We start from the raw sequence: 115,343 nt of genomic DNA on the forward strand, positions 1-115,343 counted from the left end.
CTCTTTGTGGATTACAAGCTTAATCGTGTGACGTATGCACGGATGGAGCGTTTTCTTCAAGCGCCTGAAGACCGCAATTTGGATCAGGGAATAGAGCTGAATGGCTTCAAAGGAAACATTGATTTCTATCAAGTACAATTTGATTATGACACGACCAGCATCTTGAATAATGTAACCTTTTCAATAAAGCAAGGCGAAACTGTTGCTATTATCGGCCTAAGCGGAAGCGGGAAATCAACCCTTGTCAAGCTGATGCTTGGCTTGTTAAAAAAGAAATCAGGGCAAATCCTAATTGACGACGTTGATATAGATCGTATTAAGCTCAACCATCTCTATGATCATGTGTCGTATATCTCGCAAGAGTCGCCGATCTTTGATGCCACCATTCGAGAGAATATTGATCTTGGGCATCGATTAACTGATGAACAGATCATAGCCATTCTTGAAACGGTTCATCTGAAGAAGAAGGTGCTGCGTTTGCCTGAGCAGCTGGATACCCGGGTGGGTGAGCGCGGAATGAAGCTCTCCGGAGGAGAACGACAGCGACTAGCCTTTGCCAGAATGTTTGCGCAGCAAAGAGAACTCGTCATCTTGGATGAACCCGTATCTGCGCTTGATCATATTACGGAGAACAGCATCATGGAGCATCTGATCAAAGTCTGCAGGGATAAGACGATCATTGTGGTTGCCCATCGACTTGGCACAATCAAAGATGCTGACCGCATCCTGCTTATGAAGAATGGATCACTTGTGGATGAGGGCTGTTTTGAAGAGCTTCTGAAGCGAAGTGAATATTTTAAACAATTATGGGAAAAGGAAAGGAATCGAGCATCCTAAAAAGAATAATCAGGGGCCGGAGCAAAAGACCGACAGCTAATGTCGGTCTTTTTTTCTCAGAATCAAAACTCTCCTTTACAGAACATGGTTGATAGCATTCCTACTGTTCATGGCAGTTGGATCAACCAGAATTTCAATCCATTCATGCCATCTTGAATGGCGAATTAAAAGCAATCGATATGGTAATCAACGAGTTCGTTCAGTTGTTTGAGATCAACGAAGGCGAACTGGCAGAAGCTCCTGACCATTCACGTGCACAGGGCATTACATCGGATTCGCATTCCAAAGCTTCAGAGGAGATTGAGAAAGGAAATGATGCGGATAAGGCAAATTAATCAATAGGTGGATTATGGCTGTAATATCCATGAATTGATGCAGTATATTTCTAGCTGCTATTTCATACGATCAAAGGGTAATCTCTGTATTTTTTAATTGTAATCACAGGGGTGACCTTTTTTTGTTCTTCTCTTATGCAGGCAGGAGAGGGCCTATAAGAGGGCGAATTGCTACTCTTTAAGATCACGATGTCTTATCAAGAATGCGCATCCGTTAGCATATGGATTGGAGGCAATGCTGCATGGCGTCAATATCAGCAGCAAGAAAAATCCTGATGGGCGTATTGCTTTGTCTGATGCTGAGCTTGATAAGCTGGAAGGATGGTGAAGGGAATATGACGCATTCGAGGTACTTTGTCGATTCTGAGGCTGGAGACGATCATCAAGATGGACGATCTCCAGGCACGGCTTGGCAATCACTAACGAAGGTGAATAGCACGGTATTTCAACCCGGCGACCATATTTTATTCAAGGCCGGCTCCATCTGGACTGGTGAATTGAAGCCGCAAGGCTCAGGAATTGCTGGGAAGCCTATTGTCATCAATAGATATGGCGAAGGAGATAAGCCTCTCATCCAAGGAGCAGGCGCACCAAGTGCTGTATCCCTGTACAATCAGGAATATTGGGAGATTGGACATCTGGAACTTACCAATACAGGTCCAACTGCAACGTCCTATCGTCGAGGAGTCAGCATTATAGGTGAAGATTACGAGGCTTCAAATAAGGGCACGCTTGACGAGGTATCGACCCTGCATCATATACGGCTTCATGATCTATACATACACGATGTCAATGGAGAGGATCGCAAAGATGGCTTAGGGAGCGCTGGCATCCTCATTGCTGTTCTGATTACGGATCCACAAGACAAAGCAAGTCCTTCAGCGGATGCTGTCCATGAGCGGACCACCTTCGATCAGATTGTTATCGAGAACAATGTCATTGAACGTGTAGAGCGGAGTGGAATTGCTACATGGAGCGATTGGAAGAACCGGGAATTGCTTCATGATCAGAATGGATGTGCGGATTGTGAACGGGCTCCTTGGACACCTCTGACTAATGTCGTGATCAGAGGCAACAAGCTTACCCACATTGGGGGTGACGGCATTGTTCCACACATGACGGACAGGGCCCTTGTTGAGTCTAATACGCTTAAAGGATTCAACATGACCTCCACCGGATATAATGCTGGAATGTGGACATGGAATGGCGATCATACCTTATATCAATTCAATGAAGTATCAGAAGGCTATTCGACAAGAGACGGCATGGCGTTTGACTTTGATCATGCATCTGACGGCATCATCTACCAGTACAATTATAGTCATGACAACGATGGCGGCACGCTGTTGTTTTGCTCTGATGGGAGCGGAGGGAAGGTAACAAATGGGATCTTCCGCTATAATATTAGTCAAAACGACAAATATCAGATCTTTACGATTTGCGGGGCATCCAATGTATACAATATGCAGGTGTATAACAACGTCTTCTACATCGGACCTGATCTGGATACCCATCCGTTAGTCAGTCAGGGCGGGGCGGTACAGGTAACGCTTCACAACAATATTTTCTTCAATCTTGGCAGCGGTCATTATACGGGCAAAGCAAGCTGGACATATGATTCCAATCTATACTATGGGAACCACATCCCATCGATGTCAACGATTCCTGATCCGAATCGGCTGACGTCAGATCCTTTATTCATAGAGCCTGGTGCGGCTGCTGACATCCATGATCTGAGCGGCTACAAGCTTCGCATCGGATCGCCTGCGATAGGCAGCGGAATAAATATGCCGACCGAAGGCATGAATGATTTGTTTGGCGATAAGATCGTATCTTCCAATCTTGGGGCTTACGGGGGCTTGGGAGAAGCTGCCAAAGATCAAGCAGACAATGAATAGCAGCTAATGTTACGCTAGAACAAATAATATCGAAATCATAATGAATCGCATAGGAGATGTGAAAAGCCGTGGCATTGAATTTGCAAGCGGAAATTGTCGTGCATGCCAACAACCAGATAGGCGAGGGACCTCTATGGGATCCCGTTGATCAGTGTCTTTACTGGGTTGACATTACTAGGAAGCGGATTCATCACTATCATCCAGTATCAGGAGAAACCTCTTGCCATGAAGTGGACCAGTACATTAGTGCGATCGTCCCAACCCAAATTAGAGGAACGTTCCTATGTGCAATGAAGGACGGATTCTACAAGCTTGACCTCCTGACTGGGACTAAGGAGCATATCGTTAATCCGGAACCGAATACTCCAAACAATCGGTTCAATGATGGCAAATGCGATCCGGCCGGTCGATTCTTCGCGGGAACGATGGATATGAACATCAAACCGCATGCCGGCGCGCTGTATTGTCTTGATGCTGAGCATGGATGCAAGAAGATGCTGTCCAACATCACCATCTCCAATGGGCTTGCTTGGAGTCTGGATGGAGAAACGATGTACTATATTGATACCGCCAGTGCTGAGATTGCTGCCTATTCCTATGATCTTAATAGCGGATCATTAGGTGAGCGTAGATCCATAGCTGTTATTCCATCGGAAGAGGGCTCTCCTGATGGGATGACCATTGATTGCGAAGGCATGCTCTGGATCGCCTTATGGGGTGGAGGCAAGGTCATTCGCCTAAACCCTGCGACAGGAGAGCACATGGCCAGCGTCACTGTGCCGGCCTCGCAGGTGGCTTCTTGTACATTTGGCGGAGAGAATCTAGATGAATTGTACATAACGACTGCGGCTGCTTTTCTATCCAAGGAACGATTGGCCAGCGAGCCGCTTGCAGGCAGTCTATTCCGTGTCAAGACAGGAGTAAGAGGGGTAGAGGCACATTCATTTGCAGCGCGAACCTCAAATTCAGCTATAGTCCAACCTTAATCTCAGTTAAAGACCTCATCTGCCGTGGTGCACGGAGATGAGGTCTTTGTGTCTTGCACATAAATAAAGCTAGCAAAAGCAAGTCCCATAGGATTACTTTACGGTCTTAGCATACTCTGCTGACTTCATACCGGCCTGACGGCCAAAAATAATGATTTCGGCGATGGAGTTCCCGCCGATTCGATTCTCGCCATGAAGTCCGCCTGTAACTTCTCCGGCAGCAAATAATCCCGGAATAGGCGCGCCTTCCTTGTCCAGCACTTCCGTATTCGTATTAATCTTCACGCCGCCCATCGTGTAGTGAATGCCTGGGCCGATCTTGATCGCATAATAAGGTGCTGCTGACAAGTCATGCTCCATTCCTGTTTTTCTGTTGAAGGCATCATCCTTCTTATTCTTGACAGCACTGTTCCAACTCTCAAGCGTCTTCTGCAGTTGATCGGTGGGAACCCCAATGATTTCAGCAACGCCCTTGATCGTATCCGCTTTTTTAACAAAGCCCATCTTCTCATAATAATCGATCGCCTTTGCTCGGGACTTGACTCCGGAATCAAAGATGAGATATGCGCTCTTCTCCGGAAGCTTGTCAATCGCAGCTGTGACGGTGTCACGAGCAGCCATCTCATTCACGAAACGCTTGCCTTTGCTGGTAACGAGTATGGCTCCTTCGCCTCGCACGGCTTCACCGATCAAGTAAGAATTTTCCTGCTGCACCGTTGGATGAACCTGAATTTGATCCATATCAACAGTAGTGCCTCCCATATGTTCAACCATCGTAATGCCATCTCCGGTGCTGCCTTCCTGATTCGTCGTCACATATCCTTCTAGATCAGGACGCACCTGCTTAATAAGATCCATATTTGCTCCGAACCCGCCTGCTGTGATGACAACGGATTTGGCGGCTATAGTCTTGTTCTCATTTGCTTGGCTGAAGTCAACCTTTACGCCATTTGCTCGCCCATCTTTACTGGTAATCTCCTGCACGTCAGCATTAACGAAGACAGGAATCCCTTGCTCTTGCACTTTCTTCAGAAGACCAGATACAAGGTATTTGCCGACTGCTGATCCATCTTCCGGACGATGGGTGCGCTTCTCGCTCATACCTCCTGTAATGGTAATGTTGTTCAAGCGGATGCCGTTAGTATCGAGCCATTCAATAGCGTCTGCTGAATGGTCGACAAAGTAACGCAGCATATCCTTGTCGTTGGCCATATGGCCGCCCTTCAGGGTTTCCTCATAGAACAGATCATTCGAGTCCGAGATGTTCTGCTCCTTCTGGAATTTGGTTTCTGATGCGTTCATGCCGGAAGAGGCTTTGCTCGTATTGCCGCCGGCAACCTGCATCTTCTCAAGGATAACAGGGCTCATGCCTGCTGCTTTTGCTTCAAGTGCCGCAGTCATGCCTGCTCCTCCCGCGCCGACAATCACAACATCGTAGCTGTCCTTCAGTTGATCAAGCGGTGTATATTTCGCAAGCGATGCGCTTGAGGTCGCATCTTCCTTTTCCTTGTTTTCTTCTGCGGCCTCTTTCGCGCCCTCATCTGGAGCAGGCTGCTTTGAGCTTGCTCCTCCACAGCCTGAGATCAGAAGCAGCATGGCAAGCAGTAGAACGATGGCCAACTGAGTGTTCCTCTTCATTCTGTAATCCTCCACATCGTATTGCTCTGCTTAGATGAACGAGAGCATACTTGATTCTTATCCTTGTTAGTATGCCAATTTCCATCTTTTATTATTTTTATGGGAACCTTAAAGACGGCAGGGGAAGCGCATCAATGCATGGACTAACGATTTACATGAAGAATGCTATAACTCATCCCGGATTCTATGCAATTGCGGCAGCTTGGTATCCCTGATATACTTTTCCCATGTCATATGTGCGGGGGGTGTTATCGTTGGCAACACATTATTGCTCATTAGCTAGGAAGTCCTCATGCGAAGCCTAATCTTAGGGCGATACTTTGCGTGAGGCGCGACAGGTTATTCTTGATCGCCCAAGCTACCATTTATCGTTTCTAATAGTGGGCTTTGCACCTTATAACCAATACTTCATATAAGGGGCTAACAAGCGATGAATACACCATTTATTAGAAACCATCAATACAATCTGATTAAAAAACAAACGAATCAAGTTCTGCATGCATTGCGAACCGTCTCTGATCAGCGCGTACTGGAAACCGTAAGATTTCGTGCTGCACAAAGCATGATCGAAGCTTTTCCTGTGCTTGCCCATGAACAGGAGCAGCTGCTGGAGCAGGTCTCAACACTAGAGACGGCAAATGATTTTGAAAAATATTTGTCCGATCTCGTGCCTTATCTTGAGCCATATCCACCAATCTCACCAAAGCAGATTCAAAAGCTGTTCCCGAAGCATAAGAAATTAAAAGTGCCGGATCTGGGATTGATTGATTTTCGCTTTGTCACGTATCTGAGCTGGATCGATATTGCTACCAATAGATTATTTCTGGTATATCCTTTTGCAGGCCAATTCATTGGTATCGAAGGACGAATCACGCCAACGAACAAGAAGGGATACTGTCTCTTATGCAATCGGCATCAAGAGCTCGCCTTTTTCTCAGTCATCACGAAGAAGGGGATGGCGTCTTCAGATCATTACGCTGCCATTGGGCACTACATTTGCATGGATAACCATGTTTGCAATAAGAGCCTGACGAATACAGAAGCATTGCAGAAGTTCATTCTCTCCACTCGCAAATAATGTTTTAAGCAAAAGACTGCCAAGTGCTATGGCAGTCTTTTTTTACATGCATGTTGACTTTCCCCTACGGGGAAGGCGTACAGTGAACTGTAGCAAGATTCGTGGTGCAGATGATGCGGCAGATCTGTATGTTCATACGAAAAGTGGGGGCGAGTGGAAGCTATCGATTGGCGAATTTTCAAAGATAGGCGGCGTATCGACGAAAACACTTCGTTACTATGACGAGATTATCGGATTGATAAGGCCTGATGAGATTAACCCGGAAAACGGCTATCGCTATTATTCCATAGGGCAGTTGAAGACGTTGTTTTTCATTCATCGGTTAAAAGCGTATTCCTTTTCTCTGGATGAAATCAAAACATGGTTAGCGTGCGAAGGGGATGAAGCAGAGGAAAAACTGTACAACACGCTTATTCAGAAGAAGATCGACATCCAGAATTTTATATACCCCCGTATGCTAAGCAGCAGCGATTATGCAGCGGGATATGGCATGCATTTTCAAAAACTGTATGAAGTCATTGCATCTGAGCAGTTAACCATAGCGGGTACGCCGATGACCATCTATCACAGCCCTGAATATAATCCAGCAGGCAATGATACAGAATTTGCAATCCCGATTCTGGAGCCCGTTAAAGGAACGAGAGATTTTTCAGGCGGATTATGCGCGAAATCTCTTCTTCAAGGAGACTATACAGAGCTTACCGCCGTATATGCAAATCTTAGACAATGGGTGGAATACGAAGGATATGCATTGGTAAGTTCACCGTATGAGGTGTATGTAACCGATCCATATCAAAGCGTTTATCCCAATACTTATATTACCGAGGTATATTTCCCTATTGCAAAGAAATTGTCATAAATAGTAGTGAAGAATACAGGGGAGCGCGCTGTTAAACAAGTGATACTGTTTTAAAAGAGGAGGACAATGATGAGCAGCATAAGTAATTCTCATTCCATCAGCATGAATTAAAGAATCAACAACAGCCGATATTCATTCTCATTATGGTTATCTTTGGTGGCTGCGAGAAGAAGAAGGCATTTTTGCTTATATGGTGTTAGGTGATGGCGGCAATGTCATTTGCTGCATCCCTGCTAAAGGTCTAGCCGTGGCTATCGCTTCTGCATTCCAGTTGCAGCCTCGTGACCGTTGGCCGCTCATCAAGGAAAGCATTCTGTCCGCAATTATTGACTCTTAAAGCCGCTATTACGTCGCCATTCTAGTGTGGAAAAACGTTCACCTCGCATGCTACGATATGTGTATCATAAGTGAATAAAGGAGTCATAATGGTGTGAACATGGATAAGCTGAAGAGTATGCTTAAGACTCATTACAGGATTAATAGTATCGATATATCGCCGCTTGAAGGCGGATGGGCCGCACTGGCCTTTGAAGTAAAGGATTGCAGCAAACGTTATTTCCTCAAAGTGTATGAAAAGAGCAGAGCCTCTACTTTAAAATGGACTGCTTCTATACATCATTATGTGCCAATGTTACTGTGGCTTCATGAACATACAAGATTGACATCCCACCTTCCTGTTCCTATTATAACGAAGTCAGGGGCATATCAATGCGAGGATGAATACGGCGTCTATCTCTTATATGCGTATATCGAAGGTACAACGATTGGCGAGCAGGCGTTGTCAGAAGAGCAAGTCATCCAATTGGCTGTCATAATCGCGGATCTCCATACACACGTCGTAACTGAGCATCTAAGTGCCAAGGAAATAATAGAAGACTTTCAGGTTCCTTTTTTGATTGCATTAAAGGAAACGATCGAGCTTAACATTCAGACGCTGCCCTTTGATCTGAGCGCAATCATCTCCCCTCGATTGAATCAGATCATGACCATGATAAACAAGCTTCAATCCTTGGCCGAATCCCTTAAACATGAAGACCTTAAAATGGTATGGTGTCACACCGATATTCATCATTGGAATCTCATGCAAGCTGGAGAGCAATTGATGCTAATCGATTGGGAGGGGCTGAGGCTGGCGCCCGTTGAAGCCGACATGATGTTTCTTATGAATGAACCTTACTATGAGACCTTCTTAAGGGTTTACCGCTCTGTTCACAAAGGCTATGCCTTGCATGCAGACGCACTCCGATTCTATCAATATCGGCGAAAGCTAGAAGATATCTGGGAGTTTATCGAGCAGCTGCTGTATGATCATCAGCTGGAAGAGGAGAGAGTGACAACATTAAGCGCGTTAGGAAATGAACTAGATGAGTTATCATCAATGCTTGATTAATCACTATAACAGAAATGAATATAGTACGATTACATGTCTACATTCATCAAGCTCAAAATCAAGCCGACGCTTTTCATGCGTCGGCTTGATTTTGTAGAGGTTCAACCGAACTGAAGATCATAACAGGCGGTATCGCAGCTCTTCAACATCAATATAAGATATAAACCTGCAATATAAAGCGATTACATATGCATTTTAATGTGTTTTACAATAGAGTTGCATCCGTTAAGCGAGAGAACATTACGGCTAAAGAGGTGGTTAATCCGATGAGAATCGATGCTCATCAGCATTATTGGAGGATCACCAGAGGTGATTATGGGTGGATCACTCCGGAACTTAAGCGATTGTACAGGGATTTCTTGCCGGATGATCTAGAGCCTTTATTGTCTAAACACAAGCTGGATGGAAGCATCCTTGTGCAAGCTGCTCCTACCTTAGAGGAAACGATGTGTATTCTATCAATTGCTGCAGAGCAACCGTCCGTACTCGGTGTTGTGGGATGGCTGGATCTCTTTGATCCTAATCATCGAAGCCACTACGAGCAATGCTGTACACATTCAAAATATGTCGGCTTTCGAATCATGATCCAAGATATGAAGGATTCGACGTGTATTCTGGAGCCAAGATTCATAGAAGCGCTGCGTGAGTATGCTGCGCTCAAGGTTCCTATTGACCTGCTGGTGTCATCCAATCAATTGGAGGACGTTATCGCAATGCTGAAGTAGGTCCCAACGCTGCGAGGGGTGATTGATCATATTGGAAAGCCTCCAATTAAGGAAGGATTGTTAGAACCTTGGGCCAGCCACTTATCAGAGATCAGCCGGTTTCCGAATATTTATTGCAAGCTGTCGGGCATGGTCACTGAAGCTGATCATGCGGCATGGAAGGCGATGGACTTCATCCCCTATATACGCCATGTACTGCAGGAATTTGGCTCAAGTCGTGTCATGTATGGAAGCGATTGGCCAGTTTGCTTGCTCGCAGGCGATTATGATGAGGTGATGGATATCTTGACTGCCGCCCTTCCAAGTAAGTGAAGCGGGGCAGAACGATTACGCCTGTTTGGCTTAAATGCAAAGGAGTTCTATAAGCTATGAAGCCATTGTCTCCACTTAGCCTGAATGCTGAACAGCGAGCCCTGCATAAGGCCGTTCAGTCTGCTCCAACGACTATCCTTCAGATCGGTGAAGGCAATTTCCTGCGTGGATTCTTCGACTGGATGATTCAACAGTGCATCAAGCAAGGGTTGTTTCACGGCAGCATTGCTGTCGTACAGCCTCGTCCTTCAGGTAAAGCGAACATCGAGAAGCTAATGGAGCAGCAAGGTATATATACGCTGGTTACTCAGGGAATTAGAATGGGCCGAGCGGTCATGGAGCGCGAGATCATATCGGTCTTTTCGAACATATTTGATCCATACGAGGACTGGAACCGACTCACAGCATTGGCTGTTCTACCATCGCTTCAGTTTGTGGTATCCAATACGACAGAGGCGGGAATTGCATATACAGCGGAGCCCTTGCAAGAAGGTCTTATTGCTTCCTTTCCAGGGAAGCTTGCCCATTTGCTGTACTTGCGTTATCAGGCCTTCGATGGCTGCCCTGAACGAGGGCTGACATTCCTTCCATGTGAGCTGCTGGAACGCAATGGTGACGCTCTCAAGCAAACGATATTGAGGCATGCAACGGATTGGGAGCTGCCTGCTGCCTTTAAGGATTGGGTGATGAAGCATAATGTATTCTTGAATACGCTTGTGGACCGCATCGTCACCGGATATCCTGATGCCAAGCAAGCGCAAGCCTGGTTTCATAAATGGGGTTATACGGATCAACTGCTGTGCACGACTGAGCCCTATTATTTATGGGTCATTGAAGCAAAGGCTGATATGGAAATGCGCCTGCCGCTTCAGCAAGCCGGTCTTCATGTCCTGTGGACAGACGACCTTAGGCCATATCAAACCAGAAAAGTCCGCATTCTGAACGGGGCACATACGTGGATGGCACCACTTGGCCTCCTGCATGGCATTGATGATGTTCGCTCCTTTCTTATGGATGAGGAATGGGGGACAGCACTTCGCGAGGTAGTGTTCAAAGAGCTCATTCCAACTGTAAGCGGAAACGTGGACAGCCTGCAGCTGTACGCGGAACAAGTTCTTGAGCGTTTTGCCAACCCATTCCTTTGTCATCAGCTTCACGATATTGCAATGAACAGTCTTAGCAAGGCTCGCGTTCGGCTGCTGCCGTCTATTGTTCATTACTTGGATCAAGGAAAGACGGTTCCGCCGCAGCTTGTTCTCGGCTTTGCCGCGTTGCTGCGATATTACAAGGTAGAGAAACATGAAGACGGAAGCTACACAGGAATGTCGCTGCATGGGAAGTCTTATTCTGTTCGTGATGATGCAGAGCTGTTGGAGCGAATGGCAGAGCTATGGAAACAAGCTTCTACAGGCAGCGCTCAACATCTGGATACCATCCATGCTATTCTTGCAGAGGAACGTTTTTGGGGACGGGCAATGTGTGATTCACCTTCATTTGCAGCTAACCTTGCAGAATGGCTGCAATACTGGGAGAGGGGAATATCTCAATGAGCGATTGGATTCGTATATCGGAGAAAGACCACGTTATTGTTGTCTTGCGGCCTTATGCAGCTGGCGAAACGATAACACTGGAAGCTGGAGCGAATATCGAAGTCAAACAAGATGTTGAAGTTGGCCACAAGATTGCGACGACCCGCATCCACAAAGGGGAGGACGTATTCAAATATGGATATCCGATTGGTTATGCCGCCTTGGAGATTAAGCCAGGGGAGTGGGTACATACCCACAATCTCTCGACAAAGCTCAGCGGAATCACGCAATATCAAGATCAGCTATCGTTCATGGAGCAAGAACCAAGACGTTCGTCACACCGAACCTTTCAAGGCTATGTTCGCAAGGATGGTTCGGTGGGCATTCGCAATGAAATCTGGATTATCAATACCGTAGGATGCATCAACAAAACCTGCGAGATATTGGCAAAGCAAGGCAATACGCAATATGGCCATCAAGTAGACGGCATTTATCATTTTGCCCACCCCTATGGCTGCTCACAGCTCGGCGACGATCTCGCTTATACGACGAGACTGCTAGCCTCACTTATTCGACATCCGAACGCTGCTGGGGTTCTTGTTGTCGGGCTCGGCTGTGAAAACAATCAAATCCAACTCTTGCAGAAGGAGCTGGGGGAGTTTGATCCGCTTCGAATCAAATTCATGCATGCCCAGCAGGAAGAAGATGAGCTTGAGAAAGGGCTGCTGCTCATCGGGGAGCTGGCTGAGCAGGCGGCATTGGATCATCGCGAGCCGTTACCAATATCGAAGCTATGCATTGGACTAAAATGCGGAGGCTCGGATGGATTGTCAGGCATCACCGCCAATCCACTCGTGGGTACAATAGCTGACCACTTGATCGCTGAAGGTGGAAGCGCCATTCTGACGGAGGTACCCGAGATGTTTGGCGCAGAAACGCTGCTTATGAATCGGGCGGTGAATGAAGAGGTGCATCAGCGCATTGTTAACCTCATTAATCATTTCAAGCACTATTTCATCCGACATGGGCAGGAAATCTATGAAAATCCTTCGCCAGGCAACAAAGCAGGCGGGATTACCACACTTGAAGAAAAATCGCTTGGATGCACCCAAAAGGGCGGAACTTCTCCAGTCATGGGCGTTGCTCGTTATGGGGAGCGCATTCATAAGGCTGGCCTTCATTTGCTTGAAGCACCAGGCAATGATCTTGTATCCGTTACGGCACTTTCAGCGGCAGGCGCACATTTGGTGCTGTTTACAACAGGCAGAGGCACACCCTTCGGCGGGCCCGTTCCGACTTTAAAGATCTCTACGAATTTCACGCTCGCAGCGCACAAGCCGCACTGGATTGATTACAATGCTGGACAGTTGTATGAAGGGAAATCCATGTTGCAAATGAGAGATGAATTGTGGGAACGAATCATCGCTATCGCGTCTGGTGAGGCAACTGCCCAGAATGAAAAGCAAGGATATAAAGAGATCGCAATCTTTAAGGATGGAGTGACCTTATAATGAAATATCGCAAGCTTGGGAACACGGGGCTTGATGTATCTGTATTAAGCTTTGGAGCGTCATCCTTAGGTTCCGTCTTTCGTCACACCGACGACATGGACAGCAGACGCGCCGTGCATGCCGCCCTTCATGCAGGGATCAATTATATTGACGTATCGCCGTATTATGGACGAACCAAAGCGGAATCGGTTCTGGGTCAAGCGCTCAAGGGCCTTCCACGCGACAGCTACCTTCTGTCAACGAAGGTGGGACGCTATGGCGAGAATGAGTTTGATTTTTCGAAAGATCGAGTTCTCCGCAGCTTGGACGAGAGCTTAACTCGACTTCATACCGATTATGTAGATATGCTGTTCCTGCATGATATCGAGTTCGTGCCAAAGGAGATCATACTAGAGGAAGCCGTTCCTGTGCTTCAACGGTTAAAAGCAGAGGGAAAGATTCGATACTTTGGCTTTAGCGGGCTTCCATTGAAGCTCTTTACGACAATGCTGCCGCTCATGGAGGCAGACGTGATTCTATCCTATTGCCATTATTCACTCAATGATACGTCCTTGCTGCAGCTGCTCCCGCTTGCAAAGGAGAAGCAGGCAAGTCTCGTTAATGCATCTCCACTGTCCATGGGACTGTTGAGTACACGCGAGACGCCAAGCTGGCATCCAGCAAGTGGACGAGTAAAGCGCTTTTGCAAGCAAGCCGCAGATTACTGTGCTTCTCAAGGAGCAGACATCGCCAAGCTGGCGGTGCAATTCTCGTGCAGCCATGAACAGATTCCAACGACGCTAGTCAGTACAGCCAATCCAGACAATATTATCCGCAATGCGGCTTGGACGGACGAAGCAATTGATCAAGAGCTGTTAGCGTCAGTGCTCCAAATACTGTCTCCGATTCGCAATGAATTGTGGCCAAGCGGACGTCCAGAGTATAACGAGGAGCCATCCTTAGTAGAAGGGGATACCCTATGAACAGCATCATCTGCGAGAAAAACAGATCATTAAAGCTTGCTGAACAAGCAGAACCAGTCCGTGGTGAGGGCGAGGCAATCGTAGCGATTCAACGAATTGGAATTTGTGGCACGGATCTGCATGCTTATCAAGGCAATCAGCCTTATTTTACTTATCCACGCATCCTAGGGCACGAACTTGCTGGAATCGTAGAGTCGATCGATGAGCATGAAAAAGACATTGTTGTGGGTGATCAAGTCAGCATCATTCCTTATATGCACTGCGGCGCTTGCACTGCTTGCAGAAGCAATAAGACGAATTGCTGCAAGCATCTGAAGGTGCTTGGCGTGCATGTGGATGGAGGAATGAGAGAACGAATCTCGGTTCCAACTAGTCATCTTATCGCAACAGCGGATCTTAATCTGGATCAAACGGCCATGCTTGAGCCGCTAGCGATAGGCGCGCATGCCATACGTCGTTCAGGTCTTAAGCAAGGGGATATCGTCCTTGTCATCGGAGCCGGACCCATCGGTCTTGGGATTATGAAACTGGCAAGCCAAGCGGGTGCCCATGTAATAGCGATGGACCTCAATGAAGAGCGGCTGCGGTTCTGCCAATCCTGGGCAGGGGTCAAGCAAGTGATAGAAGCTCATCTGTCCAATGATCACCTGCAAGCACTCAATGATGGAGAATATCCTTCCATTGTATTTGATGCAACAGGCAGCCAGCAATCCATGACTCGAGCCTTCGATCTCGTTGCGCATGGCGGGACGCTCGTGTTTGTCGGCTTAGTAAAAACCAATCTATCATTCAGCGACCCAGACTTTCACAGTAAGGAGCTGACCTTGATGGGGAGCCGCAATGCGACCCGAGAGGACTTTGAATACGTGAAAGAAGCGATGCTGAACGGTCAGATCGACATCGATTCCTATATTACGCACCGTAGTTCATTTCATGACATGATCCAACATATTGATCACTGGCTGCTGCCAGAATCCAAGGTGATCAAAGCGATAGTTGACATGGATAATATTTAATGTATCTAATAAAAACACTTAAATGACCACGAACAACAACCTCCAGTATCTTGGCATGCAGCCAAGGCTGGAGGTTGTCGCTGTTCACTGATAGGAGCAATCATGGGTGAGCTTCTATCATTTATATGTATTCGCTGAATGCTCACGTCTATAAGCTGCTGGTGTCATTCCGACTATTTTTTTAAACGTCCGGTGAAAGTGAGGCAGGCTCTCGAACCCGCTGGCATAAGCAATCGTATCGACCTTATCGTGCGATTCCATTAATCTCTGCTTCGCATGGACAATACGCTTCATCACGATGTAGTTGATAACATTCATGCCTGTAAGCTGCTTGAACCTGCGACTTAAGTGAGCAGTACTCACAGCTGCGACCTCGCTCAGCTGCTCCAAGCTCATCTCTTCAGCATAGTTCGCATCGATATACTGCAATATATTTTTCATCCAATCTGGACTAATCGCTTCCTGAATCTCGATCTGCTTGCGCCTCTCATACCCCTCACGATGAATGGATACAATCATTTGATGCAGGATCAAGATGACGGCATGACGAAAGCCTGGCTTTTCACCCTTCAGCTCATCATTCATCATCGTTAGAGAATGAACCATCATGCTCTTCAGCAGCTCACTGCATTCGAGCTTGTAATAGTGGTCGAAGCGGCACTGCTCAAAGTATTGCAGAAAGGAAAAGGATTCGATTATCGGCATCGCTTGGATCAGGATCGGGCTGAAAAACAAAGCGGTCGAGGTGACCGGATCCTCTCGATCTGGAAAGGCGCGATGAATCGTATTCTGGGGGATGATGAACAGATCCCCTTCATTCATATCGAATAGATGGTGATCAATAAAGAAATGACCGGCGCCACTATGCACATACACGAGCTCATACCAATCATGAACATGATCTGGCAGCTCAAGCTGCGGCGACTTCGTATCCATAAAGTTCAGTATAAACGGGAATGATAGCTCGGTCTCAAGACGCTTTCGAATCGGCTTCATCTATCATGCACTCCTTATATCCGACATCTTCATAAGAGTATCAAAAAACAGTACAATTTCGCAATAATCCGATCTTTTATCGTTTTCATCTGATGTTATCTTTAAGATGCGGATGCGGTTGCGGTTAAAGAATAATTGGGATGAAAGGAATTGATAGAGATGCACGAACGCGAACAACTTCGCCACCACTTAAACCATATAGATGACATAATCGAGAGAGGAAATTATGCGCCGAATTGGGATTCGCTGAGCCATTACGAGATCCCAGACTGGTATCAGGATGCGAAGTTCGGCATATTCATCCATTGGGGCGTATACGCCGTCCCTTCTTACAACAGCGAGTGGTATGCAAGAAATATGTACATCGAAGGAACAGATGCCTATAACCATCATGTTGCCCATTATGGAACGCAGGATAAGTTCGGTTACAAGGATTTTATTCCTCAATTCAAGGCTGAAAAGTTCAATGCGGAGGAATGGATGCAAATCGTGAGGCAATCCGGCGCGAAATTTGTTGTGCCAGTCGCTGAGCATCATGATGGCTTTCCAATGTACGACTGCCCATTCACGGATTGGAATGCAGTGAAGATGGGACCGCATCGGGACATCATTCAGGAACTGTCCAATGCTGCTAGACAACAGCATCTCATCTTTGGCGTATCAAGCCATCGCGCGGAGAATTGGTGGTTTTTCAATGGCGGACGGCAGTTTGATTCCGATGTCAATGACCCGCAAAATGCTGGATTGTACGGACCAGCAGAGAAATGCGATCCGAAAGGCTGGATTCCAGAACGGCAGCCGCATGAAGCGTTTCTGGATGACTGGCTGGCACGTACTTGTGATCTCATCGATCGCTATGAGCCGCAGCTGCTGTGGTTCGATTGGTGGATTAGAGAGCCGTCCTTCAAGCCGTATCTGAAGCGGCTTGCAGCCTATTACTATAATAAAGGCCTCGATTGGAATAGAGGCGTTGCCATTAATTATAAGGAAGATGCTTTTCAAGAGGGGACGGCAGTATTTGATGTCGAGCGAGGGCAATTAGATGACATCAGGCCAAGCTTCTGGCAAACGGATACTTCCGTATCTGAGAACTCATGGAGCTACACCTCACATCATAGGTATAAAACGGCGGATTCGATTATCGGTGACCTGATTGATATCGTAAGCAAAAATGGAGCACTGCTGCTTAATATTGGCCCTCGACCTGATGGAACAATACCCGAGCAGGAGCAGGAAATTCTGAAGGCCATCGGTCAATGGCTGGCCGTGTATGGTGAAGCCATCTACAGCACTCGGCCTTGGAAGGTATTCGGAGAAGGGCCGACAAAGATTGAAAGCGGCTCGTTCACAGATACGAAGCGTAAGCCATTTACAGCTCAAGATATCCGCTTCACAACAAGAGAAGGACGACTGTACGCTATCCTCATGAAAAAGCCTGATAATCATAGAATACTCATCCAATCGCTAGCTGAAACTTTGCGCTTGTATCCTAATCAGATCGAATCCGTTGAGCTGCTTGGATACAGCGGAGAACTAGAATGGACAAGAAACGAGCATGGGTTAACCGTTGTGCTGCCAGAAGATCACCTCATCCATGGAGCTTTTGCGCTGCGGATTCGCTAAGGGCGGTTGGTGCTTGAGAGATGAACAGCTTTGACCGATGTCCATTGTCATAAGAAGACAATAACGATTGTTCATCTGAAGCAACCCTGCTTCACCTAATTAATGCGCCTGTTAATTTCGCTGAACAGCGATTGACTTTAATTAGTATCTAGTATTAAGATTAGATATTATTACTTGGTACTAATTATGTTGAAGGGGCTGACGGCAAATGCATTCAAAGGCTAGTATCACAGCAATTGGCACTTATGTACCTGAACGGATCCTAACCAATGCAGATTTGGAACAAATGGTGGAGACAAATGATGCTTGGATTGTGCAGCGAACAGGCATGAAGGAAAGAAGAATGGCTGGGGAACATGAATACGCCTCAACCTTAGCTTGTAAAGCGATTGAGAATTTAAGAGAGCAATATCATAAGGAACTTCTTGATGTGGACTTTATTATAGTGGCCACGACAACATCTGATTACGCCTTCCCAAGTGTTGCATGTCAGATCCAGCAGCATTTTCACATCCCTCAAACCGGTGCGATTGATCTCAATGCAACCTGCGCTGGCTTTACATATGGACTGCATCTTGCGAATGGACTGATTACATCAGGACTTCACCGAAAAGTATTGGTCGTCGCTGCCGAAACGTTATCGAAGGTAACCGATTATACGGATCGAACAACCTGCATTCTCTTTGGAGACGGGGCTGCAGCCGTTCTCGTTGAACGAGATGAAGAACAGCCGAGCTTTATTGCTTCTCATCTTGGAACACAAGGAGAGGGAGGGCAGCATGTCTACCTGCCGAATATATCACATACGATGTTCGGGAACCCATTGAGCACAAGCGGTAAGATTGTTCAAAATGGCCGCGAAGTCTATAAATGGGTGACGCGTACCATCCCATCCGGCATGAGTGAGCTGCTGCGAACAGCCAACCTCAACATGGACGAGCTGGACTGGTTTGTTCCGCATAGCGCGAATCTGCGAATGATTGAGTCCGTGTGCGAGAAATCAGGCTTCCCCTATGAAAGGACCTTAACAAGTGCAGAGCACCTCGGCAACACTTCGGCTGTGTCCATTCCATTAGCGCTGCAGCTAGGGTTGAATGAAGGAAAGCTGTCCAATGGACAGATTTTGATGCTGTATGGCTTTGGTGGAGGTCTGACGCACGCTGGTCACATCATCCATTGGCAGTTGGATGCCTGTTAATCAGTATCCACGTACGATGATGCATGATGCTGTTGCTATCTATCTGAGGGTTATGCCTTTCTTTACGAGTTCGCTATAATGGGAATAGGTTGTAGAGAAAGGAATTGTATGATGAAAAAAGTCATTATCATCGGGGCGGGAATACTTGGAGCGTCAACTGCCTATCAGTTGGCGAAAATGGGCGCGGATGTGCTTCTTGTTGACCGTCAAGATAAGGGTCAGGCTACAGATGCTGCTGCCGGCATCATTTGCCCTTGGCTCTCACAGCGACGCAATAAAGCGTGGTACCAGCTAGTGAAGGCTGGAGCTCACTTCTATCCTTCGCTCATTCATGAGCTTGAGCAGGAAGGCGAGACCAAAACAGGCTACGCACAAGTTGGAGCACTTTGCATTCATGATGATCTGGATAAGATCAGTAAGATGGAAGAGAGGGCGCAGCTGCGAAAAGGGGATGCGCCAGAAGTTGGCGAAATCACGGTGCTGGATGCTGCTCAAACCCGTGAGAGGTTCCCCTTGTTAGCTGAAAGCTATCATTCCGTTCATGTCAGCGGGGCTGCTCGGGTAGACGGACGCGCACTGCGTGATGCGCTGCTTCGTTCCGCACAGCGCAAGGGAGCCAAGCTCATCTCTGGAGACGCTGTATTGCAATACGAATCGAAGCGTGTGACTGGTGTTACTGTTGATTCAACATTTTTAGCAGCTGATATGGTTGTGGTATGTGCTGGCGCTTGGGCCAATTCGCTGTACAAGCCGCTGGGCATTCCTTTTATGGCAAGCTACCAAAAAGCCCAGATCATGCATGTACAAGTTGCTGAGCAGCATGATACAGGCCATTGGCCGTTAATTATGCCGCCTCATGATCAATATATCCTTGCTTTTGAAGATCGGAAGATCGTCATTGGTGCGACGCATGAAAATGACATTGAAGGCTACGATACGCGTGTCACGGCAGGGGGGATGCAGGAAGTTCTCAACAAGGGACTGACGCTAGCACCAGCGCTCGCTGACAGCACGCTGCAGGAGATCCGTGTCGGTTTTCGTCCCTTTACACCAGGGTTTCTGCCCGTCATTGGCGCAATCCCAGGCTGGGAAGGATTAATAACGGCCAATGGATTAGGTTCCTCTGGATTAACGGCAGGGCCATTTCTCGGATGCCAGTTAGCCAAGCTTGCGCTAGGGATGGAGCTTGATATTGATCTTCATGATTATGATATTAACAACGCAATTGATAAAAAGTAAGGCTGCGCGGAGTAGACCAATATCGATTCCTTCATGAGGTAAATATAAAAAACTCTCCTGTTATGGAGAGTTTTTTATCATTTGAGGTTGGAGACTGAAGGCTCGATCCCTATGGAAGGGAGCAAACCATTAGGATTAGATTGCTGAGCAAGCTGTTTTTTTACAAGGCATATAATAGTCCAGCGTTAAGCACGTTTCACCCTGTGACTTTGGAATACCAAATCTAGCATCCGTATACACCTCACACCAATAGAACTGCTCCCAGTCTACCTCATAGCCATTCTGCTGCATGGCCTCTGTAATCAGGAAATAGGCATTGTTGTAAATCTCAACTTCTTCACCTTGAATCCAAGCCTTTGCGATCAGCGTCTCTGGAATATCATATCCGACGTAGCCTTCAGGAACGGGGGTATCGGGATTCATAAACATCCCAACGACATACGTAAAGGATTCATCAGCGCCATCATACTCTCTGAAGTAGCCGACATAATCATCTAGAATGTCCGTTGGAATGTACGCCTTCATGGCCAGCAGCTTATCATACATGCCTTCCTCGAAGCATTGCCCCCAGAATTTCTGAATATTGGGGCTAATTGGTGTCCTAATTTCTTTCCCCACGATTTTGTAAGGACCATAGTTGACAAATTCGATCTTCGTCAGCTTTGACATGATTCTTCTTCCTTTCTCCATTCGATAGGTCTGCTCATTACCAAGCTCATCAAGCGGTTGAAAGGAGATACGCGACAAACAGCCTGTTGCCAGCAATCCTTCACGGACTGAGGATGGCGAGATTCCATGCTGGTCCTTGAACGCTCTTGTAAACGAAGCATGGGAATCATAGCCGTACTTCAGTGCGATATCAATGACCTTCTCATCTCCATGCTGCAGGTCTGTAACCGCAAGGGTTAGTCTTCGTCTTCGAATGTAATCTGACATCGTCATCCCCAGCATGAAGGAGAATATCCGCTGAAAAATCCCGATCGGACAGCCGGCTATTTTGGCAAGCGCATCTGGCTGCACTTCTCCGGCGATGTTCTCCTCCAAATAGCTGATCACCGCTTCCATACGTTCGTAACATTCCATCTCAAACGTAGCTCCTTTCAAAATGTATTATGAATGGATAACAAGACGAGCGCTTTGCAGCGCGCGAACAAAATCTGCAAAGAAGCTGATATTGCAAGTGACGCATCCTCATACACAAGAGCACAATCGGTATAATCGCTTTTAAATTCCAATCTCTTAGATGTTCATCTCTAATCAATCAGGATGTAAGCTCTTCCCATCTCCCTTATCATGACGAAGTCATGCTTATCGCTCTATGAGAGGACAAGTAGGCAAAAAACAAAACCGACCTACCACGGGGTCAGTTTTGTTTTCGTTCCACAATATCGATTCTAGCTTCATCGGGAATGGCATGAACCATGCCTGCGATAAAGTCGATGTCATTTCCCAATTTGCCATAAAGGCGAGGAGAATCCGCTTTATTCATTCTTCCATATTTAACAACTTCAGCACCCTTCGCTAGCTCAAAAAAGATCTCATTGCTTTCTTGTGCAGGACGTTTTCCCTCCTCTATCTTTTCACCTGTAGATAGCTCTGTCGCTTCCCATATGAGATGCTTGACATCATTTCTAATCTCATAATACCAAATATGATTGCCCCAGGACTGATAATATCGAAGGGCTTCACCTTCAGGGAAAATTAGCAGATGTTTAGGCTCTTTTGCACTGCTTTGGAGCGATGGCTGCTCATTTGGCGGCAAAGAGATTGCGATTTTCCTAGCTGCAACAAGGTCATTGCTATAATTTAAGGTTTGGTGATCGATGGTATACTCATCGCTGCGGATTACAATAATCTTGCCAACCCAGCTTACTTCTGCATCGAAGGCCTCACCAATCAATCGAAGGGGGACAACCACTCTGCTATGGACGAGCTGAACTGGTGCATCAATAGGGATCTTTTTTGTACCGGACATCGCGATCTTGCTCCCGACCTGTAGGACCAGCTTTTTATTGGAATTAGGCTTCGTGACGACGACTTTCTTATTCATGGGGTCCCAATCGAAGTCGAGATGCATAGCCTTTAGGGCATCCAGTGGTACAAAGGTCAAGCCATTTTTAACCACAATATCCGTCTGGATGTACTTGCTGTTTATAACCAATTGATAAGGGGCAGGTGATGAGAATATGCAGATAAGGGCAAAGATGAGTATGAATATACCGAGACCTACAAGTATTAGCTTTTTTTTCATAGTTTCCTCCATAGACAACGAAGCTCTTCTCATTCTATATGTGACTTACTGGATCATCAATATGTACATCTACAGTAATTTCCAATATGTAATCAAAATAAATGCGAGAAGCCTATAGAAAAAGGCCTCCCGCTGTATGGACACTTGCTATAAATTCCTTACAACATAAGTGCACTTAGTCCAAATTCTCGTCCTCTTCATCGTCCTCACTATAAGCCAAGGCAATATCAATAAACTGGACAACTAATTGGCAAATGTCTCCCTTGTCATTAAAGCCCCAATAAACCGGGTAAGCGCCATCACCAAAGCCGCTCTGGAACATGGGCAGATGATAATCGGTATTAGGGATGTTCCAGTTGATCCAGTCACCCGAGTCACGCTGATACTCTGGATGCTGCTTGTAACTCTCGGCAAACAGGGGTGCAAAATATTCATTATAAATATTAAGCCCAGGATTATCCTTATTCCACTGCTCGTTGAAATCACAATATGCCAGATGGACTTCCTTGTCGCAGATCGAGCATAGGCCTGCATCCACATTGAATCCGAAAAATTGGTCTTCTTCAAGCTCGACAATATTTTCATTTCCAATAAGAGCTTCTTCAAAGCGTACTGCTTGATCATCGCTGAATCTCAAGCGAACCGCTGCATAGCGGGCACAATCGAATTCATCCGGTGTAACCACACAAACTTCAGCCGTGAACGTACCTGTAGGTGCTGTCTGGAAGTACGGCTCATTTATTCTGTCAATCAAGTAAGCCAGTGGATCGCGTACGAGAACATGACCGGTTGGAATGGAGCAGGGACCAATATTCATGACAGCAAGCTGCTTGCCCGCAATCTCTGTTTCTGTAAAATAAGCATTTAAATCACAAAAACTTTTTAATTTATGACGTTGTTCTTCCCACTGCGCCAACCATTCCGTTGTTGGAGACATATCGTCTTCCTCCCTTATGTATGAATCAAATTGCTATTGTGATCATTCGAAGCTTGCATAGCATCTTGGCATTCATCCTTTGCACAAAAAGAATGCGCCATAACCAAATGTTAGCTGCAGTCTTTACCGTCAAATATAGTCAGGTATGCATAGCGTAATGGAGAAGATGAATGGGCTCCACCTTCATTATATCCCATTAATATGAAGCCGGGAATGGGAGCGATACCCATCAAATACCAAGTCATAATCTGGTCTTCAATGCACTCAAGTGTTATTCACAATTACGCTGTGTTGGTTAGAGCTAGATCCCCTAAAATTCTATTATTTAAAATATGATCAAGGTATATTCTACCTAATGAAGCATAGAGAGGCAAAGGATATGGGTATAATTACCACATCTATGAGTAAGGTTTCCTTTAATAAAGAACTCGCCACAGATAAAAGGTTGCGTAGGACTCCCAGTTCTTCCATGGAAGCGCGAGAGTCAGGATCTCTTCTTTGGTGGGCTTGCGATCCATCTCCTGCAAGGTTTTGATCGCATTCATAAGTCCTACATCGGCGATAGGAAAAGCAGTGGGGAATCGAAGGCAGCGCATGAGTACATAATTGGCGGTCCAAGGTCCAATACCTCGAATGCTGACCAATGTGTGCTCTGCCTCTTGCATGCTCATGCTCTTGAGCTGTTCCTTGGTCAGCTCTCCACTTGCCATCAGCTGTGCGAGGTTGATGATATATTCGCTTTTCTTGGTCGTCATCTTGATGCCGGCTAAGTCGCTAGGCGTTAATTGCGCGATCCGTTCATAAGTGGGGAATACCCAGTGGGTTTGACCATCCCATTCAATCTTTTCTCCAAATTGTTCGACAAACTGTTTCTTAAGGGAATAAGCGAAGGCTAAGTTAATTTGCTGGCCAATCACTCCCCAGCACAGCGCTTCAAAGAGATCTGGAATTCCCATGATTCGCAAGCCATAACACTTGTTAAGTGTCTTGTTAAGGAGCGGATCCGCTTCAGCCATCTCATAAAAGGGCTGGATATTGCGTTCAAGATCAAACCATTCACGGATATACGAAGCAATCTCATTGCGGTGGAGCGAATCTGTTGGCCTCGCATCTAAACATTGAACAAGCAGCTGGCTGTCATCCTTATGACTGATTTGGATCACATATCGCTCTTGCCCAATCGCCAGCACTTTTGTGATGGTATGGTGTTCAACCGTGTACATGCATTCATTTTTATCCCTCGTTAAGTAGTCCACATTGGCCTTCATATCGAACAGCTCAGGCAGTGGAATTAACATCTCCGCTTGGATTCCTTGGTTCATTATCCCTCATGCTCCTTATCTCAGAATGTTGGTTTGATTCCATGCCATATTCATGGTTTCACTGTATCACATTCCGCATGAGATTCCATTTGATATCTTGCGGTTTCAATTATTTCTAATAACCTAACGTTTCTAGAGGTTAGTAGGGATGAAGTTTGAAAACTAATGAATCCTTACCATAAAAAACGCTGTCTTCCATAATGTCCAGGAAAACAGCGCTTTTCGATCAATCGAAGCTTCGTATACAGTGTCCGCAACTCTATTGGTATCCCATAATATCACAAAACAAGATTTTAATCATATGAAAGTGCCTGCTTACCTAGGGCGTCCCAGGATTTCAGAAAGGAATCCTTCTTTGTCTTGTACGTTTTTTTCCCCGTCAAAGGGTCATTAAGAAAAAGATGGTTTTGGTCGTAACCGACAAGGACCACGGCGTGTAAATCCAGCGGCGAGCTAATCGTTTCCCCCTCGTGTTTCCATGTTTCCCAACGGTTAGGAATCTTATAGTCCCCAGTTGTCCAAAGGATGACGGGCTTTCCTTTTTCGATCTGCGCCAGAATATCGTTAAACGGTTTTTTCGTCAAATTGAGTGTTCGATCTTGTAAATAGTACTTCATCAATTTCTCTAGAGGTCCTGCATATACAGCGAATCCGGCACTTTTTCCCGTGATATCGCCGACAAATCCATGATCTGGATTTCCCCAACGTGTGATATCGCCGGAATTGGTTATCTGCTGGGGGTCTTTATCTTTCGGCAATTCTTCAGCCAACTCCAACTTGTCTGTTTCGATACCAGCATACTTCAATACCATCGCCAAGCTGGTTACCTCGCAGCCATACTTTAATTCGGGATTCTGTCTGATTAAGGGAACATCCAGAATGACTTTATCCTTTTCGGCATTCTTGGAAGGAGGCTTTGAGATGTATGATCTGCTTTGCAGTTTATCTTTATTTATATCCGTTTCCATATCGCTCTGGTGTATGGATACATTTTCTGCAGCTCTTTCGTATTTGGTTGGTTCGGCTTTCTGATATTGACTTGTACAACCTGCGATAGCGATGACTAGTAGACACGCAGTACCATAAACCATATATCGATTCATTTGATTACCTCGTTATATTTATCAAGTATTCGTACCTATCTATGGGGACAATATTTGGATCATTCAAGTAAGCTTAGGTACATCTTTCGCAACTTGAAGTCATGCCTACAATATTCTGGTGCTATTATTATTGTTTCAAAAGATATGGAATATATGTATGAATCCACAGTGAAATAGATAGTCCATCCTTACTATTGACCTATAAGGCACGTCGCAATGATTTCTAACTAAAGCACAATAATAGATTGACAAAGCATAGGGATGTTGATAATCTGTTGACATTGATAATGATAATTATTTTCAATTAAGGCTGTGTGCGATTTGCTATCTCGTTCATCTACATACGACAGCTCAATGTACGAACAGCCGATTATATCATATGGTGAAGGGGTAGGAACAATGGTTCAAAGCATGAATAAACCTTTACGAACGATGGCATGTATGCTCGTTGTCGTCATGTTGGTTATCGCAGGCTGTGGGAATGCCAATACGTCTTCTAAGGCAGAGTCATCCGAGAACACGGTCTTAAATGCGAGTGGAGCAAAGGAATCAGACAAGGATTCCGGTATGCGAAAAGTCAAAACAGCCATGGGTGAGGTGGAAGTTCCTGTTCATCCAGAGCGTGTCATTGTCAACTGGTATGTGGGAGATGTTTTCACCTTAGGGATAAAACCCGTAGCGATTAATGCCTATGCCCAGGAGACGATGCCATTCTATGACAAGTTTGAAGGCATACCGATCCTTGAAAAGTGGGAGTCCGAAGAAATATTAAGCTACAATCCTGATCTCATCATTACCTATGATCCCAAAGACTATGAGAGCTTCTCCAAGCTGGCTCCAGTCTTGGTTGTACCAGAGGAGAATGTAAGCTCAACCGAGCGACTACTCTTCCTTGGTGAAGCAACGGGTCATGAGTCTGAAGCAAAGCAAGCGATTGCTGCCTTTGAAGAGAAGCTCATGAAGGCAAAGGAAAAGCTGACTGATGGCATCTTTAAGGAAAAGACGTTCAGCATTCTCGAAGATTGGGGTCGCGAATCCTACGGTGTGATGTATGAAACAGGATCAAGAGGCGGCACACTCCTCTACGATTATATTGGACTGCATATGCCGAAGAAGCTGGAGGATCTTGTTAAGGAATCAGGCAATGGCCGCAACTCCTTATCCTATGAAGTCGCATCCGAGTATTTTGGCGATTATGTATTATGGTTCCTAAAAGATGACTATCAATCGGAATATGCCAAATCCGTTGTCTGGGAGACGATTCCTGCAGTAAAAAACGGCAACATCATTCAAATTCCAGGTAAATATGCAGGCTTGTTCTATTATTCGGATGTTGCCAGCATGACCGCTCAACTGGACTATATTGTCGATCAACTCGTTATGCTTGAGAAATAATGGTGCATAGAATCTAGAATGAACTAAGGTGTTATAATGCTAACCAATTCTAAACAAAAGGCAAGAGGAAGTCTGACATTTGCCTTGGTTATTCTGATTGGCCTTCTCTTGCTCATTCTAATGACTGCTGCCTCGATCTCATTTGGTGCAGCAGATATGAGCCTGTCGCTAGCATGGGGAGCCGTATTTCATTTTGATCCTGCCGTAACCGAGCATCAGATCATCCAGCAATTTCGTTTGCCGCGAACGCTTGCGGACATCGTCGTTGGATGCAGCCTGGCTGTATGCGGTGCCATTATGCAAGGAACCACCCGCAATCCACTGGCGGACTCGGGGCTGCTTGGGATTAGTTCCGGCTCCACCTTTGCGATTGCGCTGTGCATGGCATTTTTGCCTGGCCGATCCTACGGGGAGACCATGCTGTATTCGTGTATTGGCGCCGCATTAACTACTCTTATCACGTATTACATGGCCTCCGTTGGCAAACGAGGGATGACTCCGCAGCGTCTCGTGCTGGCGGGGATGTCGATCTCGATGCTGTTTGGTTCCTTCAGCACCTATATCGCCATTAAGTATGATATCGGACAAGATCTCGCCTTCTGGACAGCTGGCGGCACCGCCAATATCGAGTGGGCGCATTTGGCGTATGTCTCGCCAGTGTTCTTCGCTGCGCTCATATGGGCCATCTCGTTATCGCCATCGATCACGATCTTGAACTTTGGAGAAGAGCTTGCTGCTGGTCTTGGACTTCGTGTGAATCTGATCAAGGGCTCGTCTACCATCATTGTTCTATTGCTAACTGGACTGTCCGTCATCATTGTTGGGCCAATCGGATTTGTAGGACTGATTATTCCTCATATAGTTCGCTTCATGGTAGGTGTGGATTACCGGTTCATCATGCCCGCAGCCGCCATATATGGTGCTGTATTTATGGTAACGGCCGATCTCTTCGGCAGATTGATTGCACGACCGCACGAGATGCCGCTTGGGATCATCTTCGCCATCATTGGCGTTCCATACTTCCTCTACCTTGTTAGAAAGCAAAGGAGGGAGTTCGGATGATGCAGACAAGCAGCACACGCGGCCAGTTAACGAAGCCTGTCATCATAATATTGATGCTAGTCGTATTGCTGGTCCTCGTCGCCGTGATCAGCATGAACGTAGGGAGGATGAACCTTACACCTATGGAGGTCTTCCATGTTCTATCTGGCAAAGGAACTGCCCAACAGAATCTAATTGTGTATGAGCTTCGCCTGCCGCGAATTGTACTGGCTGTGCTGGTAGGAATCGGGATGGCGATCTCTGGATGCGTGATGCAAAGCCTGCTTCGCAATGATCTAGCAAGCCCCGGGACGCTCGGAATCAGTTCCGGATCAGGACTTTTTGTGCTGTTGTATATCACCCTTTTTGCAGCTCAAGGATTCATTTCCCCCATACTTCTTCCCGTGCTTGCCTTCGTTGGAGGCCTGACTGCTGCTGGACTGATATTTTTGCTCGCATACCGAAGAGGAAGAGACATGTCGCCATCAGGACTCATTCTTACGGGAGTAGCCATGGGAAGTGGTTATGGAGCATTATCGCTAATGATCACGCTAGGGTTAGATCAGAAGCAATATGATTTTGCGCTGCGATGGCAAGTCGGAAACTTGTGGGGAGACGACTGGAAGTACATTGTCATCTTGCTGCCATGGATACTTGTCTTAGGCTTGATCGTACTATTCAAATCAAATACCTTGAATGCAATGAATCTTGGCAACCAGACCGCTGCAGGTCTAGGCGTCTCCATGAAGCGTGAGTTTATCGTTTTGACACTCGCATCCGTTGCGCTTTCGTCCGGCAGTGTAGCACTCGGAGGCAATTTCTTCTTTGTTGGGCTCATCGCTCCTCATATGGCGCGCCGCATGGTAGGGAACAATCATAAGTTCGTCATACCAACAGCAGCTCTCGTCGGTGCTTTAGTTATCCTGGCTGCTGATACGTTCACCCGAACGGTTAGCATGGGAGCTGACATTCCCACTGGAATCATCATTACCATCTTCGTTACGCCTTACTTCCTGTATCTGCTCGCCAAGTCTAATTAAGAGCACACATTAAGAAGTGATGTAGATCACGAACCTTTGGCTTTATGCGACAATAGACTTAATTTCATGTGATAATAGTCCCTCCTTTCTTGCCGCAAGCCAAGTCCTATTGTATAATTTCACAGATCGTTTGATTACCTTTATATCCCAATGATGATTAGGAGCGTGAGGCGGTTGAAGAAGAAGTGGTTTGTTGGAATTATTGGTTTGACTATGGTTGTCAGCATGGGGGCGGGAGCATACGCAGCATCGAATCTTACGGAAATCAAAGCCTACTTGAATCATGATATCAAAGTGAAGGTTGATGGCAAGCCGGTCCAGCTTCAAGATGAGCAGGGCAGTGTCGTCATTCCGATCACGTATAAAGGGACCACCTATCTGCCCGTCCGCGCTGTCTCCAATGCGCTGGATGTTGCTGTTGCTTACGATAGTGAGACGTCGAGCGTATTGCTAGGTGAGAAGACCGATGGCGTGTCGATTGCAGATGGATTCTATTCCATGTACCATACGAAAGACCCATCAAAGACAAGCTATAAGGGCAAGGATTACAAAGACGTTTATTTTGACAATACTGATGGATCAAGAAGCAGCAATTTTGCGCTGAATCCAAAGAAAAAGTACCAGAAGCTCTACCTTCAGGTTGCAGCGGTTGGCAAAGATATTGAGGAAATATCGGTCCATGATAGTGATACCGATACCGAGTTGCTGCAAACAACCGTATCGATAGCTGATGGACTGAAGACGATTGAAGTTGATATCGGTGGAGTCGATCAATTGTGGGTGAATGCCGGAGTTAAAGACGGTGGAGGCATCTTCATTCCACTGACCACATCCTACTATAAATAATTCATTCATGAATGAGGAGGCGAAACAACGCCTTCTCATTTTTTGTGAACATGCTATCATAAGGAGAAGGGACTATTTTTATGGCAACTCATTTATAGGAGAATCGATAAGATGAAACATATTCGCTTAACGACAGAACCACCAGCCAATTTCAACTTGCTTAAAGAGCTATATGAAGTTTTAGGTTGGAACTCGCTGCAATTAACGGTTAAGGAACTAGAGGCTATGTGCTGTCAAAGCTGGTATGCTGTCTATGCCTATGACCATGGCCGATTGATTGGGATGGGCCGTGTCATCTCGGATGGTATCATTACAGGAATCGTGTGCGGGCTTTGTGTGCATCCAGACTTTCAATCCAAAGGCATTGGAGCCGCTATACTTGGGCAGCTGATCGAGTATTGCGAGCACCATAGAGTCATTCCCCAACTAATGTGCACGGAGGGATTAGAAGCTTATTATGAGAAGCATGGGTTTACTAAGTTCACCATCGGCATGACTCGAACGCGCACCTAAACGGCTAGATTAGACGCTATAAGATCGACGAGGCCATACAGCGTGTTTGTACGTCCTGAATACAACCGCGAAACACTCCAGCTTGTCATACGAGAAGTATATGGACTGCATTCCTAGGCAATTGTATAGAAGATGATATCTAATCATAGGATCTATTGTTCATCTTTCGATTATGGTATCCTTAGTAAGCACAGCATCAAGGTTCATATACAGCTGTTAAAAGCTTAGTTGCTTAAGGTCCATGACCGCCTTGAAAGAATGTTTGGATGGAGTGTTCGACACCGATGACAAATGCATTATGGTTTTTTCCACTTGCTTCATTTGTTCTTTTCCTTGTAGTTTATCTAAGAGATCCGAGAAGAACAATCAACGGCTTGCTCCTTAACGTTTTTGTATGTATAACCGGAGTATCCTTAATTGCCACAGCGTTCTTATCCGGCAATGCCTTTCTAATGGTCTTGGCCATCATTCCTATGTTATTGTTTATATTCATGATTGCCTTTGGAGGATACGCCTTGGCAATCGTCCTACTGCTCAATGCCAAGACATTGATTCAGAAAGAGGGAAGAAAATTCTCGAATTACCTTACGCTGATCTTAGGCATTAGCATCATTGCCTTTCTTGTTATTTCGCTGGTACAGCCTATACGTTTCTTGCCTGAGGAATTCCAGATTCTCTATTCCGGGATCATGCTGATCTTATTTTACTTCTTCCTTCATCTATTCAGCTTCTTGTCTGCGTACTTTCTGTACCAATTCAATAGGCCTCGGTTGAATCAAGACTTTATCATTGTTCTCGGAAGCGGGTTGATTGGCGACAAGGTACCGCCGCTGCTTGCCAATCGTATCAATAAGGCTATCGAATTCTATCATAAGCAACAAGCAGTAACCACACCGCCAACCATTATCTTCTCAGGTGGAAAAGGATCGGATGAGCAAGTATCGGAAGCAGAGGCTATGCAAGCCTATGCCCTTGATAAGGGCATTCCTGTCCAGCATACGATACAGGAGAATCGCTCCGTGAATACTTATGAGAATATGATGTTTTCCAAAAATATCATGGATAGTTTAAAAGAAAGCTACAACAGTATTTTCATTACAAACAACTTCCATCTATTCCGAGCTGGCATGTATGCGCGCGCCGCAGGGCTAGCCAGTCAAGGCATTGGAGCCAAGACCGCATTGTACTATTGGCCCAATGCCATGATACGAGAATATATTGCCGTCGTCGTCATGAACAAGAAGCGACACGGGGCAGTGGTTGGGGTGATTCTAGGATTTTCATTGATCATCGTGGCGCTCATGTACGGGGTCAAGTAATACATAACACTGAACAGCATAACAGGAACGATCAATTGTGAACCTCGGGGGCCATGTCAAAGCGTGGACTCGGGGTTTTTTCGTTATGACTGGAACTCTAGTGTCGCCTAATCCAAATGAGCTTCGCGCTCATTATCTCTCATCGGTGGCCATTCATAGTAAGCGATGGCCTCCTTAACGTATTCTCCGATACGAGGTGAATGGAGCACATGGCGCAAGATGGGTTTGACTGGAAACATCCGCTGTGTTATAAATGGATTGAGCAACCTAATCCATTTAATTCTGAGGAGGAGATCAAGATTCATGAGTCCATCCTTGTCTCGCGAGAACTTTTTTCTAACGATCATCAATCAATTTGATGAGCATGGCGTGAAGCCTGGCAGCCTTGAGCATACCCTTCAACAATTGATCCTTGATATTGCGGAGACGGTTCGCAGCAAGTCCAGTCTTCATTCAGACCTGATCAGTCGCATAAATCGTGTGTTTCAGGAGTACCAAGCTGTTCAGCTTAAGGTTGGCCTTGCCTCGCAGGTTGATCTTGCTCCCATGAGCAGCTCATATCGACACAGCACCGATGAAGAACAGCAGATCGTGCTCTATACCGAATTCATCGATGAGCCTCATCAATGGAAGCGATTATATATGGAGGCTTTAATTAGCTTGCTTGAGGCTATTGAGAAGAATCGGCTCGAATTGCAGCGCTGTATTCAATGCGAGGCTTGGTATATCCCGTATCAGCGTGCGCATGTCACAAAGTTTTGCAGCTCCAAATGCCGAAACCGCTACAATTACGTCATGCGAACACAAAAAGAACCGAACATTAGCAGAGAGGAGATGCCCATATGATCATATTAAAATCAGACGCTGAAATTGAATTGATGAGGGAGGCAGGGCGAATTGTAGCGGAATGCCATGCCATGCTGGAACCAATCATCCAGCCCGGGATCACAACCTTAGACATTGACCGACTCGTGGAAGAAAAAATCCGCGAACGTGGAGCTGTTCCGAGCTTCAAGGGACACCAAGGCTTTACTGCATCGATCTGCACAGCAAAAAACGATGTGATTTGCCACGCATTTCCTGATTCGCATCCTTTGGCCGAAGGCGATGTCGTCACCATTGACATTGGCGCCTTCTACAAAGGCTTTCATGGAGATTCTGGCTGGACATATGCGGTTGGCCATGTCTCACAAGACTTAGAGGAGCTCATGAAGGCTTGCCATCAAAGTTTGCTCCTTGGAATCGAGCAGGCGATCGTGGGCAATCGTATTGGGGATATTGGATATGCAATCGAACATTTTGCGCAGCAATCAGGGTATGGCAATGTTCGTGAATTCACGGGTCATGCAGTCGGAAGAGAGCTGTGGGAAGAACCGACTGTACCCAATTACGGCAGTAAAGGCAAAGGCCCGCGGATCAAAAAAGGAATGGCCCTTGCCATTGAGCCTATGTTTACCTTAGGGGACGCTCGTGCTTATCTTGAAGATGATGGCTGGACAGCTCGAACGGTTGATCATTCCATTTGTGTCCAATTTGAGCATACAGTTGCGATTACCGATGACGGCCCCAGAATCCTGACGGTATTATAGGCAGGCCTATGCTTGATCTCCTTCGACTGGGCTGCATATGCCTTTGAACGGAACACACATCTCAGTTGAAGGACAGAACCCTGGATTTAACGTACATAAGGCTTGCGTATATCGGGGGTCTTTCACGCTGATGTACTTGAAATAGCATACGATTTCATGATTGCGAACCGGCAAGCTGTTTAGCTGAAACGAAAGGGGCACCTTCATCTTCACGTGCTGATACTTCAAGCCTTTCTTTGTAAAAGGCGGGGGATACAATCGGTCTGGCAAGGTCGGAATAATATCATGAATATTCTCGATGCGAAAGCTCTTCTTAATCGTTCGATTATAATGAGCAGCAAACACGGGGTCCGCAACCCGCGGGCTTCCATACGTATATGTCATGAGCTTTTTAAATGATGTATTTACAGCTATATCAAAAGCAGCCAGTACCGCTAGCGCTCCTCCCAAGCTGTGGCCTGCAACAAACAGCTTTTTTCGCGGTGACAGCCGGCTTAATGCTTGAAACAATTCATTTCTGGCGGACTGATAGATGCATGTGAAGCCGCGATGTGTCTTCCCCGCGTTTTTTACAAAAGGAAAAGGGACTTGGTAGAGATCTTGATCGGACTCATTGTCCTTGAATGTGCGTGTACCTCTAAACACAACCACAATCTGATCCTCTGATTCTGCAAGAAAGCCAAATACTTCAGCTTCAGGCTCCTCAACGCCAGCCAGCGCCTTGATAATCAATCGAAGATGATATCCTTCAGGCAGAATCAATCTTCTCTGTTCAAACCGTTCATAGGATTGATGGATCATCGCAGCAAGCAGTATCGCTTCTTGTGTGTCTATCTTCTCCATTCTCGGAGGACTCATTTCACCAGCTCCCTTATAGCTTTCTTCTCATTAAAACGACGATGCATGCAGAACTAGCAGTTCCCTGTATAAGGGACGCACATTTCTGTAGGCGGACAGAAGCCGGGGTTAAACTTGCACAGCTCCTCAGCATAGGCAGGATTGTGTTTGCTTAAGCTTTTGAAATAGCAGGCGATCTCATCATTGCGAGGGGTATTGTTCAATTGAAAGGAGAGCGGGTACTTTGCTTTTACATGCTGATAGGCGATGCCTTTCTGTGTGAATGGAGGGGGATACTTTATTGAAGGAAAAGTTGGGAAAGAGTCATGAATATTCGCGATTCGCACGCTATTCTGCACGATATGATTGAAGCGGAAAGCAAATGGAGGATCTCCTATACGCGGACTGCCGTAAGTATAAATGGTGGGCTTCTTAAATTTCGAATTAACGGCAATATCTAACGCAGCTAGGGTAGCTAATGCCCCACCATAGTTATGACCTGTGATATATAGTTTTTTGCTCGTTGATAGGGTATTCAACATCCGAAGGATATCGTTTCTAGCGGACTGATAAATACATGTAAATCCACGTGAAGTTCTTCCTGCTCGCTGAACAAATGGATAGGGAATCTGGAAAATATCATATGAGGCAAGCAGATCAGCAGGATAGGCAGCATAACCTCTAAAGGCGATAATAATGTGATCCTGTGATTCCGCTATATAACCATATATAAGCTCTTCAGGATTCTCCACATTTGCCAGTCCCCGAATCGTATAGATCCATGTAAAGCCCCTTGGCAAGATCAGCTTGCCTTCAATGTACAGTGGATAGGTTTGATAACACATCGCAGCAAGCAGTATCGCAGTCTGACTGTCAAAACCATATTTCTTGTCTGCCTTGCCCATCTGGACACTCCCTTTTCCTGCTCAAAGGCAGTAGAGTATTGCAAATCTCATGTGATGCATTCATTGTCCGTGATGTCCACACCATATGAGATGGTTTCATGTATGAGTATATGCCTATGTCGATGAATGGATGTTTGGCAAGGCTAAAAAGTTGGGACTGTTATTGGAGCAATCAGATGCAATATAATAGGAGAGCCGAATGCGTAGCATGATATGAATCTAAGAGCGGCACAAATAGGGTGTGCACGGAGTGCATCAAGGGGGTTGACATGGTTTCCTTTATCATGACATTGAAGCGTCTGCTGTCTGGAATCTGGCGCAATATTAAAGAGCCGATCTTTTTATCTTTGTTAACGACATTAATATTAATTGTATGCTCAGGTACAATGTTTTACTCCAAGGTAGAGGAGTGGGCACTGCTTGACGCGATCTACTTTGCTGTTGTCTCGCTTATTCCCACGTCTTTAGATACAGGCCTTTCCCCGCAAACAAGCTTCGGTAAAATATTTACAATGATCTACCTCATTGTCGGGGTAGGCGTGATGATGATGCTTCTGGTCATGATTGGAAAAGCAATTATCAAAGTCTCATCTGATAGAAGATAATGTGAAGCGAAACAATACATTTGATATAGAAACGGGGCTGCCTCATAGCCTAACATGTTGTTGAGACAAGTCGTGGTTAACCCGGCTGGTAAAGCGTCCGACTAGTTGAGCCACATGCATCAAAGGGCCAGCCCCGTTATATGATCAAGCGTGCACGGGCTCGTCCTGCGCCTCATGGATTAATTGCTCCAGCTGCTTGGTCAGCTCCTTTACTTGTTCCTCATATGCTGGAGAAGAGTAGACATTATTCAGTTCATAAGGGTCATTCCTCAGGTCAAACAACTCCCACTCAGGAGGCTTAGACTCATCACGAGAATCCGTTGTTCCCAGCGCCTGCGCATAATAATAGATAAGCTTATAATCATGTGTACGCAAGCCATAGTGGGAATACACCTCATGGCAGCCATCCAAGTGCATCCAATATCGGTAATACATCGAAGTTCTCCAATCCGAAGGAGTCGTGCCATTCAGCAAGGAGCGTATGCTTCTGCCTTGCATGCGTTCATGAATCGGCAGACCAGCATAATCCAGAAAGGTAGGTGCGAAGTCGATATTAAGAATCATATCATCGTTCACGAGATTCGGTTGAATTTCCTTTGGATAACGAACAAGAAATGGCATGCGAAGCGATTCCTCGTACATAAACCGCTTATCAAACCAACCGTGGTCCCCTAAGAAAAATCCTTGATCCGATGTATAAATAACAATCGTGTTATCGGCAATTCCCGCTTGATCCAAGTAATCAAGCATGCGTCCAACATTGTCATCAATCGAGGCAATGCAGCGCAAATAATCTTTCATATAGCTCTGATACTTCCATCTTCTCACTTCTTCTGCCATGAGGTCTTGCGGCGGTGCTCCTTTTGTATCCACTACATTGAGGTCATCAATGCGCATCTTGGCATTCACAGCCGCTTGCGAGCGGGTCGCGTAGTCATCATTGAAGGTCGTAGGCTCTGGGATATCGATACCTTCAAAAAGATGCTGATGCTTGCCATCGGGCTCCCATGGTCGATGAGGCGCTTTATGATGACACATCAGCATAAAGGGACGGCTGGGATCACGTTCAGTGATCCAATCCAAGGAAAGATCCGTAATGATATCGGTGACATAACCCTTATACGGCTTTCTCTCTCCATGTTCAATGAACACCGGATCGTGATAGTCCCCTTGATCAGGCAGCACGTTCCAATAGTCAAATCCAGTAGGATCATAGTGGCTCCCATGGCCAAGATGCCATTTCCCAATCATGGCAGTCTGATAGCCATCTGCCTGCAGCAGCTTCGGGAAGGTGACCTGCCTTCCGTCAAGATCGTCTCCTAGAGTCTTTACACCATTGATATGATTGTATGTTCCAGTCAGAATGGCTGCTCGGCTGGGTGCACAGATGGAATTGGTGCAGAAGCAGTTGCCAAATCGAATGCCTTCCTCGGCTATACGATCAAGGTTAGGCGTCTGATTGACTTTGCTGTTATAGGCGCTGATTGCATGCGAAGCATGATCATCTGACATGATGAACAAGATGTTGGGGCGCTGCTTTGATGTTCGTTCCATATGAATCATCCTCTCAGGTTTCGATAACAATCCATCATTCGAAACGTTTCGAATAAACAACATTATAAACATAAATGTAACCGTTTACAAGGTGTTCATATCACGTTTAACATGGAATGTTCATGATTTATGGCTGAATTTGTGTAATTCGTACCTGTCGCTTTCTGGGTTTTTAAGTGTATCATGGAAAGGCAGGAAGATTTCAAGCGCCTATCATTATTTACATAAGGAGCATTCTTGACATGAATTGGTTGAATAAAGAGATCGCAGAACGCTGGCGAGAGGAAGGCAGACGCTATGCTTCTGAGATCAATGAATATGTACGTATCGGTACGGAAACTGGCTGGCCAGAAGGGTTGGAGCCGCCAGCTGAAGATGAGCGTAGAAGCATCGCTGGCGAGATTATGAAGATGGTTCGTGCTGCCAATCAAGCGGGTGAGGCGACTACATTGAGAGAGCTTATTCCACCGGCATCATGGCCGCTTACCGCAGCATTCGAAGAGCAGCTGCAGCCTGTTAAGCCGCTAACATTTTTAAAGGACAGAAGCTTGCTGGTTCAGGCTTTCGATTCAAGCGGACACCATATGGTCTATGTCGTGAACGGCAAAGGAATAAGCGTATGTACCGGTATTAGCCATGCAGGCGGGGCTGCTGATGGCGAGTGGACTGCACTTGCTGATGAACAAGGCATTCGCATCGTTCGCGGAATGACCGCAGCTCAAGAGGGAGAACAAGTCGTTCGATTCCTATGGAGCGACGTGAAAAGGCAGCTGAAGGAAGCGGTCCCCAATATGGAGTCGCTTGCCGATATTGAGCATCCTGAGCAGGCATTGGAGGAGATCATTCCTTTTGACGAAGGAAGAAAGGTGCTGCTGGTTAGCAGCTATGGCATCTATCTGCTTCGCAATGAGAATAAAGCGATACTGCTCCATCCTGATCACGCACAAAGGCAAGAGTACGAGATGGAAGACACGTACATTGATATGCCGCATGGCGATGTATCTCCAGATGGCAAGTGGATCGCATATGGCTCACAAAGCAGCGATCACATGCTGCAAGAGTTGAAGACTGAAGCGTTATTTACCATTTATCCTATATCGAGCTATCCTCACTATTCCCGATTCTCCAAAAACAGTGAGGAGGTATGGTTCAACGCCTGCCATTTCTATAACGGGGCGACACTCAAGGTGCCTCTTCCTCATTTGAAGCAAAATGAAAAATGCAGCGAGACCGATGAATGGCCTGTCATGAATGAAGAGATGCGCGTATATGCAGGCGCAGCTGTCAAAGATGGGCAGATTCTAGGAGACGCCTATGGCTATTTGAAGCTGATCGCCAGCAGCGGCGAGGAGATCTGGCGCTACTTTGTCGGCAGCACCATCAGCGGCATGACAGTGAGCCATGATGAGAAGCTGCTTGCTGTTGGCACCTATGGGGGGATGCTCCATCTGCTCAGGCTGGACAGCGGGGAGAAGAGCGAATACAGCATCGGAACAGCAGATATTCTCGAACTCGACCGCTGGGTCTTGTGGCGCAATCAAGAACCGCTTCGCTGGTAAGCGAACGATCCTTCATATCCTATTCATTCCTACTTGCATCATGTGAATAGAAGCTTCTTACGATTGCAGAATCGGTGATTGATGGGCTTATTCCATTGCCGCCGATTCTTTTATTTGAGCTTGAAAGGAGGTGATTAAGATGACAACCATTCATATGCTGGTCGGGATTCCAGGCAGTGGCAAGAGCCACTATGCCAAAGCATGCTGCAAACAAGAGCGTGCCATTCTCGTTGCCACCGATGCGATAAGAGAAAGGCTATTTGGAAGCGATGCCCGGCAGAAGCACACGTATCGTGTGTTCGACGCGGCCTTTGCCGAGATCGAACAGGCGATTCAAGCTGGGAGAAATGTAGTATTCGACGCAACAAACATTGCTCGTGATCGCAGGATTCAATTTATTAATCGCTTTAAGAACACCTCTGTCGAATGTCATATTTGCGTTGTCCCTTATGAAATAGCAAGAGCGCGAGTCGCTGCAAGAAAACGCAAAATAGAAGACAGAGTTCTAGAAAAATATCACAAGAACTTGGAATTCCCTGTGCTTGCTGAAGGCTTTGAACGCCTGCATATCGCGTCTGCCCCCTTCGAAGTCGGGATCGTGAGGGAGACGCTAGAAGAGCTGCTTCGTGGAAAGCCATCTCATGATGAGCTGTTTGCCTGCTTGCAAGCCTGTCCCACTTTCCAATCCATGCTGGGCTTTGATCAGGAGAACCCTTATCATTCCAAAACATTGTCTCAGCATACCTATGCGGTACTCGAGTATGTTAATGAATGCTACGAAGGTCAGCATCTGCTGGAGATGCAGCTCGCCGCACTGTTCCATGATGCTGGCAAGCCCTTTTGCAAGGTGTGGAAGCCTAACCGCGGCTACTATTCCTACTTTGGGCATGAGCATGTCTCAGCAGCCGTGGCCTGCCACGTTCTGAAGCAGCTAGGCTATTCCGATGATTTTATTTTGCATGTGGTGAACATGGTCAGCTTCCATATGGAAATTCTGCATGGCGGCGACGCCGGCGCTTCGAGAATCTATCATTTGCTTGGAGAAGAGCTGCTTGCAGAGCTGTATTTCTTCGCAGAAGCAGACACGTTCGCCAAATAGAGGTGATATAGGTTATGAAAATGAAATATCCGAAAACATTGCACCTGCCATGGTCCAGAGGCTATACGGACGACGATAAAATATTGCGCAATACCCATCATTTTATCGGGCAGGAGGTGGTCATCACAGAGAAAATGGATGGCGAAAACACCACGATGTACCATGATTACATCCATGCTAGATCGATTGACAGCAAAGATCACGCTTCGCGGCATTTTGTAAAGACCTTGCATGGCGCAATCCAATATCTGATTCCCGAAGGATACCGGCTGTGCGGTGAAAATGTATATGCAAAGCATTCCTTGTCTTACAACGCCTTGCCCGGATACTTCATGCTGTTCTCCGTATGGAATGAGCGTAATCATTGTTTATCCTGGGAGGAGACAGAAGTGTGGGCAGATCAACTAGGGGTACCGCTTGTTCCTGTGCTGTATCGTGGGTTATGGAACGAGGAGGCTGCTAAGAAGTGCTATACAAAGCTGTCCCAATGCGGAGGAGAGCAAGAGGGTTATGTCGTTCGATTGGCATCCACATTTGCTTACGAGGATTTCAAGCAGTCAGTGGCCAAATTTGTTCGCCAAAATCATGTTCAAACAGATGAGCACTGGCTAAGCAAGCCCGTCGAGCCAAACCAGTTGAATAAACTCTAAAGTCAATCACCGAGTGAAAAAGGTGGCAGCAAGTACTGAAAAATGAGGAGGAGGGATTATCATGTAATTCGCAGTGGCTTGACACATCTACATAACAGGATATAGAAGATGGGTTCCACCTCTTTTTGATGCATTGTCATACATAACATCTTTAACTGCCATAGCATGTATAAACTATCGTTGCTTTCCTAACAATCGAACAAACATAACAGATATAACATACGATTTTCATTGATGGATTGCCGTACATCCACACAATCGGAGGGATTCATGATGAGTGAAAACATAGAAGCATCAGGCTGGAACGCCATAGAAGGAGCGATGGTGAAGCTATACAATGAACAAGAACCGAAGCATTACGGCACGATGATTCCATATGCGTTAGGTGGACAAGATCCTTTGGATGGCATAAGCGTCTACAAGGCTTGCAAGCCGCTCCCGCATTGGCACTTCGTGACCTATGGCTTCTCCGAGCTCTACGAGAAAGAATCGGACAATCACGATTTCAGCGGCTTCGGCTTCGAGCTTACGCTAAGGCTTGCACGTGATGAACAAGAGGAGGAGCCTCCTGCTTGGGCGCTGAACCTGCTTCAGAATATGGGGAGATATGTGTTTAATAGCGGGAATATTCTCGCTCCAGGCGATTACTTGGACGCAAATGGTCCAATTTGTCTCGGCTCCGATACGAAGCTTACAGCACTAGCGTTTATCGAGGATGGGGAACTGCCTGCTCTTCATACGCCAAACGGGCGAGTCGAATTTGTCCAAATGATCGGGATTACCGAAGATGAACTGGAAGCAATGAAGACTTGGAGCACATATGGCTTGCTCGAAGCTTGTCAGGAATTGCTGCCAGCGCACATAACAGACTTGGCAAGAGAATCCATGCTGCAGGTGCCTGCGATAGCTGAAGCGGTACAAAAGGGCATTGACCAAGACGGCTCCAATACCGGATTCCTCTATGTCGACCAGTTGTCCTTCAAGCCAGGCAAGAAGCGCCTGCTTCACAGATCGCCAGCAGAACTTTCGTTAGGAGCCAAGCAGGCGGGGACGGTAGGCAAATTGCTTCGTGGAAGGCTCATGAAAGGCAAAAACCTAACCTTGTCTAGTCAAGACCTAAGCGTTATCCTCATGCCTGGAGAAGAGAGCAGCTATGAAGCTTCTGACAAAGAGATTCGGTTGACACTCGCTCCTGAGGTCATCACGGAGCTCTCATCTCTTATGCAGCCAAGAGAAGAAGTCCTCCGGCTTGCTTCTTATCACGATTTGATGATTCACATCATAAAAACACACATCAAGGATCAAGACTGAAATATTGTCTCGACGATCGGGTGAAGCCACATCTTCGATTCAAAAACGAAGGAGATGAATAAAATGGATGCCAAAGCAAAGAAAATATTGACCCAGACATTCTGGAGTGGTGGAGGGTGGAGAGCGGGAGGCCCCTCCTGCTCGAATGAAGATTTTGAATATGCCAAAAGCAAAGGACTCATGTTTGACCCCGCTAATATGTCTCATGATGAATGCATTTCAACATTACGAAAACTGCATGCCCAACCTAACCTAAAGGATAAGGCGGTGAGAGCCTTCCTCCACAGCCTGTCCACACGAAAGGTTCATTTGAGAAGCGCTTTGTCCAGCTATGCTCTTACCTGCGAGCTGCGAGTCCATACGTACGCTGAGCGGCCAGCAGAACAGATCGGCTATTGTGCATGCGGCGACTGTAATGACAAGAAGCTGATGGCAAATGATCAATATGTCAACGAAGATCTGAACGTCCTTAACTTTGAACGAATCAAATGGGGCGGTGTCCGCTTGAACTGGCTTATTTACTGCCTGATGGACCTTGAGCTGTTGAATAAAGAGGACTGGCTTGAGGTGAGGAGCGAGGATATTGCCATCTTGCAGCAAATGATTCAAGACATAGAAGCCTGCTCGGACACCGATGCAGCCAGACAATTGGAGAAGCGCTGGAAAGATGTCTTCCCCTCCAATCAGCATGAACGAGATCGTGTGCTCGAGATATGGGGCTTTGCAGGGCTGCTGCAATCAACAAACGATTATCGCAAAGAGAGAGGGCGGGGAAGCGACTTTGTCTCCATGTGCACCTGGAGAGGCGAGGATGGTTACTGCAAGGAGAAGCTGGACTTATATTTTGGACCCTATTTATAGCATGATAAACAGGTTGAAGGCGGCGAGACACAAGTGATAACAGTTACTGAGATCTATCACCTTATTCAAAAGGAAGGTTTCTTTGAACGCGTCTTCCAAGCGGATCACGATTGGGATACGCTGCTAGATAAGCGAGATGAGGCAGAATTTGATACCAGATGGACTTCGAGTTGCGAAGCATTGCGCAGCATAGATTCCTCTGAAAGTCAATTGATTGCAGATATTCGAGAGAGGGCGTTTAAAGAAACGTTTCGACTCACCCAGCACCCGGAGCTTGCAGTATATGTGTCAGACGACCTTGGCCTTATAGCGTCAGCAGCCGACCACCAGTTCGATTCAGCGTTTATCCAGCAGCTGTGGAACATCTACCTGAAGGGAAGCTTCCCAACAACAATAAATGATTGAATAAATAAATGAAATGGATAGACGCATCCATCAAGGAGGTAAGGTATACGTTGACTGAAAGAATTCCTTGCAAGACTGAAGGCTGCCAGGCCACGATTCTGCCGACTACAGCAGTCAAGACAGGCGGCTATTGCATGCCTTGCCACCAAGAGCAGGAGCGGCAAAAACGACAGGCCTATATCGAAGCGCATCGCAAAACCGTAAATCAATATGAAGGGCTGACAGACCCTGTAGATGTTTTGAAGATCATGCATGCTCCGAGAGTCTATGATCCTCTCATTCAATATGCACCTTATCCATTGAGCATGGAAGAAGTGTACCTCTCATTAAGCGCTGACGAGGCCGCACGTATGCTAAATCACGCGATCGAGCAGCTAGAGTCAGGAGATACAGATGAAGCCGAAACGATCCTCATGTCGCTCGTTTGCTATCTGAATTTGGATATAGCGGATGTACTGCCAACACTTATGGAGCACGATTTGTATCATGCTTCAATCCTTTTCAAGGATGCTCCAGCCGATATTCGGGACCTCCTTATCGAACAGGCAGAAGCTGACGATGATCGCCGCAACCATCTGCTGCTCATTCTTAGCTGGATTGGAGATTGCGAGGTAGTTAGCCAGTTTCAGAGATGGAGCCTCACTCCTCCACAATGGACAGAGCAGCTATTCGTGGAACCTGAGCATTATGCGCTTGAAGCAGGCTGGGAGCTTACCCAGGCAGGGGAGCGCCGCAGCTTGATCCATAACCACAGTTATGCGATCCGAGCTGCGAGTGAAGAGCAGGCTTGTACGGCTGAGGCGGACACTGCGCACTTTCTTCAGGAAAGCCGCTCCGCTTGTCCATGGTGCAGCCGTAAGCTTACTCTTCTGATCGATGTCGATACGGCTCATTTGTCTTTACGATATCTCGGATTGCCGTTCGAGCGTCTACAGGTGATGACATGCGAGCATTGCGGCGCCTACGGCACCCTATACATGGAGCTCGATCAACAAGGGAAACCAAGCTGGAGCCCCTTTAATCATCTGCCTGTCTTACCGAGCCCTGATCTATCAGCGGATAGTGATTCCGACCTGTCAAGAGCAAGACTTATCCTTGCAGATGTTCCGCATTCTCCATTTTATACTGCGAATTGGGCCTTGTCTCAGCACAATTCCCAGCTTGGCGGACATCCGAGCTGGGTGCAGGACGCGGAATATCCCGTATGTCCTTGCTGCCAACAGCATATGTCGTATATCGGCCAGCTTGATTGGGAGGATATCGAACAGTATGGTGAAGGACTCTTTTATATGTTTATTTGTATAGAAGACAGAATAACCGCGACCGTATACCAGCAGAGCTGATACGAAAATGAATGCATGTCACAAGATCGAAAGTCATAATTGGCAGAGGAGAGCGAATTGATGAATTGGAAGGACGTTAGTAAATCAACCGATATGCAAGTTATTCTTCGTGCGCTCGAAGAGCTTGATATAGAAGAACGTGATGAGCGGGGCCGAACTCCGCTTATGCTGCTCCTGACTAACCGCGCACCGATCCAAGCTATCACGAGCTTGATTGAGAGGGGAGTTGATCTTGAAGCAGAAGACAAGCTTGGGGACACTGCACTGAAAAAAGCGGTCAAGTTCAAGCAAATAGACGCGCTAAAGAAGTTGATAGATGCGGGTGCGAAGCTGGACTCCCCACGCGGGATACTAGCTACTGCCTGGCATGCTGCACGCAATGATTCTAAGCTGGCCGATCTATTGCTTGACACCGAAGGTGCCGTCCGGCTTACCCTGACTGCTCGGGAGCAGGCAATCGTCGATGAGATTCTCTATGAGGAGTCGATTGGGGAGATGTGCCGCAAGATTCAACAGCTTGAATCTTCGGTAATCCTGCACGCCATAGTAAACGGATATAACTGGGATGACGGACCAGAACCCATGCTGTGCGCCTTCCACAATCCCAATATTCAGGAGATTAGCTTGCTTGATATGTTCGAGCTGCTTGAAGGAGATTACTGGCTGTCTAAGGATGCCTCAGAGCTTCATCAAGATGCAGAAGACCTGCAATGGAAGGCCTTAGCTGCAGCGCTGGATGATCGGCTGCAACGAAACACACACCTATAGACAACGATCTCTACTACTTTTATGCATTGGGAGGGGAAATTCATTGAATCCTGCAGTGGCAGCATTTCTACAAGAGGTTTGGAACGAATTGATGAAGATATATGAAAAAGAGAGCATACAGATTCGTGAGCTTGAACAGAATAGCAAACTGCAAGTCGGCATTAAGGATTACATGCGTGTGTCATGGAGGAAGGGAAAGTTCTCTTGGGCGAATGGCCACATTCACATTGATACCTTTGAGCCTTTTTCTTGGTCTGACAGTTCCTATAAGCTCGAACCAGATTCCTATATTATCGAATTGACGGAGCAATTATTGATCGAGGAATTCTTTCCTGCGTTATGTGCACGCATGAACGAACTGTTCCGCACAGAGGAACTCGGTCCTAAATTCTTTGATTATCGAATGGAAATCGTGTTGGAGTTCGAGTGGGAGGCGTCTAAGACAGTCCTTCGCCAGCAGCTGTTGAATGAATCCAAGCTGATGCGGCTGCAAGAAACGCTGGAGCAATTCATTAAAGAGAAAGTCATGTCAGACCCGCCTATACTTCCAAAAGAACGAGACCTGTTCTTTTTCGCCTACAGCTTGGTTAATCCCGATCTTTTCAAACAGGAGCTTGAGATCATTGAGCCTTTGATTGATCGACTCACGGACAAGCTCACAATATCCCCTAAGCTCAAAGACGAATGGACGAGTCGCTGGACGATGGCTATTAACGGCTGGGCCAAAGAAGGATTCTTGGATCAGTTCTTCGATCGACAGGGGTATTATCGCAATGAATGGGTGCTTAAGGAGGAAGGGGATCGTCCGGCCGTAGACGCAGAAGCCATGAAATTATTTTTGTATGCCGCACTGCAAGTCGGCGCTTCTGAACCAGAGACGCGCCAAACCTACCTGGAGCTTGCGGTTCAATTGGGGTCCAAGCAAGCCCAGGCCTATTTGAAAACAGGCAGCGGAAAGTTTGAGAACGTCTATCGGGGAAAAAGAGTGAACGCAAGCAATAACGATTGTCTCCAAACCATTGACATTCGAATCCTCGAGGAAGTCGAGGCTGCATACAGTGAAGCTCTCGATTATTTGATCCTGTTGCTGAAGCAGGGCTTTCCTAAAGGCTACAAGCTCAAGCTTAAAAGCAGCCAGAAGCATTTGCTGCCCTTAAAGCAGCTTGCAAAGTCCAAGCTGCATCAGTTCTTTGCCAATGCACTTACCTATCCGGCCTTGTTTCCGAAAATTGCAGAGTATGCTGATGTCGCAATGGAGGAATATGCGTGGTACGGCGATGTGGAGCCTAGTGAGAAGTCCGTCATGCCTGGTACCTACGCGGTGCTTGGCCTTGGCTTAAAGAGCGAGGTCTACTTCCCATTGCTGTGCCGATATATGGAACTCGTGGATACAGAGCATCAATCAGCGCAGGATGGATATGCCGCAGCATTTGTAGCCGTACACGGGGTGCAGCCAGCGAATATGCCTGTTCTCATATCCGTATTGCTTGGAGGCATTGACGAGGGGACAACGGTTAAAAACATAAAAATCGAGCAGCCTGAGCAGGCAGAAGCACTCGTGGACGCGCTAAAGGACTTGCAGGAGTATGAACGCGAGATGGTGCTGAGCCGGATCTTCCACAGCAAGAACAAATTGTCTGCAGCCGTGAAGAAAGCGGAGCCAGCCGCACTAAGGGAGCCCTTGGAACAGCTTCTTCGTTTCCTATAGGACGAGGGCACGTTGCATGGAGCAGCCGCGCGGCGACAGCAGAAAACGTACTGGTCCGGATCATTTTAAAAAAGGATCTCCATGTTGGCGCACTAATTACGGTCCGCCGTGGAGATCCACTTTACACCGATGATAGCCATGCAGCGCCGCCGCTAGCGAGAGACAGCAGCACGCCGCTTGCTATCATCCAGATATGCTTTTTACTTAATTCAAGCTCTCCAGCGATCAGCGGCATGATATATCGAAATACGAGCAGCGAGAACACGCCTTGTACGGCTCCGAGAAGTACGAGCTTCTTCGCCTGGCTTATGTATAGTTCAACTTCAGCCGGGGAAGTAAAGGCCAAGGTCCCGCTGATGCGTGCGCTCCAAAACGTCAGTGCCATAAACATAACGAGCATGGTTAAAGTCGCGCACACGAGCAGAATAAACGTATACAGCTTCTTTAACTGTCCGGAATCCTTCGGCTTCGATGAAGGCCAGCCAATCAGAGAAAACACCAAGCCCAGCACCACAGCACCGCCTGCAAAAGTAAACAAAATGCCATTTGCCACTGTGCTAGCGATTAAGAGTATAAAGATCATAGCTTCCTCCAAGCAAGATGATGCGAATCGCGGTTCTGCCGACAGTCGCCTGCATCAAGATATTCAGATAAGGCCTATAAAAAGAGTACCATCATTTTACTTTGCTGTATATCCGTATCACAGACAATTAAAGCAATAGAAGTTCGAGTAAACGTTAAGGATGTGACCATATGCTAAGCGAGAGCAATCAACAGAAGCTGAAGCAGGCCATCAATAAGCATCAGTTTGGTCATGCAGAAGCTTATTTACATAAGAGGGCGCGCCAAGGTGTTCGCTTATCCAAGCATGCTCTTGAAGACTACAAACATGCAGGAGGTTCTCGTATTGGTGGCGATCCAGATCTGACCGCAAGCATCGAATGGCCGCTTGATTCGAGCGGGATGCCCATGACGTTTCTAGCACAGCTGCATCTGCAGGAAGTGGCGCTTCATGATGAGGCTCTTCTGCTTCCAGCAGATGGCATGCTGTATTTCTTTGTCGGTGTTGATGAGCCTGCTTATCATATTGAGCACAAGGTGCTGTATCTGCCGGAAGAAGAATTGCATCAGGTAAAGCGTCGATGTTCACCTGAAGTAACCTCGCTTGAAGAAGTGTTCATCGGTTATCAGGCTGCCGCTAGAGCTACTATTGAACTGCCGAATTTCGGCTATGCGGATGAGGAGCAGATCGAAGACGAGGAGCATGATTACGAGCAATACGAGGAGCTATGCTTCGAGCTGGCAGCAACGAACTCCAACGACTTGGCCTGTATGTTCGGTTATCCCGCTACCCAGCATGGAGACTGTGAAGTAGAAGCGTCGCTTCGGCTTCTGACTGGCAAGCCGTACAATTATTCCGTAAAGGCAGCAATGGAAGAAATTACGGCGCATGTTAACGGAGATTCCGACAAAGCGGAGCAAGAGGTTCGAGATACCTTACTGCTGCTTGCGCTGGATTCTGACCGAGAGGTTGGCTTCTTATGGTGGGATGCTGGAGAACTGCAATTTTATATCCGTAAAGAAGATCTGCTAGCGGGCAATTTTGCTCGTACTTATTGCTCCTTGTATTCGAGTTAATTATGAACGACTAGAAACAATAGGTTGTATAACCCTAACCGGTAGGAAGAAGCAGCGGGGACATAGCAAAGAGGTATATGTTGAAAACAGCCATATACCTCTTTTTTTCTTATTCATATAGCAATTGCTCAACCGAGACCGTTCCTTGACACAGCTCGACGAATGATGTAGCAACGAGCATCGCATCATCGTAGCCAAGATTCCCGGAATGAGAGACGAGAATCGGATATTCGTCTCGTGCTGGATCTTCGCGCATATCCCAGATATAATGATGACCACAGCCGTCCATGGCAAATGGAACGGAGCCTGGCATATACTCGGGAAACTCATAAGCGAGCATCATGGTTCTCAGCTCATCTGAATTAAAGAACTGAAAGTGACGTTCACCTTGGCCAAATTCACCGCCATTCGAGTATTGAAGAAACGCGATATAGGCAGCGGGCAGCCGCTTATTAGGAATGGTCCATTTTGAAGGATCAATAGGGGTGTACAACTCGTACATCGGGTTCGTTGCGTGGAACGGGTTCCGCTGCTGCTTCTTAATCTCTGCCAGTTCCTGCTCTGATAATGGCAGATTCCAACTGTCTATGAAAGATTGTAATTCTAGATCTGTTATTCCGCTGCTGGTTCGATAACACATATCAAAGGTGGTTGCCCAATTCATTAGGTGATGCCTCCCATTGTTTATCTACTTATTTATTATAGATCATGACAAGATTAAGAAAAACGGTTCTTGCGGCGAATCTTTTGTTTGTCGTGCATGAACTTCGTTGAAGTCACTTCGTTTGGAGGTTCTACTATGGCGAAAGTCGCATTTTACCGAGATGAAACCCTTCCTTTCCTAGAAGGAAAACGATGCCATAAGAGCGACTTGGCATACCAGAAGCATTTTCACGAGGAATATTCCATTGGCTTGATCGATGAAGGTGAGACAAAGGCTTGGTGTGAAGGTGCGCTGTGGCAGGTAGAAGCAGGCCGAATGATCAGTTTCCCTCCGCATATGCTGCATGCCTGCCAGCCTGCGGAGGACATGCGCTGGAGGTACAAAATGCTGTTTATTCAGCCCGAATGGTTTACTTATCTGGATATGCCGGATATTCATAAGCTGAACATTCCTTTTTTGCTTGAGCACGACAAAAACACCGTCTGTCGCAACCTGCTTAATCACACCATGAGGGCCTTAAGCGAAAAAGAATCCTCTCTGGAGATTGAAACCTCTTTGATCGAGCTTGTGCAAGCTCTAGTAGACAAGCATGAAGCGGATGTGAACCATAGTCCTAATCACAGATGGGATAAAAAATACGTTAATCTCATCAGAGCATACATCCATGAGCATTATACGGATTCGATTACGCTGGATATGCTGGAGAACGAGGCCGGCATTAGCCGCTACCATCTTATTCGCATGTTCAAGCGAAGCATGCATCTGCCTCCTCATGCCTATCAGAATCTGCTACGTATTAATCATGCGAAAAAAGAGTTGAAGCATCGCCGTTCGATCGCGGATATTGCGATAGACAGCGGCTATTATGATCAAAGCCATTTTTCAAAGGCATTCGCTAGAATTGTAGGCACGACACCACATGCCTATATCATATCCTCCTAATCTGCAAAAAGCGCAACTTTTTACAATCCTCTCTTCACCCTCTTATTGTACATTGGAGCTATACGTGAAGAGGGGGAGTATCATATGGCAGCAACAATACCATACCGAGAGACGATTGAGCTGGAAAAGGCATTCGCGTCCGCTATGAAATCAATAGCGCGACGAGCTGATCTAAAAACACATATAGAACAGACACCTGCTCTATATTCGCTGCTGAATCGGGCAGCAGCAAGGTATGTAACCGGGGAGAGCCGCTCTGATGGTCTGGCTGCTCAGCAGCGGCTAATGGACAAGGGCTACGCCGTATCGCTTGAATATATCGGCGAGAACACGACGAATCTGCAAGACTGCGAGGATGCTCAGGCTGAGCTGTCACACCTCATTTCTGACTTGTCAACGCGGAATAAGGCAGCACGTGTGTCGTTCGACCTGTCCCATATCGGCTTATTGCTCGATCATGAGCTTACTTATCGCCATCTAATCGCACTTGCTGAACAAGCCAAACACGCGAATATCGAGCTATTTATCAGCATGGAAGAATCCGCTAAGACTGACGACATCCTCGCGATCTATAAAAGAGCAGCGAGAAACTATTCCCATATTGGGATAACCCTGCAGGCACAGCTGAATCGAACGGAGCAGGACCTGATCGACTTATCATCGGGCACAAGCCGCATTCGCCTTGTCAAAGGGGCCTATCAAGAGCCTGAGTCCATCTCCATTGCGCGATCTTCCATTCTTAATGAACGGTACTTAAGGCTTATAGAGCAAGCCGTGGAGCAAGGTCATCTTTTGTCGATTGCCACTCATGATGAGTCGATCATCGATGAGGTAGTCAGGCGAGGGTGGATTCAAAGCTCGGCTGTCGAATTCGAAATGTTGTACGGGATAAGACCTGATCTGAGCTGCAAATTGAACGCAGCCGGCCATCCTGTACGCATATATCTAACCTATGGCCAAGAGTGGTATTTGTATCTATGCCATCGCATCGCCGAATATCCGCCTAATCTGTTCCAAGCGGTACTTGATATGTCGGCAGCTGAGCAGCTTGCCCCCTTGCGGGACTACAATGGAAAGAATACTCAGCTAGTGCCTCGCCATTAGCTCAAACTTCCAATCTATCTTCATGGAATAGAGCGATAAACTCACAGCATGCACCCTAAGAAGAGGGTGCATGTCCTCTATCAAGCTTCCACACACAAATTCTTATCATTTCATTAAATAATTCTTAAAGACCTGTTTCGCTATGCATATTTCATATATTATAGTAACGATTAACAGAGCAGGCGTTTTCTTCTAAAGGCAGCGCCATAGAATGGAGGGATGCTCAAAATCCGTTCAACAATTGTATATCGATAACATGATGATATGGAGGAATGGTATGAGGAAAACAGTGTATGCAAAGTCAATGTTGCTCATGCTGAGTATGCTGGTGGTCCTATCCTCGTTGTTAACTGCAGCTCAGCCAGCCAGGGCGCTAAGCAACCCTATTGGACTGGAAAGACAGAATGTTGAGCAGCAAGCAGCTGATCTGGAACGAATGACGTTAAGCAATGAGAACCGTGAGGCTGTGAGCGACGATGTAAATGATCAAGCTGAGAATGGAGTTCCTAATGGAGAAGAGCAAGCAGCCAAGCTTCTCGCTAAGGCAACCTTTAGTGGATTAAACCTCGCCTTGAACAAGCCTGCTTTTTCCTCCGGCAATGAAGTGGACTATTTGTCGCCTGATCTGGCGGTTGATGGCAAGGTCAATACAAGATGGTCCTCCAAGAAAGACGACAACCAATGGTTCTATGTCGATTTGGGCGAAAAAAAAGCATTCGACCGTGTTGTCCTCCGCTGGCAGACTCCAGCCGACAAATTCAAGATTTTTGTATCCGATGATGCAAAATCTTGGACAAACGTCAAGCCTAACGATGGCATCATTCAATCCAAAGGTGGAGTGGAAACGATCGATTTCCCTGCACGAGAAGCTCGTTATGTGAAGTTCCAAGGCGTTGCCCGTGCACCGGTTGAAGGCATACTGTATGGCTACTCCTTTTACGAATTTGAAGTTTATCAACTAAGCGACTTGCAATCTGTTATCGAAAAGGTAACCGCTTCGTTAACGGTACAACCTGGGCAAACCAAGTTGGACTGGTCAGCCGCCAACATACCGGATGGCTATCGTGTCTCCGTATTTGGAAGTGACAGACTCCCCGTGATTGACCTCGAAGGCTACATTCGAACACCGTTAGTGGATGCCAAGGTGAACCTAATCCTACTCGTTGAGGATCTTAACTACCCGGACCGCAAGCTGTTGTCCAACAACATCTCCATTAGCGTGTCTGGCCTTCATAAGCAAACACCAGGACGCAATGCCGAGCCAGAAGTTATTCCTTCTTTGCGGGAATGGTATGGTGATACAGGCCACTACAAGCTAACCCAATCATCACGCATTGTCATCGCACCAAACGATGAAGCGGTGCTTCGCAAGGCAGGGGAGCTTACGCGAGAGGATCTGCTTGATCTAACGGGCTATTCGCTCGAGGTCGTCGCAGGGAAGCCTCACGCCGGCGATATCTACCTAGCCATTGATCCGTCCTTAACTTGGCTGGGTGATGAGGGCAATGTATTCAAGGTGGATCAATACGTATCCATCACCTCGTCTTCAGCAACCGGCGCATTCTTTGGCACAAGAACAGCACTTCAGATCATCAAGCAGCATGATGACCATACGATCCCGCGTGGAGAGGCTAGGGATTATCCTAAGTATGAGCAGCGCGGATTGATGATTGACGTTGCACGCAAATACTTTACGCTTGATTTCCTTCAGGATTATGTCAAGCTGCTGTCCTGGTACAAAATGAATATGTTCCAGATTCACTTGAATGATGATGTCGGAACGCCATTCGCAGATGGAACCAATGCAGCCTATCGCCTTGAGAGCACTACGTATCCGGGGCTTGCCAGCAGCAATGGCCACTATACGAAGCAGGAATTCAAGGAGCTGCAGCTGATGGGCATGGATTACGGGGTAAACATCATTCCTGAGATCGATACACCTGGACATTCCCGTGCATTCACAACCTACAATCCTGCTCTTGGCACCGACCATCACTTGGATATTTCGAAGCCGGAAACGATTGATTTCGTGAAAAGCCTCTTCAATGAATATTTGGATGGAGATGATCCGACCTTTATAGGACCCGATGTGCATATCGGCACGGATGAGTATTGGGGCTCGGATACAGAACGGTTCCGCTGGTATATGGATATGCTTGTGAAGCATATCAACAGCAAGGGCAAGCATCCGCATATGTGGGGCGGCTTGACTCAATATAACGGCACCACCCCTATCAGCAATCAAGCGACCATGGATATCTGGCATGAGCCTTATGGAGCCCCGCAGCAAGCGGTTGATCTTGGCTTTGATGTCATCAATTCGCAAAATGTTTATATGTATATCGTGCCAACCGTATATGGGAATTATCTAAACACTCAATTTCTCTACGACGAATGGGAGCCGGTCAAATGGGAGACAACCACGCTTCCACTCGGCCATCCGCGTGTAAAAGGCGGTATGTTCTCCATGTGGAATGATGCTTCGGATGTGAACGGACTGTCCATGGACGATGCGCATATCAGACTTCTTCCTGGCATACAGGTTGTCGCTGAGAAGATGTGGACGGGTACAAGAGAGGACAAGTCCTTCGCTCGATTCGAGCAAAGAACGAAGCTTGTTGGGGAAGCGCCCAACGCCGACCGTTCCCACAGCATTCAGGTAAATCATCCGGATAATCTTGTAATGCAATACCTGTTCGAGCAAGACTTCAAGGATGAATCCGGCAACGGCTTTGACGGCAATGCTGTCAATGTGGATATTGCCGAAGGCAAGTATGGGCAAGGAGCTCGCTTCAACGGCGGTCAAAGCTATATCGAGACACCAATTGATGCGATTGGTTTCGGCTGGACTGCCTCTATGTGGATCAAACCAGACCGCAATAATCCGAATAATGCTGTATTGATGGAATCTCCAGTCGGCACGCTGAAGCTGAAGCAGGGAAGCTCAGGCAAGCTTGGATTTACTAAAGAGCATTATAACAGCACCTTCAATTATGTTGTTCCTGAGGGGAAATGGACGCATATTTTATTGAAGGGCGACGATAAGGGCGTATCGCTATTCGTTAATCTTGATGAATATGTGGAGCGCTTGGAGATGCAATTTCCTAAGATGCACACACTCGTCCTGCCTACGCTTCGAATTGGCAGTGAGACTCATTCTTTTAAAGGCGAGCTCGATAACGTCTTCATTTACAACAAAGCGATCGAACTGCTTAATACCGAAAATCTAGCACTTCAGAAGGCCACCGAGTCCTCTGAAACGGAGTTCCCTTATTTATCATCAGACAAAGCTGTAGATGGCAATGAATCCACCCGCTGGTCAAGCAAATATGTGGATGATGCCTGGTATACCGTGGACTTGGGAGAGGTCAAGGACATCAACAAGGTCGTCATCAAATGGCAAACCGCATACGCTGAGCAGTACCAGATTCTTGTATCGACAGACAAGACAAAGTGGACTAATATATCAGGCGAAGGGGAGGTCATCCACTCCCAAGGCAAGCTGGACATTCTTGAGTTTGATGCCAAGCAAGCCCGATATGTGAAGTTCCAAGGCGTCAAGCGGGCGACAGTATTCGGCAATTCATTCTTCGAATTCGAGGTCTATTCACCGGGGCAAGTTCCGGAGTACAAGCAGCTCATCGCTTTGATCGAAAGCTACCTTCCTAAGGTAAATGAGAATTCCAAGCTGTATAAGCTGCTGCTTCAGGTATTGAACCGCTATCCGTATGATGCCAATCGCTCCTTAGACCCCATGAAGACATTAATAAAAGAGTTCCAAGGAAAATAGGACTCTCATGAAAGACTTGACGCATCAGCCCTCGTATCGACTATAATACGAGGGTTTTTCCTTATATGGCTTATGTTTTTTCTTTTTGCTGTCTCTATCATCAAAAACGATTGATCTTTAATCGCTTTGCATCCGATAATGAAATATAACGCCTAGCAGCTGCCAAACTGAGGAATCGCAATCAGTCGTTAGACTGCTCAGATGGTCACATTTGAGGTTTAATAGAATTCTGCATCATCATTCATAACCGTACGGAGGGTTAACTTACATATGCTATCAGCAAAAGTGATTGAATATTGCAAAAAAAAAGACTGGTGGTTTGAAGAAAGCACTAAAGAGTATGAACAAGCGTTGCTGACAATAGGCATTGATCTCCATACAGATATAGCTGCCTTCTATCTCCATGCAGAAGACGGGCCTACCTTTTACAGCAGACAGCATCCCATCTATCAACTTTGCTGGTTTATCCTACATACAGACTACAACTTGTGTCTGGACAGTGCTCATCAAGCTCTAGCATTGCCAAAAGCGTATATTCCTCTGGATTCTTTTGAAGGGGAATATGGCTACTTTTATAATAGGGAAAAAGATGAAGTGTTAGGTTTAGGTCTAGGACAGCCAATGAAGGAGTTCGCGGAAGGCAGACTGAAGCCGCAATGGAGCACCTTTAACGAGTTTCTCGAATGGTACTTTGACGTGACCGCGTAGCACTTTTCATTGGTTATCGTAGTATTTTTCAATCTTGTAGAGATTTTTCATAGCCATACTTTATTATCCGTTAGGGTCCATGATCGGTTATGCTTCCTAGAGGAAAGGAAGTGAACCTTATGACAAGTCAAGCTCGTTTCGGGGAAGAAGAGACAGGTGGTGCAAGGTTATCAGCTCAAGGGGCAATGCCTGCATTCTCACAGTCAATCATTGATTTCTGGGAAAAGCCCTTTGTGAATGGAGACATTGTCTATTGCGATAGCATCTTGTCAATAACGGTCAATCGAGAACTGAGCGAAGATCGACGGGTCATGGTGCTGGAAACCGCCGATGGACGGATCAGAGCGGCACTAACCCCTCTAATTGCTGATAAGATAGGGTTATCACAACTTCAACACCATAACCTCACGATAGATACCTTCCAGCAAAAAATGCATGAAGCGGGAGTCTGCCTGCATGGCGCGGATTATCTGTTCTACTATTCAAATGCGAATAAGAACATACTGCTGCAGGAAGGCGTGAAAGGCGATTTGCGCCAGTTGAGCGCTGAAGACGAAGACGTTTTTTCTGCATTCCAATCCTCTGCCTCGGAACAAGACCTGGATGATGCTTATATTGAATTAGACCATTGGGCGGTGTTCGGTTCATTTGATGAACAGCAGCAGCTGGTCAGTGCCGCCAGCATGTATCCATGGGAGAATGCCCGCATCGCGGATCTTGGTGTACTGACGCTTACAAGCTTTAGAGGAAAGGGACATGCTCGGCAAGTGGTGCGTTCTATCAGCAAACACGCTTATGAACATGGATATGAACCCCAATATCGATGCCAGCTCGATAACGCGGCATCCACAGCGCTTGCTAAGGCAGCAGGCCTAACGCTGTTTGGCAAGTGGGATGTAATTTCTCCAGACTGCATGGCCTGAATCTAGATAGATGGTATCCGAGTGATCACCCAATCCATCATGAAATATAATTGAGCCGTCTGCTACAAACGCTATTCTATAGTATGTAGTGCCTAACATCATACAACAAACAACCGCGCCATATGTTGACGCGGTTGTTGCACATTACATCAGCTATGCGTGATGCCTAATCGGCTAAAAGGCCCAGTTGCCCTTGCGAAATAGCGGTTCTGTGCTTCCATCCGTAAGCTCGCCATCGATATCCATTGCAGAAGAACCGATCATGAAGTCAACATGAATGAGGCTTGTATTCAATCCATGCTCGTCTAATTCGTGTTCAGCCATATCTGAGCCCCCTTCCAGACAGAAGGGATATGCACTGCCAATAGCCAGATGGCAGGCAGCATTTTCATCAAAGAGCGTATGGTAGAATAATAGACCCGTATCTGAGATAGGGGAGCGATGGGGAACTAGCGCGACTTCACCTAGATAAGCCGCTCCTTCATCAGTAGCGATTAGCTTCTTCAGCACGTCTAGCCCTTCAGCAGCCTGAATGCCAATGATCTTTCCCTTATCAAATGTAAACGAGGCGTCCTTGATGATCTTGCCTCCCCAGCTTAACGGCCTCGTACTGCGGACCGTACCGAAAACGCCCTCCTTGAGTGGCGCTGTCCAGATCTCCTCAGATGGGATGTTCGCAACAAAAGGAATGCCTTTTGCATTCACATTGCCTGCATCGCTCACCCAAAGGTGCTCTCGGGGCAATTCTATTCTTAAGTCAGTGCCGTCCCCACGATATTGGAGCGCTCGATATCTTCTTGCATTCAACTGGCTGGCCTTGTCATGAAGCGTCTGAAGATGCTTTCGCCAAGCTTCATTGGGGTTGTCCGAATGGATTCTTACTGCACTAAATATAGCCTCCCACAACGAATCTATCAAATGCTCTTCATCAACGTCTGGAAATACCTTAGCAGCCCAAGCTGTCGTAGGTACTGTCACGATGGACCAGCTGATTTTGTTAGACATGCCGTAGCTCCGAAAGCGGGATAATGCTGTTGACTTCGCTTTGTTTGCATTTGTTATGCGTTCTGGATCAATTCCATTTAACAAATCAGGCGCTGGGGCAATCACGGTCAAAAACGCAGCATCATGCTCAGCAAACTGCTCCCATCCTTTCGCCCGAAACGCAGGATATTCATGGAACGCCTCATCTGGTGCCAGCTCATACTTGATGCGTGTAATCTCGTCGTCGCTCCATTCAATATAGACATCCTTGGCACCGACTTCATACGCTCTTCTAGCAATAAGCCGAACAAAAGGCGCCGCCAGGATGGGTGCCGTAACCACAAGCGTTTGTCCTTGCTGAACATTGACGCCAACTTCAACCACAAGCGCGGCATAACGCTGCATTTTTTCTTGAACATTCATCGTATATATTCTCCCAATAGACGTTATGTTTAAGTTAAAGGGGCATTATTGTTATCTTGCAAAGGTATCTGTTATCCACTTTGAGAATTTTTCTTTCTCTTCAAAATGAGGATAGTGAGCGGATTGCTCGAAAGTTATAAATTCTTTATGATCAGCATCAAGCTGATCAAGGTAAGTCTTGGCTGATTGTGCGGATGTCATGTAGTCGTATTGTCCCATGATAAAATATACGGGGAGCTCCAGCTTCGTTACAATAGTAGGCAATGGCTCTTTGATGGCTTGCCCAATTAATGGCGCCTGGACGAAGGAGACGCCTTGGTTATAACGAATGCGATCCAACAGATTATACTCGGGTCCAAACCAAAATCCTTTTTCCAAGTCGGCATTCTCATCTATTAATCTAGCAGCGCCGCCATATTTTCGAACATATTTGCGCGGAGTTAGCATTTCGCCGCTTTTGACTTTGTCTGTTAGTCCTTGCAGATATTCGAGATCATCGGAATTGCCGCTTGATGCTGCTTGACTAATGGTGAATTGCAAACCATCCCATTCGCTTTCTTGAATGTCGGACATTTGACCGATGCCGATGTAAGCTTCATATTTCTCAGGAGCTCGCTCTGCAGCCTGTATGCCTATGTAAGTTCCGAAGGAATGTCCAGCTAATATGACTTTCTTTTGATTGAAGCGAGTGGCTATGTAATCCGTCAGTGCTAATAGATCATCGACTAATAGATCTGTAGAAAGGTTAGCATAATCCTCGCCAAAGTGATAGGATTTGCCGCTTGCTCTTTGATCGTAATGGACAATTGTAAAATTGTTCTCCAATTGCTTCTGATATTTGGTGACATAAGGTATCTCTGAAACGCCTGGACCACCATGCACAAAAATAATAATCGGATTGTGCTTGTCATGACCTCGTATCATCAGTTCATGATGAGTGCCATTGATTTCGACTTGCTTGAGTTCGCTAATGCTGTTTTCTCCCTCTATCTTAGATGTCCAAGTAGGGAAGATCAATGCGATTCCGACTAATAATATGATCGCGAGAACCACATAGAACAGGATTTTGTATAACCTTTTGATAGTCTCATCTCCCTCATGCTGTTAAGGTGCTGCTGCCAAAATGACGTACAAACTTGCTTAGCTGTGACTATAACTAGCTTATCTTGATATGTAGAACTTGGTAACAGCCTGTGGTCTATTAACACACTCGACTTATGTCTAGATGAAGAGGGGGACTTAGATCGGGATAGGGGCTATCTTCTAACAAAAGGAGAATCAAACAAATGGTAGTTGTTATTGGTTGAAGTAAAGGTTTAGACTGGAAATAGCATTCGGAGAGAGCTTAAGCTTTTGAAGTTTAGGAAAATTGCGAAGAAAAGATACGAGTTCCTTCTTCAACATTAATCGAAGTTGAGGTGTTGTCATGTATATTCCATTAAATAATCGTATCAAAGGCGGACTCTATGGCGTAGCTGTAGGCGACGCCCTTGGCGGGACGACGGAATTTATGAATGTTGATGAGATAGAAGCCAAGCATGGTTACTTGACGGAGATCATTGGCGGCGGGGTATGGAGCCTGGAACCAGGGGAAGTAACTGACGATACAATGATGACGCTTTGCGTTGCTGAGGGCATTCTTGAATACCCGGCAGAGCCGATGGAGGCGATCGGGCGTTACTTCATGAAATGGTACGAGTCTCGGCCTAAGGATATCGGGAATATCATACGCCATGTCTTGCAAAAATACGATGGCGACTGGCTCGAGGCAGCCTTCATTGCTCACATGGATCTGGGACAAAGTGGAGGAAACGGATCTCTTATGCGATGCTTGCCTGCTGCACTGGCCTACAAGGACCCAGCAGACATCGAGCGTGTAACCGTCGTACAGTCCCGAATGACGCATTATGATCCTAGATGCGCCGAGATCTGCGTGATGTATAACCGGATGGCCTACAGGCTTCTGCATGGCGAAGACTTAAGGACTGTCATTCGATCCGAAACAGCTGGAAGCGAATACGAGGGCCAGATTGAAGAAGTGCCGGATTGTCCTCCAAGCGGCTTTGTCGTGCATACCTTTAGATGGGTGCTGCATATATTGCTCCAGTCAAAGGATTATGCTGAAGTTGTACAGAAGGCTGCTAATCTGGGAGGGGATTCTGATACGATTGGTGCGATTGCCGGAGGGCTGGCAGGCATCTATTACGGTTATGAAGGCATCCCTGTTCGATATGTTGAGGCAATCCTGATCAAAGACAAGCTCAATAGATTGGCCTCACAGCTTTATGCGCTGAGAGTGTCATCATGAAGATTGAAACTTCAGCTTGATGATGATTGCTTGAATACGTTAACCTCCCTATTAGATGAGCCGCCATGCTTATGCATGAGCGGCTCATGTCATGTCTATATGCTTGATCGTTAATGAGAGAATCATCGTGTGAGGTTAGAATTCGTGATTGGGCATATTACAATTCCTAATCCTCTAAGTAGACATATCCTTGATAATAAGCTCTATAGTAAGCTCCCATATCCTTAATATCATATCGATCCAGTACTCCTGCCCATTGTCCCCTTGCGTCTGTGAAGGAATGAAGTGTAGTTGCTGGAATGCTGGCATCTTTGGCAAAGTCCCGGGTTATGCCCGTTACATACTTCTTCTGCATAACAGCAGCTGTAATCGGTGCTTGTGGCATGCTTTGACCTGTGGTAGAAACATGATTCGCAGCACTAGCAATACCGCTCATTGTTGACAGTAGAATAGCCGTCACGGATAAACATTTAATCGCTCGTTTCACTTTTAACATCTAATCATCTCCTTTGATGGCATTTATTACATACAAATCCTATCATTGATAGTTCAAATTTTAAAGTTATTATATTGCATATTTACTATTTTATAGCGATATCCTAATCATTTCACAAGGGCCGAGAAATCATGAAGAATCCATGAATAAAGGGGAGGAAACCTTGCCTAACCAACTAAATGATGGTATGATTCCCATAATTATAACGAAAGCGAGTGATTTCATATGACAGTCTGCTCTGACAACCCATTCTTAACTATTGAGGTACGGAAGGGCTAAACGATACCGCTTCTTCCGTACCTACAAACGGAGGAGAATCATCTATGTTTAGTTATTACAGCAAGCTTTGCACCGAAGTCTACGACCTTACTAAGCCTGTAGGCTGCTCGTTAAATGGCGACATTGAGTATTACCAAGAAAGACTAAAGACATGCTCAGGACGAATTCTTGAAGCTGCCGTTGGTTCAGGGCGATTCTTGATCCCGCTGCTTGAAGCCGGCTATACCGTTGATGGCATTGACTATTCGCCTGAGATGCTGGAGTCTTGTCGCAAGCGCTGTGAGGAAAGAGGTTTGCATTCTAATCTGTACGAAGCGCGGCTGCAGGACTTCACTTTGCCGCATCAATATGAAGCAATCATTATCCCAACGGGCTCTTTCTGTCTGCTTGAAAATCGAGAGGATTCTCTTGCGGCATTAAGATGTTTCTATAAACATCTTGCTCCAGGAGGACGCCTGATTGTTGATCTCCATTTGCCTTATGATTGGAAGCCAGCTGAGATTACAACTTCAACCTTTTCTCTGCCAGATGGGGACGGCATCACGATGGAGTGCAGATCGATTGAGATGGATTGGCTGCATCAATACACGGTCTCGTATATCAAGTACGAGAAATGGCGCCAAGGAAAGCTGATTCAAAGCGAGCTGCAACGCTTTGCGCTTCGCTGGTACGGGGTCGAGGAGTTCAAGCTGATATTGAGCAGCTTGGGATACGCTGATATTACATGCTCTGCGGATTATGTATATGGCCAACAACCATCTCGTGGGGATCAGATGATCACATTTGAAGCCATACGCAAGCCATAACGTTACAAAAGCTGTTGTCTCATGGACAACAGCTTTTTTGCTGTAAGCAAGCGCTTTATGGCACTAAACGAAATATTGCACTTCTAACTCCAATATGTCTGCATATCGTGTTCCAGCAGCACGACAATTCGTAAGATTGACCGCTCAGATCCAATCTCCAAAAATGGCGCGGGCCTTGTCCCAATCGACGCCCAACCTGCCTTGCCAACCCGCCCAAGGCATTTCCATGTCGGAACGGCCTTTGGTGTTATCAAGTTCATACTCTGCGTTAATAATCGCCTCTTTGTCCGTCCAACGATCTGGCGCAAGCTCCACGAGTCGGTTAGGCACCACGCCCACCGTGGCCAGCGACTGGAGTATGCCGCGCCGAATGCCGCTGCTTCCTTTTATAATCTTCTCCGCAGTGAGGCGCTTCTCATATTGGCCTGGGGTTTCGCTCACATCCGCTCGGTCTATGCTATGCAGCAGCTGACGGAACATTTGCTTGTCTTGTTCAGTCGGAAGAATAGGACCTTGCTCCAATATCTGTGCAAACTCGGACATATCCACGTATGCACCAAGGCTCGTCCCACTATAGTTGCTGCCCAGATGCATCGCATAGCGAATGAACGACAGATTGTCCCAGCCTTCAGCACTGTAACTGAATGCGCACACCTTGCATGCACGGAATCGCTCGGCTTCCGCATAATCATGGTGAGGAGTATGAATCATGGTGTGGTAGCTTCCCAATGCGGAGATGCCTCTGCGATAGCTTCCGCCAACCCCGGCTACAAAGGCATTCGCGATGCTTTCCCAAGAAAACAAGTCATTCGAGCTTTGTTCGATCAGCTTACCGATGATCTCGTCATGGCGAATATCCTGCAGATCATTGGCCACCCAGCCACTGGCCTGAAGCAGCTCTTGCTCGGCGAAAGTCAGTGTAGTCGTCTTATAAATGGATACTTTACGCTCCGCATCATAGTCCTTATTTTCATAATGATACAGCTTTTTAAGTACCCGCAACATTTTGCTGTCCATGAATTGCTCCTTTCAAATACATCTTTGTCTGGTGATCATGGTGGACAATTGAACTTCCTCTTCCCATTATAAGCAGCACAAAAGCTAGAGACATGCGCTTAAAGAACCAGACCTGCCGTTTATTAACACGTCATTATCCAACCTCCGGATACAAAGGATGCCGATCTTTAGCTGCTCTATTGACTCTAAACACAAAAAAAACCGGCATTGCGATATGCCGGTGATGTATTCAAACATAAAAGTCATGTAAAAAAGACATGAGTAAATACTACTATACAAAAAAATCCAATATAAGTCTAGTACTTCATTCGAATAGATTGTATGTTTAATAAGCGACCGCGGCGCAAACCACAATCAGGGATACAGCATGAGATCCCATCCATTTAGAAGGGAGCAGCAACGCATGATCACACTGAGAAAAATCACGCTGGACAATCGGAGAGACATTTTCAATCTTGAAGTAACGGAGGATCAGCGCCGCTACGTGGCATCCAATCTATCCAGTGTCGCTTCTTGCTATGTCCTTGCAACCAATGGGGGACATCCATTCCCGCTTGCCATCTACGCCGATGAGCAGCCGGTCGGATTTGTCATGACTACGTATCGCATTACCGGGTATGATCTCCCAGCTTCTATACCTGAAGAGAGCTACTGCATCCTGCGGCTGATGATTGACAAGCAGCATCAGAACCAAGGCTATGGCAGAGAGGCGATGGACAAAATATTGGCATTCATTCGCACGTATCCGGCTGGGCCTGCTCGATTCTGCTGGATACCATATAAGGAAGAGAATATAGCTGCAAAAAAGCTGTATGAAAGCTTCGGCTTTCGCAGCAACGGAGAGATATGCTGCGAGGAGTCCATAACCGTATTGGCCCTGTAAGCTCTCAAGCCAGAAGCAACAAAAAGTGTCATTCCATAAAAGAAGTCATGACCTCCATTGTCACGGTCTCGTGATAGTGGAGGTCTATTTGATTAGATCTCGCTCCCTATAGCAGAGCTATCATAGGCTGATCAACGCTATGATCTTTTATCGATTTTCAGATCCAATATGCTGCAGAAGGGTCTTTAGAGGTGTCGTTAGATATTTATCTCGATGATGAACAGCATACATCTCGTTATGCAAGGTAAGATCTTGAACGGCTAGTGCATGTAACGTCCCTTGAGCAAGCGGCTCGCGTACAAGCACATCTGGCAAAATGGCAATTCCGAGACCAGCTTTGGCTGCCTCAATTAAGGCCTGTGAGTTCACACTTGTCCATGCAGGCTGCGCTGTGTATCCAGACAAATAAAGCGCACTATCCAGCGTATCGCGAATTGCACTGCCTTTCTCCCGAAGCAGCAATCTCTCCATGCAGAATTGCTGAATCGTCAGCTCCCTGTGAGCGAGTAGATAATCAGGGGCACACACAACAATCATTGGATAGGAAGCAAACAGAGAACTTGTAAAGGGTCCTTGTGGTGGAGTCCCTTCAATCAACGCGAGATCCGCTTGACCTTGCCGCAATAAATCCATCGCATTTGCTGCGCTTACCACATCCACATGAACCGGATTATCCGGCCAATCTTCTTGGAAGGCATTCAAAATAGTAGGCAGCCAGAACGCTGCTATCGTAATGCTTGAGACAAGGTGCAGCGGCGCGCGCCTTTCCAAGTCATGAAAACGAGCATCTAAAGCTTCGCAGGAAGCTAGAATGGGCATAATCTCCTCCAAGAGAAGGCTGCCGCTCTTCGTAAGCTGAACACTCTTGGATAATCGGTCAAACAATGCGGTTCCTGCCTTTTCCTCCAGCTCACGGATCGTATGGGACACTGCCGATTGCGTGATATAGAGCCTTTCCGCAGCTCGGGTAAAGTTGCCTGTCTCAGCGACTGTACGAAAGATCTCAAAATGACGAAGGCTCATCATTTCTGTCCCTCCTCTCATGAATAAAACTAATCACTATCGCAAAATCATATCATTTTACTAATTGTTCAACAACCTCCATAATGGCTGGGTAGAGGGAGGGGATTTGATGAGCAATCGTCGAAAAGTCAAACGGTATGCCTGGCTGCTTGGCATCAATATGTTTATCAGCGCCTTTACATTTGGCGGCGGATATGTGGTTGTTCCGATGATTCGAAAGTATTTTGTCACTCGAAAAAAGTTATTTAGCGAAGCGGAGCTGATCGATATGGCTGCTGTCGCGCAGTCTTCACCAGGTGCTATCGCAATCAATTTGTCCGTACTTGCAGGATATCGGGTTGCAGGGATATCGGGAGCCGTTATAAGTTGTATTGCAGCTGTTCTGCCATCGCTTGTCATCTTGGCTGTATTCGCTGCGTGCTATGATGCGGTTGCGGCGAACTCGATTGTTGCTGCGGTCTTGAAAGGCATGCAGGCTGGGGCAGCTGCTCTCATTGTCGACTATATGATTGACATGTGCCAGCTTATTGTTAAAGGACGCTCGGCCTTTCGATCTTTGTTGGTACCAGCCGTATTTGTGGCTCATTTTGTTTTTAATATCCATGTAGCCCTTATCCTGACCATTAGCTGCTTGTTAGGTCTCTTAAGAGTGTGGGTGTACAAAAGGAGGCAGTACTCGTGATGGGATTATGGGAACTTTTTAGAGTCTTTGCTCAGATTGGCTTGCTTAGTATCGGGGGTGGTTACGCGATCATCCCGTTCATTCAAGAGCTTGTTGTCCTACAAGAGGGATGGATCTCACAGCAGACGTTTATGGATATCATCACCATTTCTCAAATGACACCCGGTCCGTTAGCAGTCAATACCTCTACGTGGGTAGGCTTACAGATTGCAGGGATGCCTGGTGCAATTGCAGCAACGTTCGGCTGCGTCCTATCAGGTGTGATCCTTTCGCTGGGGATGCATCAATTTTTTCACAGGTTTCATCAATCTGACTATATGCTGGAGACGCTTCAAGTGTTGCGATCGTCGTCACTGGGACTTATTGTTTCTGCCGCGGCAACCTTATTGCTGGGGATATTTCTAAGAACCAATGCAATAAGCTTAGCTGCCAAAATCGATTGGATCGCGATAGCTGTCTTTGCTGGATCATTAATTGTATCAAGAAAATGGAAACTGAACCCGATGCTGATTATGGTTCTGGCAGGAATGGTGGGCGGCCTCGTTGCATATTAAAAAGCCTGTCAGCTGAAGTGGAATACAACATACTCACTTTCCCAGTCCTTAACCGTCCGATTGGTCCGCTTCATGCCATTATATGTCCCTCCTACAGATATTCCATGACTGTATCCTGATTGTTCTCCTATACTTACACAAAACATGTGATGGGAGAGATGAAGATGAAAAAATACAGCCATATTCTTTTATTGGTATTGGGTGGATTATTTATGATGCTGAGCAATGGCAAGTTTTTAATGGCACCCGCAGCTTGGATATTTCCGATACTATTTTTGTATGCGATCGAGAAGATGTCACTTAAAAAAGCGATGCTTACTCTGACGCTTGTAACGGCAGTGAGCAACCAGTTAAGCTTTCACAATATGCTGCCGAGCTTGGACATTCCCATGTTTAGCTATATTCCAGCAATGGCAGGGGCTCTTTATGCGTTCCCGTTTATACTACAGCAGCTAAGCTTTCGTAAAACGAACTCCTTTGTTGCAACATTGATTTTGCCATGTACGTACGCGCTATTAGATTTTAGCAATCTATACTTTAATCCATTTGGAACATTTGGCATCTTAGGATACTCGCAGCACGGCTTTTTGCCAATTGTGCAAGTTGCTTCTGTAGTTGGTGTTACAGGCATTACTTTTTTAATCATGTGGACAGCCTCAATTATTTACTGGCTCCGTTTAGATGTGACGAACAAGAAGAAGCAGCATGTCGCGTTACTTACGGCTGCAGTGCTTATATGCATTGTCACATTAGGTGGATGGCGTGTGGTAACCAACGTAAACACAGAGACCGTCACGGTATCAGGAATCCATACACTAGATCGAACCGATTCTGAGGTGTTGGAAATCTTCAATCTACATGAAAAGGAAAATCGCGATTTCCTTAAGAAAACAGAGGAAAATTTGAATCAATTAATAGAAATGACGATTACGGAGGCGAAGGCAGGAGCGAAGATTATTCACCATTCAGAAGGAGTTGCTATGTTAGATGAGACACAAAAATCACTTTACTTAGACAGCCTTCGCGATGTGGCTAAACAATGGGGCGTATATATTGTTACGGTGCCTTACGTCTTTACTGCTGAAGGTTCGCCAAATGAAAATGTATTGTACATGATTGATCCGTCAGGTGAGGTTGCGTTTGAGCATTTCAAGTACGGCGGCAATCTGATAGAGAGAACCGTAGAAGGGGACAAACAAATTAAATATGCAGATACAGCGTACGGGCGCTTATCAGGAATTATTTGCTGGGATAAAGATTTCCCGGCGATTGTCAACCAAGCAGGAGAGAAGAACGTAGATATATTGTTCATCCCATCAGCGGATTGGAAGGAAATCTCTCCTTATCATACGATTGTGGGTAATTTTAGAGGAGTAGAAAATGGCGCGAACATTGTGACACAGACGGTTAACGGCATGTCGATGATTTCAGATTATAAAGGCCAAACATTAGCTCAAATGGATCATTTCACGAGCGATCAATGGGTTATGCGAGGACAAGTTCCGACAAAGGGCATGGAGACCATGTATTCAAAGTGGGGGAAATATTTCGTTTGGTATATTATAATAACGTTACTTATTTCCGTTGGATATATCCACTTTGATCGCAGGAAAAAGTTCGAATCATAAAAGGAGCCCAAATGAAATTAGGCCTAGTATGCAACAATAACATACGTGATGATGTATTGAATAAATTCCAGTCTTTGAGTATAGAGGTGTATCGAAATGCAGACCTGTATGTCGTGGAAGAAGGGCTTCATACAGGTCTTCTGCCATGTATCGTCTTCCGACCTGATCGGCTTGATGATTTATCGGATATGCTCCAAGCGTTTGCGCCAACGACTACATCTTCAAAAATCGTCGGTTTCAAAGACGATGCCTACCATGTCATCAGCCATGAGGATATCTTTTATTTTGAAGCGCTGGATGCAGGGGTGCTTTGCCATACTCGATCAGATGTATTTCTATTAAAAGAGAAGCTGTATCAATTAGAAGCACGATTGCCAAGTGATCGATATATTAAGGTGAGCCGATCGTTCATTGTTCATATTGATGCTGTGACAAGAATTATCCCGTGGTTCAACCGTAGATTACTGCTCAAATTTGAGCATTCAAAAAAAGAAGTGGAAGTATCAAAAAATTATGTCGGACATTTCAAAGAGTTTCTAGGAATGAGGTAGATGTTCTATGAAAAAATTTTATGCAGAAGCTCTTGTTGTGTCAGTGTTCATCGGAATCTTCATTCGGGTGCTAGCGCTGCTGCTTACAGGACAATCGCTTCTTACAAGTATAGAAGATTACTTTTTTAGTGCTGTCATTGCCATGATCTCCTGCACACTCACGTTCGGTGTACATGTTAAGGTTTTGACAAACAACCAGTATTCTTTTATTACAAAGCATATGATCTCCTCGATGGTTATTATCGCAATATATGTCATTGGTAACCTGTATGCTGGAGGAACAGATGTTATTTTTCAGTGGGAGTTCTACGGTTATGCAATCGCTGTTGTGCTCGTCTCACTGCCTTTGATCCACTATTTTAACAAGCGGATAATGCGATTCAATGAATTTTTACATTTAAAGAAATCCAGACATGCTAGTGAATAAATAATAAAAGACTGAACGGAAACACCTTCAAGTGAAATCCGCTATGTCGTAAGATATAGGGACAATCTCGGAGGTGTTTTTGTCGTGGCAACCAATTTGCACTATTTACATCAGGAGTGAGAAAACCCTCGGGGCTGAGACTATAAATATTTGCACTATTTGTATAAAATGATGCGACTAGTGGAACCACCCTTACACGGTTTGAGCTAAGGGGGGGTTGTTGTGCTATGATTTATCATTGACAGCATTTAACAACTCATATAAAATACATATAATTCACATTAGTTTAGTTGGTTATATGACAAGAATACGAACCTATTACATCGTCAAAGGAGTGTAGAGCATGGCTGCTGTGCAAACGTTCAAAGCAACTGCCCATTTACAAGAAGGTGTTCAAGTTAAAGCTGCCTCCCGTAACTTCGAGTTTATCATTGATGAGCCTAAGAGCTTAGGCGGAACGGATACTGGCATGAATCCTGTCGAAGCGCTGCTCGCTTCATTAGGCGCCTGCCAAGCCATTGTCGCTCGTGTATATGCACCGAAGTTTGGAGTGACGCTCGATGATTTTCGCGTAGAGGTTGAAGGGGATCTCGATCTTGATGGATTCTTCGATCGATCTTCCGTGCGGCCGGGTTACTCTGACATCCGCTACACATTCCGGATCACGACCGATTCTCCTCCACAACAAGTAGAGGCGTTCATCGATTTTCTGGAGAGCAAGTGTCCGGTCGGCGACACCCTTGCACACCCGGTAAATCTAACATTAGCAGGAGTCATCATCGAAAATAAATCTATATTTTCCCAAGATTAATCCAATCCTTATATCCGTACAGATATGAACGTCCATTGACTTTTCTTGAATCTCCGTGTACGATTGTTTCCATTAAAACATGACAGACAAACGATGTTGAAGAAGAGTAAGTACGTATCAGGCCATGAGGTCCAGAGAGTCGGTGGCCGCTGTGAACCGATCCTTACCTGATACGGAATGGGCTTCTGAATCGCAACGCAGAAACGAAACAGTATGTGTTGCCGGGATTCTCTCTCCGTTACCAAGAGAGGAGTATCGATCAGGGGTTAGTTCTCCAATCCGTACTTATGAGTGAATCGCTTCTTGCGATTAATAAAGGTGGTACCACGATAACCTCGTCCTTTGCGGACGGGGTTTTTTTGTATTTTTAAGGAGGTGATGGCCATGGAAGATGGTTGGTGGTGGATCTTAGGTTCAACATATCGATGCAAGATTACAAGGAGGATTTTATATGAAAGAACGGGTACTAACAGGAGATCGAGTGACAGGAAAACTACACCTTGGCCATTACGTCGGAAGCTTAAAATACCGAGTTGAGCTGCAAGATCAATATGAAACATTTGTATTACTTGCAGATGTGCAGGCACTAACGACTCACTTTCTACACCCAGAAATCATTAAAGACAACGTAAGGAATGTAGCATTGGATTATTTAGCTGTAGGTATAGATCCTGAAAAAGCGACCATTTTTGTTCAGTCCTTGATTCCAGAAATTGCGGAATTAACGGTCTATTATTCCATGTTTGTGACGGTCAACTCTCTTCGTCATAATCCTACGATTAAGGCTGAGTCAAAAGCAGGTGACTTCGATGATATGTATTATGGATTTCTTGGATATCCGATTAGCCAGGCAGCAGATATTACCTTTTGTAAAGCCACATTAATTCCTGTCGGCGAGGATCAGCTGCCCCACATTGAGCAAACAAGGAAAATCGTACGTCGATTCAATCAGCTCTATCAGCCTGTCTTAGTGGAGCCAAAGCCGCTTATTGGTGAAGTCCCGCGTCTAATTGGGCTTGATGGAAGCCATAAGATGAGCAAAAGCCTTGGGAATGCCATCCTCTTAGATTCAACAAAAGAAGAGGTGGCTGAAAAAATAAAGAAAGTCAAAACAGACCCTGCCCGAATTCATAAAACGGATCCCGGCCATCCTGAAATTTGCCCCATCTATGCTTATCATCAGGCTTTCCGTAAAGAAAGTTCTGACGAGATCTATCAAAGTTGTACAAAAGGACAAATCGGATGTATGGCCTGTAAACAGAAGATTGCTCAAAGCATCAATGATAGGCTGGATCCGATGCGGGAACGCAGAGCAGCATATCTCGAACATCCAAAGAGAGTCGATGAGATCTTGATGGCGGGTACTGAGAACGCTCGTATCATGGCAAAGGAAACCATGCGAGAGGTGCGAGATGCGATGGGCATGAATTATTTTACTCATTAGTTAGAAGCATACGAATGCCTAACATACTTGATCCCAAGATGATTAAAGAGAAGAAGACCAGCTAAAGCAAATTCAAGAGGACGCTCGTTTTAATTCGACGAGAACGTCCTTTTTTATACAGATGTGAGCACGAACATGCGAATAAACCAATCAGATGTATTCATGTTGGAGAATGGGGTAAGACCAGAATCACCGTTCCACAGCGAACAAAAACTTGTAAATTTTTCTTGTCACCTCATGTCCACAATGCTATTCTACGTAAAAGGGGAGATCATCTGATGTTTAAAAAGGAGTCATTTCAGCCCGTTCAATCCACGAAGTTAGTGGACGATGTTGTGCATCAGATTCAGCAACAAATATCCGCAGGTAAATTCAAGCCTGGAGACAAATTGCCGCCAGAACCTGAGTTAATGCAATTGTTCCATGTTGGTCGATCCACCATTCGAGAAGCAATTCGTGTATTAGTTTCAGCTGGCCTGTTGGAGAAGAGGCAGGGCATTGGCACTACATTAAAAGCAAACACTATTATTCAAGAACCGCTTACCCAGCGCCTGCATCGTGCTAAGCTTATTGAAGTATTTGAAGCTCGAAAGATGATTGATATCGAAATCTCCAGATTGGCAGCGCTGCGGCGTGATGATAACGACTTATCCAATATGCGCAAGCATTTGGATGCAAGAGAGATGGCCTTGCAGCAAAATGACCGTGAGCAGTATGCCAGATCAGATATCGAATTCCATATGGCAATCGCCATTGCAAGTAAAAATGCCGTAATCATCGACTTGTACCGGACATTTTCTCAAGTTTTATCCGATGCAATGAACCAATTGAACCTTAACTACCGTACTCATGATCCTCAATCCCAATACCATGAGCAGGTGTATGAATCCATTAAACAAGGCGATGCTGATCAAGCGGTCAAATGGACGCTGGAAATCCTGAACAGAACGCTGTCAGAGCTATAAATTCTGATATAAGGAGGAAAAAAGACATGATAATCTCACTCACAAATGTATCATGGCGACGTGATGCGACCCTGATCCTTCGCGATATGAATTGGGAAGTGGAACGTGGGCAGCACTGGTGTATCGTTGGACTGAACGGGTCCGGGAAGACGACGATGCTTAACGTCGTGAACGGCTATATCTGGCCAACGACGGGACAGGTCGAAGTGCTGGACCATCGCTTTGGCAATGTGGATCTAAGGGAGCTGCGCAAGCGAATCGGCTGGGTCAGCACCTCGTTGCAGCAGAAGCTGTACGGCCATCAGACTGCCCTGACCATCGTCCTCAGCGGCAAATTCGCTACGATTGGTTTGTACGATCAAACAAACGAGGAGGATCTGAAGCAAGCCGAGGCGTTGATGGAATTTCTAGGATGCTCCTCCTTAGCAGCTCGTACTTATGATACATTATCGCAAGGGCAGCGCCAGAAGATCCTTATTGCTCGTGCACTCATGGCCAATCCCGACCTCTTGATCCTTGATGAGCCTTGCACGGGACTCGACATCTTCGCCCGTGAACAGCTGCTGCAGATGATTGAGAAGATTACGAAGCAGCCTGACGGACCGACCTTGCTGTATGTCACGCATCATATCGAAGAGATCGCGCCTTGCTTCACGCATACGCTGCTAATAAGGAGAGGCGAGATCTACAAAGCCGATGAAACGGCAAATTGCTTGCAATCCGACGTGTTGAGCGATTTCTTCGATACCCCTGTGGAAGTACAGGAGCATCATAACCGCAAGTGGCTGACACTTGCCAGTGATCATTAAGTTATATCGTTCTTATATCATTATATATATCCGCTACGATAACAACAGCTGTCAAGCCAACGCTTGGCAGCTGTTGTGTTATAGAACGGCTGTTGTTGGCGTTCTGGACAAATGGAGAACTTGAATTGATTTTTCATTTATTGACGCATTCGTAAATAGTGTATATAGTATATATATACGGTAGTTACGATAGAGACGGAGATGAGGTGGAGAAACCTGAAGGTTATCATATCGAATGCATCCAGTGATCCAATCTATATCCAGATCATGAATCAGATTCGACAAAGCATTCTGAATGGTGAATTGCATGCTGGCGACAGCCTTCCCTCCATAAGACAGCTGGCCAAGGATTTGCAAGTGAGCGTCATTACAACCAAGCGCGCCTATGAAGAATTGGAGAAGGAGAAGCTGATCGACTCGGTCGTGGGGAAGGGCTGCTTTGTATCCGGAGCCAATAAAGAATTCATTCGCGAACAGCGCATGAAGCGACTTGAGGAGAAAATGATAGAGATCATTCAGGAAAGCCAGGAGATAGGCATGACTCAGCAGGAGGTTGTGGACTATCTGACTTTATTGTACGAGGAGGAGCAGCAGTCATGAATGCATTAGAAGTACGCAATCTAACCAAGGCATACCCCCAATTTAAGGTTGATCAGATCTCGCTTGATGTGAAGCGGGGTTATATTACGGGACTCATTGGTCCTAATGGCGTGGGCAAGAGCACCTTGATCAAGATGATGCTCGGCATGGTCCGACCAGATTCCGGAACCGTGCGAATCCTAGGGTGTGAGATGCCTGCGCAGGAAGTGGAGGTTAAGCAGCGCATCGGCGTTGTGTCCGACGATTGCTTCTATTATGAGCATCTCTCGATTCGCGATATGCAGCAGATGATTGCGCCTTTTTATAGGAAGTGGAGCCATCATACGTTTAACCGATATCTTGAGCAATTCGAATTATCGCCTAACATGAAAATTGAAACATTGTCCAAGGGCATGAAAGTGAAATTCTCCCTTGCCGTCGCATTATCGCATGAGGCAGAACTGCTTATCATGGATGAGCCTACTTCTGGCCTTGATCCTGTGTTTCGCAGAGAATTGCTGGATCTGCTTGCGAATATTTTGCAGGATGAGCACAATTCCATCATTTTTTCGACGCATATCACAACGGATTTGGATCGCATTGCAGATTACATTGCGTTTATCAACCGCGGCAAGCTCGTATTTAGTGAAGCGAAGGATTCCCTGCTCGAGCGATATGCGATTGTTAAGGGCGATTTGCAGCTGCTGGATTCGGATATTCGCAAATTGTTTGTCGGCATGCGTGAAACAGCAGTTGGCTTTGAAGGCTTAGTGGAGGATCGGCAGCAGGCTGCACAGTTGTTTGGTGAACATGTGATATTGGACAAAGCAACCTTAGAAGATATTATGTATTATACGGCGAAGGGAGGGCGTATTCATGCTTAATCTATTACGCAAGGACTTCATTGCCTTAAAAAGCTCGCTATGGATGACATTGCTTTTTCTAGTCGTGTTCAGTGTAGCGTTTATTCCAAAGCTTGAAGTATCCCTTTATCTAGTGGGCATCTATACCGCATTCGCGTCACTTAATCTTGGCACAATGATTGATATCAAAAACCATAACCACAAATTTCTCGTGACCTTGCCTGTAAACCGCAAACAATTGGTTCAAGCCAAATACATAGCAGCCATCATCTATACGTTATTTGGTGTATTTGCTTCGTACGGCATTCACACGCTTGTTACATTCGCGATGCCAGAGCTTCACAAGCCAGAATATTCGGCCATTGACCTGTTAGCTCCTATAGGTATCATGCTTATTCTAAGCGCGATCTACATGCCGCTTTTTTACTCTCTGAGCAAAAAGGGAGCCGCTATCATCAATGTTGTATTTATGATCATCCTAATAGGCTTAGCGCAGCCAACAGCGATCGTGATGAATATGGTGAAAGAAAAGGGGATATCGGATGACCCTATGCTGATACTTGTGCTAATCGGCGTCCTTCTGCTTTTTGCAGCTTCTTATTTTTTAACGGTGCATTTGTTTAAAAGAAAAGATTTTTAGAAGACAGATGTACATCATATCATAGTCCCGCTGCTTCCCGTCATGCTGTTACCAAGTTGAAGGGACGCCACATGAACGTCAACAGACCGAGTGCAGGATCACTTGGTCTGTTTGCTGTCTAGCTTCGCATTGATTGCATTCATGTCTGAATCATACGATAAAGTCTTCCAACGATGCATGATTTCTTGACGATGACTACAACATGATTTTGGGATCTGGAGCATGTTTAGTTGAAATATAAGAATAAACCTCAATTAGTTTACATAATATATATTATGTTTCTAAAAGTCTGCTCCATAAGATATTTGCAAGCTGATTGTTGGACAAGCTTATTCTGACGCTTGATCCGCATCAATGAGAAGCCTGCCTGCTTCCTCTTTGGACATATTCGAAGTATCGAATTTCTTTCCTGACTTATCCTCCAGTTGCGATATGGCAGCAAGCTGCGTTCGTGTTGCTCGTTGTTCGCGGATAAGGCGTTCAATATTGCCTGAAGCGATCTTCTCGGCCACTTCGGGGTCATCAACAACCTCTATCAGCATATAAATCGCTTGAATCGCATCTTCTTCGCTTGAGATGCCGTATCCTGAATCCGTGCCTAGCAGGAACCGATCAGGATATTCCTTGATAACCGGAACATAATCCTCCAGCTTATACGCGCTAGAAGGGTTAAATACCGTAAAGCCTGCAAAAAAATCCGCATAAACATTCGAGTGCGCCTTAAGCAGCGATCGAATGTTGTCGGGAGAATTGAATGCATTGGCATGCGCAAAAATAAAGATCGTATCCGGATACTTTGTTGCTGCTTCCTCCAGCATCTGCATCGGATATCCTGCCGGCGGATCAATGTGCATCAATAGAGGCGCCTTGTACTGCGCACATAACGCATAGATATCAGGCAGGGCGCCATCCATAGGATGCTCTGTCTTCCATAAGGAATGTGCCAGCGCTTCCGAATGCGTAGAAGCAGCAGCGATCTCTCCTAATCCGAAGAAGCCTCGCTCCAGATAATCCTTGGCCATCTGCACTCCATCTGACTCCAAAAGATTAATGCCCGAGGCGAAGGGTATGAAGCGTTCGGGATGCTGCTGATAAGCCTCCCATGCGAGTTTATCCGTATGCAGAGCACTCGGGTCTGATACATTTCCAAACAATACGATCCGATCCACACCATATTGATTCCACATGTCATTCTTCATGCCATTCGCAACATTTGCCGCCCCATGATTATGAGCATCTACCAGCTTCAAGTCTTTGTAGAGTCGGGCCCAATCTTCTAATGACTTCTCCGGCTGATTCGTTGTTGCCGGTGTCAACGGTTCCACTTCATCCTGAGAGACGACTAAATCGGAATTAGACTCTATCGGCTGATTAGACCAATATATGAATGAACCTGCTAAAGCAATAGCTAGTAATGCCACAAGTAATGCTGCGCGTATTTTGGTTTGCTTCGTCATCTTGAACCTCCTAATTGCATGGATTTCATATCTATTTTATTCATTGCTGAGATAGCAGATCGCTTCTATAGGCGAGGGAATTTTTTTGAACTGCATCATAATGAGATATTTTACTCACACAACCATATTTCTACATTTATGTCGCAATTCCTTTCATTCCATTCGGGAAATACCTCCGATAGGGAAAGCATCAGCTATGCGATTCATGGAGGGCTTTCAAAAGTCCATGGCGTCGCAGAATATGCTGAGGCCTTTTTTGAGCAATAGTCAGGGCTACTCAACATCAAGAAATGTACTCCACAATCGAATAAATGAGTGCTCATATGTACTGTGAGTATGATGAACATCGAAACCGCGATTATCGCGGTTTTTTTCTTTATGTTCGCTAGGATTGCCTGAACGAGACATACACCCTCTAGCGCAAAATAAAGATCGTGCCGCACGATAACCATTCATGTTAATCACTTCTTCGGTAATTGGACACATTTCTGTCGAAGTTCATCCCCATAATAGCTCGAACGAGTTATAGGATGAGACATTTTGCATTGCTACAATCTAGAAGTCAAGAAATGCAGATAACAGGTGGTGAAGGAATGAAGCGACAATTTATAGCCTTTGCAGTGATCATGATTGCAATCGCTGCGCTAATGGGGTGTTCTAGTGGAAAGCAAGCAGATATTGAGGCGGCAGATGTCCAAGCCGTGCTTACAACGAAGCCTGAGCGGATTCAAGCTGGGGATCCCGTTGAATTGCGAGTCGCGTTCTCAGGCATAGAGGTCACCAACGAAGCCTCCGTGACCTTTGACTTTCGGACGGAGGAGAAGCCCAAGATGGTTAATGCTTCCTTCGACGGTGATGGAACGTTTGCAGGGGAGTTTACTTTTCCGGAAAAGGGCAAGTATGCCATGTACATTCATTTGTACGCAGATGGCATTCACGTAACGAAGAAAAAAATGGTTGACGTGCAATGAGCAGCTGCCGCAGCTTATGGTTAGCCTGCTTGTTGATAGCAGCAGCGCTTTGGCTGTCTCATGAGAGGGCTATCGCAGCTAATGAAAGCATAAACCTGCAGGCGATCATTGATCAGGCGAAGCCGGGAGACGCCATAGCCCTAGCACCAGGAAGCTATGAAGGTCCAATCATTATCAACAAGCCGCTCACCCTGCGGGCTGAGCAGGAAGGGAGCGTCCAGCTTCATAACAGCAGCTTGAAGCCAGCGGTGCTGATCACAGCTGATCATGTAGCGATAATCGGATTGAGCCTTGTCGATGAGGGGCTTAAGGATGAGCCGACCATACTAGCGACGGGTAATCAAGCCAGCCTCGAAGGACTCCATATTCGAACGGTCTCCATGGGGATTGCCATCCGCGATGCCGATGATGGCGCTGTATCAGACACCACGATTCATTGGGCAGTCAATGGCGTGCGAATGGCCGACAAAGGAAACGGCATCGACATGTTTAATGCAGATCGCTGGACATTGACGAACAATTCGATTCACGATGTCCATGACGGGATTTACTTGGAGAACAGCGATGACATCATCGTCTCAGGCAATGTAATCGAGCGTTCCCGTTACGGTGTTCACTGCATGTATACAAAACGCACGATCATAGAAGGCAATGAGGGGAATCGGAATGTAACGGGTGCCATGGTCATGGCTGCTAAGCAGGTATCTGTTGTTGGCAATACCTTTACGAAGCAAAGTGAGAACGTGAACTCTCAGGGAATTCTGCTCTATGATGCCCATGACACAGAGGTGGCAGATAATACGGTAGATGGGAATCGCGTCGGTGTGTACGTGGAAGAATCCACAAACAACCACTTCCGCAACAACCGAGTTCGCTATAACTTTATTGGTGTTCAATTGATTCAATCTAGCGGCAATACATTAACAGACAATGCCTTTATGGGCAACGTCGCTGATGCTCAAGCGCAGGGAAGCGAAGACAATAGGCTAATGGATAATTATTGGGACAGCTTCCAAGGCCTTGATACTGATGGAGATGGAAGAAGCGATCTCTCCTATGCGATCAATCCGTTTTTTCAGAGCATTGCTAGAAAGCGTCCTGCATTCCAATTGTTTTTCCAGTCGCCAGGCATGATCTTCTTGGAGGGACTCTATCAGACCGATCGAGAACGCTGGACCGAAGATTCAACACCACTGTTGGCTCCGCTAGATCGCCAACTACACCGTGACAAGTCAGGGGATGGCGTTAAAACAGGCTTAATGGGACTCATGCTGCTAGGATGCGCCAGCCTGCTATTTTATAAGATGAGGAGACGAGAAAGATGATGAAAAACAAATCCAGTTGGGGACTATTCCTAATGCTTATCGGAATGCTGGTCTTGCTTGCAGCGTGCGGTGGGGACAAATACGTGCCTCAAGCCATTAATGAGGAGACCGATGTATGCGTCATCTGCAAGATGGCCGTGAAGGATGATCAGTTTGCTACTCAAATTGTGACGAAGGATGGCCAATCGCTCAAGTTCGATGATATTGGCTGCCTGAACAAGTGGAAGGCCGAGAATGGAACAGACACGATAGGGGCTGCGTTCGTGCGCGATTATCACAGCAAGGAATGGATTCCTTATGAAAAAGCATATTACGCGTATGATGCTTCCTATAAAACACCAATGGCTTACGGCATTGTGTCATTTGAAAAAGAAGCTGATGCTAAAGCCTTTATCGAGGAAGAAGGCAACGGCAAGCTGATGACTGCGAATCAATTGGATGATCACTCTTGGGAACGTAACCGTGACATGATGGAGGGAATGGGCGATCATGGCCATTCGCACGGTGATAAAGAGGACCAAACCCACGATATGCCCATGAAAGAAGACGGGCATTCGACTGATAAGGAGCATGAAACCACTGGAGGTCACAACTCGTGAACGAAGTTGGCTATGTTGCTTCTAGAGAAATGAAAATCGGTTTTCGCAATCCATGGGCCTATTCGTTTACGGCCCTTTTTGCTCTATTCATGCTCAGCCTGCTGCTCATTAACGCCCAAGGCTATGTAGAAGGATACTCGGGCAGCAGCAGCACCATGCTCAATCTGGTACTGTACCTTCTTCCGCTGATGGCGCTTATGCTAGGCTCTTTTTCACTGACAGGAGAAAAGGAAGAGGGCAATTGGGAGCTGTTGTCGACTTATCCGCTTGGAACGGGTGCCTTTCTTGCAGGAAAATATATCGGACTGTCCATTGTCCTGCTCGCCATAGTGTGCTTTGGCTTTGGATTGTCTGGCATCGCAGGCTGGTTGATCGAAGGAGGATTCGATTATTCCACCTACAATCGATTGCTGATCTTTTCAATCTGCCTGTCTTTGTTTTTTCTTGGCGCGGCCATGTTGATCGGCACGATCGCTCGCAATCGCTGGCAGGCGCTTACGATGGCAGTAGGGGTATGGTTCTTCACCATTATTGCTTGGCCAGCTGTTCTCATCGCGCTGCTCGGCACCCTGCCTTATCAGTGGATTAAGCCTGCCGTTACCGTGCTGACTTTTCTTAATCCTGCAGAATTAACGCGTCTATTTACGGTCGTTAAGCTCGGAGGAGGCTCTACACTTGGGCCTGAATATTACCAGTGGATGGTTTGGATACAGTCTCCTTGGGGGACTCCGCTGTTCTTCCTTGTGATGCTGATGTGGATTGGCGCTACACAAGGGATTGCTTATTACCAGTGGGAGAGGAGAAGAGGGCATGCCTGATCCATTCATTCATTTTGATGCTGTTCACAAGGCTATCAAAGGGAACACGATTATTGAAGAAGTGAACTTGCAGGTATGTCGCGGCAAGATCGTGGCTCTGTGCGGCGGCAATGGCGCAGGCAAAAGCACGCTTTTGCGCATGCTGGTCGGTATTCTGCGTCCTTCAAGCGGCGTGATTACGATAGATGGGAGAAGCTCGGAAGAGGATCGACGGCAATACGCCAATCTATTGGGGTTTATGCCGGATGATTACCGCTTTAGCGCCGGGCTTACCGCGATGGACACGATGCTGTTCTGGGCCAAGCTTCGCGGACTTGGCAAAGCGCGTACACAGGAGACCTTGTCCATGGTCGGCCTTGCCGATACGGGCAGCAAGCCGGTGACCTCCTTCTCAAAAGGGATGCGACAGCGCCTATTGTTTGGACAAGCTCTGCTTGCACAGCCGCCTCTCATCGTGATGGATGAGCCCACGAATGGCCTAGACCCCTATTGGATGGAGAGCTTCGTCAAGCTCGTTAAGCAAGCAGCAGATCGAGGCCAAACCGTCGTTTTTTCGACGCATCAGCTGCCAATTGCCGAGGCGCTGGCGGATCGAATCGTGTTTTTGCGGGATGGAGTAGTGGTGCAGGACATTGAGAAGGAAGATATTCACAACAAGTTCGGCAGCTCTAGTCTGCAGGAAGCATTTAACGAATTGTTCGGCATTCCGATGTTCTCCTCGAAGTAAGCAAAGCGGCAGCATGTGGCTCCTTGCGAAGACATGCTGCCGATACTTACTTAGTGATGATCGTGTCCGCCGCCGTGGGCAGGTGCTTCACCATCCGCTGCTTGTTGTTCTTCAAGCTCAGCAAGGCTTAGCACGGCTTCTTCGCCAATAGCAAACCGCTTAGCAGGCATCGCCTCAAGCGATCCAGAAACGACATGGCAGCGCACAATATAAATGCCTTCCGTGCTTAATTGGTGCTCAGCCGTATACAGACCTTTTCCATTGGACTCGCCCGGTATTCGCACACGCTCCTCAGGGTGGTTCTCAGGCCATATCTCAAATGTGACTTCGGCTGTATCTACAGGCACCTTATGCTGCTCAACCCGAATGTGAAACGGAGCAGCAAAGTCCAGTGTGAAGGCTTCGGGAAGCTCTATATCCACGGTTAGATGAGGGAGCAAGCCCTTCTCATCCGTTAAGCCCGTATTAGCTGTGCAGGCACTCAAAGCAAGGGCCGCTGTCATCGCAAGTACAAGAGCTGTTTTTCGAATAGGCCGTGATCGTGTATTCATAGGGGGGTTCCTCCTTTATGCTGAAAACCAATGCTTCAGTGGACGAAGTCGGCTGATGATGAGCCAATCAAGCAGCAGCACGATGATTAGCGACAAGCCCACGAGCGGCATTAAAGCTCCTAGAACAAGCATGATGAGCAGGACGCCAATTGTGACTCGTTTATCCTTCGCTTTGCCAGGTGCGCCGAGCTTGCCTTGCGGCTTGCGCTTGCGCCACATGAAATAGGAGCTGATCGCGATAAGGATCACACCGATACAGGTGATCAGGCCAAGCAGCTGGTTGGCGAGTCCAAACAGCCGTCCTTCATGCAATGCGATGCCCATCGTGATGGCCTTAGCCATCAGCCCATAATCTGTGTAACGAACATCCGTTAGAACAGCGCCGCTGTATGGATCGACATGCAGGGTGGCATTATCGCCTGGCTGCGTATGTGAGGTCGAAATCGTGTACACGCCCGTGTCTCCTCTGGGCATCGATATGGTGTATGGAAGGGTAACCTGCTGCTTATCCGCGATAGCGGAAATATCCTGCACGCTAAGCGTCATATACCCTCCGGCAGCCGACTTCGGGACGGGCAGATTCTCAGCGGCCCATGGCACATTGTCAGCGATATCTTTGGTCACCGTTACGGATTCTGGCTTAGCCATGAAGCTCAGCGCATAGGGTGGGTAATTGGTATTGGTCGCATTAGCCAGCCTGTCAATTTGGCCGCCCAAGACGCCTGACCAAGGCAAGCCTGTTGCAATAAGGATTAGGATGCAGATAGAGAGCCAAAAAGCAGGAACAGCATGTAGATCTCTCCAGAATTGTCGGCTGCCTGGCTTATTGAATCGAGGCAGAATGGTACCCCAGATGGCTGATTTATTACGGGGCCACCATAAATACAGTCCAGTAAGCACGAGAATGATTGCCCAGCATGCGGCGAGCTCGACAAGACGATTGGCCCATGTTCCTCCTATGACAAGCTCGCTGTGCATCTTTTTGAAGAAAGCGGAAAAAGTCTCGTCACTGTTCAAGATGCCCGTAATATGTCCGGTGTAGGGATCAGCATACATGATTGTAGATGTTCCGTTGCGATTGGCGGCAAGTGCAAGCGTTGATTGGGGATCATCCGGAAACGTGATGGATGAAATGGTCGTGCCGGGGTAAGCACGCATTGTCTTTGCGATAATCTCATCTGCAGGCAGAGCAGCAGTACCAACCTCACGCACAGTAAGCATGTCCTTGTATAAGTAACCTTCAATCTGCGGCTTGAATAAATACATAGAGCCGCTGAAGGCAAGAATCACGAGGAATGGAGCAAATATCACGCCTGCATAGAAGTGCCAGCGCCATACCGATTGATACAAGGCAGCAAACAGCTTGCTGTTGCTAGATGTGCGAGAATCAGGTGTCTTAGCTTCAGGGGACGAATTTGTCATTGTATTCATATCAATCTCCTCTGTTTAAATTTTAACAATATCTCTATGACGGTTAATTATAATTTGGGAGTTGATGCAGTGCTATGGCTCTTTAGAGCTAAAGCGCTAAAAGGTTTGTCAAATATGTGAGAGGGGAGCGGCCAAATTGCTATGACTATTCGCACTGGCATTCAATATTTTCTGATTCTCGTGTTAATGGCTGGGGTGGTTTTTGCGCTGCTGCAGCCACACAAGGCACAAGAAGAACAAGCTGTTCTAGGAGAAGCTGCGCCTTCGTTTCGCATAAGTACTATGCAAGGAAAGACATTGGAGCTTCAAGATTACAAGGGGCAAGCCGTTATGATCAACTTTTGGGCCTCTTGGTGCACGGCATGCGTGAATGAGCTGCCCTTGCTGAATGAAGCATACAAGCTTGCTGGCGTTAGCATGCTTGCAGTGAATGTAGGGGAGGAGGCAGACAAGGTGCAAACATTTGTTGATCGCTATGAATTGAGCTTCCCCATCGGCCTTGATACCGACATGCGCATCAAGCAAAAATACAACGTCGTCGGTCTGCCGCTTACGATCATTATTGATAAGGAAGGGAAGCTTATTGAGCGCCATGAAGGAGAATTAACAGACATGGCTGATATTATGAGCTATATGGTGCAGATGAAAGATGACTAAATCAAGACAATACCTGCTCATCTCAGGGTTGATCGTGGTTCTTCTGCTCGTGGTCGCACGAATGCAATTAACCTCTCACCCATCGAATCATACAAGAATGGTCGTCGATCACACGCTTCAAACTTACGTGGCTCCGCCTTGCTTTGATGACGCGGAGCTGACCAACTATTTATCCGAGACGACATGGAGCAAGGTTAAAGAGCTGCATTACAAGCCGGAATCTCGCTGTACAGAAGAGAGGATTCAGCCCATTAAGCAAACATTATGGAATAAACTGCTGCAATCCATTGGATTAAGTTCCTCCCCTTGGTCATGGTAGAATATGTAGACTTATACACGGCCAGTAAAAGACATTCCGTGGAGGCAAATCGAGAGGAGAAGGTAAGCTTGACCTACAAACAAATCAAATGGCTGATTCTCATCATTCCAACCTTGACCATTGGTCTATGGGAGTATGTTAGACATGAATTTCTGCTGCCTTTTATCTCGATGGAGCTAGGCAACTGGCTTTCTCCAGTCTTTGTACTGCTCGTTACACTGCTCTTCCTCACGCAATTGTTCAAGATGATCGAGCATAATCAAGAAGAATTGACGCGTGCAAAGGCATTGCAGGTGGTGCTGGAGGAACGAGAGAAGATTGCCCGAGAACTGCATGATGGCATTGCGCAATCCTTGTTTTTCTTAAACGCTCAGGTTACACGCATGGAGATGATGAAGGAAGCGGAAGGTCTGCCCCTAGACCAATTGAAGGAAAGCGTGCATCGGACAAATGATTATGTGAGACAGGCGATTGCCAATCTGAGGCACGCTCCTGATACTGACAGGAATCCTTGGCTGCAGGGCATGGGAAGCTTAATCGACGAGTTGAGCCGTGAGACGAATCTCCAGTTTGACACGAAATGGGACATAGAAGAATCTCGGCTTACAGCAAAAGACAGCATTGAATTGCTGGCCATTGTTCGGGAAGCCTTAATCAATATACACAAGCATGCGGATGCTACACATGTCCGTGTGCATGCGTTGACGACCAAGCGCGGCTGGATATGCCGCATTACAGATGACGGAAAGGGCTTTGATCCTAAGACAGCACATGGCGACAATCGCTATGGTCTAAAGATGATGCGAGATCGTGCCAATACGATGTCATGGAAGCTGCATATCGCACAGGAAGCCGAGGAGACAACCGTTACCGTTGAAAAGGAGGAATAAAAATGGCAGCATTTCGGGTTCTTATCGTAGATGACAGCGAGATGGCTAGGGCAGGGATTCGCATGATCCTAGAGAGCGATCCCGCCTTCGAAGTCGTTGCGGAAGGGAGCAATTGCGAAGAAGCGCTGGCACTCAGCGAACGATGGATGCCTGACTTGATTCTGATGGATATTCAAATGCCAGGAATCGATGGCCTTGAGACAACCCGGCGAGTGAAGGAGAAATTCCCTTATGTAAAGGTTGTGATGGTAACCGTGTCGGATGATATTGCTCATTTATTCGATGCGCTCAAGAAGGGGGCCCAAGGCTATTTGTTGAAAAATCTAAAGCCAGAGGCATGGCATGAGTACTTGAAGGCGATCGCCGTGGATGAAGCTCCCATGACACGGGAGCTCGCTTTTCGCATCTTGAAGGAATTTTCTCCTATGGGATCGGATGAAGCCGAGTCTAATCGACTCACCAGCAGAGAAAGAGAAATATTAGGGCTAGTCGCCAAGGGGCTAAGCAATAAGGATATTTCAAGCCAACTGGACATTTCTGAGCATACCGTTAAAAACCATTTAAAAAATATTCTTCAAAAGCTGCAATTGGAGAACAGAGTTCAGCTGGCTAGATATGCCTATGAGCAAGGCTGGCTGGGGAAGTAAAGGTTAGGAATCCACTTCCTATCTCATAGTTTATTATAATAATAATTAGCACCATTAAATAAATGGCCATTTGTCGCCTTGAACGGTATGATAAGATAGTAAGGGTGTCACAACTATTCGTGCGTTGAGAAGTATACAACGATTATATCGATTAACGGTGTTAATAAGATCTTGATGATATGCGAGAATAGATGATGAAGTGAGAGATATAGGAGAAGAGGACAATGGCCAATATTCATGATATTGCAAAGCGTGCGGGAGTATCCGTATCCACAGTATCACGGGTGCTCAATAACCATCCATATGTATCTGAATCGAAGAGGGCAGCTGTGCAGCGCGTAATTGATGAGATGGATTATACGCCCAATCGCGTTGCTGTTGATTTGATTCGTAAGGAAACGAGAAGGATCGGGGTAATCATGCCGTACAATAACAATCAAGCCTTTGATCAGCTTCTCCATGGTGTGCTTAATCGATCAGTTGAGCTTGACTATACGGTGATGGTCCTGCCTACAAAGTATGATCCAGAAAAAGAGCTCGCCTGCCTTAAAATGCTGAAAAATAAACAACTGGACGGAATCATCATTACGTCTCGTTCGAACGCTTGGAAGGCGATCACTCCATATGCCAAGTACGGAACGATCATCGCATGCGAGTATACGGATCATCCTGAGATTGGATGCGCCTACATCGATCGTTATGCGTCGTACCTTGAGACATTTCAACTATTAAAGGACAAAGGGCACTCGCGCGTTGCTTTTACAACAGCAAGAGGTGAGGAAAGCAACAGCACTCAACTCACGATAAGAGCCTATCAGCAAGTATTTGGCGCGCTGCCGCCGGAATATCAGATCAGAGATTGCTATAGCATCGATGATGGAATGCATGCAGCCAAACAACTGCTTCATTTGGATCGGAGACCAACCGCTATATATGCCAACGGCGACGAGGTCGCAACCGGCATTTATCATTATGCAGCACAATTAAAGCTCGAAGTCCCAGAGGATCTAGCCATCATTGGCCAGGAAAATCAGCCTGTTGGCATTGGCTTGCAGCTATCTACGGTTGACCATCAATTGGTGAAGGTTGGGGAACAGGCCTTTGATCTAGCGATTGAAAAATCAATGGAAAAGGTCGAAATCCCTTATCGGATTATTAAGCGTCCATCTATATAACGGTTGACATGAAATGGATTTCATACTTTAGCATACATACATGAGATGTTCTCGACTATGCTGAAGGAGGAAGATATTCATGTATACAAGCTTTATTTTCGACATTGATGGCACGTTAATTAATACAGAGCAAGCCGTGCTAGGATCCTTGCAGAAGCTGCTGAAAAACAACTACAATCAGGACATAAGCCAGACCGATCTAGAATTTGTATTGGGGATTCCAGGAGCTGTCTCCCTGCGCCAACTCGGTATTAACGACATTGAGAGTGCGAATAAAGGCTGGAATGACCTAATGAGGGATTATCATCATACGATTCATGTATTCGAAGGCATTCAGCAGATGATTGCTGATCTTAAACAGCATTCGGTTACTACAGGAGTCGTGACATCCAAGACGAATCAAGAGTTTCTAGATGACTTCGTTCCATTTGGACTTGTCCGTGATCTTCCTTATGTTGTGTGTGCAGATGACACGAAGCAGCATAAGCCTCATCCAGAGCCGCTGCTTGCGTTCCTTGAGATCTCAGGCGCACAAGCTGAGTCATCCATATACATCGGAGACACCATCTACGATTATGAATGTGCGAGAGATGCTGGCGTGGACTTTGGGCTCGCACTGTGGGGATGCAAGCAGCCTGATGCCATTCCAGCCAAGCATAAATTTAAGCATCCGCAGGATATTCTTAGCCTTGTGATGGTAAAATAGCACTCGATTGATCAACAAGCTTATTATTGCTCGCTGTCTTACAGCGTGTTGAAGACTTATGACATCTGCAGCTGTCGTGCTTTGACTATAAAAAGAGCTTCCCATGAATATGCAGTACCCTATGTAAAGGACACGCTAAAAAGTTTCTATGTAGGGGTACCGTGTAGAACGGGATTGCTCTTTTTTTATATCAACAGCATATTTTAAGCCATTCCGCATAGCTGAAGCAGGGATATAATAGAGGAACTAATACCGACTTTACAAACATATATGTTTATTAAGTGTTCGAAATACGATATGCTATACCCAAGTAAGACGAAATAATACGCAGAAATGGAGGCGTTTACATGCAGGGTTGGATAAAGGCTGGCTCGGTTGAGGAGCTTCGAGAGCAAGGGTCGAAGCTTATCAAGGGAGGAATCGTCGTTTTATATCACGAGGATAACGTGCATGCGCTGGACAATCGCTGTCCTCACCTCGGTTTTCCGCTTCACATGGGGAGCCTGTGCAATGGAATATTGACCTGTCATTGGCATCATGCGCGGTTTGACGTTTGCAGCGGCGGAACGCTTGATCCTTGGGCGGATGATGTTCCCGTACACGAAATAACCGTTCATGAAGGATTGATTTACGTTAACCCGCAGGCTAGGAACGGCAATCACGCTCAGCCCTATAAAGAACAGCTTCAGCGCGGCATGGAGCAAAATATCGGCCTAGTCATTGCCAAGGCCATCGTTGGATTAATAGAAACCGGCATTCCTGAGAAGGAGATTGCTGCGATCGGAATCGAAATAGGAGTCAAACAACGCAGGCAAGGATGGGGTTCAGGATTGACGATCCTGACGGCGATGATGAATATCCTGCCTAAGCTCGATAAGCAGGGCCGGATCCTTGCGCTGTTTCAAGGATTATTGCATACGGCTCGCGACTTATCTGGAAGTGGAACGCGATTCTTGCTCGACCCGCTCCCTAATACGAACGTCTCCAACAAACGGCTAATCGAGTGGTATCGCGATTGCATCGAAGTCAGAGATACGCGCGGAGCAGAACGGGTGCTGCTGACCCTCGTGCAGGCAGGAGTGGAAGAGAAGAGATTGTTCTCCATGATGAGCATGGCAGCAACGGATCACTTCTATGTAAACGGTGGCCATACGCTGGATTTTCATAATAAGGCATTTGAAAGCTTGAAGTATGTCGAGCACAAGCAGCGCGATTATGTACTCGCTTCCCTCGTTCCGATGTTTGGCAGCGCCACTCGAAGTGAAGAGCTTCATAGCTGGCAGTCTCCTATCAATTTGGTCCAGCCCTTGAAGGATGTGTTCGAGGAGCTGAACAATAAGGGGATTCCGTCGGTGAGCGGGGGAGGCGCTGACATCAAGGAAGAAGAATTGCTGCAGGCGCTGCTCGGAGACGATCCGCTCCAGACCATTAGCATGCTGAAGGAAGCGCTGCTTGGAGGCGCATCTCCGGTCCGGATCTCGCAAATTGCTGCATTGGCTGCGGCAGAACGTATTGTCCGTTTTCATCTGCATAATGATTTTGGGGATTGGATATCCGTACTGCACACGTTTACACATGCTCACGCCGTTCATGAAGGGTTGATCCGTTCCACCGATTCATGGCTGATTCGCGGGATATTCCATACAGCGATCACGATTTACCTTGACCGGTTTTTGAATATACCCGCTGCTCCAAGGCCATCTACAGCCATCATAAACAAGGAAGTTCCGAGTCCTGAGGAACTGCTTGAGATTCTTGATAAGCAGCAGCAGGTGGCGCCTGCAGCGGAATGGGTAACCCGATATTTGCGCAGCGGCGGGGAGCCAGCGCCTTTATTCAATGTATTAGGTCATGCGCTGCTCCGAGAGGATGCAGAGTTTCACTCCTTCCAGATGTACGACGCAGCCGTCGCGGAATATGACCGCTGGTCTTCCGAGCCTGGGCCATTCGCAGAGAAAGCATGTGAAACCCTGATCCTTGCGCTTACCCGTTATTTAGCTGCGCATGCTCCAACCGCTCGTGAGACTCCTCATACCGCGACAATTGCTTGGCGTCTCCATCGCGGAGAGAAATTATTTGAGGATGAATAAAGAAGGCAGCATGGAGCCCATCTTTTGGGCTCCATGTTCGAGCCTGATGTACCGAAAGGGTGTCTAGTATATGTCTAATATACAAGGTAGAGTTATTATCATTACAGGTGCATCTAGTGGAATTGGAGCAGCTACAGCCACAGAGCTTGCGTCCAAGGGCGCCAAGCTGGTGCTGGTTGCTCGTCCGTGAGGATCGAAACTTGCAAGACGAGATTCAGAATCATGGTGGTCAGGCGATCTATCAAGTTGCAGATGTTGCTTCTCACAAGCAAATGGAAGAACTGGCGGAATATGCGCTTGAACAGTTTGGAACAATCGATGTTCTTGTGAACAATGCGGGCATTATGCCGCAAGCCTTTCTTTTCATGTCCTTTCTTGAAGGGGGATACAAGATGGAGCGCTTATGGACCAAATCGTTTGTATTCATGACCTTAGCCATGTTATTTCTATTCATCGCATTTTACTCGCTGCTTCCGACACTGCCGCAGTTTGTCAAACAGATCGGCGGCAGCGAAGCACAAGTTGGATGGGTCACAGGGGTGTTCATGCTGTCAGCAGTCCTCTTTCGTCCAATCATTGGCGGACTTCTAGATCGATATGGCAGACGAGCATTTATGGTATCCGGGCTGATTATGTTTATCATCGCGATGTACATGTATAACTTCGTTGGGGGAGTCGTAGTTCTGATCGGACTTCGATTCATGCACGGCATAAGCTGGGCATTCTCTACAACTGCAATGATCACGTCTACGACAGACATGATTCCTGACGCCCGCCGCGGAGAAGGCATGGGGTGGTTCAGCATGGCTATGACACTTGCGATGGCTATCGGGCCCATGTATGGATTATGGGTCATACAGCATCAGTCATACCATGAGCTATTTCTATATGCGGTTGTTCTCTCCAGTGCAGCTCTCATCTTGATGATTGGAGTGAAAATGCCGTCTCGGCCGCAATTTGCGGTTAAAAGCATCGTGCTTTTCGAAAGATCCGTCTTGCCCGTGAACGTGGCGACCTTTTTTCTATACGTTGCATATGGCGGAATAACAGCCTTTGTCGCGCTTTTTATTGGATCTATCGGGGTAAACTCCGGGGTGTTCTTTCTCGTCTATGCCGCTATGCTAGCTTTCAGCCGCCCTATAGCAGGTAAAATGTCGGATCGTCAAGGCGAGCGCTTCGTTATTATACCTTCGCTTCTGATTGCGGCCGTTGCACTGGTCGTGCTCAGTCTCTCAACGGGATTGCTAGGTGTACTCATTTCCGCGATGCTTTATGGCATAGGCTTTGGTTCAGCTCAGCCAGCCCTTCAGGCAGCAACGCTGCGCCTAGCTCCTCCAGATCGAGCAGGCGTGGCCAACGCTTCCTTCTTGACTGCTACAGACCTAGGTATTGGACTAGGATCTATTCTACTTGGCTGGGTATTGCAATTATCAGATTATCGCATGCTGTTCATGGTTAGCGCTGCCTCGGTTGGCGTTTGCCTGCTGCTGTTTATCCTCTTTGTGAGACATATGAAGTCATATCCTGAGCATAAGGCAGGGGCAGATGTGTAAAACAAGTAAAGGTACATGCCCCCATGCATTTCCTGTCCTCTCACTATCAAAAGCCGCAATGACTAGATATACTTCCCAGTAAAAAAAGGAGCCCCTTCTGAGGCTCCTTTTTATATGTCCGTACCCTATAACTTGAAGACGACCGTACGACCAAACGGTGCCATTACATCATGGCGCAATGTTAAAGTCATGATTTATCGCAAAAATTGTTTCAGGTAGTTATCGATGACCAGCGAATCCGGATCGTTGGCCCCGATCCCGAAGCAGTGGCCCCATTTGGATTCAATTGGCTGGAATACCGCATTCGGCATAAGGCTTGCTTCATATGCATTGTCCTGAGGTGGAAAGAATAGATCCGTCGAACCCGGCATAACAAGGGCAGGGGCGGTGATTCGCTGCAGTGCCTGCTCTAAGCGGCCATTATCAGCAGGAGTAGCGCTGATATCCCCATGTATCCCTGTTCGAAGCATCGCAATCAAGTCGTTCGCATCAAAAGAGAAGAATACGTTATCCCAATAGTCTTCAAGGTAAGACTTCAACGTTGGGTATCCCTCTGTTTGATACAGCTGTTCCAAGTAATAGGCTTGGGAGAATCCCCACGGGGCATAAGCACGCCCCATAGCAGATAATCCTGCTGCTGGAGGACAACTATAATCCCCAGCCTCCCAATTAGAGTCGGCTTGCAAAGCAGCAATCAGCGACTCAAACACAACTTGTGCGTGCGGTCTGGTTTTTGCGGTTCCGCCAAACGGTGCAATTCGCTCTACCATCTCCGGATAGCTTGCTCCCCATTGAAACGTTTGCAGCGCCCCAAGCGACCAGCCTACGACCAAAGCCAGCTTTGAAATGCCAAATTTCTGCGTTACAAGCTGGTGCTGCAGCCGGACATTATCGTAAATGGTGACAAGCGGGAAGTTCGCTCTATCAAAAGGAGCCGGAGTATTGCTTGGGGAGGATGAAAGTCCGTTCCCTAGCATATTAGGCACAATAATAAAGTACTTGTCGGGATCAAGGGCTTTTCCTGGCCCAATCAACCACTCATTATCCGTATGCAAGCCAGCGAACCAGGTTGGATAAACAATCGCATTGCTTCTGGATGCGTTTAAGGTTCCATAGGTTTTATAAGCAAGAAAGGCATTAGGCAGGATATGGCCCGATTGCAGCTCAACATCTCCAAGTGGATATATTTCATAATCGCTCATATGATCTGATTCTCCTTGTATTGTATTTTTCGATATTCAGCATGTATCAAGTCGAAAGCCAAACATGCTAGTAGAGTAAAGCTTGATTTTTACTCTACGACAGGATTACTATCAATTCAACGAAACGTATTTGAATGTAACATTCAATTATTTTGAATATAGAGGTGCTTTCTTAATGGAAATCCGACAGCTAAAAACATTTTGGACACTTGCTTCTACACGCAGTTTTAGCCGAACTGCCGAATCGCTTAACTATGTTCCGTCAACCGTAACGATGCAGATCAAAGCTTTGGAGGAAGAATTAGGGGTCAAGCTGCTGGATCGCCTTGGCAAGACAGTCGTATTAACAGACGCAGGCCACCAATTGCTGCCTTACGCCAACAAAATTTTAAATGATATTGAAGAAGCCAAGCAGGTTTCAAGTCAGAGCGGGGAAGTGAGCGGCACCATCGTTATAGGCGCGGACGAAGTGATATGCACGTATCGCTTGCCTGCGCTGCTCCGGCTTTTTCGCGAGCGTTATCCGCATGTTCGTCTTTTATTTCGCCCCTTGTCCAGCCACAATCTGAAGCAGAGCTTGCGCGAAGGGAAGGCGGATGTGGTATTTATGCTGGATGAGCCAGCCGAGTCGATAGATCTGCATACGGAGCGATTACTGGATGAGCCCTTTCTAATGGTCGTGTCTCCTGACCATCCGCTAGCTTCGCGGTCCGCATTAAGCATAAAAGACTTTCACGGAGAGCATATTTTATTAAGCGAGAAGGGCTGCTCTTACCGGTTATATTTCTATCGCACATTGTTGAAAAAGGGGGCAGACAGCTTGACTGAGCTGGAATTCAACAGTGCAGAAGCCATTAAACAATGCGCAATGATGGGGCTCGGCATAGCCTTGCTTCCTGAAATGGTAATCAAGGGAGAAGTAGAGCGTGGGGAACTGATCGCGTTGCCCTGGGATTTATCTGAGGTCCGATTTACGACTCAACTGTTATGGCATCAAGACAAATGGATTTCCCCCTCACTACGGAGCTTTATCGAAATGGCCAAATTGCTCTTATGCTAAGCAGTAAGTGTTCAGTAGACTGGTGACATATTCCAATGAATGCGGTACAATAATGACTATGGTCAATATATGACTGTAGTCATTATTTAATTATGGGGATGATTGATGTGCTGCGAGAAGCTAGAAAAAAGGATTTAAAAGAGAAGATTTTTTTAGAAGCGATTCGTTTGTTTTCTGAAAAAGGGGTAGATGCCGTCAGTGTATCTGAAATTACGAAGGCATGCGGGATCGCTAAAGGAACATTTTACAACTATTTTGCTGCGAAGGAATCTGTTCTTTTATATGTTGGACAATCGCAAATGGAGCGGATCTCGATGATCCAAGAAAGTCTCCAAATGGATGCGAAACAAAAAATCACGACTTTATTTACGCGATTAACGTCAAAGTATGAGGAATACCCCCAATTAATGAAATTTGCTATAGCTGAACTGTTCAAATCCTCGGGCAGTATGGATGATGAAATGATTGCGATCCAACAATTGAAGGAGCTATTAACAACTATACTCAAAGAAGACGTTGAGCGCGAGCGGATTCGTGTCCAAGGCGAGCTAGATGACATTGCTGCTATCCTATTGGGGTCCTACTTTGCATCTGTGATGATGTGGGTGCAGGAGGAGCAATCTGTCGCTGCGCTCATTGAAAGTGTGAACCGCAGAATTACACTGCTTCTAGGACAATTTATCGATAAAAAGGAGGACTAGGCATGGTGATATTCCCAATCACTTCTTCTCTAATACTGTTTATGCTGGCTATCATTCACGTTTATTGGGCGTTTGGAGGGACAAAAGGAATACAAGCTGTTATACCTCAAGATGATCAGCAGCAGCGCAAGTTTTCTCCAGGGAAATGGGGGACGCTCTTCGTGGCGGTGTGCCTGCTTAGTTCGTCTGTCATTTTAGGAATTCAAAGCACCCTTATTCCATTCGTAAAACAAACACAGCTAGGAAGTATCCTTTGTTTGTTCTGCTTCCTCGTCTTTGGCCTTAGAGCAATCGGTGACTTTAATTATGTCGGTTTATTTAAAAGACGACGACACACCTCCTTTGCTAAAATGGATACGATCGCCTATACTCCTCTTTGTCTTCTTCTTAGTTTTACATTCATTTATGTGTTTATGACCAAATAAGAGGGAGTCTGCCCAACATCTGATTCGATACATTGGACTAGTTTGGATAGAGCACTCGAATAGAACGAATCCTTTCGATGGATAAAACAAATCTCTAGATGCCTGTAGGCTTCAGGCAAGCGATGGGACGTAATCTTGCCCATCTTCTCCGCATTGATGACCGACGATTGGGGGAGTAAAGATACGCCAAGTCCAGCGGCTACCCCATTTATGATCACTTCCAACGTACCGAACGCCATGAGCTGGTCATGAACAATACCATGATCACGCAAGTAATCCTCCATTTTTGTACGATGCGTGCAGCCAACATCAAACAACAGCATCGGCTTTGTAAGCAGATGGGATACATCGTGCTTGTCCGGTTCAGAAATTAGGACCAGCTCATCCTCAAAGGCCGAAATACAATGTATATCTGGAGCATGAATAGGGCCATACACGAATGCTCCATCCAGTTTGTGCTCGATGACCATGTGTAAAAGCTGATGCGTTTCATTGGTTGTCAACGATAGTTCAACATCTGGATATGCACAATGATAGTCTTTGAGCAGTTGTGTTAGATGATGTGCAGCTGCGGTCTCGATAGAACCAAGTCTAAGCGGACCTGAAGGATGTTCTGTATATTGTGTTGTTGACTTCACGGCCTCTTCGATCAAGGCCAGGATGTCATTCGCATAGTCCAGCAACTTTTCACCTGGAGCCGTTAATGACATACCACGATTAGAGCGGTAGAAGAGGGGGACCTTTAATTGTGCTTCTAGATATTGAATTCGATTGGTGACATTGGACTGGACATAGTTCAGTACCTCGGCAGCCTTCGTTACACTACCCTCGCGAGCAACTGCTTGGAATATTCTCAGATCTTTGGTCTCCATCGTTCGTTTCACCTGCCAGATATGATTATTTCAGATCGTCACGATCCATTCTGATCATTTTACTGAATAACATGCCCTATGTACAATTCTAATTGATCGAACAACCAAACGACGAGGAGGGGCAAGGTTGAAAGCAATCATACATGCGAATAGCAGAGGTTTACAAGGACTTACCTATGCGGACATCCAAGATAAACAACCCGGAGAACAGGAGGTGAAAGTCAAATTAAAAGCCGCAGGATTAAATCATCGAGATTTATTTATTATGGAAGAGAGAAATGAGGGTGCATCCCCATTCGTAATCGGTTCAGATGGTGCTGGACGAATCGAAGCAGTGGGAGAGGGAGTGACCCAGCTATCAATAGGTTCTGAAGTTGTAATTAATCCGTGTATCGGCTGGGAGTCTGCCGCTGAAGTTCCTACCGTTCCTGATATATTAGGAGGTCCTGTTGATGGTACATTAGCCGAATATGTGATCATACCGGCTCGCAATGTCTTCACTAAGCCAACCTACCTAACATGGGAAGAAGCGGGTGTGCTGCCCTTATCAGCGCAAACCGCGTATCGAGCATTATTCACGAGAGGAAACCTGCAGCGAGGGGAACATATTCTTATCCCTGGAATTGGCGGAGGTGTGGCCACTTATGCCATGCTGATGGCATTGGCGGCGGGAGCAAAAGTTACGGTGACTTCCCGCAGTGAAAGTAAAAGACAGGCAGCACTTGCATATGGTGCACATGATGCACTAGATAGCCACGGCCATTGGGAGGATCATATCGGCTATGGCAAGATAGACCTCATCTTGGACAGCATCGGTCCAGCCATGTTCCAAGATTATTTTAAAGTCATTAAACCCAACGGAAGAATAGTGATGTTCGGTGCAAGCTCAGGAGACCGATTGGAAATACCCATTAGGGAAGTGTTTTTCCCGCAAATTAGTATCATTGGTACGTCCATGAGCAGCAGACAAGAGTTCATCGAGATGCTGCAGTTTGTCGAGAAGCATTCCATTCGTCCAGTTATAGACAAAGTATTTCCACTTCAAGATGCTGCCATGGCCTTTCAGCGAATGAAGCGAGGAGAGCAGCTGGGCAACATCGGAATTAAGATAGGCTAAAATACCGGAAACAGCGTAGTAGATCGTGAAGCAAGCCCTTCGTGTATCAAAGAACGAAGGGCTTTTTTGCGACCATAGAGTATTCATTATTCCCATAAGACACACATCGGTCTGGAATAGCACCGCTTCTGGTGATTCTACCCATCCTCTCAACAATGTGTTCTTGACAGCCATCAAATTAGTTAGTACACTAACTATATTAATTAGTATACTAACTATATAAGGTGATAATCATGGATTCTATAGGATATCTTATTATGAAGGTTGCAAAAGATCTTAAATATGAGCTTTCTAAGGAGCTTTTGCAGTATGATCTGACTCCTGCTCAATGGGCGTTAATCAAAAACATTGACATAAAAGAAAAAATGGATCGTCCATTGCATGAACGAACTTCTAAACTTATTGCTGAGGAACTTGATTTCGATAAACCTACTGTCTCAGGTATAGTGGCACGTTTAGAAGATAAGATCATGATCAAAAAAACACCTCATCCAGAAGATAAACGATCATTTATTTTATCCCTGACTGAAGAGGCTAAAAAACGAATACCAGCCATTGAAGTTCTGAGTGAGCAAGTGACTCAAAAGTCTTTATCGAACCTAAGTCATGAGCAACGTGAACTATTTAGACACTTCTTGAGTATCGTGGATTCTACTTTGTATAACTTAAAGCAATAGCGCGGGTGGTTAGCTTCAGCTATATAGTTAGCATACTAACGATCAACAGAGGGGAATAGATATGTCGACTATTTTAGTAATTGGATCTACAGGAAACATAGGGAGCTTTGTTGTTAAAGAGTTGATAAAGCGAGGAGCAAGTGTAAAAGCTGCGGTAACGAATAGTGATAGAGGTAAAACGTTTTTCTCCGATTTACCAGAAGTTGAAGTCATTACATTCGACTTTCTGTCACCATCCACCTATAAAGATTCCTTGAAGAATGTGAAAAAAGTATTCTTGGTTCGTCCTCCACAATTAGCACATCCCAAGCAAGACATTCTTCCATTTTTACAGGCAGCAAAGTCTGCTGGGGTAGAGCATATCGTATTTGTGTCATTGATTGGAGTGGAGAAGAACCCTGTTGTTCCGCACCATAAAATTGAGAAATATATTATGGAGCTAGGGTTTCATTATACTTTTTTACGACCTAGCTTTTTTATGCAAAATCTAAATACTACCCATCGTGAAGATATTGCGCTTCGTAATGAGCTGTTCGTGCCTGTAGGCAAGGGAAAAACGAGTTTTATTGATACGCGTGATATCGGAGAAGCTGCTGCGATCTGCCTTACAGAACCTGGTCATGTGAACAGAAAGTATGATCTAACTGGAAGCGAAGCTCTTACTTATGAGGATATTGCGTTAATAATGTCCAAAGTGCTCAAACGAAGAATTGAATATAAAAATCCGAATGTGTTTACTTTTAGAAAAGTGAGCATGAAAAGAGGGATGCCTAAGGATTTTGTTAACGTGATGTCGATCTTATATACAATGACCAAATGGGGTACTGCTAGACTTGTTACGAATGATCTTGAAGCAATTCTCAATCGACCACCAATCCAATTTGAGCAATATGTAAAAGACTACAAGCAAGAATTCGTAATAGAAACTCAACATGAACCTGATTGACGCAATGATGCGCTTAGTAGGATGAATGGCCACTGGCTGTTAAAGGAAACGGTAAGGCAGTGTTTTGTCGAACAGATGCGAACGCATGCTTATTTAAAAGATCAATTTGAAATAGCGCATCTGAGATTATAGCCAATTGAATGCTGCCTTACCGTATGTACCAAACTAAAGAACACTTAGTGATGGAGCTTAGCTATCGGATTCTACCGTTTTCGTGCTTTGAATACGACACTTACAGGAAGCATCCTTGCTTTTTTAGCAAAATCACTGTTATCGTTCTGCAACAGGTCATCATCAGATTCCTCGATCATTTGCTCTATGACGAATCCCGCTTGTGCGAGCGCATTCACATAGGTTGACAGTTTACGGTCCGATAATGCGAGCGCAGCATCACCTAGAGATACCGAATACCAAGATTCATCGAAGTAACATTTTTTAAACGTAAGCCCATCATCTTCTGCAGCCACACATTTATGAATAGGATGAGACCAACTGAAAATAAATACGCCGTCTTTTTTAAGGTAAGAAGCGATCCTAGAAAAAGTGCCCTCAAGGTCAGTGGTCCAACCTATCGCATAAACCGAGTAAACAAAGTCAAAATAATCAACAGGTATGCCGCATTCTTCTTCCATCGGCGAGCAAATTAACTTTGCAGAGAGGCCGCATGCCTTCAAATGCTGATCTGCCTTATCAATTTGTTTGTCGGATATATCCATGCCCCAAAGTTCAGAAGCGTTGCGCTCCCCGTGATATTGCAGAGAATGACCCGTTCCACAGCCAATTTCCAACAACTTTTTCCCTGAGACATTGCCAAAAAGCTGGCATTTTTCTTCAGAGACAAACGATCCATATAAAGGAAGCGCAGTATTTCCTATGATTTCATTTCCTTTTGTATCCCACAGGCTTTTGTTTGTTTGATGAATCGAGCCCTTGTCCATGTCAACCGAAGCAGCACTGCCAACCTCGCCAGCACCAATAATGTTAGTTCTAGATACGGAATTCTTGCCCATGCCAACACCCTCCTAAATAAATCGACTACGTTTAAACGCCAATCCCTAATCACACCTGTTCCCAATAGCAGCTATCGAACACTTGTACGATTAACCACAATACATATATACCATTTCCCCGCGAGCAACTCCAGCTAATTTCTCCCAAGATAACCCTTGAACGATGATTGAAAACGAAAGCAGGCACTGATACACAAGCTCACTAATATGTTGACCGCATCTACTAGCTCCGTTCGATTTAAACAACTGCAGCATGATCTGATAAAATAGAAATCAATTAACAAGATAGATAGAAGGAGAGCGGCAATGATTTATTTAAGAAGCTTCAAGCTTTCTGAATATACGGATCGAAATCCCAACATATACCCTGATCATGTATTTAAGCACCTGGCTGGAGAGGTGCTTTATTTGATCGAATTACTGTGTTGTATGGCAATAACGGCAGCGGAAAATCAACTTTACTCAATGTCATTGCCAACAAGCTAGGAATCTCAGGAGCTGAAAGAATGACAAGCTATGGGCACAGTATTTATGCTCAACGATTCCTTGATTGCAGCAGCTATCAGCTTGGGGATGATAAGCAAGAGCGTGAACTGAGACAACTTCCAGAAGGAAGCCGATATATGAAATCAGAGGATATTTTGTATGAAATTAAGAAGATACAGCAATCTTCCGTGCTGCGTGAGAGTATAATGCATGACCAGATTAGCAAAGGGTTAAGCAAAGAGCAGGCTGCACAATATGAAGCTGCGTTTGCGTTTAAGAAAAAGCTAGAGAACATTCAATTTTCACAAGAAAAATACTCTAATGGGGAGACTTCCTTGCAGTTTTTTGAGGAATATCTGATCCCAGGGCAATTGTATTTATTGGACGAGCCAGAAACATCGCTTTCTCCTGCTAATCAAATCAAGATGGCAGAACAAATTAATGAACTCTCACGATATTTTGATAGTCAATTTATTATTGCCACTCATTCTCCGTTTGTTCTAGGCACGTTACATGCAAAGATTTATAATCTGGATGCCGAGTCTCTTCAAACAGCAGAATGGCATGATCTCGAAAATGTACGGTTTTTCCATCAATTTTTCGATAAGCATAAACAATTGTTTACAAGAGGATAAAAGAGCAGCAGGATGAGGTAACAAATGAATATATCTATAGTCGACCTTTCAACGTTGTCTTCGTTTCAAATATGATGGTTATATATCACTTTGTTAAATAGCGATTGGAGGACTTTTTTATTGAGTGAGATCAAAACGGAAACGCTTACACAGGCTGTAAGCAATATGCTCGGTACAGAGATAACCTGCGCCGATTACCAAACCAAACCATTGCATGGCGGTACAGTGGGTGATGTGCAGCTTATAACGGGCAATGCCACAACCACTGACGGCAAGATATTGCCTTATAACATCGTGTTAAAAACGCAGAAGAAATTTGAGCGCTACGGTGATCCTGATTCCTGGCGCAGGGAACATGATTTTTATCAATCCCATTTCGGCGAGTTGTTTACGGAATCATTTCGTTGGCCAGCATGCTATCGCACCGAAATGAACGAAGAAGAAAACGAAACGCAGATATGGATGGAATATATCGATGGCATATCGAACTTAGACTTGACCGGCGACATGTATGAACGCGCAGCCGAGGAATTAGGACGATTTCAAGGCAAGTTATATGCCGAACAGCCCGCTTCCATGCAGAGCTTAACCAACTTGAGCAACGTGAATTATATGAAGAACTTCTATCATCGGTACCGTTCATGGAATAGAGTGTATGATTATATACGCTCCAACGATTGTGAAATCCCTAAACACCTTTGTAACATGCTCATCGACATTGATGAAAGCGTTGACGACATATTCAACCGTCTTGATAAGCTGCCTATCGTGCTATGCCACAGGGATTTTTGGGTGGCAAACATCTTCTATTCCGACAGTAAGATTGTACTTCTGGACTGGGATACCTCCGGGTGGGGCTATTTAGGTGAAGATATGGCAAGTCTTATCGCGGACGAAGCCGATATTGAACATATGGTTGAATACTACCATACATGTATCCCGGCGTATTACAAGGGCTTTTCGGAGCATGCGGATATTGCACACATCAAGGATAACTGCGTTTATGAGTTGATGCTGCTTATGTTCGGGTACAGGCTGGTAGAGTGGATTATGGACGCAGGATCAGGAAACAAACTGCAAGATACGGATAATGAAAAAATGCTGCACATTCATACCCTGCAAAAAATATTTGAGATTAAGAATGAGCAATGATTGATAATGGGTATAAACACCGTTACTTAAACCGCTAGGTGAATTTCGATGCATTTATAAAATGCGAAATATATAAGTAGCCCTCCTTTTGAAGCGTTCGAAAGGGGGGCTTTTTTATGGATAATCCATGTCTTTCTAGCGATCAGCTGCACCTATGGGTAAAGACGCATTAAAGTTGCGCGTTGAGCTTCATTCATCTTCAGAACGGAACGTGCCTCTCTAGCTATCGATAAAGCATGATCGATGTCAGATGCTAATCCTAATTCCATCAATGTTCCAACGGCAACAGCTCCCGTACGCCCTCGACCGGCTCCGCAATGGAACGCAACTTTTTTGCCAGATTGGTGATGGGTGACAACGGCATGAATGGCTTCTTTCATTTGTGATTCTTCCATTCCCATCGAATGATCCTCTAACGGGGCATGAATTCTTGTAATGTTGAGTGGTGCAAGCTCGGCAGGGTCTATCTCTGCTCGTAGATCAACAACCACATCAATGCCTTGCTCTTGGATCAATTGATTAACCTCTTGTGCTCCACACATGTAGAGGTTTGGTACTAACGCGTGATAAGGTTTCTCGTTCATATCCGACTCCTTTAGTCTATTTCCTTACCACATACAACTGAAGATCAACTTCGTGCAGAAGAAAAGATGTTGATTTTCATTGGAAGCATCACCTTTGTTGTGGTATTCTTGTTCACGTTTATTACTATATAATCATTAGGTTATATAATCAATAACTTATGTAATAAAAATAATCAGTTGATTATATAAGCAGTTGATTATATAATGAGAAAAAATGATAAGGAGAGCTTAGAATGACGATTTCCATTGAAAAGATGGCTGACCAATTCAAGTTATTAGGAGATAAGACTCGTTTAAAGATCGTATCGATACTAAATCAACAAGATATGTGTGTTTGTCAATTAGTAGAACTGCTGCAAACGACACAGCCTAATATTAGTCAACATCTTCGGAAATTGAAGGACGCAGGGTTAGTTCGGGAAGACCGAAGAGGACAATGGATTTTTTATTCGTTGCAAGTAGCGGATCATCCACATCTCCAAGATGTTCTTCAATACTTGCCGAAGCTTGAAGAAGAGGTTCAGCAAAAAATAAACAGCATGTTATGTGAATAGGAGGTTGATTCTATGGGTGAGGGGAAGAGATTATCTTTCCTCGATCGATATCTAACGTTTTGGATCTTTGGAGCAATGGCGATTGGCTTAGGTTTAGGCTATTTGATTCCTAATTTCTCTGACGTGCTTTCCAGCATGCAAATCGGGACGACTTCAGTACCACTTGCTCTAGGTCTGATTGTGATGATGTACCCGCCGCTAGCGAAAGTGAAGTACGAAAAGCTGGGACGAGTCTTTAAAGATTGGAAGGTGCTCCTCCTGTCTTTAGTACAGAACTGGATTATCGGTCCCATACTGATGTTCTTTCTAGCCATTTTATTTCTAAGCGATATGCCTGAATACATGATCGGACTGATCATGATTGGGCTTGCAAGATGCATTGCGATGGTCTTGATATGGAGTGATCTGGCTAAGGGGGACCCTGAATATACAGCAGGGCTTGTTGCTTTCAACTCCATTTTCCAGATCTTATTCTACTCTGTCTTTACGTACGTGTTTATCACCATATTGCCAGGTTGGTTTGGACTTGAAGGTGCTGTTATCGATGTTTCCATGGGACAGATCGCAGAGAGTGTGTTGATTTATTTAGGCATTCCATTTGCAGCAGGCATCCTTACTCGTGTAATAGGGATCAAACTGAAGGGACAGCAGTGGTATGAGCAGGTGTTAATACCCAAGATTAGTCCTCTGGCCCTCATTGCCTTGTTGTTTACGATTGTCTTGATGTTCACGCTTAAAGCAGAGATGGTTGTGGAGTTACCGCTTGATGTGGTGCGTATTGCGATTCCAATGATCATTTATTTTGTCTTGATGTTCTTAGTATCTTTTTTCTTATCGAAAAAGTCAGGCACCTCCTATCCCGTGGCTTCATCTTTATCTTTTACGGCAGCAAGCAATAACTTTGAACTTGCTATAGCTGTCGCGATAGGTGTATTTGGTCTGGACTCAGGAGTGGCATTTGCCGCGGTAATTGGACCGCTCGTAGAAGTACCTGTATTAATTGGGCTTGTAAATGTATCACTTTGGATAAAGCGAAAGTATTTCGACCCTGCTCCAAATCATTGATCAAAAGGAGAACGGATTAACATGAAGAAACCATTGATTTATTTTCTATGCACAGGAAACTCTTGTCGGAGCCAAATAGCAGACGGTTGGCTTAAAGCACTTGGCAGTGATCGCTATGAGGTTAAAAGCGCAGGGTTGGAAGCGCATGGATTGAATCCAAGAGCAGTTCAAGTGATGAGCGAAGCAGGAGTTGATATATCGAACCATACATCTGATGTGATTGATCCGGAGACTCTCAATCGTGCTGATTATGTCGTAACCCTTTGTGGGCATGCCGATGAGCATTGTCCTGTCATCGCGAATCCCCGCGTGGTCAAGTGGCATTGGGGCTTTGATGATCCAGCAAAAGCGGTTGGAACAGAAGAGGAAGTCATGGCTCAATTCCGTGAGGTGCGTGATGCCATCAAAGCTAGAATCGAGTGTTTCCTAGCAGAAGGGAAATAATCAACGTGTTGAACCGACCCTTGTGGTCGGTTTTTACTTAGTCTATGAAGGAGTATGTCAACATGAAAGGCACAACTGATTTAACCCAAGGGAAGATTATGCCGACCTTGATGAAACTAACCCTTCCGATTATTGCGACCAACTTCATCTCCACAACCTATGGACTTATCGATATGATCTGGGTGGGCCGACTAGGAAGTGGTCCTGTTGCCGCAATAGGGACGGCGAGCTTCTTTATTAATCTGGCAATCGCTTTATCTACGATGATTACGATAGGAACGGGGATCAAGGTATCCCATTGCATGGGGGCAGGCGAAGGTGATAAAGCTAAGACCTATATCAAGAACGGATTCATGCTGTCTGTACTATTAGGTCTTCTTTACACGGCATTCGTCTTTTTGACAAAGGATCAACTTATCGGTTTCTTTGATTTAGGAAGTGATGAAGTTGAATTGATGGCGAAGCAGTTCTTATTGATCTCCATCTTAGGCACGATCTTTTCAGTCGTCAATACGTTGTTTGCGACGATCATGAATGCAAGGGGAAACAGCAAACAGCCGTTTCATATCTTTACCGTTGGTCTTGTGTTCAATATCATTCTCGATCCAATCCTGATATTTGGTGTCGGACGCTTGGAAGGCTTGGGTGTTGCAGGGGCAGCGATTGCAACGCTGACGGCAAACCTTCTTGTGACGGTATTATTTATCATCCAAACGAGACATTCTGAGTTGATTGCCAAGTCATCTGCATGGAATAGCCTCCTCATGAAAGAAGTGATTGTAATGGGGCTTCCGATCACGATTCAGCGGGTGACATTCACCTTGATCTCCATCATCATAGCAAAGATCATTGTACGCTTTGGATCAGATGCTATTGCGGTTCAGAAAGTAGGCATTCAAATTGAATCCATCTCTTACATGACCATAGGCGGGCTGCAAGGAGCTATTGCTGCTTTCTTTGGACAAAATTATGGTGCGCGACGCTTGGATCGTATTCAGCAGGGATATCGTCAGGCACTGCTGCTTACAACAGGATTCGGTATCGTTATATCCCTCCTATTCATCATCTTCCCCGAACAGCTCTTCTCCGTCTTTCTATCAGATGAGGCGAGTTTAGCGTTAGGGACGGATTATATGCGAATTATTGGTTATTCTCAACTGTTTATGTGTATGGAGCTCATGACAGTTGGTGCCTTCAACGGCATTGGGAAGACGCATATTCCTCCGATGTTCAGTATTACGTTTACGGCATTACGGATACCACTGGCGCTAATCCTATCTGAACCGTTTGGCTTGAACGGGGTATGGATGTCTATTGCGTTAAGCAGTGTATTTAAGGGGCTTGTTCTCGTTTTTTGGTTTAGAAGATCGCTGCACAACATGAAGGTGCAGCAAACCGTGGCTTAACATCAGGGAGAAGGAAGGTTCAACATATGAATTTGTTAAATCGTGAGTTCATGCAACAGCTGAACGACCATTCGTTAAATGTGGATTTGTTCCTGGGGCACTTTGGCTTGGAAAAAGAGAATGTCAGGGTAGACCACAAGGGGAGATTGGCGCTAAGTCCACACCCTAAAGCGTTTGGGAGCAAGACGGAGAATCCTTATATTCAAACCGATTTTTCGGAGAGCCAGATTGAGATGATTACCCCAGCCTTTCACTCGATTGGAGAGGCCTATCGGTTCATGGAAGCTCTACAGGATATTGTTTCTTTAGAACTCGATGGGGAGTACTTGTGGCCAAGCAGCAATCCTCCAATTTTACCTGACGAAGAAGAAATCCCTATTGCTAAGATGAATGATCCTGTTGCGGATGTATACCGTAATGAATTAGCAGATAAATATGGCCGCAAAAGACAACTGCTAAGTGGCATCCATTATAATTTCTCATTTGATGATCGGTTCTTGCGCAGGCTGCACGACACACTAGGGCAAGGTGAAGCCTACAAGGACTTCAAGGATGCCGTCTACTTTAAGATCGCACGCAACTTGCTTCGGTACCGCTGGCTGCTCATTTATCTAACAGGCGCTAGTCCCGTTTTTGATAAAACCTATATCGATAAGTGCGTGTCATTAGGGCATTCGGATGATAGTAAGAGCTACTACTTTCCCAATATGAACTCGCTTCGCAATAGTGTATGCGGCTATCGAAATGACAAACCAATCTATGTATCCTTTGATTCAACTAGCGACTATGTACAGAATCTGAATGCGTTGATTCAGCAGGACGATTTGTTAAGCATAAAGGAATTCTACAGCCCGGTTCGGTTAAAAACAGCCAAAGGGTTAAATCCATTGCAAGAACTCCTAGAAGATGGGGTGGTATACTTGGAGCTGCGCTTGATTGATCTCAATCCCCTACATAAGATTGGGATCAGTAAAGACACAATGCATGTTATCCATCTCTTTATTCTGTTTATGCTGCTCAAGGAAGATGAGCCCTTTGCTACTGAAGATCAGATCATAGCAGACCTCAATCACGATCAGATGATAGCGAAGGGTCTTGAAGGGATGCTACACGATTCCAGAGGCTCTCAGGTCATGATGAAGGAGATGGCTCTGACTTGTATCCGGGAGATGCAAGAAATGGTGCAACTCTTGCATCCTTACGGGGAAGCGCTATTGCATATCTTGGATGGAGAGAAAGAGAAGATTCTACATCCTGAGTTAGGATTTGCCCACCAGATTAAGGCGCATATTCAAAAGTCCACGTATATGAACTATCATCTGGCTAAAGCCAAGGCGTATGCCGAGGAGAGCGTAAAAAATGGCTATCGCTTTGTTGGATATGAAGATCTCGAGCTCTCGACGCAACTGCTTCTTAAGGCAGCGGTAAAACGAGGCATTACATTCAAAGTGATTGACCGAGATGAGAACTTTGTGGTCCTTATGAAGGGGGATCACAAGGAATATGTAAAGCAGGCGACGAAGACGTCGCTTGATTCCTATAGCACCGTATTAATCATGGAGAATAAGATTGTGACGAAGGAGGTCCTTAAAGAGCGCGGCATTCGCGTTCCGAACGGGGATGCGTTTCGGAGTCTGGAAGAAGCAATGGCCGCGTATGAGCGGTATCATGACAAAGCCATCGTCATTAAACCAAAGTCTACTAACTTTGGACTGGGAATCACCATCTTTAATCGTGCATTCTCAAAAGAGGACTATCAACAAGCATTTGAGATTGCGTTTAAGCACGATCAGACGGTTCTGCTTGAAGCATTTATGACAGGCAAGGAATATCGTTTCCTCGTCATGGGGGAAGAGGTCGTAGGGGTGCTGCATCGCGTGCCGGCTAATGTCGAGGGTGATGGAGTCCATACAATTGAGCAGCTCGTCCATGAAAAGAACAAAGATCCCCTTCGGGGGCGCGGCTATAAGACGCCTTTAGAGAAGATCCAGCTAGGCGAAGCGGAAGACATGTTTTTGAAAATCCACAATCATCATTGGGGAGAGATCCCTTCAAAGGGCGAAATCATTTACCTGAGAGAGAACTCCAATATTAGTACGGGCGGAGATAGCCTTGACTATACTGATGATATCCCATCGAGCTATAAGGCATTGGCTGTTGAATCAGCTAAAGCGGCTGGAGCTACTTTCTGTGGTGTAGACATGATGATTGAGGATATTACGTCTGAAGCATCCCATTCTAATTACAGCATCATAGAGATCAACTTTAACCCGGCCATTCATATCCACTGCTATCCATACAAGGGAAAGAACCGCAAGGCGGATGAGAAGATTCTCGACCTGCTGTTTGGAGAACAACTCGACTGACTACCGTGACCGTATAGATAAAGCAAGATGAGGTCGAGGTCTTAGAACCCTCTTTCTATAGGGAACTAATGAAACATAACGACATCTTTCACGTATACCTCTTTTAGTTACATATTTTAACTGAGGAAACGATAGAGAAACCTGTAGACTATCGTAGAGGTCACGTGTATGTTGGCTATGAACAAACGAAAGTGGATATTAGGGTTGTCAGCTTTGGTCCTTATCCTTGCAATTCCAATCACAGTATTCTTGCAAATCATCATTCATTCTCATGTACCAGAACTTGCAGAAGGAAGCATTGAGCAGCGGTATGCACAGCAAGGAAGCTATCAGGTAAAGGTAGAAGAGGTTAAGAGTGCGAGCGGTGAGGCTTTATTTAGAATTTACTACCCAGCCTTTCAAGGAGATGAATCGTATCCTATTATTTCTTGGGGGAATGGAACAGATGCCACGCCAGATCGTTATGATGAGCTCTTCACTCATCTTGCTAGCTGGGGATTCATTGTCATCGATTCCTACAGCAAGACAACAGGAACAGGCAAAGAAATTATGGAGGCTATTGAGTACTTGAGCAATGAAAACCAACGAGAAAGCAGCTTGTTTTATCAAAAAATAAAAGTGGAACAGATCGGCGCAGCCGGACATTCTCAAGGCTCTACTGGAGTCATTAATGCTCATACCAACTATACAAACGGATCGTTGGTTAAGACGGTTGTTTCCATCGCTCTCCCGGACTTGAAGCATTGTGATCCAGAAGATGTGTACGATACAGCCCGTATTACCGTTCCTTTCTTCGTTATGGGCGGTACACGAGATTTTCTAATCTCACCGGTATCAACGAATCAATCAGCCTTGCACCGTACGAACGCAAGCACGCCTGTTATGATGGGGATGGCCAAAGGTGCGGCTCATACCGCGATTGAAGGGAATGGCGGCAATCATAGAGGGTACTTGACGGCTTGGATGAGATATTGGCTGCTTGATGATCAGGAAGCGATGAAGGCATTTCTTGGGGATAGTTCTGAGATGATGCATAATGACAATTGGGTGGACGTTATGCAAGCTAACATGGGTGACAATAATTTCATACATTAATAACAAAAAAAAACGGCATATATGCCGTTTTTTCTGTTTATCTAAGGAGACAGCCTACTGTCGGGCTTGTTCAAAGGGCCTAGTATACTTGGAAAAGAAATGACACTTCAAAAAGTATGTTTGATTGTCAATCAATTCCTTGACGTAAGCAGGGGAGATCATATTATAATACTTAATAGTAATATAACACGATTGAGGGAGATTGACTGTTATGGGGCAGAGAGGCAGAAAAAAGGGAGCGAGCGGTGAACAAAGCCGAGCATTGATGCTAAATATTGCTGTAGATGAATTCGCCTTGCAGGGTTACCATGAGACGAAAGTAAGCAGCATCGTCAAGAAGGCCGGGGTTACGCAGCCGACCTTCTATCTTTATTTCGAGAATAAAGAATCCTTGTTTCAAGAATTGATAGATTTATTTCGCTCCAAGTTGAAGGATTTCACCCAGAAGAGCCGCCTTGAACCAGGTATCGCAAAAGAATGCGTTCATCAAAGAATCGAGGAGGGACTTACACCGTTCTTTCGATTTTTTAAAGAAGAGCCTAATTTAGCTCGTATTGGATTTCTTATCGCTCCACAAGCTGAAGAAATTAAACATCAGCTGGCCGATGATATTCGTTTGAATCTGATATCAGAGCAGCAGGCGGGCTATTTTCGTGAAGACCTGGATATTGGCATCGCAGCAGATTGTATCGTCGGCATGATGGAGCGCTTTATTATGACTCAAAGGCCTCTCAATCAGCAACCAGAGGTTTTAGCGGGTGAGGTTGTTCGCCTTTTCTTATACGGAATGAAAAATTAGTGCTAAGGAGACATTGCTTTATGATGGCAGCAAGAAATGTGAAAGTTGTTTTTAAAATATGGCTCGTTTTTATCGTTATTTTCGCAGCTGTTCCACTTTCATTCACTCAGGCCAGTGCTATTTCCAATGGCTCGAAACCTTCCGTTCTCACAATAGGAGAGCTTCCGATAGGATCGAAGCTCCGCGACAGTTCAACTTGGGACTTTTTTACGGCTTCGATGAACGGTACGGATTTTGCTGAGGACGATAAACGAGTACATAAGACCGCCCCGATTACTTGGATTCTTGTTGTTCGAGATGCTTACACACCTGGCACAAGCATGTTTTTATCAAAGGAAATTATAGCTGTGTTCGAAGGCAATCACACCCCTAATTACAATGATTTAGGAGGACCCGAGCAATGGTTAAACAATAGATTCCGTTTTGCTATGTCTCAATCGTTTCAAGATGCCATCATCCCATCGTCAACAGATCCTCACGAACAATATGACCTCTTGAATCATAACTATTTTTTCAATTTGTCTGCGCCCGAGACGGGTGATTTTACGGATAAAAACCCATATGCTGAAGTCAAGGTGGTTCCACCAGAATATGTTACATCCGCATCGTTCAATGCAACCTATTATATGACGCGAACATCATGGCCCTACTTAAACCTTCCTAAAATGTTGAATAGCCAGACAGGAAAGATAGACCCAGTCGACCCCATACAAAAAGGAATCCGCCCTGCTGTGAATCTAAATTCCAACACGTTGGTGGCGGGGCCGTATACAGATCCAACCGATGGCGAGAGTTACTATATTTTGGTCGACGGAAATTACCGAGGTACAGCAGCTCTGGAATCGCCAGAGATGAGCGTGGGACAGGTGGTAAATGTCAGATTCGAGATTATGAAAGGCAACGCCACTATTGATAAGGATTACCAAAAGGCAGTCGATATTACGATCAGCGGCTATAGTCCCGCTCCTGATGGAACGATTGGCACATTTGCAGGCATGTCGCTTACGGGTCAACAGTCAACGGTTTCGGTACAGTTTGTCGATGGAGTTGCAATGGTGCCGCTCAGTTTACATGCAGCCCAAGAGCAAACCCTTCATTTTCATATCAACGGACTATTGTTGCCTGATGTGGAGCTTATTGTGCAACCAACGGCTCATGCGGAATACAACGTAACGATCGTTCAACAGCCGAGGGGACCTCTTGAAGAAGGAGGCGGACAACTGGACGTTCAGCCGATCCTGCAGGTTATCGACAAGTACGGCAATCCGTTAACAGGGGAGATGGTACACGCCATCGAGAAATCGAATTCAGGTAATTGGACTTTGGCGGGCAATGGGCCCATCATGGTTGATGAACAGGGAATGGCTGCTTTTACAGCTCTTCTGGCTACGAATGAGAGCACGACGCAAGATGTGGAGCAAGCCGTCATTGAATTTGTACTAGCCGGTGTGAGCGTTGCAGAAAGCGCTCCATTTCGCATAAAAAAAGATAGCGGCAAAATCATCACACAAATGCGACCAGTTCCCTACGTTGCAGATAATCCTGTTATGGATGATAAGGGCGGCAAGTTTAAAAAAATAGATTCAAACTTATACATTACAAAAGAATCTTATATGGACTTATTATTCGAGTTAAGAAAACCGGAGCAGGTCGATATCTATGTCAATGGAGAAAAACGAGCGAGCGGGAAAAAGATCAATTCTATTTTTCAGGTAGTTGAAGGCAACTTGTTATCTTTTGATTCAGTTGATCCCCTTCTTGATATTTATAAACTCCGAATCCGCCAGCAACCTGTGCTAAGTTCTAAGGACGAAATCAAGATTGTTGCGAGGTCTGGTGCGATTGGTGCGAATACGGATACAGAATCGATTGAATTTGTCCAAGCTCCAACCAGGATTACATTGAATACTCCGCAACTGCTTAAATCATATTCGAGGGTTACGTTCACAGGGAACATGGATGTAGCGGCTAAACTGCCGATTGGAATTACGACTTCTGATGGATATATCGAGTCTATCATCAGTCACAATGACGGAAACTTCTCTATAGAATTTATAGCTCCTTTTGTACCGGGCATGATGAGTCTAATGGTGGCAACACCCGGGATGGAGCAAAATGTAGAGACGGTGAAAAACATCGTGATCTATGAATCGTTAAAAATGGTCCCACCCTATACGTGCGAGGGAACAGTCGAATCGGCCTTGACTTGCCAACTGACAGCGTTAGGCGGATATGGCGAGCGAACCTGGTCCATCATCTCGGGCGATTTGCCATCCGGCGTAACATTAGATCCACGAACTGGACTCCTATCCGGCGTTCCCGAATCAGCAGGGACTTATATAGCTGAAATAGAGGTATCCGATAGTACAATCGAGAAGGCGAACGTAACGGTAACGATGATGATTAAGCCGCAGCAGCCCGATCCAGACATCGAAGCCCCGACATGGCCCAATGACAGTGAACTGATAGCTTGGGATGTGACGCAAACGAGTACGAAGCTGTCGTGGCCAAGTGCTACGGATAATGTCGGTGTGACCGACTACCGAATCTACGTTGATGGCAAAGCGTTTACGACGGTTAGCAATAGCGTATATGCAGCTACCGTCACTGGATTAATGGCCAATACGCATTACACGTTTAAAGTCATGGCATTCGATGCAGAGGGGAACGAAAGCGTGGGATTGACTGCATTGGTCAAGACGCTGCCGCAGCAGCCTGAGTCAGACATCGAAGCCCCTACATGGCCCAATGATAGTGAACTGATAGCTTCGGATGTGACGCAATCGAGTGCTAAGCTGTCGTGGCCAAGCGCTGCAGATAATGTCGGTGTGACCGACTACCGAATCTACGTTGATGACAAAGCGTTTATGACGGTCAGCAGCAGCGTATACGCAGCTACTGTCACTGGATTAACAGCCAATACGCATTATACGTTTAAAGTCACGGCACATGACGCAGCGGGTAACGAGAGCGCGCCGATCAGCAAGCAAGCAACAACAGCCCGATCTTCGAGTGGAGGAAGTGGTTCTCAAGGGGGTTACGTGTTATCCAGCAACGCCGATCTCGAAGAATTGCACGTATGGGATGAGGATAAGAGGCTGGAGCTTAGTCCATCTTTTGCTGCTGATACGACAAGCTATGCTGCTCGAACACAAGCCGAACAAGTCAGAATTGCAGTAAAGCCGGCGCGTTCTGCAGCGAAGGTGTTGTTGAATGGTAAGGTGATCACAGACAGCACTATGGCACATCTAGAGGAAGGCGACAATATGCTGGTGTTGATCGTACAGGCGGAGAACGGAAGCAAGAAGGAGTATACGTTGAACATTCATCGTGAAATACCCAAGCCATCTGAACCGACAATTCATTTCACCGACATCGCTGGACACTGGGCGAAAAGCGACATCAAACGCGCCGCCGCAAAAGGCTTTGTTAGCGGTTATCCGAACGGAACGTTCCAACCGAATCATCCTATTACTCGCTCGGAAGTTACCGTCATGTTGGCAGGTGCTTTGAAGTTGGACTCGAAAGGCACCGCGCCTGCCGCCTTCACCGATATCGATCAGATCGGCACCTGGGCGAAGCAAGCGATCACTCAGGCGGTACAGACGGGAATTATCTACGGTTACAAAGATGGGAGCTTCCGACCAAATTCTCAGCTCACCCGAGCAGAAATGGCCGTCATGATCGCCCGGGCGCTAAAGTTACAACCCAACATCAATGCATCGACTGGCTTTGCTGACGACGAATCAATTCCACAATGGGCAAAAGGCGCGATAGAAGCAGTTCATGCACGTAGCATCATGAATGGCCGTGGCCAGAACCGTTTTGAACCGAATGAAAGGGCAACACGAGTGGAAACGACGGTCATCCTGCTACGAATGCTCGATTACCTCGAATATAAGGAAGATTAATGGTATCTATTCGCATTAACGCTGGAAATGTTCACAAAATAGTTTGGGTTTATCTATTGTAAATAGCGAAGTAGAAGATAAACTAGAAGAGAGCATGCAATTTGAAATTATAACGTGTGGAACAGCCGTTTCATTCGCGTTTAAACTGTATAGACGACTACAAAGGCGTAGTCTTACTCAAGCAAAGAGGCTTAAGGTTATAGCATTCCTACTTCGATAGGAAGAGGTATAACTTTAGGCCTCTTTGCGTTTGCGCTGCTCATTTATAGGAAAAATGGATCTATAAAACTGCACCTAAGAATTAGAGGAGGGTACCCATGAGTATCGATAAAAAAATGATTGAAGATATGGTTCGTCAAATCATCTTGGAAAAAGTAGGGACTGAAGCCATTGAACAGAATGTTCATCGAGGTCCTGGAGGGATTACTTCTATTAAAGTTCCTAATATGAAAGTAACAGAAAAGGATCGTCTCGATACAGGCAACCCTAACGATATCGTCTATACTAAAGATCTGTTTTCACTGCAGGAAAGTCCAAGACTGGGCTGCGGCATCATGGAAATGAAGGAAACAACCTTTGACTGGACACTTAACTATGATGAAATTGACTATGTGATTGAGGGACATCTGGACGTTATCATTGATGGTACAAAGGTGTCAGCCGGTCCAGGTGAAGTGATCCTAATTCCAAAAGAAAGCAAGATTCAATTCTCCGTGCCGGAGTATGCACGATTTATCTATGTAACCTATCCGGCTAACTGGGCAGAACAAGCGTAACGCTCACGTATGCTCACCTATCTTTTTGCCCAGCTTATCTAGCTGAGTTATCAAGCTATCAAACAAGCAATGGGGATGCGCATATCGCGTGTCCCCTTTTGCGTGTTATAATCTTTCAATCCAATTTACTATTGTCAAAGATGAAGCGGGTGGAATTCGCATCATTTTTCATGATCAATCTACTAATAGGTGCATCACAGATATCGGTCCTAGTCTCCTCAAGGTAATGATCAGGGGGTGAAGCAGCAATGGGCAACAAGCTGGAATTCAAAGACTTTGTACAAAACAAAAGAAAATACTATATAGCAGACTTGGAGTTGCTCGAAGATGCGGGTAATATTGCCCATACGCATGATTTTTATGAGTTTTATGTGGTGTTGAAGGGGCAATTCAAAGAATATTTCAATGAAGAAAAACTGATCGTCGATAAAAACACCGTGCATGTGATCCGTCCACAAGATACGCACTATTTAACGAGTACCAATCAATATGATCGAAATATAATTCGAAATATCGCGATTGAAAAACAGTACTTTGAACAGTGTTTAAACGAGGTAGGCATCGAAGATTGCGAGAGTATTTTTTGCTGTTTTAAATTAGATGAAATCGCGTACCAAAACTATCAAACTAAAACCAATTTGTTGCTGCAATTAAATAATACCGAGCAGACGAATCATTTCCTTTTTCAAAATATACTGCACGACATTTTTATTTGCGGTCTGATCCAAAGACGCAATGAGGATGAACGCATTCCAAAGTGGCTCCAATTCGCATACAACGAGTTTTCAAAGGATGCACATTATATTGATGGTTTAAACAAGCTCATTGAACTATCTGGGAAATCACAAGAGCATTTCACTCGTGAGTTCAAAAAACATTATGGCATAACCCCCTCGGAGCATATTAACAACCTAAGGCTTCAGCACGCGGCAATATTATTAAAAACATCCAATGAAAAAATAATCGATATTGTTTATGAATGCGGATTTCGAAATCTCTCCTACTTCAATCGACTCTTCAAAGAAAAGTATCTCATCAGTCCTCGTGAGTATCGTGACCTCAACAAGAAATGTTTTTGAAAATATCAATATAGTATTATATCGTCAAGAT

At 45.9% G+C, this 115,343-nt stretch carries 109 protein-coding genes, 2 pseudogenes and 1 other annotated feature (1 of these 112 running past the window's edge); of the genes and pseudogenes, 87 read left to right on the forward strand and 24 right to left on the reverse strand.

What is annotated here, in order from left to right:
• The 4 genes from B9Y93_RS05685 to B9Y93_RS05700 all read left to right on the forward strand — a co-directional run.
• Nucleotides 1–837, forward strand: partial view of an ABC transporter ATP-binding protein gene (locus tag B9Y93_RS05685; RefSeq protein ID WP_085493345.1) — the 3' end only. 870 nt of this gene lie to the left of the window's left edge; only the last 837 of its 1,707 coding nucleotides appear in the window; the start codon falls outside the window, past its left edge; its stop codon occupies nucleotides 835–837.
• A gap of 116 nt (nucleotides 838–953) precedes the next feature.
• Complete coding sequence (locus B9Y93_RS05690) at nucleotides 954–1,172, forward strand: hypothetical protein (protein WP_085493346.1); 219 nt, start codon at nucleotides 954–956, stop codon at nucleotides 1,170–1,172.
• A 242-nt stretch (nucleotides 1,173–1,414) separates the two neighbouring features.
• Complete coding sequence (locus tag B9Y93_RS05695) at nucleotides 1,415–3,070, forward strand: right-handed parallel beta-helix repeat-containing protein (RefSeq protein WP_085493347.1); 1,656 nt, start codon at nucleotides 1,415–1,417, stop codon at nucleotides 3,068–3,070.
• A gap of 68 nt (nucleotides 3,071–3,138) precedes the next feature.
• The gene (locus B9Y93_RS05700; RefSeq protein ID WP_244903295.1) at nucleotides 3,139–4,056 is read left to right on the forward strand and encodes an SMP-30/gluconolactonase/LRE family protein; all 918 of its coding nucleotides are present in this window, start codon (nucleotides 3,139–3,141) and stop codon (nucleotides 4,054–4,056) included.
• A gap of 93 nt (nucleotides 4,057–4,149) precedes the next feature.
• Here B9Y93_RS05700 and B9Y93_RS05705 read toward each other — a convergent pair whose 3' ends face one another.
• Complete coding sequence (locus B9Y93_RS05705) at nucleotides 4,150–5,694, reverse strand: flavocytochrome c (protein ID WP_085493348.1); 1,545 nt, start codon at nucleotides 5,692–5,694, stop codon at nucleotides 4,150–4,152.
• A gap of 430 nt (nucleotides 5,695–6,124) precedes the next feature.
• Between B9Y93_RS05705 and B9Y93_RS05710 the strand changes: the two genes are divergently transcribed.
• The 9 genes and pseudogenes from B9Y93_RS05710 to B9Y93_RS05750 all read left to right on the forward strand — a co-directional run bounded on the left by B9Y93_RS05710 (nucleotide 6,125) and on the right by B9Y93_RS05750 (nucleotide 15,076).
• Entirely contained in the window at nucleotides 6,125–6,772 is a 648-nt protein-coding gene (locus B9Y93_RS05710; protein WP_085493349.1) for a FusB/FusC family EF-G-binding protein, read from the forward strand.
• A gap of 124 nt (nucleotides 6,773–6,896) precedes the next feature.
• Nucleotides 6,897–7,631: a MerR family transcriptional regulator gene (locus tag B9Y93_RS05715; RefSeq protein ID WP_244903336.1), complete on the forward strand. Its 735-nt coding sequence runs from the start codon at nucleotides 6,897–6,899 to the stop codon at nucleotides 7,629–7,631.
• 106 nt (nucleotides 7,632–7,737) lie between these two features.
• Nucleotides 7,738–7,968, forward strand: a pseudogene (locus B9Y93_RS25175) (serine hydrolase domain-containing protein); the annotation flags it as partial.
• A 99-nt stretch (nucleotides 7,969–8,067) separates the two neighbouring features.
• Nucleotides 8,068–9,021 carry an aminoglycoside phosphotransferase family protein gene (locus B9Y93_RS05725; protein ID WP_085493982.1) on the forward strand — a complete coding sequence of 318 codons (954 nt, stop codon included), beginning with the start codon at nucleotides 8,068–8,070 and terminating at the stop codon, nucleotides 9,019–9,021.
• A 266-nt stretch (nucleotides 9,022–9,287) separates the two neighbouring features.
• Nucleotides 9,288–10,058, forward strand: a pseudogene (locus B9Y93_RS05730) (amidohydrolase family protein).
• A gap of 56 nt (nucleotides 10,059–10,114) precedes the next feature.
• Nucleotides 10,115–11,608 (forward strand): tagaturonate reductase, encoded by a 1,494-nt coding sequence (locus B9Y93_RS05735; RefSeq protein WP_085493351.1) that lies wholly within the window; start codon nucleotides 10,115–10,117, stop codon nucleotides 11,606–11,608.
• Nucleotides 11,605–13,098 (forward strand): UxaA family hydrolase, encoded by a 1,494-nt coding sequence (locus B9Y93_RS05740; RefSeq protein WP_085493352.1) that lies wholly within the window; start codon nucleotides 11,605–11,607, stop codon nucleotides 13,096–13,098. Before B9Y93_RS05735 ends, B9Y93_RS05740 begins: the two co-directional genes overlap by 4 nt.
• Nucleotides 13,098–14,060 (forward strand): aldo/keto reductase, encoded by a 963-nt coding sequence (locus B9Y93_RS05745; protein WP_085493353.1) that lies wholly within the window; start codon nucleotides 13,098–13,100, stop codon nucleotides 14,058–14,060. Before B9Y93_RS05740 ends, B9Y93_RS05745 begins: the two co-directional genes overlap by 1 nt.
• Entirely contained in the window at nucleotides 14,057–15,076 is a 1,020-nt protein-coding gene (locus B9Y93_RS05750; RefSeq protein WP_085493354.1) for a zinc-binding alcohol dehydrogenase family protein, read from the forward strand. Before B9Y93_RS05745 ends, B9Y93_RS05750 begins: the two co-directional genes overlap by 4 nt.
• A 117-nt stretch (nucleotides 15,077–15,193) precedes the next feature.
• On the opposite strand, the gene B9Y93_RS05755 is transcribed toward B9Y93_RS05750, so the two are convergent.
• Nucleotides 15,194–16,072 carry a helix-turn-helix domain-containing protein gene (locus B9Y93_RS05755; protein WP_085493355.1) on the reverse strand — a complete coding sequence of 293 codons (879 nt, stop codon included), beginning with the start codon at nucleotides 16,070–16,072 and terminating at the stop codon, nucleotides 15,194–15,196.
• 159 nt (nucleotides 16,073–16,231) lie between these two features.
• On the opposite strand from B9Y93_RS05755, the gene B9Y93_RS05760 reads away from it, so the two are divergent.
• From B9Y93_RS05760 to B9Y93_RS05770, 3 genes are all read left to right on the forward strand, one after another.
• On the forward strand, nucleotides 16,232–17,695 hold the full coding sequence (locus B9Y93_RS05760; protein WP_085493356.1) for an alpha-L-fucosidase: 1,464 nt from the start codon (nucleotides 16,232–16,234) through the stop codon (nucleotides 17,693–17,695).
• 208 nt (nucleotides 17,696–17,903) lie between these two features.
• Nucleotides 17,904–18,893, forward strand: a complete 990-nt coding sequence (locus B9Y93_RS05765) for a ketoacyl-ACP synthase III (RefSeq protein ID WP_085493357.1) — start codon at nucleotides 17,904–17,906, stop codon at nucleotides 18,891–18,893.
• Between the two features lie 111 nt (nucleotides 18,894–19,004).
• Entirely contained in the window at nucleotides 19,005–20,132 is a 1,128-nt protein-coding gene (locus B9Y93_RS05770) for an NAD(P)/FAD-dependent oxidoreductase (RefSeq protein ID WP_085493983.1), read from the forward strand.
• Between the two features lie 135 nt (nucleotides 20,133–20,267).
• Here B9Y93_RS05770 and B9Y93_RS05775 read toward each other — a convergent pair whose 3' ends face one another.
• The 5 genes from B9Y93_RS05775 to B9Y93_RS05795 form a co-directional block, all read right to left on the reverse strand.
• A complete protein-coding gene (locus B9Y93_RS05775; protein ID WP_085493358.1) occupies nucleotides 20,268–21,215 on the reverse strand; it encodes an AraC family transcriptional regulator in 948 nt (315 codons plus the stop codon).
• Between the two features lie 280 nt (nucleotides 21,216–21,495).
• Complete coding sequence (locus tag B9Y93_RS05780; RefSeq protein ID WP_176228858.1) at nucleotides 21,496–22,383, reverse strand: copper amine oxidase N-terminal domain-containing protein; 888 nt, start codon at nucleotides 22,381–22,383, stop codon at nucleotides 21,496–21,498.
• A gap of 175 nt (nucleotides 22,384–22,558) precedes the next feature.
• Nucleotides 22,559–23,320 carry a DUF4241 domain-containing protein gene (locus B9Y93_RS05785; RefSeq protein WP_088547007.1) on the reverse strand — a complete coding sequence of 254 codons (762 nt, stop codon included), beginning with the start codon at nucleotides 23,318–23,320 and terminating at the stop codon, nucleotides 22,559–22,561.
• A gap of 416 nt (nucleotides 23,321–23,736) precedes the next feature.
• Nucleotides 23,737–24,642: a DNA-3-methyladenine glycosylase family protein gene (locus B9Y93_RS05790; RefSeq protein ID WP_085493361.1), complete on the reverse strand. Its 906-nt coding sequence runs from the start codon at nucleotides 24,640–24,642 to the stop codon at nucleotides 23,737–23,739.
• Between the two features lie 293 nt (nucleotides 24,643–24,935).
• Nucleotides 24,936–25,745 (reverse strand): C39 family peptidase, encoded by an 810-nt coding sequence (locus B9Y93_RS05795; protein ID WP_085493362.1) that lies wholly within the window; start codon nucleotides 25,743–25,745, stop codon nucleotides 24,936–24,938.
• Between the two features lie 411 nt (nucleotides 25,746–26,156).
• On the opposite strand from B9Y93_RS05795, the gene B9Y93_RS05800 reads away from it, so the two are divergent.
• The 8 genes from B9Y93_RS05800 (at nucleotide 26,157) to map (ending at nucleotide 33,488) form a co-directional block, all read left to right on the forward strand.
• Nucleotides 26,157–27,140, forward strand: a complete 984-nt coding sequence (locus tag B9Y93_RS05800) for an ABC transporter substrate-binding protein (RefSeq protein ID WP_244903296.1) — start codon at nucleotides 26,157–26,159, stop codon at nucleotides 27,138–27,140.
• A gap of 36 nt (nucleotides 27,141–27,176) precedes the next feature.
• Nucleotides 27,177–28,202: a FecCD family ABC transporter permease gene (locus tag B9Y93_RS05805; protein ID WP_085493364.1), complete on the forward strand. Its 1,026-nt coding sequence runs from the start codon at nucleotides 27,177–27,179 to the stop codon at nucleotides 28,200–28,202.
• A complete protein-coding gene (locus B9Y93_RS05810; protein WP_085493365.1) occupies nucleotides 28,199–29,221 on the forward strand; it encodes a FecCD family ABC transporter permease in 1,023 nt (340 codons plus the stop codon). Before B9Y93_RS05805 ends, B9Y93_RS05810 begins: the two co-directional genes overlap by 4 nt.
• Nucleotides 29,222–29,386: 165 nt before the next feature.
• The gene (locus B9Y93_RS05815; protein WP_342351849.1) at nucleotides 29,387–30,067 is read left to right on the forward strand and encodes a stalk domain-containing protein; all 681 of its coding nucleotides are present in this window, start codon (nucleotides 29,387–29,389) and stop codon (nucleotides 30,065–30,067) included.
• Nucleotides 30,068–30,178: 111 nt separating this feature from the next.
• The gene (locus tag B9Y93_RS05820; protein WP_085493367.1) at nucleotides 30,179–30,580 is read left to right on the forward strand and encodes a GNAT family N-acetyltransferase; all 402 of its coding nucleotides are present in this window, start codon (nucleotides 30,179–30,181) and stop codon (nucleotides 30,578–30,580) included.
• Between the two features lie 284 nt (nucleotides 30,581–30,864).
• Entirely contained in the window at nucleotides 30,865–31,899 is a 1,035-nt protein-coding gene (locus B9Y93_RS05825; RefSeq protein WP_085493368.1) for a YdcF family protein, read from the forward strand.
• A gap of 303 nt (nucleotides 31,900–32,202) precedes the next feature.
• Complete coding sequence (locus B9Y93_RS05835; protein WP_085493370.1) at nucleotides 32,203–32,745, forward strand: hypothetical protein; 543 nt, start codon at nucleotides 32,203–32,205, stop codon at nucleotides 32,743–32,745.
• Nucleotides 32,742–33,488: a type I methionyl aminopeptidase gene (map, locus tag B9Y93_RS05840; RefSeq protein ID WP_085493371.1), complete on the forward strand. Its 747-nt coding sequence runs from the start codon at nucleotides 32,742–32,744 to the stop codon at nucleotides 33,486–33,488. Before B9Y93_RS05835 ends, map begins: the two co-directional genes overlap by 4 nt.
• Before the next feature lie 6 nt (nucleotides 33,489–33,494).
• On the opposite strand, the gene B9Y93_RS05845 is transcribed toward map, so the two are convergent.
• Nucleotides 33,495–34,346 carry a lipase family protein gene (locus B9Y93_RS05845; protein WP_085493372.1) on the reverse strand — a complete coding sequence of 284 codons (852 nt, stop codon included), beginning with the start codon at nucleotides 34,344–34,346 and terminating at the stop codon, nucleotides 33,495–33,497.
• A 53-nt stretch (nucleotides 34,347–34,399) separates the two neighbouring features.
• Nucleotides 34,400–35,230 (reverse strand): lipase family protein, encoded by an 831-nt coding sequence (locus tag B9Y93_RS05850; protein ID WP_085493373.1) that lies wholly within the window; start codon nucleotides 35,228–35,230, stop codon nucleotides 34,400–34,402.
• 269 nt (nucleotides 35,231–35,499) lie between these two features.
• Between B9Y93_RS05850 and B9Y93_RS05855 the strand changes: the two genes are divergently transcribed.
• Nucleotides 35,500–35,835, forward strand: a complete 336-nt coding sequence (locus B9Y93_RS05855; protein ID WP_085493374.1) for a potassium channel family protein — start codon at nucleotides 35,500–35,502, stop codon at nucleotides 35,833–35,835.
• 144 nt (nucleotides 35,836–35,979) lie between these two features.
• On the opposite strand, the gene B9Y93_RS05860 is transcribed toward B9Y93_RS05855, so the two are convergent.
• The gene (locus B9Y93_RS05860) at nucleotides 35,980–37,389 is read right to left on the reverse strand and encodes a sulfatase family protein (RefSeq protein ID WP_085493375.1); all 1,410 of its coding nucleotides are present in this window, start codon (nucleotides 37,387–37,389) and stop codon (nucleotides 35,980–35,982) included.
• A 242-nt stretch (nucleotides 37,390–37,631) separates the two neighbouring features.
• On the opposite strand from B9Y93_RS05860, the gene B9Y93_RS05865 reads away from it, so the two are divergent.
• The 9 genes from B9Y93_RS05865 (at nucleotide 37,632) to B9Y93_RS05905 (ending at nucleotide 47,093) form a co-directional block, all read left to right on the forward strand.
• Entirely contained in the window at nucleotides 37,632–38,948 is a 1,317-nt protein-coding gene (locus tag B9Y93_RS05865) for a WD40 repeat domain-containing protein (RefSeq protein ID WP_085493376.1), read from the forward strand.
• A 139-nt stretch (nucleotides 38,949–39,087) separates the two neighbouring features.
• The gene (locus tag B9Y93_RS05870) at nucleotides 39,088–40,047 is read left to right on the forward strand and encodes an AAA family ATPase (RefSeq protein WP_085493377.1); all 960 of its coding nucleotides are present in this window, start codon (nucleotides 39,088–39,090) and stop codon (nucleotides 40,045–40,047) included.
• A gap of 14 nt (nucleotides 40,048–40,061) precedes the next feature.
• A complete protein-coding gene (locus tag B9Y93_RS05875) occupies nucleotides 40,062–40,697 on the forward strand; it encodes an RNA ligase family protein (RefSeq protein ID WP_085493378.1) in 636 nt (211 codons plus the stop codon).
• Between the two features lie 273 nt (nucleotides 40,698–40,970).
• Nucleotides 40,971–42,008, forward strand: coding sequence for a suppressor of fused domain protein (locus B9Y93_RS05880; protein WP_085493379.1), 1,038 nt, complete (start codon nucleotides 40,971–40,973; stop codon nucleotides 42,006–42,008).
• A 63-nt stretch (nucleotides 42,009–42,071) separates the two neighbouring features.
• A complete protein-coding gene (locus B9Y93_RS05885; RefSeq protein WP_085493380.1) occupies nucleotides 42,072–42,869 on the forward strand; it encodes a hypothetical protein in 798 nt (265 codons plus the stop codon).
• Nucleotides 42,870–42,902: 33 nt separating this feature from the next.
• Nucleotides 42,903–43,274 carry a hypothetical protein gene (locus B9Y93_RS05890; RefSeq protein ID WP_085493381.1) on the forward strand — a complete coding sequence of 124 codons (372 nt, stop codon included), beginning with the start codon at nucleotides 42,903–42,905 and terminating at the stop codon, nucleotides 43,272–43,274.
• A 50-nt stretch (nucleotides 43,275–43,324) separates the two neighbouring features.
• Nucleotides 43,325–44,617 (forward strand): DUF1963 domain-containing protein, encoded by a 1,293-nt coding sequence (locus B9Y93_RS05895; protein ID WP_085493382.1) that lies wholly within the window; start codon nucleotides 43,325–43,327, stop codon nucleotides 44,615–44,617.
• A gap of 60 nt (nucleotides 44,618–44,677) precedes the next feature.
• Nucleotides 44,678–45,385 (forward strand): DUF4274 domain-containing protein, encoded by a 708-nt coding sequence (locus B9Y93_RS05900; protein WP_085493383.1) that lies wholly within the window; start codon nucleotides 44,678–44,680, stop codon nucleotides 45,383–45,385.
• Between the two features lie 43 nt (nucleotides 45,386–45,428).
• Complete coding sequence (locus B9Y93_RS05905) at nucleotides 45,429–47,093, forward strand: DUF6138 family protein (RefSeq protein ID WP_085493384.1); 1,665 nt, start codon at nucleotides 45,429–45,431, stop codon at nucleotides 47,091–47,093.
• Between the two features lie 121 nt (nucleotides 47,094–47,214).
• Here B9Y93_RS05905 and B9Y93_RS05910 read toward each other — a convergent pair whose 3' ends face one another.
• Nucleotides 47,215–47,676, reverse strand: coding sequence for a hypothetical protein (locus B9Y93_RS05910; protein ID WP_085493385.1), 462 nt, complete (start codon nucleotides 47,674–47,676; stop codon nucleotides 47,215–47,217).
• A gap of 170 nt (nucleotides 47,677–47,846) precedes the next feature.
• Here B9Y93_RS05910 and B9Y93_RS05915 point away from each other — a divergent pair, with 170 nt between their 5' ends.
• Nucleotides 47,847–48,731 (forward strand): YwqG family protein, encoded by an 885-nt coding sequence (locus B9Y93_RS05915; RefSeq protein ID WP_085493386.1) that lies wholly within the window; start codon nucleotides 47,847–47,849, stop codon nucleotides 48,729–48,731.
• A 109-nt stretch (nucleotides 48,732–48,840) separates the two neighbouring features.
• Here the strand turns inward: B9Y93_RS05915 and B9Y93_RS05920 are convergent, their stop codons facing one another.
• On the reverse strand, nucleotides 48,841–49,395 hold the full coding sequence (locus B9Y93_RS05920; RefSeq protein ID WP_085493387.1) for an SMI1/KNR4 family protein: 555 nt from the start codon (nucleotides 49,393–49,395) through the stop codon (nucleotides 48,841–48,843).
• Between the two features lie 135 nt (nucleotides 49,396–49,530).
• On the opposite strand from B9Y93_RS05920, the gene B9Y93_RS05925 reads away from it, so the two are divergent.
• From B9Y93_RS05925 to B9Y93_RS05945, 5 genes are all read left to right on the forward strand, one after another.
• Nucleotides 49,531–50,337, forward strand: a complete 807-nt coding sequence (locus B9Y93_RS05925) for a helix-turn-helix transcriptional regulator (RefSeq protein ID WP_085493388.1) — start codon at nucleotides 49,531–49,533, stop codon at nucleotides 50,335–50,337.
• A gap of 84 nt (nucleotides 50,338–50,421) precedes the next feature.
• Nucleotides 50,422–51,441 carry a proline dehydrogenase family protein gene (locus B9Y93_RS05930; RefSeq protein WP_085493389.1) on the forward strand — a complete coding sequence of 340 codons (1,020 nt, stop codon included), beginning with the start codon at nucleotides 50,422–50,424 and terminating at the stop codon, nucleotides 51,439–51,441.
• Between the two features lie 277 nt (nucleotides 51,442–51,718).
• A complete protein-coding gene (locus B9Y93_RS05935; protein ID WP_085493390.1) occupies nucleotides 51,719–55,231 on the forward strand; it encodes a discoidin domain-containing protein in 3,513 nt (1,170 codons plus the stop codon).
• 270 nt (nucleotides 55,232–55,501) lie between these two features.
• Nucleotides 55,502–55,939 (forward strand): hypothetical protein, encoded by a 438-nt coding sequence (locus B9Y93_RS05940; protein ID WP_085493391.1) that lies wholly within the window; start codon nucleotides 55,502–55,504, stop codon nucleotides 55,937–55,939.
• A 119-nt stretch (nucleotides 55,940–56,058) separates the two neighbouring features.
• Nucleotides 56,059–56,862 carry a GNAT family N-acetyltransferase gene (locus B9Y93_RS05945; protein ID WP_217809676.1) on the forward strand — a complete coding sequence of 268 codons (804 nt, stop codon included), beginning with the start codon at nucleotides 56,059–56,061 and terminating at the stop codon, nucleotides 56,860–56,862.
• 174 nt (nucleotides 56,863–57,036) lie between these two features.
• Here the strand turns inward: B9Y93_RS05945 and B9Y93_RS05950 are convergent, their stop codons facing one another.
• Nucleotides 57,037–58,269 carry an aminopeptidase gene (locus tag B9Y93_RS05950; RefSeq protein ID WP_085493392.1) on the reverse strand — a complete coding sequence of 411 codons (1,233 nt, stop codon included), beginning with the start codon at nucleotides 58,267–58,269 and terminating at the stop codon, nucleotides 57,037–57,039.
• A 51-nt stretch (nucleotides 58,270–58,320) separates the two neighbouring features.
• Complete coding sequence (locus tag B9Y93_RS05955; protein WP_085493393.1) at nucleotides 58,321–59,352, reverse strand: alpha/beta fold hydrolase; 1,032 nt, start codon at nucleotides 59,350–59,352, stop codon at nucleotides 58,321–58,323.
• Nucleotides 59,353–59,695: 343 nt separating this feature from the next.
• Here B9Y93_RS05955 and B9Y93_RS05960 point away from each other — a divergent pair, with 343 nt between their 5' ends.
• Nucleotides 59,696–60,577, forward strand: a complete 882-nt coding sequence (locus B9Y93_RS05960; protein WP_170936386.1) for an ADP-ribosylglycohydrolase family protein — start codon at nucleotides 59,696–59,698, stop codon at nucleotides 60,575–60,577.
• A gap of 166 nt (nucleotides 60,578–60,743) precedes the next feature.
• Here B9Y93_RS05960 and B9Y93_RS05965 read toward each other — a convergent pair whose 3' ends face one another.
• The gene (locus B9Y93_RS05965) at nucleotides 60,744–61,073 is read right to left on the reverse strand and encodes a hypothetical protein (RefSeq protein ID WP_085493394.1); all 330 of its coding nucleotides are present in this window, start codon (nucleotides 61,071–61,073) and stop codon (nucleotides 60,744–60,746) included.
• Nucleotides 61,074–61,396: 323 nt separating this feature from the next.
• On the opposite strand from B9Y93_RS05965, the gene B9Y93_RS05970 reads away from it, so the two are divergent.
• Nucleotides 61,397–62,158 carry a class I SAM-dependent methyltransferase gene (locus B9Y93_RS05970; protein WP_085493395.1) on the forward strand — a complete coding sequence of 254 codons (762 nt, stop codon included), beginning with the start codon at nucleotides 61,397–61,399 and terminating at the stop codon, nucleotides 62,156–62,158.
• A gap of 144 nt (nucleotides 62,159–62,302) precedes the next feature.
• Here B9Y93_RS05970 and B9Y93_RS05975 read toward each other — a convergent pair whose 3' ends face one another.
• Complete coding sequence (locus tag B9Y93_RS05975; protein ID WP_085493396.1) at nucleotides 62,303–63,175, reverse strand: hypothetical protein; 873 nt, start codon at nucleotides 63,173–63,175, stop codon at nucleotides 62,303–62,305.
• A 403-nt stretch (nucleotides 63,176–63,578) separates the two neighbouring features.
• On the opposite strand from B9Y93_RS05975, the gene B9Y93_RS05980 reads away from it, so the two are divergent.
• The gene (locus tag B9Y93_RS05980) at nucleotides 63,579–64,058 is read left to right on the forward strand and encodes a GNAT family N-acetyltransferase (RefSeq protein ID WP_085493397.1); all 480 of its coding nucleotides are present in this window, start codon (nucleotides 63,579–63,581) and stop codon (nucleotides 64,056–64,058) included.
• A 147-nt stretch (nucleotides 64,059–64,205) separates the two neighbouring features.
• Here B9Y93_RS05980 and B9Y93_RS05985 read toward each other — a convergent pair whose 3' ends face one another.
• Nucleotides 64,206–65,084: a LysR family transcriptional regulator gene (locus B9Y93_RS05985; protein WP_217809677.1), complete on the reverse strand. Its 879-nt coding sequence runs from the start codon at nucleotides 65,082–65,084 to the stop codon at nucleotides 64,206–64,208.
• 106 nt (nucleotides 65,085–65,190) lie between these two features.
• Here B9Y93_RS05985 and B9Y93_RS05990 point away from each other — a divergent pair, with 106 nt between their 5' ends.
• From B9Y93_RS05990 to B9Y93_RS06045, 12 genes are all read left to right on the forward strand, one after another.
• Complete coding sequence (locus B9Y93_RS05990) at nucleotides 65,191–65,763, forward strand: chromate transporter (RefSeq protein ID WP_085493398.1); 573 nt, start codon at nucleotides 65,191–65,193, stop codon at nucleotides 65,761–65,763.
• Nucleotides 65,763–66,317, forward strand: a complete 555-nt coding sequence (locus B9Y93_RS05995) for a chromate transporter (RefSeq protein WP_085493399.1) — start codon at nucleotides 65,763–65,765, stop codon at nucleotides 66,315–66,317. Before B9Y93_RS05990 ends, B9Y93_RS05995 begins: the two co-directional genes overlap by 1 nt.
• A 164-nt stretch (nucleotides 66,318–66,481) precedes the next feature.
• Nucleotides 66,482–67,945 (forward strand): nitrilase-related carbon-nitrogen hydrolase, encoded by a 1,464-nt coding sequence (locus B9Y93_RS06000; RefSeq protein WP_176228859.1) that lies wholly within the window; start codon nucleotides 66,482–66,484, stop codon nucleotides 67,943–67,945.
• Nucleotides 67,946–67,956: 11 nt separating this feature from the next.
• Nucleotides 67,957–68,496: a LytTR family DNA-binding domain-containing protein gene (locus B9Y93_RS06005; RefSeq protein WP_085493401.1), complete on the forward strand. Its 540-nt coding sequence runs from the start codon at nucleotides 67,957–67,959 to the stop codon at nucleotides 68,494–68,496.
• 7 nt (nucleotides 68,497–68,503) lie between these two features.
• Nucleotides 68,504–68,923, forward strand: a complete 420-nt coding sequence (locus B9Y93_RS06010) for a hypothetical protein (protein WP_085493402.1) — start codon at nucleotides 68,504–68,506, stop codon at nucleotides 68,921–68,923.
• Nucleotides 68,924–69,266: 343 nt separating this feature from the next.
• A complete protein-coding gene (locus B9Y93_RS06015; RefSeq protein WP_085493403.1) occupies nucleotides 69,267–69,734 on the forward strand; it encodes an OsmC family protein in 468 nt (155 codons plus the stop codon).
• Between the two features lie 87 nt (nucleotides 69,735–69,821).
• Nucleotides 69,822–70,080 (forward strand) — a binding site (T-box leader).
• 105 nt (nucleotides 70,081–70,185) lie between these two features.
• Entirely contained in the window at nucleotides 70,186–71,178 is a 993-nt protein-coding gene (gene trpS, locus B9Y93_RS06020) for a tryptophan--tRNA ligase (RefSeq protein ID WP_085493404.1), read from the forward strand.
• Nucleotides 71,179–71,456: 278 nt separating this feature from the next.
• A complete protein-coding gene (locus B9Y93_RS06025) occupies nucleotides 71,457–72,143 on the forward strand; it encodes a FadR/GntR family transcriptional regulator (protein ID WP_085493405.1) in 687 nt (228 codons plus the stop codon).
• A 26-nt stretch (nucleotides 72,144–72,169) separates the two neighbouring features.
• Complete coding sequence (locus tag B9Y93_RS06030) at nucleotides 72,170–72,952, forward strand: ABC transporter ATP-binding protein (RefSeq protein ID WP_085493406.1); 783 nt, start codon at nucleotides 72,170–72,172, stop codon at nucleotides 72,950–72,952.
• Between the two features lie 216 nt (nucleotides 72,953–73,168).
• The gene (locus B9Y93_RS06035) at nucleotides 73,169–73,552 is read left to right on the forward strand and encodes a GntR family transcriptional regulator (protein ID WP_085493987.1); all 384 of its coding nucleotides are present in this window, start codon (nucleotides 73,169–73,171) and stop codon (nucleotides 73,550–73,552) included.
• Nucleotides 73,549–74,415 (forward strand): ABC transporter ATP-binding protein, encoded by an 867-nt coding sequence (locus B9Y93_RS06040; RefSeq protein WP_085493407.1) that lies wholly within the window; start codon nucleotides 73,549–73,551, stop codon nucleotides 74,413–74,415. The genes B9Y93_RS06035 and B9Y93_RS06040 overlap by 4 nt, the downstream gene beginning before the upstream one ends.
• Nucleotides 74,408–75,034, forward strand: a complete 627-nt coding sequence (locus B9Y93_RS06045) for an ABC-2 transporter permease (RefSeq protein WP_085493408.1) — start codon at nucleotides 74,408–74,410, stop codon at nucleotides 75,032–75,034. The genes B9Y93_RS06040 and B9Y93_RS06045 overlap by 8 nt, the downstream gene beginning before the upstream one ends.
• Before the next feature lie 329 nt (nucleotides 75,035–75,363).
• Here B9Y93_RS06045 and B9Y93_RS06050 read toward each other — a convergent pair whose 3' ends face one another.
• The gene (locus B9Y93_RS06050) at nucleotides 75,364–76,491 is read right to left on the reverse strand and encodes an amidohydrolase family protein (RefSeq protein WP_085493409.1); all 1,128 of its coding nucleotides are present in this window, start codon (nucleotides 76,489–76,491) and stop codon (nucleotides 75,364–75,366) included.
• 593 nt (nucleotides 76,492–77,084) lie between these two features.
• On the opposite strand from B9Y93_RS06050, the gene B9Y93_RS06055 reads away from it, so the two are divergent.
• The 5 genes from B9Y93_RS06055 to B9Y93_RS06075 are packed head-to-tail and all read left to right on the forward strand — an operon-like array spanning nucleotide 77,085 to nucleotide 80,931.
• Complete coding sequence (locus B9Y93_RS06055; protein WP_085493410.1) at nucleotides 77,085–77,462, forward strand: hypothetical protein; 378 nt, start codon at nucleotides 77,085–77,087, stop codon at nucleotides 77,460–77,462.
• Complete coding sequence (locus B9Y93_RS06060; RefSeq protein ID WP_085493411.1) at nucleotides 77,459–78,787, forward strand: right-handed parallel beta-helix repeat-containing protein; 1,329 nt, start codon at nucleotides 77,459–77,461, stop codon at nucleotides 78,785–78,787. Before B9Y93_RS06055 ends, B9Y93_RS06060 begins: the two co-directional genes overlap by 4 nt.
• Entirely contained in the window at nucleotides 78,784–79,386 is a 603-nt protein-coding gene (locus B9Y93_RS06065) for a nitrous oxide reductase accessory protein NosL (RefSeq protein WP_342351850.1), read from the forward strand. The genes B9Y93_RS06060 and B9Y93_RS06065 overlap by 4 nt, the downstream gene beginning before the upstream one ends.
• A 29-nt stretch (nucleotides 79,387–79,415) precedes the next feature.
• A complete protein-coding gene (locus B9Y93_RS06070) occupies nucleotides 79,416–80,204 on the forward strand; it encodes an ABC transporter permease (RefSeq protein WP_085493988.1) in 789 nt (262 codons plus the stop codon).
• Complete coding sequence (locus tag B9Y93_RS06075; protein ID WP_085493412.1) at nucleotides 80,197–80,931, forward strand: ABC transporter ATP-binding protein; 735 nt, start codon at nucleotides 80,197–80,199, stop codon at nucleotides 80,929–80,931. The genes B9Y93_RS06070 and B9Y93_RS06075 overlap by 8 nt, the downstream gene beginning before the upstream one ends.
• Nucleotides 80,932–80,981: 50 nt before the next feature.
• On the opposite strand, the gene B9Y93_RS06080 is transcribed toward B9Y93_RS06075, so the two are convergent.
• Both B9Y93_RS06080 and B9Y93_RS06085 read right to left on the reverse strand, forming a co-directional pair.
• The gene (locus tag B9Y93_RS06080) at nucleotides 80,982–81,482 is read right to left on the reverse strand and encodes a FixH family protein (RefSeq protein ID WP_085493413.1); all 501 of its coding nucleotides are present in this window, start codon (nucleotides 81,480–81,482) and stop codon (nucleotides 80,982–80,984) included.
• Between the two features lie 15 nt (nucleotides 81,483–81,497).
• A complete protein-coding gene (locus B9Y93_RS06085; RefSeq protein ID WP_085493414.1) occupies nucleotides 81,498–82,913 on the reverse strand; it encodes a PepSY-associated TM helix domain-containing protein in 1,416 nt (471 codons plus the stop codon).
• A 141-nt stretch (nucleotides 82,914–83,054) separates the two neighbouring features.
• On the opposite strand from B9Y93_RS06085, the gene B9Y93_RS06090 reads away from it, so the two are divergent.
• The 9 genes from B9Y93_RS06090 to B9Y93_RS06125 all read left to right on the forward strand — a co-directional run bounded on the left by B9Y93_RS06090 (nucleotide 83,055) and on the right by B9Y93_RS06125 (nucleotide 90,950).
• The gene (locus B9Y93_RS06090; RefSeq protein WP_085493415.1) at nucleotides 83,055–83,570 is read left to right on the forward strand and encodes a redoxin domain-containing protein; all 516 of its coding nucleotides are present in this window, start codon (nucleotides 83,055–83,057) and stop codon (nucleotides 83,568–83,570) included.
• Entirely contained in the window at nucleotides 83,563–83,889 is a 327-nt protein-coding gene (locus B9Y93_RS06095) for a hypothetical protein (RefSeq protein WP_085493416.1), read from the forward strand. The genes B9Y93_RS06090 and B9Y93_RS06095 overlap by 8 nt, the downstream gene beginning before the upstream one ends.
• Nucleotides 83,890–83,957: 68 nt before the next feature.
• Complete coding sequence (locus B9Y93_RS06100; RefSeq protein WP_244903298.1) at nucleotides 83,958–84,779, forward strand: sensor histidine kinase; 822 nt, start codon at nucleotides 83,958–83,960, stop codon at nucleotides 84,777–84,779.
• A 2-nt stretch (nucleotides 84,780–84,781) separates the two neighbouring features.
• Nucleotides 84,782–85,426 carry a response regulator gene (locus B9Y93_RS06105; protein ID WP_085493418.1) on the forward strand — a complete coding sequence of 215 codons (645 nt, stop codon included), beginning with the start codon at nucleotides 84,782–84,784 and terminating at the stop codon, nucleotides 85,424–85,426.
• 224 nt (nucleotides 85,427–85,650) lie between these two features.
• Nucleotides 85,651–86,601, forward strand: coding sequence for a LacI family DNA-binding transcriptional regulator (locus B9Y93_RS06110; protein WP_085493419.1), 951 nt, complete (start codon nucleotides 85,651–85,653; stop codon nucleotides 86,599–86,601).
• A gap of 79 nt (nucleotides 86,602–86,680) precedes the next feature.
• Entirely contained in the window at nucleotides 86,681–87,307 is a 627-nt protein-coding gene (locus tag B9Y93_RS06115; RefSeq protein WP_085493420.1) for an HAD family hydrolase, read from the forward strand.
• 347 nt (nucleotides 87,308–87,654) lie between these two features.
• Nucleotides 87,655–89,397, forward strand: a complete 1,743-nt coding sequence (locus tag B9Y93_RS06120; RefSeq protein WP_085493421.1) for a Rieske (2Fe-2S) protein — start codon at nucleotides 87,655–87,657, stop codon at nucleotides 89,395–89,397.
• A gap of 70 nt (nucleotides 89,398–89,467) precedes the next feature.
• The gene (locus B9Y93_RS25025; protein ID WP_141097498.1) at nucleotides 89,468–89,587 is read left to right on the forward strand and encodes an SDR family NAD(P)-dependent oxidoreductase; all 120 of its coding nucleotides are present in this window, start codon (nucleotides 89,468–89,470) and stop codon (nucleotides 89,585–89,587) included.
• A 10-nt stretch (nucleotides 89,588–89,597) separates the two neighbouring features.
• Nucleotides 89,598–90,950: an MFS transporter gene (locus tag B9Y93_RS06125; protein ID WP_280522877.1), complete on the forward strand. Its 1,353-nt coding sequence runs from the start codon at nucleotides 89,598–89,600 to the stop codon at nucleotides 90,948–90,950.
• A 194-nt stretch (nucleotides 90,951–91,144) separates the two neighbouring features.
• Here the strand turns inward: B9Y93_RS06125 and B9Y93_RS06130 are convergent, their stop codons facing one another.
• The gene (locus B9Y93_RS06130) at nucleotides 91,145–92,152 is read right to left on the reverse strand and encodes an alpha/beta fold hydrolase (RefSeq protein ID WP_085493422.1); all 1,008 of its coding nucleotides are present in this window, start codon (nucleotides 92,150–92,152) and stop codon (nucleotides 91,145–91,147) included.
• 175 nt (nucleotides 92,153–92,327) lie between these two features.
• On the opposite strand from B9Y93_RS06130, the gene B9Y93_RS06135 reads away from it, so the two are divergent.
• The 3 genes from B9Y93_RS06135 to B9Y93_RS06145 all read left to right on the forward strand — a co-directional run bounded on the left by B9Y93_RS06135 (nucleotide 92,328) and on the right by B9Y93_RS06145 (nucleotide 94,338).
• Nucleotides 92,328–93,212, forward strand: coding sequence for a LysR family transcriptional regulator (locus B9Y93_RS06135; protein WP_085493423.1), 885 nt, complete (start codon nucleotides 92,328–92,330; stop codon nucleotides 93,210–93,212).
• A gap of 107 nt (nucleotides 93,213–93,319) precedes the next feature.
• Nucleotides 93,320–93,913 carry a TetR/AcrR family transcriptional regulator gene (locus B9Y93_RS06140; RefSeq protein ID WP_169026840.1) on the forward strand — a complete coding sequence of 198 codons (594 nt, stop codon included), beginning with the start codon at nucleotides 93,320–93,322 and terminating at the stop codon, nucleotides 93,911–93,913.
• Nucleotides 93,914–93,915: 2 nt separating this feature from the next.
• Nucleotides 93,916–94,338: a DUF3995 domain-containing protein gene (locus tag B9Y93_RS06145; RefSeq protein WP_085493425.1), complete on the forward strand. Its 423-nt coding sequence runs from the start codon at nucleotides 93,916–93,918 to the stop codon at nucleotides 94,336–94,338.
• Here B9Y93_RS06145 and B9Y93_RS06150 read toward each other — a convergent pair.
• Nucleotides 94,317–95,210 carry a LysR family transcriptional regulator gene (locus B9Y93_RS06150; RefSeq protein WP_085493426.1) on the reverse strand — a complete coding sequence of 298 codons (894 nt, stop codon included), beginning with the start codon at nucleotides 95,208–95,210 and terminating at the stop codon, nucleotides 94,317–94,319. The genes B9Y93_RS06145 and B9Y93_RS06150 overlap by 22 nt on opposite strands.
• A gap of 127 nt (nucleotides 95,211–95,337) precedes the next feature.
• On the opposite strand from B9Y93_RS06150, the gene B9Y93_RS06155 reads away from it, so the two are divergent.
• The 3 genes from B9Y93_RS06155 (at nucleotide 95,338) to B9Y93_RS06165 (ending at nucleotide 97,950) form a co-directional block, all read left to right on the forward strand.
• On the forward strand, nucleotides 95,338–96,327 hold the full coding sequence (locus B9Y93_RS06155; protein ID WP_085493427.1) for a zinc-binding dehydrogenase: 990 nt from the start codon (nucleotides 95,338–95,340) through the stop codon (nucleotides 96,325–96,327).
• 257 nt (nucleotides 96,328–96,584) lie between these two features.
• The gene (locus tag B9Y93_RS06160) at nucleotides 96,585–97,004 is read left to right on the forward strand and encodes a MarR family winged helix-turn-helix transcriptional regulator (protein WP_217809679.1); all 420 of its coding nucleotides are present in this window, start codon (nucleotides 96,585–96,587) and stop codon (nucleotides 97,002–97,004) included.
• Between the two features lie 61 nt (nucleotides 97,005–97,065).
• Nucleotides 97,066–97,950, forward strand: coding sequence for an SDR family oxidoreductase (locus B9Y93_RS06165; RefSeq protein WP_085493429.1), 885 nt, complete (start codon nucleotides 97,066–97,068; stop codon nucleotides 97,948–97,950).
• A gap of 203 nt (nucleotides 97,951–98,153) precedes the next feature.
• Here the strand turns inward: B9Y93_RS06165 and B9Y93_RS06170 are convergent, their stop codons facing one another.
• Complete coding sequence (locus tag B9Y93_RS06170; protein ID WP_085493430.1) at nucleotides 98,154–98,960, reverse strand: class I SAM-dependent methyltransferase; 807 nt, start codon at nucleotides 98,958–98,960, stop codon at nucleotides 98,154–98,156.
• A gap of 425 nt (nucleotides 98,961–99,385) precedes the next feature.
• On the opposite strand from B9Y93_RS06170, the gene B9Y93_RS06175 reads away from it, so the two are divergent.
• Nucleotides 99,386–100,081, forward strand: coding sequence for an AAA family ATPase (locus tag B9Y93_RS06175; RefSeq protein ID WP_244903299.1), 696 nt, complete (start codon nucleotides 99,386–99,388; stop codon nucleotides 100,079–100,081).
• A 120-nt stretch (nucleotides 100,082–100,201) separates the two neighbouring features.
• Nucleotides 100,202–101,233, forward strand: a complete 1,032-nt coding sequence (locus tag B9Y93_RS06180) for an aminoglycoside phosphotransferase family protein (protein WP_425320331.1) — start codon at nucleotides 100,202–100,204, stop codon at nucleotides 101,231–101,233.
• A 152-nt stretch (nucleotides 101,234–101,385) separates the two neighbouring features.
• Here B9Y93_RS06180 and B9Y93_RS06185 read toward each other — a convergent pair whose 3' ends face one another.
• Nucleotides 101,386–101,817, reverse strand: coding sequence for a protein-tyrosine phosphatase family protein (locus B9Y93_RS06185; RefSeq protein ID WP_085493431.1), 432 nt, complete (start codon nucleotides 101,815–101,817; stop codon nucleotides 101,386–101,388).
• A 233-nt stretch (nucleotides 101,818–102,050) separates the two neighbouring features.
• On the opposite strand from B9Y93_RS06185, the gene B9Y93_RS06190 reads away from it, so the two are divergent.
• From B9Y93_RS06190 to B9Y93_RS06235, 10 genes are all read left to right on the forward strand, one after another.
• Nucleotides 102,051–102,371, forward strand: coding sequence for an ArsR/SmtB family transcription factor (locus B9Y93_RS06190; protein WP_085493432.1), 321 nt, complete (start codon nucleotides 102,051–102,053; stop codon nucleotides 102,369–102,371).
• Nucleotides 102,372–102,383: 12 nt separating this feature from the next.
• Nucleotides 102,384–103,436 carry an ACR3 family arsenite efflux transporter gene (gene arsB, locus B9Y93_RS06195; protein ID WP_085493433.1) on the forward strand — a complete coding sequence of 351 codons (1,053 nt, stop codon included), beginning with the start codon at nucleotides 102,384–102,386 and terminating at the stop codon, nucleotides 103,434–103,436.
• 21 nt (nucleotides 103,437–103,457) lie between these two features.
• Nucleotides 103,458–103,880 (forward strand): arsenate reductase (thioredoxin), encoded by a 423-nt coding sequence (gene arsC / locus B9Y93_RS06200; RefSeq protein ID WP_085493434.1) that lies wholly within the window; start codon nucleotides 103,458–103,460, stop codon nucleotides 103,878–103,880.
• Between the two features lie 62 nt (nucleotides 103,881–103,942).
• A complete protein-coding gene (locus B9Y93_RS06205; RefSeq protein ID WP_085493435.1) occupies nucleotides 103,943–105,286 on the forward strand; it encodes an MATE family efflux transporter in 1,344 nt (447 codons plus the stop codon).
• 26 nt (nucleotides 105,287–105,312) lie between these two features.
• Nucleotides 105,313–107,652: a bifunctional glutamate--cysteine ligase GshA/glutathione synthetase GshB gene (gene gshAB, locus B9Y93_RS06210; protein WP_085493436.1), complete on the forward strand. Its 2,340-nt coding sequence runs from the start codon at nucleotides 105,313–105,315 to the stop codon at nucleotides 107,650–107,652.
• A gap of 168 nt (nucleotides 107,653–107,820) precedes the next feature.
• On the forward strand, nucleotides 107,821–108,747 hold the full coding sequence (locus tag B9Y93_RS06215) for a poly(ethylene terephthalate) hydrolase family protein (protein WP_085493437.1): 927 nt from the start codon (nucleotides 107,821–107,823) through the stop codon (nucleotides 108,745–108,747).
• A 211-nt stretch (nucleotides 108,748–108,958) separates the two neighbouring features.
• Nucleotides 108,959–109,546 (forward strand): TetR/AcrR family transcriptional regulator, encoded by a 588-nt coding sequence (locus B9Y93_RS06220; protein WP_085493438.1) that lies wholly within the window; start codon nucleotides 108,959–108,961, stop codon nucleotides 109,544–109,546.
• Between the two features lie 20 nt (nucleotides 109,547–109,566).
• A complete protein-coding gene (locus tag B9Y93_RS06225) occupies nucleotides 109,567–113,457 on the forward strand; it encodes an S-layer homology domain-containing protein (RefSeq protein ID WP_085493439.1) in 3,891 nt (1,296 codons plus the stop codon).
• Nucleotides 113,458–113,774: 317 nt separating this feature from the next.
• Nucleotides 113,775–114,233: a cupin domain-containing protein gene (locus tag B9Y93_RS06230; protein WP_085493440.1), complete on the forward strand. Its 459-nt coding sequence runs from the start codon at nucleotides 113,775–113,777 to the stop codon at nucleotides 114,231–114,233.
• Nucleotides 114,234–114,481: 248 nt separating this feature from the next.
• A complete protein-coding gene (locus B9Y93_RS06235) occupies nucleotides 114,482–115,312 on the forward strand; it encodes a helix-turn-helix domain-containing protein (protein WP_085493441.1) in 831 nt (276 codons plus the stop codon).
• Nucleotides 115,313–115,343: the final 31 nt, after the last annotated feature.

This window comes from Paenibacillus aquistagni, from assembly GCF_900177815.1.
GTDB classification, from domain to species: Bacteria; Bacillota; Bacilli; order Paenibacillales; family Paenibacillaceae; genus Paenibacillus_B; species Paenibacillus_B aquistagni.

What these genes read in the sequence shown, in the direction of transcription:
- B9Y93_RS05695 (WP_085493347.1), top strand. Translation starts at nt 1,415, where the DNA reads ATGGCGTCAATATCAGCAGCAAGAAAAATCCTGATGGGCGTATTGCTT.
- B9Y93_RS05705 (WP_085493348.1), bottom strand. Translation starts at nt 5,694, where the DNA reads ATGAAGAGGAACACTCAGTTGGCCATCGTTCTACTGCTTGCCATGCTG.
- B9Y93_RS05710 (WP_085493349.1), top strand. Translation starts at nt 6,125, where the DNA reads ATGAATACACCATTTATTAGAAACCATCAATACAATCTGATTAAAAAA.
- B9Y93_RS05725 (WP_085493982.1), top strand. Translation starts at nt 8,068, where the DNA reads ATGGATAAGCTGAAGAGTATGCTTAAGACTCATTACAGGATTAATAGT.
- B9Y93_RS05735 (WP_085493351.1), top strand. Translation starts at nt 10,115, where the DNA reads ATGAAGCCATTGTCTCCACTTAGCCTGAATGCTGAACAGCGAGCCCTG.
- B9Y93_RS05740 (WP_085493352.1), top strand. Translation starts at nt 11,605, where the DNA reads ATGAGCGATTGGATTCGTATATCGGAGAAAGACCACGTTATTGTTGTC.
- B9Y93_RS05745 (WP_085493353.1), top strand. Translation starts at nt 13,098, where the DNA reads ATGAAATATCGCAAGCTTGGGAACACGGGGCTTGATGTATCTGTATTA.
- B9Y93_RS05750 (WP_085493354.1), top strand. Translation starts at nt 14,057, where the DNA reads ATGAACAGCATCATCTGCGAGAAAAACAGATCATTAAAGCTTGCTGAA.
- B9Y93_RS05755 (WP_085493355.1), bottom strand. Translation starts at nt 16,072, where the DNA reads ATGAAGCCGATTCGAAAGCGTCTTGAGACCGAGCTATCATTCCCGTTT.
- B9Y93_RS05760 (WP_085493356.1), top strand. Translation starts at nt 16,232, where the DNA reads ATGCACGAACGCGAACAACTTCGCCACCACTTAAACCATATAGATGAC.
- B9Y93_RS05765 (WP_085493357.1), top strand. Translation starts at nt 17,904, where the DNA reads ATGCATTCAAAGGCTAGTATCACAGCAATTGGCACTTATGTACCTGAA.
- B9Y93_RS05770 (WP_085493983.1), top strand. Translation starts at nt 19,005, where the DNA reads ATGAAAAAAGTCATTATCATCGGGGCGGGAATACTTGGAGCGTCAACT.
- B9Y93_RS05775 (WP_085493358.1), bottom strand. Translation starts at nt 21,215, where the DNA reads ATGGAATGTTACGAACGTATGGAAGCGGTGATCAGCTATTTGGAGGAG.
- B9Y93_RS05780 (WP_176228858.1), bottom strand. Translation starts at nt 22,383, where the DNA reads ATGAAAAAAAAGCTAATACTTGTAGGTCTCGGTATATTCATACTCATC.
- B9Y93_RS05785 (WP_088547007.1), bottom strand. Translation starts at nt 23,320, where the DNA reads ATGTCTCCAACAACGGAATGGTTGGCGCAGTGGGAAGAACAACGTCAT.
- B9Y93_RS05790 (WP_085493361.1), bottom strand. Translation starts at nt 24,642, where the DNA reads ATGAACCAAGGAATCCAAGCGGAGATGTTAATTCCACTGCCTGAGCTG.
- B9Y93_RS05795 (WP_085493362.1), bottom strand. Translation starts at nt 25,745, where the DNA reads ATGAATCGATATATGGTTTATGGTACTGCGTGTCTACTAGTCATCGCT.
- B9Y93_RS05800 (WP_244903296.1), top strand. Translation starts at nt 26,157, where the DNA reads ATGAATAAACCTTTACGAACGATGGCATGTATGCTCGTTGTCGTCATG.
- B9Y93_RS05805 (WP_085493364.1), top strand. Translation starts at nt 27,177, where the DNA reads ATGCTAACCAATTCTAAACAAAAGGCAAGAGGAAGTCTGACATTTGCC.
- B9Y93_RS05810 (WP_085493365.1), top strand. Translation starts at nt 28,199, where the DNA reads ATGATGCAGACAAGCAGCACACGCGGCCAGTTAACGAAGCCTGTCATC.
- B9Y93_RS05820 (WP_085493367.1), top strand. Translation starts at nt 30,179, where the DNA reads ATGAAACATATTCGCTTAACGACAGAACCACCAGCCAATTTCAACTTG.
- B9Y93_RS05825 (WP_085493368.1), top strand. Translation starts at nt 30,865, where the DNA reads ATGACAAATGCATTATGGTTTTTTCCACTTGCTTCATTTGTTCTTTTC.
- B9Y93_RS05835 (WP_085493370.1), top strand. Translation starts at nt 32,203, where the DNA reads ATGAGTCCATCCTTGTCTCGCGAGAACTTTTTTCTAACGATCATCAAT.
- map (WP_085493371.1), top strand. Translation starts at nt 32,742, where the DNA reads ATGATCATATTAAAATCAGACGCTGAAATTGAATTGATGAGGGAGGCA.
- B9Y93_RS05845 (WP_085493372.1), bottom strand. Translation starts at nt 34,346, where the DNA reads ATGAGTCCTCCGAGAATGGAGAAGATAGACACACAAGAAGCGATACTG.
- B9Y93_RS05850 (WP_085493373.1), bottom strand. Translation starts at nt 35,230, where the DNA reads ATGGGCAAGGCAGACAAGAAATATGGTTTTGACAGTCAGACTGCGATA.
- B9Y93_RS05855 (WP_085493374.1), top strand. Translation starts at nt 35,500, where the DNA reads ATGGTTTCCTTTATCATGACATTGAAGCGTCTGCTGTCTGGAATCTGG.
- B9Y93_RS05860 (WP_085493375.1), bottom strand. Translation starts at nt 37,389, where the DNA reads ATGGAACGAACATCAAAGCAGCGCCCCAACATCTTGTTCATCATGTCA.
- B9Y93_RS05865 (WP_085493376.1), top strand. Translation starts at nt 37,632, where the DNA reads ATGAATTGGTTGAATAAAGAGATCGCAGAACGCTGGCGAGAGGAAGGC.
- B9Y93_RS05870 (WP_085493377.1), top strand. Translation starts at nt 39,088, where the DNA reads ATGACAACCATTCATATGCTGGTCGGGATTCCAGGCAGTGGCAAGAGC.
- B9Y93_RS05875 (WP_085493378.1), top strand. Translation starts at nt 40,062, where the DNA reads ATGAAAATGAAATATCCGAAAACATTGCACCTGCCATGGTCCAGAGGC.
- B9Y93_RS05880 (WP_085493379.1), top strand. Translation starts at nt 40,971, where the DNA reads ATGAGTGAAAACATAGAAGCATCAGGCTGGAACGCCATAGAAGGAGCG.
- B9Y93_RS05885 (WP_085493380.1), top strand. Translation starts at nt 42,072, where the DNA reads ATGGATGCCAAAGCAAAGAAAATATTGACCCAGACATTCTGGAGTGGT.
- B9Y93_RS05900 (WP_085493383.1), top strand. Translation starts at nt 44,678, where the DNA reads ATGAATTGGAAGGACGTTAGTAAATCAACCGATATGCAAGTTATTCTT.
- B9Y93_RS05910 (WP_085493385.1), bottom strand. Translation starts at nt 47,676, where the DNA reads ATGATCTTTATACTCTTAATCGCTAGCACAGTGGCAAATGGCATTTTG.
- B9Y93_RS05915 (WP_085493386.1), top strand. Translation starts at nt 47,847, where the DNA reads ATGCTAAGCGAGAGCAATCAACAGAAGCTGAAGCAGGCCATCAATAAG.
- B9Y93_RS05920 (WP_085493387.1), bottom strand. Translation starts at nt 49,395, where the DNA reads ATGAATTGGGCAACCACCTTTGATATGTGTTATCGAACCAGCAGCGGA.
- B9Y93_RS05925 (WP_085493388.1), top strand. Translation starts at nt 49,531, where the DNA reads ATGGCGAAAGTCGCATTTTACCGAGATGAAACCCTTCCTTTCCTAGAA.
- B9Y93_RS05930 (WP_085493389.1), top strand. Translation starts at nt 50,422, where the DNA reads ATGGCAGCAACAATACCATACCGAGAGACGATTGAGCTGGAAAAGGCA.
- B9Y93_RS05935 (WP_085493390.1), top strand. Translation starts at nt 51,719, where the DNA reads ATGAGGAAAACAGTGTATGCAAAGTCAATGTTGCTCATGCTGAGTATG.
- B9Y93_RS05940 (WP_085493391.1), top strand. Translation starts at nt 55,502, where the DNA reads ATGCTATCAGCAAAAGTGATTGAATATTGCAAAAAAAAAGACTGGTGG.
- B9Y93_RS05945 (WP_217809676.1), top strand. Translation starts at nt 56,059, where the DNA reads ATGACAAGTCAAGCTCGTTTCGGGGAAGAAGAGACAGGTGGTGCAAGG.
- B9Y93_RS05950 (WP_085493392.1), bottom strand. Translation starts at nt 58,269, where the DNA reads ATGAATGTTCAAGAAAAAATGCAGCGTTATGCCGCGCTTGTGGTTGAA.
- B9Y93_RS05960 (WP_170936386.1), top strand. Translation starts at nt 59,696, where the DNA reads ATGTATATTCCATTAAATAATCGTATCAAAGGCGGACTCTATGGCGTA.
- B9Y93_RS05965 (WP_085493394.1), bottom strand. Translation starts at nt 61,073, where the DNA reads ATGTTAAAAGTGAAACGAGCGATTAAATGTTTATCCGTGACGGCTATT.
- B9Y93_RS05970 (WP_085493395.1), top strand. Translation starts at nt 61,397, where the DNA reads ATGTTTAGTTATTACAGCAAGCTTTGCACCGAAGTCTACGACCTTACT.
- B9Y93_RS05975 (WP_085493396.1), bottom strand. Translation starts at nt 63,175, where the DNA reads ATGGACAGCAAAATGTTGCGGGTACTTAAAAAGCTGTATCATTATGAA.
- B9Y93_RS05980 (WP_085493397.1), top strand. Translation starts at nt 63,579, where the DNA reads ATGATCACACTGAGAAAAATCACGCTGGACAATCGGAGAGACATTTTC.
- B9Y93_RS05985 (WP_217809677.1), bottom strand. Translation starts at nt 65,084, where the DNA reads ATGATGAGCCTTCGTCATTTTGAGATCTTTCGTACAGTCGCTGAGACA.
- B9Y93_RS05990 (WP_085493398.1), top strand. Translation starts at nt 65,191, where the DNA reads ATGAGCAATCGTCGAAAAGTCAAACGGTATGCCTGGCTGCTTGGCATC.
- B9Y93_RS05995 (WP_085493399.1), top strand. Translation starts at nt 65,763, where the DNA reads ATGGGATTATGGGAACTTTTTAGAGTCTTTGCTCAGATTGGCTTGCTT.
- B9Y93_RS06000 (WP_176228859.1), top strand. Translation starts at nt 66,482, where the DNA reads ATGAAAAAATACAGCCATATTCTTTTATTGGTATTGGGTGGATTATTT.
- B9Y93_RS06005 (WP_085493401.1), top strand. Translation starts at nt 67,957, where the DNA reads ATGAAATTAGGCCTAGTATGCAACAATAACATACGTGATGATGTATTG.
- B9Y93_RS06010 (WP_085493402.1), top strand. Translation starts at nt 68,504, where the DNA reads ATGAAAAAATTTTATGCAGAAGCTCTTGTTGTGTCAGTGTTCATCGGA.
- B9Y93_RS06015 (WP_085493403.1), top strand. Translation starts at nt 69,267, where the DNA reads ATGGCTGCTGTGCAAACGTTCAAAGCAACTGCCCATTTACAAGAAGGT.
- trpS (WP_085493404.1), top strand. Translation starts at nt 70,186, where the DNA reads ATGAAAGAACGGGTACTAACAGGAGATCGAGTGACAGGAAAACTACAC.
- B9Y93_RS06025 (WP_085493405.1), top strand. Translation starts at nt 71,457, where the DNA reads ATGTTTAAAAAGGAGTCATTTCAGCCCGTTCAATCCACGAAGTTAGTG.
- B9Y93_RS06030 (WP_085493406.1), top strand. Translation starts at nt 72,170, where the DNA reads ATGATAATCTCACTCACAAATGTATCATGGCGACGTGATGCGACCCTG.
- B9Y93_RS06040 (WP_085493407.1), top strand. Translation starts at nt 73,549, where the DNA reads ATGAATGCATTAGAAGTACGCAATCTAACCAAGGCATACCCCCAATTT.
- B9Y93_RS06045 (WP_085493408.1), top strand. Translation starts at nt 74,408, where the DNA reads ATGCTTAATCTATTACGCAAGGACTTCATTGCCTTAAAAAGCTCGCTA.
- B9Y93_RS06050 (WP_085493409.1), bottom strand. Translation starts at nt 76,491, where the DNA reads ATGACGAAGCAAACCAAAATACGCGCAGCATTACTTGTGGCATTACTA.
- B9Y93_RS06055 (WP_085493410.1), top strand. Translation starts at nt 77,085, where the DNA reads ATGAAGCGACAATTTATAGCCTTTGCAGTGATCATGATTGCAATCGCT.
- B9Y93_RS06060 (WP_085493411.1), top strand. Translation starts at nt 77,459, where the DNA reads ATGAGCAGCTGCCGCAGCTTATGGTTAGCCTGCTTGTTGATAGCAGCA.
- B9Y93_RS06065 (WP_342351850.1), top strand. Translation starts at nt 78,784, where the DNA reads ATGATGAAAAACAAATCCAGTTGGGGACTATTCCTAATGCTTATCGGA.
- B9Y93_RS06070 (WP_085493988.1), top strand. Translation starts at nt 79,416, where the DNA reads ATGAAAATCGGTTTTCGCAATCCATGGGCCTATTCGTTTACGGCCCTT.
- B9Y93_RS06075 (WP_085493412.1), top strand. Translation starts at nt 80,197, where the DNA reads ATGCCTGATCCATTCATTCATTTTGATGCTGTTCACAAGGCTATCAAA.
- B9Y93_RS06080 (WP_085493413.1), bottom strand. Translation starts at nt 81,482, where the DNA reads ATGAATACACGATCACGGCCTATTCGAAAAACAGCTCTTGTACTTGCG.
- B9Y93_RS06085 (WP_085493414.1), bottom strand. Translation starts at nt 82,913, where the DNA reads ATGAATACAATGACAAATTCGTCCCCTGAAGCTAAGACACCTGATTCT.
- B9Y93_RS06090 (WP_085493415.1), top strand. Translation starts at nt 83,055, where the DNA reads ATGACTATTCGCACTGGCATTCAATATTTTCTGATTCTCGTGTTAATG.
- B9Y93_RS06095 (WP_085493416.1), top strand. Translation starts at nt 83,563, where the DNA reads ATGACTAAATCAAGACAATACCTGCTCATCTCAGGGTTGATCGTGGTT.
- B9Y93_RS06105 (WP_085493418.1), top strand. Translation starts at nt 84,782, where the DNA reads ATGGCAGCATTTCGGGTTCTTATCGTAGATGACAGCGAGATGGCTAGG.
- B9Y93_RS06110 (WP_085493419.1), top strand. Translation starts at nt 85,651, where the DNA reads ATGGCCAATATTCATGATATTGCAAAGCGTGCGGGAGTATCCGTATCC.
- B9Y93_RS06115 (WP_085493420.1), top strand. Translation starts at nt 86,681, where the DNA reads ATGTATACAAGCTTTATTTTCGACATTGATGGCACGTTAATTAATACA.
- B9Y93_RS06120 (WP_085493421.1), top strand. Translation starts at nt 87,655, where the DNA reads ATGCAGGGTTGGATAAAGGCTGGCTCGGTTGAGGAGCTTCGAGAGCAA.
- B9Y93_RS25025 (WP_141097498.1), top strand. Translation starts at nt 89,468, where the DNA reads ATGTCTAATATACAAGGTAGAGTTATTATCATTACAGGTGCATCTAGT.
- B9Y93_RS06130 (WP_085493422.1), bottom strand. Translation starts at nt 92,152, where the DNA reads ATGAGCGATTATGAAATATATCCACTTGGAGATGTTGAGCTGCAATCG.
- B9Y93_RS06135 (WP_085493423.1), top strand. Translation starts at nt 92,328, where the DNA reads ATGGAAATCCGACAGCTAAAAACATTTTGGACACTTGCTTCTACACGC.
- B9Y93_RS06145 (WP_085493425.1), top strand. Translation starts at nt 93,916, where the DNA reads ATGGTGATATTCCCAATCACTTCTTCTCTAATACTGTTTATGCTGGCT.
- B9Y93_RS06150 (WP_085493426.1), bottom strand. Translation starts at nt 95,210, where the DNA reads ATGGAGACCAAAGATCTGAGAATATTCCAAGCAGTTGCTCGCGAGGGT.
- B9Y93_RS06160 (WP_217809679.1), top strand. Translation starts at nt 96,585, where the DNA reads ATGAAGGTTGCAAAAGATCTTAAATATGAGCTTTCTAAGGAGCTTTTG.
- B9Y93_RS06165 (WP_085493429.1), top strand. Translation starts at nt 97,066, where the DNA reads ATGTCGACTATTTTAGTAATTGGATCTACAGGAAACATAGGGAGCTTT.
- B9Y93_RS06170 (WP_085493430.1), bottom strand. Translation starts at nt 98,960, where the DNA reads ATGGGCAAGAATTCCGTATCTAGAACTAACATTATTGGTGCTGGCGAG.
- B9Y93_RS06185 (WP_085493431.1), bottom strand. Translation starts at nt 101,817, where the DNA reads ATGAACGAGAAACCTTATCACGCGTTAGTACCAAACCTCTACATGTGT.
- B9Y93_RS06190 (WP_085493432.1), top strand. Translation starts at nt 102,051, where the DNA reads ATGACGATTTCCATTGAAAAGATGGCTGACCAATTCAAGTTATTAGGA.
- arsB (WP_085493433.1), top strand. Translation starts at nt 102,384, where the DNA reads ATGGGTGAGGGGAAGAGATTATCTTTCCTCGATCGATATCTAACGTTT.
- arsC (WP_085493434.1), top strand. Translation starts at nt 103,458, where the DNA reads ATGAAGAAACCATTGATTTATTTTCTATGCACAGGAAACTCTTGTCGG.
- B9Y93_RS06205 (WP_085493435.1), top strand. Translation starts at nt 103,943, where the DNA reads ATGAAAGGCACAACTGATTTAACCCAAGGGAAGATTATGCCGACCTTG.
- gshAB (WP_085493436.1), top strand. Translation starts at nt 105,313, where the DNA reads ATGAATTTGTTAAATCGTGAGTTCATGCAACAGCTGAACGACCATTCG.
- B9Y93_RS06215 (WP_085493437.1), top strand. Translation starts at nt 107,821, where the DNA reads ATGTTGGCTATGAACAAACGAAAGTGGATATTAGGGTTGTCAGCTTTG.
- B9Y93_RS06220 (WP_085493438.1), top strand. Translation starts at nt 108,959, where the DNA reads ATGGGGCAGAGAGGCAGAAAAAAGGGAGCGAGCGGTGAACAAAGCCGA.
- B9Y93_RS06225 (WP_085493439.1), top strand. Translation starts at nt 109,567, where the DNA reads ATGATGGCAGCAAGAAATGTGAAAGTTGTTTTTAAAATATGGCTCGTT.
- B9Y93_RS06230 (WP_085493440.1), top strand. Translation starts at nt 113,775, where the DNA reads ATGAGTATCGATAAAAAAATGATTGAAGATATGGTTCGTCAAATCATC.
- B9Y93_RS06235 (WP_085493441.1), top strand. Translation starts at nt 114,482, where the DNA reads ATGGGCAACAAGCTGGAATTCAAAGACTTTGTACAAAACAAAAGAAAA.